Below are 111,310 nucleotides of genomic sequence, written 5' to 3'. Positions count from 1 at the left end.
CTGCGTAAACCGACCCACATTCTGGTCGTAATATCTCGCTCTTAGGTAGTAATTATCCAGCTGTGCATCAAACTGTTCGCCCGAGTACAAATAGTCATTATCTGTTATACCATCCGTATTGAGCAATGTACCAAAGGCATCAAAGGTGTAACTATCACTCAACCCATTTGTGTCTGACAGGTTTCGCGTATTCCCTTGCCCATCATAGTGGAAGTAACTGGTATTGCTTGTGCTTAGGTCGGTTTGACTGATGAGGTCGTTACCAAAGGTATAAGCCTTGGCTACACTGTTGTCGTCAGCTAGCTCCGCTATCACCTACTGATACGCCCGGTTACTGTCTACAAGGCAATAATCATCGTGTCACACACAATTAGCCCACCGTGGTCCAGAATCAGGGATTATCCACTTGGAAAATCCCGCCCTTTTGGACCAACGCGGAACCTATTTTGGACTAGAACGTGATAAACGTGTGGACCAGAAAGTGACAACGGATTGGACCACGCAATATTCAAAGAACCTGTCTAGCCATCAAAATAGTTTAAAAAACCTCTATTTCGCAAACAACATATTATCTTCTAAATAGTAATTCCCGTTTCGCAAAATAAGGGTCTGACTCTTAAAAAACTCCGACAAGCTTTTACCTAAGGCTCTATTGTCATCCTCTACTTCATATCCAAAAACGGTAAAGTCATTTACCTCTTTGGTGGTTGTTAAATCGATAACTAAATAGTTTCCAGCATAGTCAGATGCAAATGGTAAATGCATTTTATGCCATTCAGGAATATCTGGTTCATTTGAAGCAACTTCTAGCAGCATACGATACTCTTCAATTGCTCTATTAATACTTAGTAAATAATAGCCATCTATTAAATAAGGTAAGCATTGATCAGACTCTACTTGCCCATTAGCAATTGAGTAAAGATCTATTATTTGTGAATCACTTTCAATATCGAGAGCTTCTGTAAGAAAACCAATATCTTCTTTTGAAGCCCCATCATTGAGACACGATTTACTGCCTATGATACTTGTAAGTTCATTTGAGTAATCAGTAAAAGTTACTACTAATTTCTCATTATTTTTATTCATATTAATCTCAGTACACCCAATTATTAAAAAACAATAAGTTATAAATGTAAGATTAACTAACTTCATTCTTTTGGACATATCATTACCGTTTTTGGAGAAGACATATTAACTGCAACACCAAACACACCTTTAATAGGGTCACCTTTTTTCACTCTACAGTGGCTATAAAACCCTCCCAATTTCCTACCTGCGGCTTGATTATGACCACTAAAAACTGGACGTAAAGAAACTTTGCCAGCAGCATAATTAACTGGCCCGCCTTCTCGGGTAGAAGCAAATGGATACTCGTCACAATCGTTACCAGATATTCCCCCTGTGCGACCTCTACATTCTGGTTTAGTACTATATGACCACCGTTGTCTGCTTACTCTATTTAATAACGGGGTCATACCAGCCATTTGCGCATCAAACATGTGTTTTGATGCCTCACCATAATTATTCCCGTAAATAAGTAAAGGAATATTAGACTTACAGTTTTTACCACCTGCTCTCGCACATCTACGAACTTGATATTTACCTAACTGAACATCGGCATAAGTCCTTTCTTTAAATGCCGGTATTCGAAGCGGGTCATTATCAAGCGCTATAGAATCATACAAGCTCGCGCCAATAGTAGTAACAACAGTGGCAGCAAGAATCTTATTAATATTTGTACTTACGGCAAAACCAGCTAATGAAATATTACCGCTTGGATCAATATTATTAATCGGATCAGCATGAGTATACATGTACTTATGCAGGGTAAGCGGCTCGACCATTCTTCCCTGATACGTATCCATCTGCGTAAACCGACCCACATTCTGGTTGTAATATCTGGCTCTGAGGTAGTAATTATCCAGCTCTGCATCAAACTGTTCGCCCTAGTACACCTGCTCAAAGTCTACCAATTTATCCTCTGCTATCGATAACGCTCCATTGACTATGGTGGGAGGCCACTGTTTGAAAAGCCAACTAGTTTTTTAATTTATAGCCAGTCTCAGTCAGTGCATTTTTCAGATATTCAAGGGCTTTTTCTAAATCAATACTGCTGTTCTCAGGCAGACCAGCAACTTCCTCCTGCATAATTCTTGAAACTATAGCTTTTTTATTTTCATTGGAAGCAGATGCATAATTATCATATTCAAAGGGGATTTCGACTATTAAGACTCCGCTCATCTCATCATCTATGTATTTTGGTGAGCTCCATTTTTCCAAAACTTCTTTTGAGCAAAGCTTAATTATAATTTTCCCAAAGTTGCCAGTTACATTTGTTTTGAAAGTTTTATATATATAGTCAGACAATTCTTTTGCATCCATAGCAAATTGGAATGCAGCCTCCCTACCAAAATGATTAGACAAATGTATTTCAATTTCACGTAAGTACTTGTTCACAGTATTACCTTAATTACAAGTTGGACGTTTATTGCCTTCAGGGTTTCGACCATTAGCTTTGTTGTATGCACAAACTAGAGCTTTCTCAGCAGCTAATGCGGCCAATCTATTTGGTAGGTTATTAAACATCACAACTGGGAGATATCTTTTAGCCTTAACCTTATTATTGAGTTTATTGGCTTGAGAATTTGCTCTTTTTGACGAACCATTTTTCTTTAACACACCACCACTAATACCATATTTGTAGATATCAAAATCTCTTACATCGTCAATTCTATATAGGTGTTGGCGTTTATTACTATTTTTACTATTTCCATGAACTTGCTTGCGTTTATTCGAAAGCCGCATCACTTTTAATGCAGATGCTGCAGGTAGCATTCCCAACAAGATTCCAGACCCAATTTCTAAAGGTGTAACCTTATCACCGCTATCTGTAGCTAAACTAAAAACTTCAACTGCGGCATTTGCTCGAGTTGCTAATGTAGCCGCTATATCAACTGTTCTCATTGTCGACGCTATACTGAAATTCCCTGCTGGGTCGACTTTGTTTAATGGCTCAGCATCAGCATAAATATATTTATTAAGTGTAATCGGGCTTTTTGGACGCCCCATCCAAGTATCCATCTGTGTAAACCGACCCACACTTTGGTCGTAGTATCTCGCTCTTAGGTAATAGTTATCTAATTCCGCATCAAACTGCTCACCCGAGTACAAATAGTCATTGTCTGTGCTGCCACTGGTGTTGAGCAATGTACCAAAGGCATCAAAGATGTAGCTATCACTCAACCCATTTGTGTCTGACAGGTTTCGCGTATTCCCTTGCCCATCATAGTGGAAGTAGCTCGTATTGCTTGTGCTTAGGTCGGTTTGACTGATGAGGTCGTTACCAAAGGTATAAGCGTTGGCTACGCTGTTGTCGTCGGCTAACTCCGCAATCACCTGCTGATACGCCCGGTTACTGTCTACAAGGCAATAATCATCGTGTCAAAGACGATTAGCCCACAGTGGTCCAAAAACAGGGATTATCCAACTGGAAAATCCCACCATTCTGGACCAACGCGGAACCTGCTTTGGACCACAAGGTGATAAACGTGTGGACCAGAAAAGGACAACGGTTTGGACCAAGCTTAGCGTATTTATTCATGTGACCATTAGGCTCCTTTGTGGTCACTTGCATCAATATATAAAGGCAGCCCAATAAACTAATTGAATAAACTCAGTTTCAGATCCATTCAAAAATGTCAGGTTCTGAAAGTTCAGGGATCTCTTGAAAGTCCGGAAACACGACTATAACTGAGTTAGATGTAACGCCCCTTTTTTTTCCGCCATTTACAAATTCCTTCCAGCGCTCGACTGTAAAAGCCATGCAAACCGAAAAGCCTTCATCAATAAATATAATCGAAGGTATTGTCGAATTCAGAGAATCTGATCCTATGAAAATAGTACCAAAATCAAACTCTTTGCTGTCCACAACAAATTTCTTCCTATCACATTTACCGCATTTCCAGCTTTGCTGAAAAGCTTCAGGATAAGAAGCTCCAATATGGCCTATTTGTGGTATAACTTTTTGCGGAATTGCCTCAAAGTACCCGCACTCATTGCCGTTATACAATACCGGTATTAAAGCCATTGTTTTGAGTTCTGAAGGTTTAAGCTGTTCAACAAAACCTTCTGAATAAATCATAATATTGGGGTAGGTCTTGACTACACCGCAAACCAACCCCAAAGGCTTTTGATCAACTTCAAGCAAAACCTCTGAGTTCCTTTTCCCTTTTCCAAATCCACACTTTTCACAAACACCATCATCAAACAAATATGCGCTATTTAGAGCATTGACACTATCATTGTATGATGCAGCGACTAAGCATGTTAATCCAACTTCGCTTTTGCTTTGAAGTGGAGGGAACACTTCAATTAAAGCTTCCCCATCACCAATCCTATATGCTATCTCAAGCGCTAATTCGACCTTTGCCTCTTCAATAGTTTTCCCTTCAACAGTGCATTCAAATGGCTTTTTTAGCTTCAGTTTAAAAACATCATCTTCTTCAATACATTGAGCTAAATAGATATTTCCTTCACTCATTAATAATTACCTACAAAGTGTTTTCTATTTTTCTTAACGAAATTTGTCAAACTAGTTGGTTTTCTTTTCAATCCGCAGTAACTATCAACCATTCCCGAGGCTTTTAGAATTGCTTTGTAAAGTGCTTTTCGACCTGCTGGTGATTGACTAATAACGTTCCAATTTTGTTTCTTTGTCCAATTGCCCATATTCCTAAATGCGGGTTCGTCTAGCAATAAATGATGTAAAACAAAATGGAACATGCGGTGAGTGTTTGCTGGTAAATAAATGAGAGACTGGTTATCTGCACCACCTAAATTCTTATTTATTGGGTGATGGCCGTGAACTCTATCTCTTGAGTATTCTCGCTTAACATAGGCTACACCAACCTGACAGGTAATAGCTTTAGTTACACTCTTTTTACCTTTGATTTTGGTATAGCTAAAGCCTACAGTTTGCACCCCTCTTGAATTTGTACTCAAAACCTGACGGACATTCATAGATGCTTGGAGATCAGCCATGCTATAAAATCCTGTTGGGTCTGTGTACTGAATTGGATCAGCATTAGCATACACATATTTGTTTAATGTAATAGGCGTACAAGCTTTGCCCATCCACTCATCCATCTGCGTAAACCGACCCACATTCTGGTCGTAATATCTCGCTCTTAGGTAGTAATTATCCAGCTGTGCATCAAACTGTTCGCCCGAGTACAAATAGTCATTATCTGTTATACCATCCGTATTGAGCAATGTACCAAAGGCATCAAAGGTGTAGCTATCACTCAGTCCGCTTGTGTCAGGTTTCTCGTATTCCTCTGCCCATCATAGTGGAAGTAGCTTGTATCGCTTGTACTTAGGTCGGTTTGACTGATGAGGTCGTTACCAAAGGTGAAAGCCTTATTAACACTGCCGTCATCGGCTAACCCTGCAATCACCTGCTGATACGCCCGGTTACTGTCTACAAGGCAATAATCATCGTGTCAAAGACGATTAGCCCACAGTGGTCCAAAAACAGGGATTATCCATATGGAAAATCCCACCCTTTTGGACCAACCAAGAACCTGCTTTGGACCAAAACGTGATAAAGGTGTGGACCAAGTAAGGTATAGCCAAACCGACGTGTTAAAACTCTGCTACGTCAAAGTTTAAGTTCGCCCTAAAATTGCACTTTGAAACTCTTCATAAGTGTTAAAATGTTTTGACCCCTCATGCTCCAACATAGATTCGAAGCTATCCTTGAACCATTTTTCATCATACTTTGCTAATAGCTCCCTACTACTTATCTCTTCAAAAAACGGTAAGGCAAATGATTCGATAAGTTTTAACTGCTGCTCTAAGGCTTCTTCAACTAACTCAACTTTACTTATGTCCTGGCTATCACTTACAGGAGTACCGTGTGAAACGCCTTCATCGGTTAACCCACCTCCACTGCAGCTAGGAAGAAGTGATTTGGGAAACTGATTCATATCATAGTCAGGTTGCATTTCTGGAACCCAACAGCCGATACTTGACCTTAATCGGTTGCCCGCATTCCATACATTTAGCGTTATAAATTGATAAATGTCGTTTTTCTTTCTGTAAGCTGTAAGACCATTGCCGAAAAATTTGAACCCATATTCTTCAATAGTTGGCTTAAATTTATCCTTTGCAATTTTTTTAACTTCCGATACTTTAGCCATTCAATTCTCATTTTTTATTTACAAAGATTTCAACAACGTCAATTCCGCCAAATCGAGAGCGTCTTTTATTAACGCTATTCTTGCTCCAACCCCTTCCAGTTTTCAGATCAAAAGCCAAAACCTTAGTACTTCCTCGATATATTACTACGTCCAATCCAAGCGAGCCTTTTTTCCTCTGGTTTTGAAAATCAATATCTTTATTCGGAATCCTAAATATCTATCCTTCAACTCTCAAATTCAAATTTCTGAATACTGAATTCTTATTTAAAGTATCGATGGTATCTTTCAAGTGTTTATGTGCTTTAGAACCCATTGAGCCTTTCCCTGCCCCAATTTCACCTTTGGCCAAGTCCGCCAACATCATATCTACCGAAGAAATAGCATGATTTATAACCAACTCATCTATTGCTCCAAATGCTTCTTTTCCAAACTATCTACTATCTGAACTAGCACCACTCTTTCGATGAGACTTTGTGAGTGACCAGACCATAGGCATACCCGACCCATTACAAGATCGTAGAGACACTTAAAGAGCTTATTTTACAGAGGGAAATTTAAGGGTAGCTATTGAGAAGCTGATAAAATAATGTGAAAGGAGATTAAGGAAATATTGTGAAACTAACTGTGATACAGAACGTACCACAGTTAGTTTCGGAAGGCTTGTAAGCCCTTGATTTATAAGGACCTGGAAAGCGGGAGGGGTGATTACATCATGCCGCCCATACCGCCCATGCCGCCCATGTCAGGCATTGCAGGAGCTGCTGCTTCTTCTTTAGGTAGTTCAGCTACCATTGCTTCAGTAGTGATCATTAGTGAAGCAATTGAAGATGCGAACTGTAGTGCAGAGCGCGTTACTTTAGTTGGGTCAAGAATACCCATCTCTAGCATGTCGCCGTAAGTGTCGTTTCCTGCGTTGTAACCGTAGTTACCGTCGCCGTTCTTCACTTCGTTAACAACTACTGATGCTTCTGCACCTGAGTTGATAGAGATTTGACGTAGAGGCGCTTCCATTGCACGTAGTGCAAGCTTAACACCTACAGTTTGGTCGTCGTTGTCGCCCGTTAGCTCAGCAAGTTTAGCTGCTGCGCGAACTAGTGCTACACCACCACCAGGTACTACGCCTTCTTCAACCGCTGCGCGCGTTGCGTGTAGTGCATCTTCTACGCGATCTTTCTTCTCTTTCATTTCAACTTCAGTCGCTGCACCAACTTTAATTACTGCAACACCGCCAGAAAGCTTAGCTAGACGCTCTTGAAGCTTCTCTTTGTCGTAGTCAGAAGTAGACTCTTCAATTTGACCTTTGATTTGAGCACAACGGCCTTCAATCGCTTCTTCGTCGCCGTTACCGTCAACAACTGTTGTGTTGTCTTTGTTGATAACTACACGCTTAGCAGTACCTAGGTCTTCAAGCTGTACTTTTTCAAGGTCTAGACCAATCTCTTCAGAGATTACAGTACCGCCAGTTAGGATAGCGATATCTTGAAGCATTGCTTTACGACGGTCACCAAAACCAGGTGCTTTAACCGCTGCAACTTTAACGATACCGCGCATGTTGTTTACTACTAGAGTAGCAAGCGCTTCGCCTTCAACATCTTCAGCGATGATCATAAGCGGCTTACCAGCTTTCGCTACGCCTTCAAGGGTAGGAAGTAGTTCGCGGATGTTAGAAATCTTCTTATCAACCAATAGAATGAACGGGTTGTCTAGTTCAACAGTACCGTTTTCTTGGTTGTTGATGAAGTATGGAGATAGGTAACCGCGGTCAAACTGCATACCTTCAACAACGTCTAGTTCGTTTTGAAGTGCTTGACCTTCTTCTACAGTGATTACACCTTCTTTACCTACTTTTTCCATTGCTTGAGCAATGATGTCACCAACTTCTGCATCAGAGTTTGCAGAGATAGTACCTACTTGTGCGATAGACTTGCTGTCTGCACAGTCAGTAGAAAGGGCTTTAAGCTCTTCAACTGCTGAAACAACCGCTTTGTCGATACCGCGCTTAAGGTCCATTGGGTTCATACCCGCTGCAACACTCTTAAGGCCTTCAGATACGATTGCTTGAGCAAGTACAGTAGCAGTAGTAGTACCGTCACCTGCTTCGTCGTTCGCTTTAGACGCAACTTCTTTTACCATCTGCGCGCCCATGTTCTCGAACTTGTCTTCAAGCTCGATTTCTTTCGCTACAGATACACCATCTTTAGTGATAGTAGGTGCACCGAAAGACTTGTCTAGAACAACGTTACGGCCTTTTGGACCTAGTGTTACTTTAACTGCGTTAGCTAGTGTGTTTACGCCTTTTAGCATTTTGCTGCGAGCGTCATCACCAAAACGTACTTCTTTAGCTGCCATGATTAAATTCCTCTAAAATTCGTTTTAACGTTAGTTGTAATTACTCAACAATCGCTAGAATGTCGCTTTCGCTTAGGATTAGTACTTCTTCACCATCCAGCTTTTCTGTTTTAACGCCGTAACCGTCGTTGAAAATAACGGTGTCGCCAACTTTAACGTCTAGCGCTTTAACTTCGCCGTTCTCAAGAATGCGACCGTTACCTACTGCGATTACTTCGCCGCGTGTAGATTTTTCTGCTGCAGAACCAGTCAGAACGATACCGCCTGCAGATTTGCTTTCTTGCTCTGCGCGCTTAAGGATTACGCGGTCGTGTAAAGGACGAATTGCCATTTTCAAGTCTCCTGAAAATTCCACTATTCAAGTTTATGTGATTACCAACATTCAGATTGTCTGAATGTTGTGTGCCTGGGTTGCTCATTGCTGAGCAGTGAAAATCGTTTCTGCACGGATAGATGGGGTAGTACCCTGATAACTTCAAGGGTTTTTAAGCAAAAAAATGTAAAAAATTTGGTTTTTTCTCTAAATACTTCTTTTTATTGGGCAAGTAAACGCCGTTTATCGCGGTAAACGGCGTTCATAACCTGAGGGAGGGCGTGTTGAAACTAGTTACTTCAAGCGCTTATCTGGGTCATTGGTGGTGCGATCCGAGTACTCACCTTCAAATACATCACCATCGTTGTTGTGTGAGCGTGAACGCTCGTTGAAAGGGCTTTGCCCAAACGGCGACTGACCTTGCCCGAAACCTGAAGCTCCCGGACCCATACCAGGCCCCATGCCCGGAGCAACAACGCGCATTTTCATATGCTTACTCACCTGTGCAGCAAAGAAATGACGAGAGCCCGGCATTGCTAAAAGGAAGCCGAAGATGTCAGTAATAAAGCCTGGCGTAACAAGTAAAATGCCCGCAACCACTAGCATTAATCCTTCAACCAGCTCTTTTCCTGGCACTTCATTTCGCTGCATTTTCTCTTGTGCCGTCTGCAGCGTACTCACGCCTTCTCGCTTAACAAAATAAGCACCAATAAAGGCAGAAAGAATTACCAAGCCAACGGTATTCCAGCCACCAATTACGCTGCCTACATTAATAAGCAACGCAATTTCTAAAATAGGTAATAGGGCAAACAGTATAAATAAAACCCGCAAAATGCTTCCTCTTTCATGTATTCATAACCTGTTATAAGGTCTTTGTACGTAATAACAAGAAAAGGTGCCCACCCTTTCGCTTAAATAGCCACTTAAAGCGACCGATAACGACCGTGATATACTGTAGCTATGAAAGAATAGTGCGACTTTTCAGGTCAATTACATATCGACCCATTAGCAAAGTAACAGGCGCGAAATAAAGTAGGAAAAGTTCATGACAATTAAGCTTGTATTGTGCACCACGCCCGATGAAAAGACAGCGCAGTTAATTGCCAGCACGCTTGTTGAAGAAAAGCTTGCCGCCTGCGTCAACATAATCAAGGGTATAGAGTCCGTTTATGAGTGGCAGGGGAAGGTAGAAACCGACGCAGAATGCCAACTGCTTATTAAAACGAACACACAACACGTTTTACAGGCCTTCGATAGAGTAAGTGAACTACATCCGTACGATGTCCCCGAATGGTTAGAACTTAACGCCGAGGCTAGCAGCGCCTACGGTCAGTGGTTGCAAACCACGCTAAAGCGCTAGTTAAAAACGTTTTTCCAATAAAAATAACGACAACGCAAAATGGATATAATGAACCGTAACTTTATGACTTTACCTCCTTTTTCATCCGGCACTACATCAGCTTCGCTGTTCCATCGCTTTACAGCTTATGTTCTTTCAGCGTTTTGTTTAATGTCGCTATTAAGCACGTTCGCCTATGCACAGGAGCCCAATGCCTTTGACGACCCTTTTGCGGATGAGCCTCAGTTTTTGGATGTAGACCAAGCATTTGCGTTCGATTTCAATCAAAAAGACGACGTGCTTACCTTAAGCTTCGATATTGCCGATGGCTATTATCTGTACCTAAAACAATTCAAGTTTGTGACTAAAGAAGCTGAAGTCGGAGAGCCTGTGTACCCAACCGGCGTAATGATCGAAGATGAGTTTTTCGGCGAGTCTGAAGTATTTTACAACGGCGTATCTATTACTCTGCCTATCGAATCAGCACTCAGTGACGGCGTAGTTAAAATTCGCTATCAGGGCTGCGCTGACGCTGGGCTTTGCTACCCACCTACGGGGAAAGTCGTGTACTTGAACGAAGTAGGTAGTGTTACAGCGGGCAATACCGGTGCGGATGCAGTATCAAGCAACACATTGGCTTCTTCGCAAAGCGAGCAGTTTGATTTAGCCCAACAGCTTATCGATAAAGATAACCTTGCTCTAACTCTAGCCTTGTTTTTTGCGTTAGGCGTTGGCTTAGCTTTTACACCTTGCGTATTCCCTATGTACCCCATCGTGTCGGGCATTGTAATTGGGCAAGGCAAACCGAAAACTGCCTCGCATTCATTCTGGTTAACCTTTGTTTACGTTCAAGGTATGGCGATTACCTACTCGCTACTTGGATTGGTGGTCGCCGTAGCCGGCGCTCAGTTTCAGGCAGCGCTGCAACACCCTGTGGTGTTGGGCGTATTCATTGTGCTATTTGTGGCGCTAGCCATCGCCCTGTTTGGTGGTTATGAAATTCAGCTGCCAGCGAAGTATCAAGAAAAGCTCACTCACATGAGTAACAACCAAACCCCTGGTAGTTTTGCAGGTGTGTTTGTGATGGGTGTTTTGTCAGGTCTTATCGCATCGCCCTGCACTACTGCGCCGCTAACCGGCATATTGTTATTTATCGCCCAAACTGGCGATATGACCTTAGGCTTCATTTCCCTTTACTTGCTTAGTATAGGCATGGGCGTTCCACTTATTCTGTTCGGGATGACAGGCGGTAAGCTGCTACCTAAGGCGGGTAACTGGATGAATGTGGTTAAAGTTACCTTTGGCTTCATGATGCTTGCGGTAGCCATTGTGTTTATAGAGCGTTTATACAATAGCCCTGCCACTGGCTTCTTGTGGGGTTTGTTAGGCTTTGGTTTATTCGGTTATTACTGGGCACTGAACCGCGCAAGTAAGAACTCACTGATGAAGCTTGTACGTGCTGTTGTGGTGGCAATAGGCATTATGGGAAGTGCTGGCCTTACTTATCAGGCAGGGCTAAATACTGGGCTTTGGGGCGAACACGCTGATGGTGTTCACGCAGGGCACCCAGACTTTGTTGTTGCTAGAGACTTGGAAGACCTGCGCAATAAAATAGCGGCGGCTAACGCACAGGGAAAAACCGTGATGGTCGACTTGTACGCCGACTGGTGCGTTGCCTGTAAGGAATTTGAAAAATACACATTCCCAGATGAGCAGGTGGTATCTGCGCTTAGTAATACGGTATGGATGCAAATGGACCTTACCGATAATACGCCAGAGCGCCAAGAGATTTTTGACACCTTCACTGTGCTGGGTCTACCCACTATCTTGTTCTTTGACGCAAACGGCGATGAGCTAACCAAAGCGCGTGTGACTGGGTTTATGAAAGCAGAGGCCTTTGCCAGTCATGTTAACCAGTGGCTAAACAATGGATCTGAGGTTAATGATGCTCAAAGTGGTCGCTTGGACTAAGGCGCTTCGATTCGAGACCTTTCCTCTTCTAATATGACGAGCGGTGCGAGGCACCGCCTTCTGAGAGCGCAGCATGCTGCGGTTTTACACACACCAACCGAGCAAACCACTCAGTAAACTTTGCACCGAAAACACCTGATTAGACCAGTATTTTGCTGCTAAATCTTTATCTATCACTATAATCATCAGTTAACACAATAAACGAGCAAATAAATTGGCTTTTTTTCGTGCAACTGTCACAAAAGTTTGTTGAAATGGCAATAACAGTGACATTTTCCCGAAGATAGCAGCAAACTAGATGAATATTTTGTTATTAAACGGTCCTAACCTAAATATGTTAGGCAAAAGAGAACCCGACAAATACGGCACGCAAACCTTGCAAGACATCGTAGATGATTTGCAGGCGCAGGCTGCGTCGAGCAACGTGAACCTAACGCATTTTCAGTCGAACGCCGAGTTTGAGCTAATTGAACGCGTACACGCTGCGATGGGTAATGTTGATGCCATTATCATTAATCCTGCTGCTTTCACGCACACTAGTGTCGCCCTTCGCGATGCATTGTTAAGTGTCAATATCCCGTTTATTGAAGTGCATTTGTCGAACGTTCACGCCCGTGAACCTTTTCGTCATCATTCTTATTTTTCTGATGTTGCAGCTGGCGTCATTGTTGGCCTTGGTGCCATGGGCTATTCGCTCGCGCTGACTGCGGCAATCAATTTACCGAAATCGCCAAAATAGAGCAGAGACAGAACATGGATATTAGAAAGATTAAAAAACTCATCGAACTAGTGGAAGAATCTGGCATTGCCGAGCTAGAGATCACTGAAGGCGAAGAGTCTGTACGCATCCACCGTGGTCCAACAGGTGTTCAAGCGCCAATGAACTACAGCTTTGCAGCACCTGCTGCACCGCAAATGGCCCCTGCGCCAGCTGCCGCTGCAACAACAGCGTCAGAAGCGCCTGCTGCAGAGCCAGCTCAGCCAGACGGTCACGTTGTTAAGTCTCCAATGGTAGGTACGTTCTACCGTGCATCTTCACCAACGGCAAAACCATTTGCAGAAGTTGGTCAGCAAGTAAAAGTTGGCGATACGCTTTGTATCGTTGAAGCGATGAAGATGATGAACCAAATCGAAGCAGACAAAGCAGGTGTGGTTAAGGCAATCTTGGTTGAAAACCAAGACCCTGTAGAATTCGACCAGCCAATGTTCATCATTGAATAAGCGAGTGCTTACCTATGCTAGATAAAGTACTTATTGCTAACCGAGGCGAGATTGCCCTACGTATTTTGAGAGCCTGTAAAGAACTGGGCATCAAAACCGTAGCTGTGCACTCGACTGCGGATAAAAACTTGAAGCACGTGTTGCTAGCTGATGAATCAATTTGTATTGGTAAAGCATCGGCAACCGAAAGCTACCTTAATATACCGCGCATTATCGCTGCGGCAGAGGTCACAAATTCAATCGCTATTCACCCTGGCTACGGTTTCCTAGCGGAAAACGCAGACTTCGCTGAAGCGGTAGAAAAGAGCGGCTTTATTTTCATTGGTCCTAAAGCTGAAACTATTAACCTGATGGGTGACAAGGTTTCTGCTATTAACGCTATGAAAAAAGCGGGCGTTCCTTGTGTACCTGGTTCAGACGGCCCGCTAACCGACGACGCTGAACGCAACAAAGCGATTGCAAAGCGCATTGGTTACCCAATCATTGTTAAAGCCGCTGGCGGCGGTGGTGGTCGTGGTATGCGCGTAGTTCGCAGCGAAAGTGAACTAGTAAAAGCCATTGAGACCACGCAAGCGGAAGCTGGCGCAGCCTTTGGTAACGCAACGGTTTACATGGAAAAATTCCTTGAAAACCCGCGTCACGTAGAAATTCAGGTATTAGCCGATGGACAAGGCAACGCCATCCACCTAGGTGAGCGTGACTGTTCAATGCAACGTCGCCACCAAAAAGTGGTTGAAGAAGCCCCGGCGCCGGGTATTTCTGAGCAAATGCGTGCAAAAATTGGCGATCGCTGCCGTAGAGCCTGTATCGAAATTGGTTATCGCGGCGCAGGTACGTTCGAGTTCCTATATGAAAACGGCGAGTTCTATTTCATTGAAATGAATACCCGTATTCAGGTAGAGCACCCAGTATCTGAAATGATTACTGGCGTTGACCTAATTAAAGAGCAACTTCGCATTGCCGCAGGTCAGCCACTGTCAATTGATCAGTCGCAAATTCAAATACGTGGCCACGCTATTGAATGTCGAATTAACGCAGAAGATCCACAAACCTTTATTCCTAGCCCTGGTCCTATCGATATGTTCCATGCGCCGGGCGGTTTGGGTATTCGTTGGGAGTCGCATATCTACGCGGGCTACCACGTGCCACCTTTCTACGATTCAATGATTGGTAAGCTTATCACCTATGGTGAAAGCCGCGACGAAGCGATTGCTCGTATGCGCCATGCCCTTGAAGAGATTGTGGTTGAAGGAATTAAAACGAACATCCCTCTTCAGCGCTCCATTATGGCTGATGAAAACTTCTTCGCGGGTGGAACCAACATCCACTACCTAGAGAAGAAGCTAGGCTTAGCCTAATCCCCCTTTGGGCTACACAGTGTCTTTCGTGTAGCCCAATTTTCTTTCTTCGCTATTCGCTATTCGCTATTCAGTACATTCTAATTTTCCGATTACCACAATCAATTTTTAACGATTTTCCTATTTAAAAACTGGCTCTATACTGCATACAAGTTTTAAGACATCTCCCTGAGTTTTAATACTGTTGTGTGTTTACCCTTATTGGAGTCCCACTCCACTTATTGCCGGCATCCCTGCCGGCTTTTTTTTTGCCTTTTACCCATTACATTGCAATTTATTTGCGCCAATTAATTAGATTTAATGTATAAACTAATTAGTCATGCCGCGTAGGGTTTAATAAGTGCGAAAACCGGTTTTTCTTGTTTTACCACTCATCATTGTTACTGGAACTGACGCTCTCGCAGAGCCAATATCGCCTTCCTTCTCACAGAAGCTAGACATTCAAGTTCGATACGATGAACGTTCTAATCGACCTAGCAGAGAGCAATATCGACTGCGCTATTACCCATCGGTGGCGCTAAATTCTGCATGGTCGCTAAACAGCTTTGTTGTTACGGGCGATGACTTCTCATCAAGTCATAATACGTTGGGCAGTGATAACACCGATTATCTCTATGCAAGGCGACTTTATTTAAGGCACGAAAACGATTACGGCAAAACCGAGCTAGGTATTATTCCAACTTACAAGGGGCGTGTTTCTTCCACAGGCTTATCAAAAGACGGTTGGATAACCGGGGTACGTCACGTTAGACAATTAGCAAACGACACCGCCATTGAATTGGTTGTTGGCCAACTTGCTAACGCAGAAGCATCTGAGGCCTTTAACATTGGCGGAGAAGATGGATATTTCGAAATAGAGTACTCAGCAAAAATGGGGCAACGCCACAGTTATGAGGCCAGTTTTGAAAAAATGCTCGGCGGTACATTTGCCCGTGCAGAATATCGGTTTCGAGTAAACGATGAAGATACTGCGTTTATTGAATTGGTGCAGCGTATTGATGAAAGTGCCGCGAAAATCGTTGTGGGAACTAGCGGCGAATTTGCAGCCAGTGCGTTCAACACGTCATATCCTATAGAATATTTCGCATACTATTCCTATATAAACAGCGTCTTTGGCGAACGCGCTGAACTAATTGAAGACTTCTTGGGAACAGGTCACGGTGGCTCGCTGGAATTTAGCGGCGTATTATCTGAAAAGCATGATGTGGAATGGTTTGTTAGAGCGGATGTTGTAGATAGCGTGAGTCGGTTACTGGCCGGCGTAAAGCTTTCCTTTGAGAGTTGAGTGTCCGACGCTCTTCAGCGCCTTAACACAACTGATATCACGAGAACGGCTAAGCCAAATAAAAAAGGCCCATCAAACGATGGGCCAAACAGCAAGAACGCGTACACACTTTAACAGTGCATAATAGGTTACGGGCTGGTCTCCCAATACGTTCAATTATTATAGATTACGTATTTTTAACCTAGCCCACTTTCATCGAGTTATTGGTTTTACTAAAATCAAGCGAGTTAATTTAGTTAGGATTATTAGGTCCATTACTAAAAAACGAAAAGTTTTACCCGCAATAAAAAGGTGTTCTTGTGCCAAGCCGCTACGCTCAGTTCAAAGAAAAGCTTCCCATTTCTCGACTTTCTGACGAAGTGCTTCTTGCATTTCGGGTCTTATTCGATGCTCCACTTGATATTGTAGACTTAGCACAAGATATTGCAGATTTGGCGATATACCCTGAACGCTTAAAAGAGAGTTACAGGAAAGAGTGGGAGGCTTATGTTCTTAAAGCACTTGCTTTTGAAATAAGGCAGAACGACGATTTATCCACCGCCGAGTTTATAGAACTTATGATGAGCAAGGTTGAAGCACTGCAGCAAAATGATGAAACCTACCAAAACCTTTTACGTCAGGTTCACCATGCGAAGAGCATTCTGCAATCAGAAAACACGGTTGTCTTCCCAACGCCCTTGCGCCAAGAGCTAACCGCGTTTCTTCTACCCATTACGACTATCTCTGCACCTAAGAAATAGTCACAGCATTACATTTTTTAAAAAGCACAAAGTTCTCGAAAGTAAAAATAAATCGCTATTTGTTGGCACTCTTGTATTTATACTGAGATGGGCAGTAACCTCTATCCACTCCTTCTGGGCGCAAGCTCGCGTGTTTAGTTTTTCTACCCGACACGCGCTCACGCCAGTTTTTAAAGGTTTTTTGTTTAAGGTTTTTACGCATAAGCTTTATCACGTCTTTTTCCGGCAGCCCGTATAAACGTTCAATTGCTTCAAACGGCGTGCGATCTTCCCACGCCATTTCAATAACTCGTGATTCTTGTTCTTCAGTTAATGCCATGTTTTACATCTCAATATGCACGTTATAACTCAACTCAATACTGAGTTTACGCGCATTTTGTTCAGTGCCCGTATGCTAAAAAGTTTAATAACAACGTTATTAATTCGCTGACAGACTCGTTAATTCATCATCTTTCTCAAACGCTAGCTTTAACAACTCGGCAGCAGCCTTGGCATCACTTAACGCGCGGTGGTGCTGCTCCATTTCGATATGGAAGTGCTTAGTTAGGTTAGCCAAGGAGTACGAAGGCAACCCGGGATAAGTACGGCGCATTTCGCGAACAGTGCACATTTTTGGTCGCCTGAAATTCTGCTCTAGTCGCGCAAACTCTTGTTTAATGAAGCCATAGTCAAAGTTAACATTATGGGCAACAAACACAGCGTCTTCAGTAAAGCGCGCCACCTGTTCTGCAACTTCAGCAAAAAGCGGCGCGTCTGCCACCATGTCATCCGAAATCCCGGTAAGACGGGTTATATTGCTAGGGATTCTGCGCTGCGGATTCAATAAGGTTTGAAATCTGTCTACCTCTTCGCCGCCGACTAGTTTAACCATGCCTATTTCGGTGATGCGGTTATAACTGTTGTTTCCACCGGTAGTCTCAATATCCACAACCACATAGGGTTGGGCTGGGTCCCGCACCCAATTGACTGTCGTCACAGCAACGTCAAAACCGGCTTGCTGCAAACGCTGAATGGAAACCAATTGGTTTCGACGAAGCTGATCGCCCGGCGCTTTAATTTCCTCAAAGCGAAGCGCGCCGTCAAACACCATAATGTCGGGGAAACCATCTCGCAGGCTTTCAAAATCTTTACACATCATGCGAAGTAAAGCATAGATACTGTCGAGCGAACCGTGTTCAATCAGAGCCTCTAAAGGCGTAAGCAAATGGCTTGACCACATAAACAGGCTGTTCACTTTGCCATAGTGCATTGTGGCCATTTTATGAATGTGAAAGCGCAGCTTCTCTTTGCTATCAAGGGCAAGCAGCAGTGCTTCAATACTTTGCTCAAACTTGGCGTAAAAGTTATTTTGCTTAAGCGATAATGGCCTGCGATCGAACTCAGTAACCAGCGTATCTTCTTCGTAAAGTTGCTTCCAAAAAGTAAGACCGAATAAACTTCGCCACAAACGGTTTTCTGTGCGCCAGCCTTCTACGCCTTGCCTTGCATAATGGGCCAATACGCCGCGTTCTACCTGCTGATTTTGGCTTACATCAATATCTAACGACCTGCTTGCATTTCGCAGCATATCGGTAACGGTACTGGTACGCTTTTTATGGTATTTACGGGCATAAAAATCTTCGGCAAACGCTAATAGCGTATCAGATTGAGGGTTATCAATAATGCCCTCAAGAGCTTGTTTGACGTCATCTTCTTGACCGTCTTTATAGCTCTCTCTAAGCCACTTTTCTTTTGCTTTATCGCTTTGCGCTAGTTTTAAAATGTCTAACCCTTTGGCCCTATCAAAAGCCAACACTTTAAGCCCAAGTGCATAAAGCAACTGGTCGCGATAGAAACTGGCTGACACACCTTCTGTAGCAGGGAAATCACTTTCCGCTAAGGCAAGTAACATATCATTGTTATAAAAGGCTAGCTGGCTATAGTGGTTGGCGTAAAACCAAGCGGCTTGCGCATCACTTTTACTTTCAAAGCGTGCAGTATCGGTTACCGAATCGGAGCGGGTTCTCATTACACCGAGATCGCGCATAGAAAACTGATTCAGACGGCTTTTGGTATTACCGAAATAGATAAACAGCAAATAGCGAAGCGCATTATCAAACAAACACACCAAATAGTTATTTAGCGAAAAGCTCTCTGGCCAGCCTCTAGCACCGATATGTTCATTAAGTAACGTCACGAGTTTAGGCTTAGTGAGAGACGCCAGCCCCTGCGTACTGCCGTATTCAGCAAGAAGCGCCAACAACGCATCTTTGGTTAGAACGCCGGCGATATCATTAAGCGATGCGTTCGAAAGGTCGCCAAACCACCCGCTATCAATGAGCCAATCTATTTGTGCTTGCGGCTCGGTTATTTCGCCGTAGTTAAACTGGGTTCTGTCAATAACCGCATACTTGCGATTTGCAGCGCGCACCACAATGCATTTTTTGTCATCGTCTAATGCGTTAAAGCGCTCGACAAAATCAGCTGCCTCATCACTCAAAAGCATGCTGTTCGCACCTTCAAAGAACTTAAGGAACTCGTGAAAATGTGTGAGGTAATAACGTGGCGGTAAATCTTTTCGCATGAGGTATCTTTGGCTATGAAAACACCAATAGTGTATATTTATACAGCCAAGTTAATCAAATTAAATCCATATCGAATGTATTTAAAGTCTACTGGCCGGTATTAGACCAAGCCATTTATTAAACACGAACTCTCTGTTTAGACACCCACTGAAAGAACGTTGAAAGCTGTTCGTCATCTAGTAAACGTTGTAAATTGAAATAGTGCTTGGCCAATGTCATCTCATCATAAAAGCGATGTATGCCGCTATGGCACTGCCTACAAATATAGATACCGTCTTGCAGTTCGGCTTTGCTAAAGTGCTTTTTGAAATAGGTGCGTCGGTGCATTTTTTTCGGGATAAGGTGGTGATAAGTAAGGCGCGTTTCTCTATTACAACACGGGCAGTTACCTACTTTATTTGCCACACCATCACCTCTATTCATTCACCTTGCTGCTGTTTATTCGGGCTAATTATTAAGCCTTTCATTTAATAATGGCTATTGCGATTGCCTCAGCGCGTTCTTTTCATAAACAACGGGGTATTTTGCTAAAGAAAATCCACTCGTCTTAGCATTACGTAATAAACACTATTCGTGATTAACAAGGCAATAAAATATGAGCTTAACACGTTCCATGGGCTTCTCCTGCCCTTACTGTATGGCGCCTAACGACGTTGAGATAGATGAGGTTAACGATGTGGGTCAAGTCCAAGTACTCGACTGTCAGGTGTGCTGCCAACCCATAGAGTTGACCACTTATCAGCATGGTGACGACATTCAAATTGAGGCAGAACGAGAAAATGACTAAGCAGTTTACACGCAGCGATATAGATGCGCTTGCACAGCGATACCGAGCTAATCTAGTCAATAGCTTGTCTGGCTTTAAGTCGGCTACGTTAGTGGGTACCACAAACGGAAACACCAACAATTTAGCTATTGTTAGCTCTATCGTTCATGTGGGTGCTAACCCGCCACTTATAGGCATGATAATGCGCCCACACACTGTGGTACGAGATACCCTTAGCAATATAAAGCAACAGGGCTTTTACACGCTAAATCACGTGTCGACTGATTGGGTAGACAAAGCGCACCAAACGTCTGCTCGCTACGCTCCAGATGAGAGCGAATTTGAAGCAGTGGGTTTAACGCCGCAGTTTAGCGAGTCATTTAGTGCACCGTTTGTTAAAGGAAGCGAAATCAAGATGGGCTTAAAGGTGGCGCAACATTTAAAACTGCTTAACGAAACCGAAATGGTTATTGGAGAAATCCAAGAGCTTTATATGCCAGAGAGCATTATTGATGCAGACGGATACGCCGATATAGAAAAAGCAAACACTGCCTGCATTTCTGGTTTAGATAGCTATCATAGCACTACGCGTGTTGCACAATTTGCCTACGCCAAACCCGGAGTCCCCCTAGCTAAAAAATGAACTTGTAGCTGATAGATGGGTCTTATAATTACAATCGGGTATTATTACTCTGAAGTTTATTTAATCTAGATCAAGTGAAAATAAGACATTTCGTTCGATCTTTTTTCAAAAAGAGATAGTATTTAAACATTACACAAAACCTGCCTCTTTGGGCAGGTTTTTGCGTTTAAGGTACTGAATAAAAAAGAATCATTATCGTTTCTATCTCTTAAGGAGAATGTTATGAAATCTGTAAATCGCCGTGACTTTTTAAAACTGTCTGGCTCTACAGTTATCGGTCTTACATTAGGTGGTGTAGCGTTACGTGCACAAGCTCAAGAACAATTGAGTGCTGATGACCCAACTGCGAAAGCATTAAACTACACACCGTCTTCAACCGTTGAAGGTGCAAAATGTGCAAACTGCATGTACGTGCAGGGTGCCGATGGCGAACAATATCGCCCTTGTAACATTTTCCCTAATAAGCTGGTTAACGCTGATGGCTGGTGTAGCGCTTGGGTTAAAAAGCCAGGCTAAATAATCACTCGCAGCTACATAAATAGCATACATGAATAGCAAAAGCCCCCGATAATTATCGGGGGCTTTTTAGTTTCAATACTGCTTAACAAACTTCACATTCAATCCACGTGCTTTTATCTAGCGGCTCTCATTTAGTCCATTTTGAATGCCTTTTAAGCTGGGGTCATCAAAACGTGTAGGTAAAAGACCTGGCTTAATGAAAAAGCCATGTTTAGCTTCAAAGACTTTACCTATCTTTAGCACATCTTCATCTTTCCACTTAGCACCGATAAAGCTAATGCCTACTGGAAGACCTTTCACTTCACCCGCGGGTACTGTGAGATGTGGATAGCCGGCAACAGCGGCTAAATAGCCTATACCAATGAAACCAGCCGGCGAATGGTCACCATACACACCGTCGATTAAAAATGAAGGGCTGTTTGAAGGCGCAACCAATACATCTACGTTGTGTTTTGCTAGCAATGCGTCAATACCGTTTTTGCCCGCTGTATCTTGAATAAGGCGAAGGGCGCTTTGATATGCTTCTCTATCAATAGGCGCCGCGTCTAGCGACTTTTCAAAAATATCTTGGTTGAATAACGCTAGCTCTCGCTCGGTTTGGTTGTTAAAAGCAATAAGCTCAGATAGATTTCTTACAGGGATCTCTGCTGGCGACCCCGACAAATATTCGTTGATGCTGTGATGGAATTCGCTGAGTAAAACATTGTAAGAGTCGGCCCAGAAGGAGTCAGGCTGAGAAAAATCACTAATATTCACCAGAGTAGCTCCCGATGCTTTTAATTGATTTAGTGCGTTTTCGTAGACGTCCAGTACATGAGGGTTATCACCTTGACGATACCTGACAACGCCAATGCGTTTGCCTTTTAAATCTGTTGCCAGCATTTTCGATGAAGGCATGTTAGGTTGATGAGACGCTGTATTTTCAGTAGCACTATCGCTTGCATCTTCGCCAGCCATTACAGCAGTCATTAGCCATGCGTCTTGAACGTTTGAGGTCATTGGTCCAGCCGTATCTTGGCTAAAGGAAATAGGTACAATGTGCGTTCTTGAAAGTAAACCAACGGTTGGTTTAAAGCCGACTACACCGTTAATAGATGCTGGGCAGATTATAGAGCCATTGGTTTCAGTACCTACGGCAAGTGACGCTAATCGAAGCGACATCGCTGCGCCCGAGCCAGACGACGAACCGCATGCGCTTCTTGATAATATGTGAGGGTTTCGAGTTAAGCCACCTACTGCGCTCCAACCGCTTATCGATGATTCAGAACGAAAATTTGCCCATTCAGACAAATTTGTTTTACCTAAAATAATCGCGCCCGCTGCTTTTAGCTTCGCAACAATGGGGGCGTCTCGCCCGGTGTCGTTATTGATTAGCGCCATAGAACCTGCTGTTGTGGGCATTTCTGCGCTTTCAATATTGTCCTTTAGCAATACTGGAATACCGGCTAACGGGCCTAATTCAGCTCCACTGGCAAATTGTTTATCGATTGATTTAGCTTCAGCTAAGGCATTGGGGTTTAGCGCTAAGACACTATTTGTCTTTTTATCCAACTCACCAATACGAGCTAAATACCCGCTCACAAGCTCTGCCGATGTAATATCGCCTTGAGCAATAGCTTGAGCCTGCAGGTATGCTGGCTCATCTAGCCACCTTTCATTATCGCTATCTTCATAGTGCGATTGCGACACGCAGGCGGTACACAGCAAGGTTACAGCCAGTAAATACCACTGTTTCAACATAGAGCTTTCCTTAACGCATTGTTTTTATGAGAACGTTCTTATGCCATGACCTTTGTATCATCGGGCCTTATCTACGATGAGGTAAAAAGTGACGGACATAAACGTATTGCTACGTTTGATATACGTTGAATCAAAAATGGTTCACTGTCTACACGATAAAATACGCATTTACAGTTTGGTGGGCGCCTTTGGCAGTTTGTGAAGCAGATTATCAAGCTGATATTCATCGAGCAGTAATTGATACCGACCATCTGCAATAAAGCGATGAAGGGTTGCATTAAACTCTGCTCTCAGCTTTGGGTTAGGTATAGCCGCGCGATATATTGAGATAGGAAACAACTCGTGGAATACGGTTTCCTCTTTGTCATAGGCGCTGTTTTTCGACCTGAAGTAGTTAAAAATATTTCTATCTAAAACAATCGCGTCCACGTGGTCGAGCATGAGCATATCGACTTGACGGTCTTGCCTTGCCATTTCCATATACATTGGCTCTAGCGATAATGCTTGCTTGAACTCTTCACCTAATACCGACTGCGCAGTTTGAAACCCAATGACACGCTTTCCTTTGAGATTACTGACTTCGCTGATAACAAAGTTATTTTGCGTTTTTGTCACAACGACATTTTGATAAATAATGTATGGGTCGGATAGGACAGAATCATCTACATCGTGCGCAGCGCTTTGTGTAAGACCTATATCCACAGTACTATCTTTTAGAAGCCGAGCAGTACGCCCAAATGGAACATAGATGGGCGAAAGCGTATGCCCCATTTCCGCTAATATGGCTCTTACCAGGTCAATTTCAAAACCGCTGTGTTCTTGTGAAATAACATAGGGAGGCTTATTCCAGCCAACCACCACGTCTAATTCACGGGCTTTAGTAGGCAAAGCAATGGCAACAGCACACAAAAAAGGGATAAGAATACGCATAAAACTCCGGTTAACCATACAATCGAACCGCATTGATAACTACTATAAGCGCATTATTGATTCATACTAGTGGACAAAAGACTAAGGCACTAAAGCCTCACTGACACAGAAAATGGTGCCTATTGTTACCGCTTTTCACTTGCTTTCATTTTGTTTAACGCCAAGCAAAGGTACAATAACTCTCAAAGGTCCCAACGAACGATAAATATGGCTTGGCTACAACTTCGAATTAATACTTCTTCTGAATACGCGGAATCAATAGGTGACATGCTAACTGCAAATGGCTCCCAAGCGGTTACCTATGTCGACGCGAAAGACACCCCAATGTACGAACCCAAGCCGGGTGAAGTGTTACTGTGGCCAGACACACAAGTAGTGGGTTTGTTTGAAGCAGATGCGGATATGAAAAGTATTCTGCAGCGCCTAGGTAAAGCTAAAGTGCTTGGCCCAGACTTTAAATACAAGCTAGAGCCGCTTGAAGACAAAGACTGGGAGCGGGAGTGGATGGATAACTTCCATCCTATGCAGTTTGGTGAGCGCTTGTGGATTTGCCCTAGCTGGCGTGATGTTCCAGACCCTGATGCCGTTAACGTGATGTTGGACCCGGGCCTTGCTTTTGGCACAGGTACGCACCCTACTACTGCACTTTGCCTACGTTGGTTAGACGGCATAGATATGACAGATAAAACTGTGGTCGATTTTGGCTGTGGCTCAGGCATTTTAGCGCTGGCAGCATTAAAACTAGGTGCTAAGCGCGTTATTGGTATTGATATTGACCCGCAGGCCCTGCAAGCCACAAAAGAAAACGCACGCCGCAATGGCGTTGAAGACCGACTAGATGTGTATCTACCGGAAGACCAACCTGAACTAGAAGCCGATGTAGTTATGGCAAATATATTGTCAGGCCCATTACTAGAACTTCAGAGCGTTATTACTAATTATTGCACAAAAGACGGCTTATTAGTGCTTTCTGGCATACTGGCAGAACAAGTTACTCGAATTGAAGATGCTTATGCGAGCGATATTACGCTTGAACCCAGCGCCATTGACGGAGAATGGGCGCGAGTGTCGGGCAAAAAACACTAAGCGCGATTGAAAAACTGACTAGACGGTTAATTTAACGTCTAGTCAAATTAGAACCTTTACGGTAAACCACCCCAATATTGCGACGAAAATTCATACGATAAAAATCGTCAGCATCTAATTATTTGTTAATTTTTTTCACATTACAGCCCTTTCAAATCGGGGGCTGTAAGACTTTCGTACAATATTTAGTCTAAAAATCGGCGTTAGCTTACTAATGTGACAGATTTTTTTCACTGTCAAGACCACGAAGTGAAATTTTGTGTGATTTTTAGCCTTTTCAAGCCTTGCGAAAACACGTACACTTAGCGCCCCGTTTTAGCCGGGTGTATATTTTCTGTGCAGTTTTAGATGGCGAGCTATACATTTTACAATGCGAATTGGACCTTACGAGTTAGAAAACAATTTGATGTTGGCCCCCATGGCTGGCGTAACAGACAGACCGTTTCGCCAACTTTGTAAGCGCCTTGGTGCAGGGCTTGTTGTTTCAGAAATGCTTTCGAGTAATCCGAAGGTGTGGAACACAGCTAAATCACAAGCGCGTATGAATCATGAGGGTGAAGAAGGCATTCGCTCTGTACAGATAGCTGGGGCTGACCCTGAGCTTATGGCTCAAGCGGCACAATTTAATGTAGATAACGGTGCGCAAATCATCGACATCAACATGGGTTGTCCTGCTAAAAAGGTCAATAAGAAGCTAGCAGGTTCTGCGCTTCTTCAATACCCAGACACAGTGGAAGCGATTATTAAAGCAGTAGTTAATGCTGTAGATGTACCCGTGACACTGAAAATTCGTACCGGCTGGAACCCAGAAAATCGCAATGGGGTAGACATTGCCCGCATTGCAGAGCAAAACGGCATACAGTCGCTTGCTGTTCATGGCAGAACGCGAGCTTGTATGTATAAAGGAGAAGCTGAATACAGCACCATACGTCAAATAAAGGCGGCAATTTCAATTCCGGTTATTGCAAATGGTGACATTACTTCTCCAGAGAAAGCACAAGAGGTGCTGAATTACACCGGTGCAGATGGCGTAATGATAGGTCGCGGCGCGCAAGGTAAGCCTTGGATATTTAAACAAATCCAACATTATCTTGAAACGGGCGAGAACCTAGCACCACCGCCGCTGTCAGAGCAATATGAGATTTTGCACGAGCATGTAGCTAATGTGCAGGACTTTTATGGCGACATAGCCGGTGTAAGAATTGCCCGTAAGCACGTGGGCTGGTATCTCGCGGAGCACGATACGGATCGTCAGTTTCGTAAAACGTTTAACGCTATCGATGACGCGAATGAGCAACTCGATGCACTAAATGCATATTTTCAAGCGCTGCAGACACGAGAGACCCGACAGATCTCTCCCGCAGCATAGTGATGACTAACTTAAGAGCAACACAGTATTATGTTCGATCAAAACGTGACTTCACCTTTTACTACTACAGTAACTACGCCTTCACAAACGCAAGCTCAAAAGCCACTGCGTGACTCTGTAAAGCAAGCGGTTAACAAGTACCTTAAGCAATTGGATAACGCAAACATCGATAACCTGTACGAAATGGTACTGGCTGAAGTTGAAGCGCCGCTGCTAGAAGAAGTCATGACTTACACACGCGGCAATCAAACCCGCGCTGCCATCATGATGGGCATCAACCGTGGCACACTTCGCAAGAAGCTTAAGCAATACGGCATGAACTAAGATTCCAAGGGCTTTGCCCACCAAAGAGCACCAAACGGTGCTCTTTTTGTTTCAACACTACAACATTAGAAACTTAAAATTTATGCAAACACCAAAACCTATTAAACGTGCTCTCCTTAGTGTCTCTGATAAAACTGGTATCCTCGATTTCGCGACAGCGCTGCATAACGCTGGCGTAGAACTTCTGTCGACGGGCGGTACCGCGAAACTACTTGCTGATGCTGGCTTACCTGTGAAAGAAGTCTCTGATCACACAGGTCACCCAGAAATCATGGCAGGTCGTGTTAAAACTCTTCACCCTAAAATTCATGGCGGTATCCTTGGTCGTCGCGGTACCGATGAAGCAGTGATGGAAGAACACAGCATTGCGCCTATCGACCTTGTGGTAGTAAACCTATATCCGTTCGCTGCAACAGTGGCAAACGAAGACTGTACGCTAGAAGATGCAATTGAAAATATTGATATCGGTGGCCCAACGATGGTGCGCGCTGCTGCAAAAAACCATAAAGATGTGACTATTGTGGTTAATGCGGCGGACTACGCGCGCGTACTTGCTGAGATGAACGACAATAACGGCTCTTTGTCTTACAGCACACGCTTCGATCTAGCCATCAAAGCATTTGAACACACAGCTGAATACGACGGCATGATTGCGAACTATTTCGGTGCCCGTTTAGATAGTGCTGCATGCGAAACAGGTTGTTGTGAAGATAGCAGCGAATTCCCGCGTACTTACAACATGCAGCTTACTAAGAAGCAAGACCTTCGCTATGGCGAAAATAGCCATCAAGAAGCGGCCTTCTATGTAGAAAACGATATTCAAGAAGCGTCTGTGGCTACCGCTACTCAGCTTCAAGGTAAAGAGCTATCGTTTAACAACATTGCTGATACCGATGCGGCACTAGAGTGCGTGAAAGAATTCGAAGAGCCAGCATGTGTAATCGTTAAGCACGCTAACCCGTGCGGTGTTGCTATTGGTGACGATATTCTAAGTGCTTACGATCGCGCATTTAAAACTGACCCTACGTCTGCATTTGGCGGCATTATCGCGTTTAACCGCGAGCTTGATGCGAAAACGGCACAAGCCATTGTTGACCGTCAGTTCGTAGAAGTCATTATTGCACCAACGGTAAGCGATGAAGCGAAAGAAGTCGTAAGTGCGAAGAAAAACGTGCGCCTTCTAGCGTGTGGCGACTGGGCTGGTCAGCTAACAGAAGGTTATGACTTTAAACGCGTAAACGGCGGTTTATTAGTACAAGAGCGCGACTTCGGCATGGTTGAAATGGAAGACCTTGAAGTAGTGACTAAGCGTAAGCCTAGCGAAGAAGAACTGCGCGACCTTATGTTCTGCTGGAAGGTAGCAAAATACGTGAAGTCTAACGCGATTGTTTACTGCAAAGACGGTATGACGGTAGGCGTGGGCGCAGGTCAAATGAGTCGCGTTTATTCTGCAAAAATTGCCGGCATTAAAGCAGCTGATGAGAACCTTGAAGTGGCTGGTTCTGTTATGGCGTCTGATGCTTTCTTTCCATTCCGTGACGGCATTGATGCAGCAGCGGAAGCTGGCATTAAGGCAGTAATTCAGCCTGGCGGTTCTATGCGCGACCAAGAAGTGATTGATGCCGCTGACGAACACGGCATTGCTATGGTGTTTACGGGCATGCGTCACTTCCGTCACTAATAGGTATCTACGCTATACCTTTTAGTGCAGGCTTAGTGAGGGAAACCAACACCTAAGTTAAACACGCAGTAAAGTGGCACTTAGTGGCTTTACTGTGTGTTTGTTATTTTTCCTTAACCCTTTTTAATACGCAAACTCAAGGTCATATGCTTGGTTGTAGTTAAACCTTGTCGAAGCGACAAAGTTGCGAATTATTCTGCTAAGGCGTAAGTGCAAATAGGGGTTAGCTGATAGGCTTGATCTGACCTGTGGTAATTTGTAGTAATAGTGTTACTAATAAATGTTATGTTTTACTAGTCCGCAAAGACAATTACCTACCCTCGACAGAAAAAGGAAGTAAGAATGAAAAAGTTAGCCCAACTTGTGTTAGCCGCAACACTAGGTGTAACAGCAACCTATGCCAGTGCCGATGCTATTTCTGACGCCGTGATGAGCGATATCCGCTCTGATAAAGCCAAAGTGCGCGACGAGTATCGCAACCCTCAGCAAACACTACGCTTTTTTGGTTTGCAGCCAGACATGACCGTCGTTGAAATTTCGCCAGGTGGCGGCTGGTATGCCGACATTCTTTATTCTGTTGTAAAACAAGACGGAAAATATGTTGCCGCCCACTTTTATGTAGACGATGAAACCAGCGGCTACTACAAAAAGTCGGTAGAAGGCTTTAAAGAAAACATGAAGCCGGGCATGAAGTATGAAGGTGCAGAACTTACTGCATTCGACCCTATGAAAGCGCTAGATATTAGCGAAGCGGGCAGCGCTGATATGGTCCTAACCTTTCGCAACGTACACAACTGGTACATGCGTCACGGTGACGAAGGTATCGACAATGCATTCGGCGCGTTCTTTAAAGCTCTTAAGCCAGGCGGCGTACTGGGCGTAGTGGAACATGAGCTACCTGAAAGTGCAGATGATGAAGCGATGAAGAAAAGTGGCTACATGAAGCGTTCTTACGTTGTAGCTGCCGCAGAAAAAGCGGGTTTTGTGCTTGAAGCAAGTAGCGATGTAAACGCAAACCCAATGGATAGCGCAGATCACCCGAAAGGCGTATGGACGCTACCTCCTCGCTTGGCGCTAGACGACCAAGATCGTGAAAAGTACATGGCGATTGGCGAGAGCAATCGCATGACGCTAAAATTCACCAAACCAAAATCATAATATTAAACACTCAAAACGGAACAGTTAATGAACGTACTTGTAATTGGCGGCGGTGGCCGCGAACACGCGCTAGCGTTTAAAGCGGCGCAGTCTTCTGATGTTTCAACAGTATTTGTAGCACCTGGTAATGCGGGTACCGCTACAGAGCCTAAGCTTGAGAACGTAGCTATTGATGTTAACGACATCGCAGGCTTAGTTTCTTTTGCTCAAGGTAACGATGTTGCGCTTACTATTGTAGGCCCAGAAGCGCCGCTAGTTGCAGGTGTAGTAGATGCGTTCACTAACGCGGGTTTAATGATATTTGGTCCTACTCAAGCTGCGGCGCAGCTTGAGGGCTCAAAAGCGTTTACCAAAGATTTTTTAGCTCGTCACAATATTCCTACGGCTGAGTATCAAAACTTCACCGAAATTGACCCGGCTATTGCCTATGTTCGCGAGAAAGGCGCGCCTATCGTAGTAAAAGCTGACGGTCTTGCTGCCGGTAAAGGTGTTATCGTTGCGATGACCCTTGAAGAAGCTGAAGATGCTATTCGGGATATGCTAGCGGGCAATGCCTTTGGCGAAGCTGGCAGCCGCGTAGTTATTGAAGAGTTTCTAGACGGTGAAGAAGCGTCGTTTATTGTGATGGTAGACGGTAAGAACGTACTACCTTTTGCCACCAGCCAAGACCACAAACGTGCGGCTGACGGCGATAAAGGGCCTAACACAGGTGGTATGGGTGCTTATTCTCCTGCTCCGGTCGTTACGCAAGACATTCACGACCGTATTATGCAGGAAGTGATCATGCCGACGGTTGATGGCATGGCCGCTGAAGGTAACGACTACGTGGGCTTTTTATATGCGGGCCTAATGATCATGGACGACGGTACACCAAAGGTCATTGAGTACAACTGCCGCTTTGGCGACCCAGAAACCCAGCCTATTATGCTTCGCTTAAAATCTGATTTGGTTCCACTTTGCCAAGCAGCGTGCAAAGGCGAGCTTGCGGGCAAAACCATTGAGTTTGACGAGCGCGCATCGGTAGGTGTTGTGCTTGCCGCTGGCGGCTATCCAGGCAGCTATGATAAAGGCGACGTGATAACTGGTTTTGAAGACGCCGCGAAGCTAGAAGGAAAGGTTTTCCACGCAGGTACCGCACTTCAAGACGGTGATGTTGTTACCGCAGGTGGCCGCGTGCTTTGCGCAACCGCATTAGGTAATAACGTTACCGAAGCCCAGCAAAAAGCGTATGAGCTACTTAAGACCATACAGTTTAAAGATGTCTACTATCGTACTGACATTGCACACCGTGCAATTGCACGTGAAGCTGAGGCTTAATAAGCGACGCATATAACACAAACATCAAAGACGCGGCGTAAGCCGCGTTTTTTATATCGCCTATTTTTTTGACTCTCTTACCTAACGCTCACGCCAGACTCTCACTTAACGCTTACAAAATTATCACTTAACGGGTTTAAAAGACGCAACTTTTTACTTTGACCGTCTATACTTGAACGAAATCAAAGTACAAAAGAATTCATGGTGAATGAAAACCCTTTACATAATGGCAATATGCCTAGCAAGCTTTACCTGTGCGGCAGAGAGTAGCGAAACACTTTCTGACTCAATAGGTATTAGTGGCTTTGCTAGGGTTGTTGGAGGACAGCTAGACACGAGCGAAGCCGAATTCCAAGGCTATTCAAATGATTTTAGCTTTTCTGAACAGTCCTTATTCGCGTTACAAGCGGACTTAAGCATTAGTGAAAAACTTAAACTGTCTGCCCAATTACTTGGGCATTCTAATGACGATAGAGATTCAGGTCTTGAATGGCTTTATCTAACGTATAACGCAAACTCCAATTGGAGCTTTAAATTAGGCAAATTGAGAACCCCATTTTTTCGCTATAGCGACGTACTTGACGTGGGTTTTGCTTACCCTTGGATTACGCCTCCCGAACAGGTTTACGGCGGTTTCTTATTTTCAAACTATGAAGGTCTTAGCGCAACGTATCGCATTCACTTCAATAAATTAAATGTAGAAGTTGAAGCTTATTACGGTACTTATGATGGTACTTTTGACCGTGCAGGTGAAGAAACAGCCATTGAAGTAAACGATATTCGGGGTCTTATATTAGGCATATCAAAGGGTGGCTTTCGCGCGCGGGCTTCAGCCATAGTGTCGTCTGACTTCTTCGCAGACATCCCTGGCTTTCAAGACTTTGCTACACTCTTAGAGCTTGCGGGGTACACAGAAAACGCAGACGTTTTCCGATTTGACTCGGACGCGGTTGCGTATCAAGCAAGCCTTCAATATGACTCTCTCGATTATTTCGTTTACTCTGAAGTTATTAAAATTGAATCAGACTTAATCAGTGTTCCCGAAGTTAATGCATACTACCTGACTCTTGGGTATCACTTTGATGAGTTTCAAATATTTACTACTATTGCTTCTGCAAATAGCAGCAATGATGTTCCAACAAATCAAATTCCGAAGGGACAATCACCACAACTCACTTCATTGTCTTTTGCCTATGACGCAATAGTCGATAGTCTTCCGCGCTATGACCTTGATTCACTTTCAGTAGGGCTTCGCTGGGACTTTAGACACAATATGTCTGCCAAAGCTGAGGTGACTTGGTTAAGTGGTGAGGAGGGGCAGAACTCGTTTTACTCAGAAATTAAAAACCCGGCTTTTGATAGAAATGCGGTACTCACCCAATTTGCACTAGAGTGGGTGTTTTAATGAAAATTCACTCGCTATTGTTTGCCATTCTCTTTGCCATGTTTGCTTCATTCGCAAGGTGCGAAGAAGTCATCATTGTTGCTAACTTGGAAGCACAAGACGCTCCAACTGAAAAATGGCAAATTCGAGACATCTTTATGGGAAATTCTTCTGACTGGGATATAGAGCCTGTAGGATTGCGACCACCTAATACCGCTAGGACAATATTCAACACTAAGTTTATTGCGCTTACAGAATCCCGCATTCAGGGGTATTGGGCGCAAATGCGCTTTAGTGGAAGAAAAACCCCACCAAAAGAGTTTCGTTCTCAAGAAGAAGCGATGGCATATGTACTAAACAATAAAAACTCGATGACGTATGTTTTATCAACCACCGAAGTCCCCCAAGGCCTTGTTATTCTGTTTAAAGAACAGTAGCCATCTTCGGCTTTGTCTATCGGTAATTCGATAATTGAATAGGTGAGCATCCACAACCAGTGGATCAAGTCTATCTTATAGCAATACACTGGCTGAAGGGGGCGCGCAAACTCCTTTTTAAGGCTCAAATGCCTTGATTAACGTCTGCACTACTTCGCTAAAGTCACTTTCCCAAACACAGACGCATTCTTAAACCCCAGGTTTTTATCGCCATTTACGGGCGTAATCTCATGAGAGCCTAAAAAGTGTTCTCTGTCTCCGCCATCGGCATCACAGTAGGCTAGCATAAAGCCCAGAGCCGTATCTTCTTTTAAGGTTAGTGGTGAGTTGTCTTTTCCATGCTGATAACTATCGTCAAATACACGCACAGCGGCTTCCCAATAAATCTTATGAGGCGCCGATATATCTCGCTGCCATTTGTTTTCAACATGATTGTTATACAGCTGCGGCACGGCTTCACCCGCTTCATTCGGACCAATATCAACAACTTGGTTGTCTAGCGCTAGGTGATAAGCGAACGCATTATAGTTATTAAAGTGATCGCCACCAGAGGCATCCGCATCAATAAAGATTTCTAGGCAATCATCATCCCAATATCGCTCAAGCGGGTTGGCATAGGTATCTGAGAGGTGGTCGTCTTCTATTTCAGCTAAAAGGTACAACGCCTTTTTATCCCAGCGTAGTTTATATCTACCAGAAAAGTCGCTGGGTTCGGGATTGGTGCCCCACATCAGCGAGGTCATTTCGTGCCAATCACCTTCTTTCCATGCAGCATCATTTGCTACACCATCTATAACGGGTGCATTCGCGGTAAACATAACAGTGTCTGGCTTCGCCTGAGCTGCCGGGACAAGCATAGTGACAAGTAGTGTAGAGGTGAATGCTGATACTAGGGGTTTAGTACTTTTCAATTGAATACGCTCTCAGTTTGCCTTCCTAACGTTTAAACTAACATGTTTTGAGCCCTACTGCGTTTGAAAAGCTGCACAGCAACGCCTCTCTTTGTCAGAAGCATTACCAATTTATCTCTGTTATTGATATAACAAGGTTAATTCTTAAATCGTAAATTTAGCTATGTCATTTCGAAACGCGTGCTATCACATTCTTGCTCCCGCTAGCGAAGCCCACGAATACAAAAAACGTAGCAAGTTGTTTGATATATTGCTTATTGCGCTGATCATCGTAAATGTAGCGGCTATGATGCTAGAAACCGTACCGGGTATTCCCGCCCTTTGGCAGCATGAATTGCATATCATTGAGGTCGTTTCGGTACTTATTTTCACTGTTGAATACATACTTCGCGTTTACAGCAGTGCATCGGCGCCTCCCCGTACTTCCCAATCTAACGGCACTTCCCAATCAAACAACACCTCCCAAGCTAACCGCACTCACCAAGAAGGAGCGTCGGCATGGCAAAAGCGTTGGGCTTATATAAAAAGTCCTATGGCGCTGGTGGATTTAATGGCGATCTTACCTTTTTACTTAAGCGTTTTCGTGGCATTTGATTTACGTATATTACGGGTTTTCAGAGTACTTCGAATTTTGAAAATTGGTCGCTATTCCCGCTCAATGCAAACCCTTATCACCGTATTGCGCAACGAGTCGCATAGCCTCATCGCTGCTATTAGCGTACTTCTGCTTTTCACTGTTATCGCCGCCACGTGTATTTACTATATTGAACACACTGCGCAGCCCAACGTTTTCAGCAGTATTCCAGCGTCCTTATGGTGGGCATTGGTCACGCTAACTACCGTGGGTTATGGCGATGCCGTTCCCGTTACAGCGTTAGGCAAGGTATTTGGTGGGCTAATAACCATCATGGGCATATGCTTTTATGCCTTACCAGCAGGTATTTTATCTTCAAGCTACACCACCCAAATGCAGTTAAAACGTGATCGGTTCAAAGATACAGTGCAAAGTGTGTTAGACGATGGAAAGTTGAGTGAGCATGACATCCATCATTTAGAACACGTAAGAAGGTTACTTGATTTAGATGAAGAAGAAGCAAAATTAATAACGCGTTTGTTGCAGCATCATCATAAGCTCGATCGTTGATTGCGCGCAGGCTCCCGCCAAAACACATGATGTAAATAGACAGTGCGTGCCTGGTCACCCCCTTGATTCTTGACGCGCATCAGCTTATAACTAGTACCCGTCATTTCTAAAAAGAATTCCTATGTCTGTCAAACACCCTATTATTGCTATAACAGGTTCTTCTGGCGCGGGTACTACTACCACGACCAATGCTATTCGCCATATTTTCAGGAACTTAAATGTTAATGCTGCAGTAGTTGGTGGTGATAGTTTCCATCGTTTCACTCGCCCAGAAATGGAAGTAGAAATTCGTAAAGCCCAAGAGCAAGGCAGACATATCAGCTATTTTGGTCCTAAAGCCAACGACTTTGAACTGCTGGAAACGCTTTTTAGAGAATATGGTAGTTCGGGTACGGGGCAGTTTAGGCAATACCTTCACACCTTTGACGAAGCCGTTCCTTTTAACCAGATGCCGGGGACCTTTACACCGTGGCAAGATTTACCTCAAAACACCGATTTGCTGTTTTATGAAGGTTTACATGGCGGTGTTAAAACTGAAGAAAATGACGTCGCAAAGCACGTAGATTTGCTGGTTGGCATGGTGCCGATTGTAAATTTAGAGTGGATTCAAAAAATTGTGCGCGACACTACTGACCGCGGCCACTCTCGTGAAGCGGTGATGAGCAGTATCGTTCGCGGACTAGACGATTACTTCCACTATATTACGCCGCAGTTTTCTCGCACCCACGTTAACTTCCAGCGCGTACCGACCGTTGATACCTCGAACCCTTTCAGCGCCAGGGAAATTCCCACTCAAGATGAAAGCTTTGTTGTAGTTCGCTTCAGACGAGAAATGAAGAATGTCGATTATCCTTACTTGCTTCAAATGATTGACGGTTCATTTATGTCACGTATCAATACGTTAGTTGTGCCGGGCGGTAAAATAGCACTGGCAATGGAGCTTATTCTTACGCCACTGCTTGAAGATATACTAAATAAAAAGCGACGAGCCGGCCATCAAATGGATTGGCTTAGTACCGGCGAGTAGCTTCAGGCTGTATACACCACTTCTATAAGCATATATTTAAAACATTAAGTCGTAATGGCTATTCCCCTGCGTCAATCTAGGTTTATAACTGCTTAGCATTTTTTGACTGAGCTTTTTTTAACTAAGTTTTTTAACTGGGCCTTTCAACCCAGTTCTATGACCGTCGGGCACCTATTATGACTACAGTTCAAAGCCAGCAAATTTGGATAGATCAGCAGAACCTTGCCAACACTAAAGTTGTTCACTGCGATATTAACGTAAGCGATTTACAGCAAGACGAAGTATTGCTAGCGACCGATAGTTTTGGCTTTTCTGCCAATAACATCACCTACGCGGCATTGGGTTTTAAAATGGGCTACTGGGGCTTTTTTCCACCACAAAGTAATGACGATAGTGTTAACCCAAACGGCTTTGGCATAGTACCCGTTTGGGGCTTTGCCACTGTCAAAGCGTCTTGTCATCCTGATATCAAAGAGGGCGAGAAGGTATTTGGTTACCTACCCATGGCGAGCCACTGGGTAATAAAGGCTGGAAAAGTCGCCCCACACGGATTTTCAGACGTACATGAAATGCGCAAAAGCATCAGCCCAGTTTACGACCAATATCTGCGCTGTGCGGCGGACCCTGGCTACGATAAAAAACGTGAAGCGTGGCAGCTAAATTTCAGACCCCTTTATATGACGTCGTTCGTGCTTGATGACTATGTTGCTGAGAAAGCAAAGGGTGAAATCTTACTGTTATCTAGCGCTTCAAGTAAAACCGCGCTAGGTACAGCGCAACTACTAAAAGATCAAAAAGAATCTCGAAACGCCAGCTATCAAGTGGTTGGGTTAACCTCTCAGTCTAATGTGGATATGGTCAAAACATCTGGCTGCTACGATGCAGTGTATAGCTATGATGACCTATCTGCGCTTACAAGTGACAGTAGCGATTCACGCTACTGGCTTCTTGATTTCGCAGCTAACGGCACGCTAATCAATAACCTTAGCGAGCTGCTTGGCGATAGCTTAAGCGAAGTAACCTTAATTGGTGCAACAGATTGGAAAGCCGAAGAAAAGCCAAACCCCAAACTGCTTAATGCAGAGATTTTCTTCGCACCAGCACGCGTAAAACTGCGCCAAGGAGAATGGGGGCATGAGGCCTTTTTAGCGAAATACGCGAGGGCATGGCAGCGCTTCGCCTTAAAAGTCAGCGATCAGTTCTTCGAACAGTCGCACCAAGGCACTAATGCTATAACACAGTTATATCTGGAGACACTTAACGGCTCGGCAAATACCAAAGCCCTTAATGTCGCCACTTTTGATTAACGTTACATAGCAACATGGGGTCGTACCTGCTTTAGACACTATTTGTAACAAACATGCTCTATCTTTTACGCTTTTGTCGCTTTTGTATTTCACATCTTGTGGTTATAGTGAAACAAACGAAAAACAAAAGGTATGAGTATGGGTCAGGAAACCTCTAAAATTCTCGTTGTCGATGATGATATGCGTCTACGAAGCCTATTAGAGCGCTACTTGCTAGAACAAGGCTATCAAGTTCGCAGTGCCGCTAATGCAGAGCAAATGGATAGGTTGCTTGAGCGCGAGAATTTTCACCTTATGGTTTTAGATCTTATGCTACCTGGCGAAGATGGTTTATCTATTTGTCGCCGCCTACGTCAGCAAGAAAATGACATGCCCATTATAATGCTTACCGCAAAGGGCGATGAAGTTGACCGCATTATTGGCCTTGAAATGGGTGCAGATGATTATTTGCCTAAGCCATTTAATCCGCGCGAGCTTTTAGCCCGCGCTAAAGCAGTATTGCGCAGGCGCAGCAGCGAAGCGCCGGGCGCACCATCTAAAGACGTGCAAATTGTGGAGTTTGGCAATTACAAACTTAATCTCGCCACCCGTGAGATGACAGCGGGCGATACGCCGTTGACTCTGACAAGCGGCGAGTTTGCAGTATTAAAGTCTTTGGTTACTCATCCCCGCGAGCCTTTGTCACGAGACAAATTGATGAACTTAGCGCGCGGCCGAGACTATAGCGCCCTAGAGCGCAGTATTGATGTTCAAGTATCTCGCCTGCGTAGAATGCTTGAAGATGATCCAGCCAACCCGCGCTACATTCAAACCGTATGGGGTTTGGGCTATGTTTTTGTCCCAGACGGCGAGCAAGTTTAACCACCTATGAGCAACACAGCAGACGGTGCGCTATGCGTTTAATTCCCAAAAGTGCATTTGGTCAAACCGTCATGCTCATTGGCGTGTTGTTGCTCATAAACCAAATTGTGTCCTACATCTCGGTCACCTATTACTTTATTCATCCAAGCTACCAGCAAATTAATAGTTTATTGGCCACACAAGTAAAATCAGTACTGGCTAACGATTTACTGGTAACTAACCAAGAAACACGGGACAACTACTTTCAGCAAACGCAGGTGCAAGTATTTGATGAAAGCGTAGCGAGAAAGAATGGCCTAGAAAGCGCGGTTTATTACAGCTATATATCAACGCAAGTTAGTGAACAGCTTAGGCAGCTTGCCGATGTCCGCATTAGCACAACCTCACAAGCTAGCGACGAGAACGCGCCTTACATTGTGTGGATATCTCTTAATCGCTACCCAGACACCTGGATTTCTATTCCCATTTCGGGGTTAAACGAAGCGAATATCTCCCCACTGACTATGTATTTAATGGTAATTGGGATATTGAGCGTAGCCGGTGGCTGGTTGTTTGTAAGGCGCATGACGCGGCCTTTATCAGCCTTACAAAAAGCAGCTATTGCCGTGGGTAAAGGTGAGCACCCTGCGCCGCTTCGCGAACAAGGCAGCACGGAAATGATCCAGGTTACTCGCGCTTTTAACCGTATGAATCAGGGCATAAAGCAGCTAGAGAACGACCGTAATATCATGACCGCAGGTATTTCTCACGACTTGCGCACGCCGCTTACTCGTATTCGCCTTGCATCAGAAATGCTGCCAGAAGATCAGGATTGGATAAAAGACGGCATTGTGAACGACATAGAGGACATGAACGCCATCATTGACCAGTTCATTGACTATGCACGTTACGATACCGAAGAAGTAACCCAAGAAACCGATTTAAACGCTATTATTGCAGAGCTGGTGCAAGCAAGGCACTTAGATGATAAACATCATATTGAATTAAAGCTTAACGCCATCCCACCACTATCACTGCGGCGCATTGCAATGAAGCGAGTCATCGACAACCTTATTGAAAATGCGTTTAAATACGGCTCTGATGAAATTGCCATTAGCAGTTTCTATAACCGTCACGAAAAACGTGTGTACTGCAAAGTGCGTGATTTCGGGCGAGGTATTCCAGAAGAGGAATTAAACAGTGTTTTCATGCCGTTTGCTCAAGGTGATAAAGCGCGTAATTCGTCTGGCTCTGGTCTAGGGCTTGCCATTATACGAAGAATAGTAGAAGCCCACGACGGCGAAGTGTCGCTTAGAAACCACCCGCAGCAAGGGCTGGTCGCCGAGTTTTACTTACCTTATCTTTCAGAGCTTCCTAAAAAGAAATAGCCCTGCGTTACGCCGTTAATTTGTAGCGCTATACATACCGGCTAGAAAAGTTTGTTCGCACAAAGCCAGCTTTTTCTGCCTTGAGCTTTCTTAACCTTCGCAGCCTTCTCAGGTCGTTCGGCCTACGGGGTCATTGTGGTACTTTATCTTTCTGCTGTAACCGTAAGAAGCTAGCCACAGCAAACAACCCCCTATTGGAATCACCCAAAATGCCGTGGTAAGAGGGGCAAAGTTAGCCCAAAGGCCGGTAGAAAAAGAAGCTACCTGTACCCCAGTAGAATTGCCGATAATCGCAATGCCAGAAAGCACTGGGCCGTTGTCGCTGTCGATATTCATTGCCGCAGACAGTGCAAGCGGGAATAGCCCGCCGAGCCCTAAACCTAGCAATAAATTACCCGCGCCTATGCCATAGAAAGTCGGCATCATTTTAAGTGCAAAAACGCCAGCAAGCGAAGCGGTGGCCATAAGTACTATCATGCGATGGACTGACACAAAGCGAAGCAGAAATGGAAAGGTCAGGCGACTTATGACCATACCAGCGGTAAAGCATGCCAGTAGGTTTCTAGACTGTTCGCCAGTAAAGCCTAAACCGTTTTGCGCATAGCTTACAAACCAGTTAGCGTTACCAAACTCTACCGCGCCATAGCCAAACGTGAGCAAGGTTAGAAATATAAAAACAGGCTGTTTGATGATGGTGCCAAATGCCAAGGTTTTCTTAGGCTGTTTTGGTTGACCTTTGAGGACTTTCGCCTGCGACCGCGCAGCAATATAGGTATAACACGATAGAATAATCATCACGCCTGCTACTACTTGAATGGGCAATCGCCAGTTTTGTTCAATAAGATATAACAGTGTTACAAAAAACGAGGCGGCAAACGTACCTAGGCTAAACATAAAGTCCATTAAGCCCATCATAGTAAAGCGCTTTTCAACGTACATCCGCGCAATCAATGTGTGTCCTATGGTAAAAATCGTTGAACTCACCACACCGATTAATACGGCTAACACTAGAAACCATTGCCAAGATGACAGTACTGAAACCAAAAGCAGAAGCCCCGTATTCACACTGAATAGGGTAGCTAGCAGGGGCATGTACTCAAAGCGGCTGGCGTATTTACCACCAATTACGGCACCTAACATCATGCCCACCGAAAACAGCGAGAACAAAGCACCACTGACGACCTCAGACATATTCAGATCGGCGGCAATATCAGGCAGAAGTATTCCCCATAAAAGAAATAATTTACCAATTAAGAAAAAACCGGAAAAGATAACAATGGTAGCGGGAAGTCGGCTCATTTAGGCTCCACAGTTGATATCAGTTGGATTACAGCGGATGTACTTGTAAGGGCACAATCTAGGTAGTGCCCTTAACTTAGAAAGTGAGCCCTTCTAAACTGCCTAGTAAGACAGCTCAACGGCCTTTCTTATCTCATGAGCCCAACTTACATTATCGCATGATCACAACTTCAACAGACTGCTGATAGTCGCAGTTAAATGCAAGCGAAAGCGTTTTCCCTTTTTCATCCCATGCTACTGGTACGCTATGGCCATCTACTAAAACACGCGAAGGTTTTTGACTAAAGCCATGCACCACGTAGGTGATGTTGCGCTGCTTCGGCATACCGATATAGCTGCCGTCACTGCCAAGAGAAAGGGTTAACTCAGCGTTATCATCAACTGACGAGCGTAGCTGTAAACTAGTGTACAAATCTTTTTCAACAGACGTTGGATTCTTACCGTCATCTTCGTAATAGGTGTAAGAAGATGAAGCTACAGAGCTGTCGTGCCAGTAATGTATCTCTAGCTCGCGAGCATTAAACTGCTCTGTACGATCAAGCCCTTTTGACATGGGCATAAAGCTGCCTGCTTTAACCCATACAGGGAAGTTTTCTTGGGTTAACGGGTAATTTACCGTTTGCCCGCCTTGGTATTTGGTGTTTGAGAAAAAGTCGAACCAAACGCCTTCAGGAAGAACTGTCGGCCATTGAGTCTGGTCAGGGCTAGTCACGGGTGACACTAACAGCGCGTCGCCCCATAAATAGCTATCAGCGTTTTCAAACCATGAGCTTTCACTATACTCCATGGCCAATGGGCGCATTAGCGGTGTACCGTTCAGTGCATTCTCAAACGCCAATGAATAATTGTACGGCAGCATGTCGTAACGAAGCTGAATAAACTTGCGTGCAATAGATTTCACGGGGTCGGCATGGAAAACAGGCTCTGGGGCAATATTATCCTGTGCATGAGGCCTAAATACCGGCGAAAAAGTACCGAACTGAAGCCATCTTGTATAAAGCTCGGCATCAAAGGTTTCGCCTCCGGCAAACCCACCTAAATCAGAATGGGTATACGCCATTCCAAAAACACTCATTTGAAGTGCCAACTCTACCTGTGGCTTAAGCCCGCCCCAACTTCGGCTTACGTCACCAGTCCACGGCACCATACCGTAGCGTTGGCTGCCCAAAAAGCCTGATCGCATGAGTACGAACGGACGTGTATCCGGCTGTAGTGCAGTTAAATTGTTATACACGGTTTTCGCCCACTGATGGCCATAACCATTGTGAACTTCTGCGCCGCTTACTTTTTTCGACTGCCACATGTGCTGTATATCATCAGGGTGTACTTCAGGCTCGCCCAAGTCGCCCCACCAGCCGGCTACACCTTGCGCAGCAAGCTTTTCATAATATTGCCAAAACCAGTCTTGACCCGCTTCACTGAACACATCGACAAGGCCGGTATTGCCAAAATAGAAATCGAAGGTATACGGCGCACCATCGTCGTTTTGAGCAAGGGCATTATTGGCAACAGCGCTTTCCCATTGCTTTGACGTCGTAAGAATAAACGGTTCTGTTATAAGTACGGTTTTCACGTTTTGAGCGCGTAGCTCGCTAATCATTTTCTCAGGCTCAGGGAAAGTGGCAGTGTCCCAGCTTAAGTTCCCCATGTGCCCTTTTATGTCTTTACCAAACCAGTAAAGGTCTAGCACCACAGCATCAACAGGAATATCTTGCGTGTTAAATTGGTCGACAACATCCATTACCTGCTGCTGCGACTTATAACCAAAGCGAGAAGCAAAGTTACCTAACAACCAACGCGGTGGAAGCGGCTGTTTGCCCGTTACTGCTACAGTAGACGTTACCGTATCTTCTAGGTTTTCACCCAACACCATGATGTAGCTGGCGCGCCCACCTTGCGCCTTAAATAGCAACTCGTCGCTGTTCGTTTTGCCAATATCTAGCTCACCAGAAGCGGTGTTATCAAACAATACGCTATAATTTTTTGACGACATCACGGCCGACAACCCAAAGTACATCTGATTTGAAGAGGTGGTGTAACCATAGTGTGCTTTGTTATATAGCGGCATGCTATGACCACGACGATCCATTCCTAAAACCCGCTGGCCGCCACCATAGACTTTTTCGTTTTCATCTAACGCAAACGACAGGCTGACGCCTTTACTGGAAATACTTAGTCCGCCTTGTTCTTTCGCGACGATTTCGCCGTTAACAGAATAGCTGATAGCGTGCGTCGCCTTATCAACATGCGCTGCAATATTGTTGAGCTTTAAGATTAGGGTTGTCGCGGTTTCAACTAGCTCTACATCATTAGCTGTTTTGTTTGTAACATCAGTCAACGCGGGCTCGGGAAGCGCCATAGACGGAAGATTTACGTAAGGCGTACCATTATCATCAGTAAGATACGTTACTTGAAAGCCACTATCGTGCAACGCGCTTATCGTGAAGTCATTGGTATCCGTATCAATATTTAGCGTTGCTTTTTCCAGTGTTGCTGTTTGAACTTCGGCTACCGAATTTACCGAGAAAAATGCCAAACCAGCACATGCAAGTGCTATACGCTGTTTCCTGTCTATCATGCTTAAAACCTTCTTTATGCTTCATAGCGAAGCGCACCTAATTGGCGAACCGCATTTAATTAACGAAGCGCGCTTAATTAAAGCCTACTTGTGTACGGTGAATGATAGCCAGTGCATTGCTCAACTTAAATAAACATACGTATTCATAATGTTAAATTTGTTAACAACAATTGCTTTGTTAATGATTATCTCTTTGGCTCACTTACTGATATAAAAAGATGAATAAACAGGGAGTCTATTAATCATGGGAGAATACTTCGTTATGCCATCAACTGATTATGTGCCGATGCCAACCTTTCCGAATAAGGTTAATCTAGAGCGAAATGAATAATGCGATGGATGTTATTTGGTGTCATTACATCTTTATTTGGGTTTTATTGCTTTGTCAGATTATTTCAGCCTAGCGCATTTATTCATGTTGGAGATAATAACGTCGCTTTAGCGACAGTATTTATTGACTCCAGTTGGGACATCCAACAATCGGGATTCGATCGCGAAGAGTTATTTGAGGTTGTCAGTAAACATAACCTCCCACAAGGCGTTGTGTATTTGCATGTCCCAGTTATTTATGATGCTCAAAACAAATTAACTCCCCCACCAAACAACAAACAAAGAGAGATTCGTATTTTTGATACTTCGCTACTTATCGAAACTGCTCCTCTAGATCCATTTGGCGTGCCTTACACCCTAAGGCTTATCTCTATTGATAAACGAAAATACTGGATAAGAGATAGTCATATGGACAGCGAACTTTTTCAGTACAAAGCCGACATCAACTTTACTCCAGTATCCACAAATTGGTTTAACTCAATGCTCTAACATTAAAGGTGCCATAAAATCAGCTAGTTCTCGAAAGCCTAATAATACCAATCCGCATAAAAAAGCCCGCAACACGGTGCGGGCAAAACATCAATCACGTTGAGTGTGATGAACGTTGGGAAGGGGCGAACCGAGTGTTAGTTACCCGGCCCGGCTTTAACGATAGCGTCGCTAACATCGTATTTTTCAAAGTTCTGTTTAAAGTCGTTAACCAAGTTAGCGGCGTATTCGTTGTACTTCTCTTTGTCTGCCCACGTGTTTTGTGGCACAAGCAAATTGCTGTCTACACCGTCTATTGCCACTGGCACATCTAGGTTTAACGCGTCAATGTGCTGAGTTTCAACGTCAGCTAAGTTACCCGATACAATCGCATCGATGATGGCGCGTGTAGTAGGGATATCAAAACGGCTACCTGTGCCGTAAGGGCCGCCTGTCCAACCGGTATTAACCAAGTAAACCTTAGCGCCAAACGCTTTAACACGCTTAATCAGAAGCTCTGCATACACGCCTGCTGGACGCGGAAAGAAAGGCGCACCAAAACAAGTTGAGAAGGTTGATTCAATATCGCTAGTAGAACCAATTTCAGTAGAGCCGACTTTCGCTGTGTAGCCACTTAGGAAGTGATACGCCGCAGCTTCTTCACTTAACACTGAAACAGGAGGCAATACGCCACTTACGTCACAGGTCAAAAATACAACCGAGCGAGGTTCGCCACCACGGTTTTCTGCAACGCGCTTTTCAATATGTGAAAGCGGGTAGGCCGCACGTGAGTTTTGGGTTAGAGATGTATCGGTGTAATCTGGTGTACGCGTCTCATCAAGCACTACGTTTTCTAGAATGGTACCAAACTTAATGGCATTCCAAATGACCGGCTCGTTCTTTTGAGAAAGATCGATACATTTAGCGTAACAACCACCTTCAATATTAAATACGCTACCTGGTGCCCAGCCGTGCTCGTCGTCGCCAATTAGGAAACGCTTAGGATCGGCTGAAAGCGTGGTTTTACCTGTACCTGAAAGACCGAAAAACAGAGTCACGTCGCCTTCTTCACCCACATTCGCTGAACAGTGCATAGGTAGCACGTCTTTTGCTGGAAGCAGGAAGTTTTGCACTGAGAACATGGCTTTTTTCATTTCGCCCGCGTAACGCATGCCAGCAAGCAACACGCGCTTTTTCGCGAAGTTGATGATAACTGTACCGTCGCTGTTTGTGCCGTCACGCTCTGGTTCACAGGTGAAACCAGGCACGTTTAAGATTTGCCATGGCTGGTCACCTTTAACATTCCACTGCTTAGGGATGATAAAAAGGTTACGGGCAAAAACGTGCTGCCAAGCTGTTTGCGTTCTTACTTCAAGAGATAAAGCATGTTCAGGGTCAGAGCCCACTTGAAGGTGTGAAAGAAAGTGTTCTTGGGTAGACAGGTAAGCTTCGACTCTATCCCACAGTGCATCGAATTTGTCAGCGTCAAAAGGCTTGTTAACCTTGCCCCAATCGATGTCGTTCTCGGTTGTTGGCTCTTTAACGATAAAGCGATCGTTTGGAGAGCGCCCCGTACGTTTGCCGGTTTCAACGACAAGCGCACCGTTTTTGTCTAATACACCTTCGCCGCGCAATACGGCGCGTTCGATAAGCTCTGCATTTGGCAGGTCGATAAGTGGCGTTACTTTCAGTTCCGTTTGAATTGAGGCTGCTGCGGTCATGGCTGTTACCTTATATGTAATTTTTCAAAAGCACTTTCAAAAAAGTATCACCTCTTCAAGTGTAAAGTAAATAAGGGCTTAGACGTATTTATACGGCATATAATCACTATTCAAAATACTGCGATTTCATAAATATTGTAAAATAATTACAATAAAAACGTTTTCCCTAAATATAAATGCAGAAATTATGGGTAGCGAAGCTTATATGATCGATGAATTTCAAAATAAAAAGCGAATGTTTTTTTTGAAAGCTGAAGTGAAAACTTACAATAAACTCAATAAGACGAGACGATAACAGGCGTTGAAAACTTAAACACTTACCACTGACTATTTTTTAGCCACAGGTGAAGTATGTTAATTATTCCTAGATCCATTTAATGCAAAAAAAAGCACTTCATTAGAAGTGCTTTTCTCTATAGTAACCGTATTGGGAGTCATGATTCGCTATGTGGCTAACGCCTAAACCATTCATTGACCCAAATAGCTACTGGCTCGAAGCGGATACGTCGAAGTTGCCGCTGTGAATAGCTTCAACGTCTATACTGTCAAAGCGGTATTCTGCATGGCAGTACTGACAGTTCATTTTGATCGCGCCTTCTTCCGCAATAATTGCGTGAAGTTCAGATTTTTCTACATGACGAAGTGCTTCTGCACTGCGCTCTTTTGAGCAAGAACACGCAAACGAAACGTCTTTTGCTGGGTACATTTCCACGTCTTCTTGATGATAAAGACGGTATAAAATGTCCTCAACTGGCAAAGAGAACATCTCTTCTTTGGTTAGTGTTTCGGTAAGTTTAGAGATATGAGCAAACTCATTGGCCTGCGACACGTCAGTTGCGCTTGCATCGGTAGGTAGTACTTGCAATAACACGCCCGACGCTTTCGCGTTTTTAGGGTCGCTCATGTCTGTCATCAGATGAACACTGGTTGCGAGCTGTTCTGACTGTGCAAAGTAACCTTCAATGCATTCAGCAAGAGACGGTTTATCCAAAGCTACTACACCTTGATAACGCTCACCTTCATCTGGTGTAATCGTAATAACCAATACGGCCTGCGACAATAGCTCAGAAAAGGTATCTGGCAGCGTTTCCAGTGTTTCATCCCAGCGCGCCACACCGCGAAGCGTTTGCTCATGTGTAGCATTTAATACCGCGTAACTTACTGGCCCTTTACTTTGAATTTGCAGTGAAATTTCACCTTTAAATTTAAGCGTTGCCGTTAAAAGTGACGTCGCCGCTGCCATTTCACTTAGCAAGGTTTGAATTTGCACCGGGTATTCATAGCTGTGCACTATGTTTTTTAAGCTTTCATCTAAGCGAACTAACTCGCCACGAACGTTAGCTTGAGTAAATAGGAAGCGGTGTAATTTATCGAAATCGCTCATAAATGATCCTGTTGAGCAGCACACTATTGCTGCTTAAATTTAATAATCTGTCGTCGCTGCTTTTTATCAGGTCTATGATCTGGTTTAGGACTGTGAAACGCGCTCATTTTTCGAGCGGCTTGGTTTTCTTCACGTTTTGTTACACTTTCAGCCGTTTCTTCAAAAAGCCCCTGCGCCAAAGGCGCACTTAAACGCTTATCACTTAAGCCTAGCACTTTAATTTCACGAATATCCCATCCCGCGGGAACTTTAATCATGGCACCAAGCTCTACATGCTTACCAGGTTTGGCTCGTTGCCCGTTGTACTGGACCTTTCCCGACTGCACCATATCTCTAGCGATGGCGCGAGTCTTAAAGAACCTTGCAGCCCATAGCCACTTGTCCAGCCTCACATTTTGTGGTGTATTGTTACTTTCCGATTGGCTCATGTAATAATTTCGTAATGGTGCGGCTTTAGTGTTTGACCCTCACCTTTACTAGGCTATTATGGGTTTGCTAAAGCGCGGTTAACCAAAAATTCACTATATTATAATAAAGCAGTACCATTAGTGGCAGCATGACATTCAATAAACCCAATCCACAATCTCTGGTTGTTTATCTAAGCCAGCATCAAAAACAGCTACATACCATAGTAGTGGTTCTGCTTAGCCTGTATTTAATTGCATTTGCTGCCAAACTCGTGTGGCGAATTATACCTGAACCTCAACTATCTGCGACACCCACAGTAAGCCGAGCTCCGGTTATTTCATCGTCATCAGGCAAAAGTGGGGTCAACATAGCGAAAATACAACAGCTGAATTTATTTGGTAATGCAGCAGCTAAACCTGCTGAACCCGTTGCCGAAGTGACCGACGCCCCGGAAACGCGTTTGAATCTAACTTTAACGGGTGTAGTAGCAAGTTCAGAACAAAAAGCTGGTACGGCCATCATCGAAAACCGTGGAAGCCAGGCGGTGTATGGTTTAGGCGACAAAATTGAAGGCACGAATGCCACGCTGCAGAAAGTGTATAACGATCGCGTCATTATTAAAAACGGGGTAAGAAACGAAACCCTGATGCTAGACGGCATTGACTACGACGAAGCTAATCGTCGTCGTGAAATGCAGGCCCGACAGCGCCCGGCGCCAAAGCAGGAAGAAGAAGATAGATCACAGTTGAGCGAAGAAGCGTTAGAAGCAACCGCGGCACTTCGTGAGCGGCCAGCTAGCTTCACAGACTTTATTTCGATATCGCCGAAAACCGAGGAAGGCCAACTTATTGGTTACCAAGTTAGCCCTGGTAAAGAGCCTGAGTTATTCAAATCGGCAGGGCTTCAGGCTGGCGATGTCATTACACAAATTAACGGGCTAGACCTTACCGACTTGCAACAATCGCAAGAGGCACTGTCTGAGCTACGCAATGCACAAAATATAGAATTAACGATTATTCGAGATGGCAGTTTAACCACGCTCTACTTAGATTTACCCGAGGCGTAACAACAACTAAAACGGTAACGGCTCGTTTTTTACTGGTAAGCGTTTGTGTAGAGGTCAGCACAGTAACTGTGCAAGCAATTCAGCCATCGACATGTTAGGAAATGAAGGAAGTTAGAATGAAAAGGCGCACTAGCCATAAACTATTATCTCGCTTAGGCACAGCTATGTGTACGGCGCTTCTGTGTTTCTCGGTGACTGCCGCTGAATACATGCCTAATTTCAAAGATACTGACATCAATGAATTCATTAATATTGTTGGCAAAAATCTTGAGCGCACCATTATTGTCGACCCAAACGTACGCGGCAAAATTAGCGTACGCAGTTACGACATGCTTAACGAAGATCAGTACTATCAATTTTTTCTAAATGTACTGCAAGTTTACGACTTTGCTGTAGTTGAAATGCCAAGCGGTATATTAAAAGTTGTACGCTCTAAAGACGCGAAAACCTCGAATATTCCAGTAGTAGAAGGCGCGCAACAAGACGGCGATGAGTTTATTACCCGCGTAGTACCTGTATATAACGTGCCAGTGCGTGAGCTTGCTCCCATTTTACGACAGCTTAATGACCAAGCAGGTGGCGGTAACGTGGTAAGTCACGACCCATCAAACGTTATGATGCTGACAGGCCGCGCTGCGGTAGTAAACCGTCTTGTAGAAATCATTGAACGCGTAGACCGCGCGGGCGATGAAGAAGTCGAAATCGTAAAACTCCGTTATGCGTCAGCATCTGAAATGGTGCGGATTATCGAAAGCATTAATAAGTCTCAAGGCAAAGCGAATACTGGCGCAAAGTCTGAGCCTCGCGTAGTAGCTGACGATAGAACAAACTCCGTTATCGTAAGTGGCGATGTTAAAGCACGTCAGCGTCTTATTAATCTTATTCAGCGCATGGACCAAGAGCTTGAGTCTAACGGCAACACTCGCGTATTGTTCCTAAACTACGCAAAAGCAGAAGATCTAGTTAAGGTACTTCAAGGCGTATCGGCCAGTATTCAAGCAGAAGAGCAAGGCAGCGGTACTACGTCACGCCGAGCGAGTTCAAACCGCGAAATTAGCATTGACGCACATGAAGATTCTAACGCTATCGTAATTACCGCCGAGCCGGATATGATGCGTTCGCTTGAGGAAGTGGTGCGACAGCTAGATATTCGCCGTGCGCAGGTACAAGTTGAAGCTATTATCGTTGAAGTGTTTGAAGGCGATGGCACAACGCTAGGTGTACAATGGGTTTCAGAACAAGGTGGCGGCACGCAATTTAGTAACGGTGTGGTTCCTGTAGGTTCATTAGCCGTAGCCCTTAAGCAAGCAGAAGATGATACAGATACTGAAGCCTATGTTACCGACGACGGTGAAGTGGTAACTGTGACTACCACCGATGAAGGCGACTATACTTCATTAGCCAGCCTTTTAGGTGGTGCTAATGGATTGATTGCCGGTGTTATCGAAAATGGCTGGGGCGCAGTTGTCCAAGCGGTAAGCACTGATACCAATTCTAATATTCTTGCCACACCTCACCTTACCACTATGGACAATGAAGAAGCCTTTTTCATTGTAGGTCAGGAGGTACCGATTATTACCGGTACTACAACAGGGGCGAATAACTCTAATCCGTTCCAAACGGTTGACCGTCAAGAAGTAGGTATCAAACTTAAAGTAACGCCGCAGATTAACGAAGGCGATGCAGTTCAATTACTTATTGAACAAGAAGTGTCGAGCGTAAGCGGCGCAACCTCGGTAGATATTTCAATTAACAAGCGTGAAATCAAAACCACAGTTATTGTTGATGATGGCGGCACTATCGTACTAGGTGGATTGATTGATGAAGACGTACAAGAAAGTGTCTCTAAAGTGCCGCTTTTAGGCGATATCCCTATTCTTGGTCACCTTTTCAAAACTACGTCGACCAGTAAGCGTAAGCGTAATCTAATGGTGTTTTTAAAGCCTACGATTGTGCGTGATGGCGCTACTATGAACTCAATCAGTCACCGTAAATACAACTATATTCGAGCGCTACAGCTTAAGCGTCAGCAAGAGGGTGTGTCTTTAATGCCATCGGCTGAAACGCCAAGCATGCCTGAGTGGAACGATGCACTAGCCCTACCACCTTCATTTGAAGAGTACCTTTCAGAGAAAGAGAAGCAAAAAGAAGGTAACGAGTAGTATGGCGGATGAACAACTTACTCAAGCACTAGAGGCGCAAGAAGAAGCTCTAGAAGCCATGGGTGAAGAGGCCGGTTTACCTGAAGAAGAGACTGGCCCCAAGCAGTTATCGTTTAGTTTTGCAAAGCGCAATCAGGTATTGCTTGAAACCAACGAGACACCAGCTGTACTGTATTTTACAGAGAATACGCCATTTGACGTATTTGCCGAAGTTAGGCGCTTTTATGGGGAACCGTTTGTACCTAAAACTATCCCTGCTGACGAGTTTGAAAACCTATTAACTAGTGCGTTTCAACGCGATAGCTCTGCAGCTAAACAGCTAATGGAAGACCTTGGCAATGAAAGCGACTTGTTCGCCCTTGCCGAAGACTTGCCTGACACTGAAGACCTGTTAGACAGTGAAGATGATGCACCTATCATCAAGCTTATCAACGCCATGTTAGGCGAAGCGATAAAAGAGGGTGCCTCGGATATTCACATAGAAACCTTTGAAAACCAGCTTGTTGTTCGTTTTCGCGTAGATGGCGTATTGCGCGAAATTTTGCGTCCTAATCGCAAGCTATCATCCATGTTGGTATCGCGTATTAAAGTTATGGCGAAGTTAGACATCGCCGAAAAACGAGTGCCTCAGGATGGTCGTATTACGCTTCGCATAGCCGGTCGCGCTGTTGATGTTCGTGTTTCTACCATGCCATCGAGTCATGGCGAACGTGTGGTGCTACGCTTACTTGATAAAAATAATGCTCGCCTGAATCTAGAAGATTTGGGCATGACGCTTCAAAACCGAAACCATTTTTCTTCTCTTATCAGAAAGCCTCACGGCATTATCTTGGTTACCGGCCCAACAGGCTCTGGTAAAAGTACCACGCTGTACGCCGGTTTAACTGAAATAAATTCGCGAGACAGAAACATATTAACGGTTGAAGACCCTATCGAATTTGACCTTCCAGGTATCGGTCAAACACAGGTGAACCCCCGTGTTGATATGACCTTTGCCCGCGGGCTTCGCGCTATTTTGCGTCAAGACCCTGATGTAGTCATGGTAGGTGAGATTCGCGACATCGAAACCGCTCAAATTGCCGTTCAAGCCAGTTTAACCGGTCACTTGGTACTGTCTACACTGCATACCAATACTGCAGCAGGCGCCATTACCCGTTTAGAAGACATGGGGATTGAGCCATTTTTGCTGTCGTCGAGCTTATTGGCGGTACTTTCACAGCGACTGGTACGTACCCTTTGCCCGGATTGCAAAAAGCCACATGCACCAGACGCTTCTGAGCTTGAAGTACTGGGGCAGAGTGCGACGAGCGACACCACCATCTATAAGCCGCACGGCTGCGCAGCGTGTAATCAAACTGGTTACCGTGGCCGTACCGGCATTCACGAGCTGTTGTTAGTTGATGAAAAAGTACGTGAAATGATGCACGAAGGTGTGGGTGAACAAGCCATTGAGCGTTATATCAGAACCTCGACCCCAAGCATCCGTGAAGACGGCTGCAGCAAGGTGCTAGCTGGAGAAACTTCTCTTGAAGAAGTGCTTCGAGTGACGAGGGAAGACTAAATGGCGGCATTCGCTTATAAAGCGGTTAATGCCCGCGGTAAAAACACAAGTGGTGTGCTTGAAGGCGATAACGCACGTCAGGTACGACAACAGCTGCGTGAAAAAGGCTTAATTCCGTTAAAAGTAGAGCAAGTTGCAGAGCGCGCGCAAAACGAAGGCAAAGGACTTTCTTTTTCACTGTTTAAGCCACGTATTTCAGCATCGGATCTCGCGCTTCTTACACGCCAAATGGCAACGCTTGTAGAATCAGCACTTCCTGTTGAAGAAGCACTACTCGCCGTCGCCGAACAGTGTGAAAAACCCCGTCAAAAAAATATGATGATGGCGGTACGCAGTAAAGTGGTAGAAGGTCACGGACTTGCAGACGCGCTTGCACAATTTCCTAGTGTGTTTGACGAACTATACCGCGCGATGGTCGCAGCTGGTGAAAAGTCCGGTCATCTTGATACCGTGCTTAACCGACTGGCCGATTACACAGAGCGCAGGCAGCAAACTCGCAGCCAAATTACTCAAGCGATGATTTACCCATCGTTAATGCTGTTCTTTGCAATGGGTATCGTCTTACTGCTTTTAACCGTGGTAGTGCCAAAAATTGTTGGCCAGTTTGACCACATGGGGCAAGACCTGCCGGGCATAACACAGTTTCTTATTTCTGTAAGTACATGGCTTCAGAACTACGGGTTATTTATGCTAATTGGCATAGGCGTACTTATTGTTATTATTCAGCGCGTACTGCAGCAAAAGCACATGAAGCTGCGCTATCACAGAGCACTTTTAACCCTGCCTTTAATAGGCAAAGTGTCTAGAGGCTTAAATACGGCCCGTTTTGCTCGTACCTTAAGTATATTAAGTGCCAGTGCAGTACCGCTACTTGAAGCTATGCGTATTTCAGGCGATGTACTGGAAAACCAGCATATTAAAAATCAAGTAGCCGATGCGGCAGTCAACGTTAAAGAAGGCTCCAGCTTGCGCGCCGCGCTAGACAACACGAAAATGTTTCCGCCAATGATGATGCACATGATTGCATCAGGTGAAAAATCTGGCGAGCTACAGCAAATGCTAGCTCGCGCTGCAGATAATCAAGATAGGGAATTTGAAGCGCTTATTGGTGTCTCACTTAAGGTATTTGAACCCTTACTTATTGTATCTATGGCAGGTATTGTCCTGTTTATTGTTATGGCAATATTGCAACCAATTTTAGCATTGAACAACATGGTGAATATTTAATGAAAACACTTAATCGCAGTTCTGGTTTCAGTTTGATTGAAGTCATGGTCGTACTTCTAATCATCGGTATTATGGCCTCGATGGTTGCACCACAAATTTTGGGTAATCAAGAGGAAGCACAGCTTAAAAAGGCCGCGGTGGACATTCAGCAAATGGAAAGTGCGCTGGAAATGTACAAGTTACGCAACAACCGCTTCCCAACCACTGAACAAGGTCTGGACGCGCTAGTAACAGCGCCGACTATCGACCCAATCCCACGCAACTACCCAGAAGGCGGCTTTATTAAGCGTCTACCTGAAGACCCATGGGGCAACCCGTATGCGTTAATTAGTCCGGGAGAGCTTGGCGTGGTGGATATTTTCTCTAATGGGCCAGACGGTGAACCGGGTACTGATGACGACATTGGTAACTGGAACATCAACGAATACTTGAACTAACCTATATGCGCTACCGCGGCAGTACATCGGCTTATAAAGCAGGCTTTACCTTATTAGAAGTCATGCTAGTACTGCTGCTTATGGGCTTGGCGGCGGGTTACGTTATGTTTAACGCCTTCGGCGCAAGTAAGTCAGACCTATTAAAAACCCAAGCCCAACGCCTGCAGGTGATCATTGATATGGCCAGCGACTTCGCGGTGTTAAATCAACAACAGCTGGGCGTGCGTTTTGAAGCCGACAAAAACGAATACTACTTCGTTTACCTAGACGACGATGATGAGTGGCAGCGTATTGAAGGGGAAAAAACCTACGAGCCCTACACGTTACCCGAACCTTTTACCTTCACGTTGAATTTAGATGACCTCCCCTGGGATGTTGAAGATAGACTCTTTGACAGAGAATTATTCGACGAGAACCTAAGTGTTTCTGACGAAGGCGTTGAAATAGGTAACGAAGAAGAGAAAAAGCTGCCTCCGCCTCAAGTGCTGATTATGTCGAGCGGCGAAATAACACCTTTTACCCTATCGTTTAATTATGAGGGCGATGACGGCGACGACCCTGTCTATTACAGCTTACAAAACCAAGACTTACCGCCTTTAGTGCTTGAAGGTCCCCTGGAGCGTCCATTATGAACGCGCCCACTCTAAAAGCACCTTGTATGAGAACAAGCTCGGTAAATTCTTCTGGTAAAAGCAGCACGTTTAACCAACCCCATAACCAACGTGGCTTGACCCTACTTGAAGTTATGGTGGCACTGCTTATTTTCGCACTAACTGGCACCGCAGTGCTTAAAGCCGCTGGCGAGCACTTATCTAGCGTCGGCCAAATAGAGTCTGTTACTTTTGCCAATTGGGTGGCAAGCAATCGCCTTAACCAGCTTCAGCTTGATACCACCTGGCCGCCCAAAAATAATTTAAAAGGCACCATGGAGATGGCTGACCGCACTTGGTACTGGCAACAAACCGTCGCGAAAACCAACGATAACGACTTACGTGCAGTTACCGTTTCGGTAGGCGAAGATGAAAGCTACGAAAGTTCAGTGACATCGGTTACCACTTTTGTGGCTAAGCCAACGGCGGGGAACTAGTATGCAGCGCGGATTTACGCTTATAGAAATACTGATTGCCATGGCCATATTTACCCTTATCGGGCTGGCATCAACGGGCTTACTTACCACAGTTATCGACAGCAATGATATTTCTGAAGAGCGTTTTGCTAAGCTCCAATTGCTACAGCGGGCCATGATCACGATTGAACGAGATCTTCAACAAGCTGTGCCTCGCGCTTCTCGTGTAAACGGAGAAAAGCAAGATGTAGTAATGGCAGGAGGAGAAACCGAAGATAGCGATGATGATGGTATTGGTTTTGTAAGAGGCGGTTGGCACAACCCGCAATTAATGCTGCCGAGAAGTACTTTGCAGTTTGTTGCCTACAGGCTTCAAGAGAACAAGCTTGAGCGACTTTACAGTAATTACGTGGATAATGTTATTGGCTACGAGCCGAAAGTACGAGTGCTGCTAGAAGACATAGAAAGTTTAAAAATAGAGTTTCTCGCCACCTCGAACAGCAGTTCGTTGGATGATGACGAAGATATCTCGTGGAGTGAAAGTTACAAAGGCGCGGCGTTACCGCGGGCTGTCGCCATAGAGTTTGTAAGTAAAGACTTTGGCAAAATTCGAAGGGAATTCACCTTAACTACGGGTGAATCGTCATAATGCCATACACAAGAAGACGCCTTTTAAAAAAACATACGCGCGCCAAGACTGAGACGTGTATGCCCCAGCTGTCTAGCCCACCCGCTAAACAAAAGGGTGTGGCACTTATGATTGTGCTTATGATTGTGGCATTGGTGGCGGTGCTGGCTACAGAAATGGGCACGCGATTGCAGCTACAAGTGCAGCGCACCATGAATTTAAAAGACAATAATCAGGCTTATTGGTACGCCATGGGCGCCGAAGCTTTTGCACGTAAGTCAATTCAGTCGCTGATAGAGGAAAGCCCAAATACTATTTCTATTGACCAACCTTGGGCACAAGAATTTAGCTATCCGTTAGAAAACGGTGGCTTAACGGCTAATTTGGAAGACCTTCAAGCTTGCTTTAATCTTAACGCAATAGCATCGGGTAGTGCTTCGAATAACGCAAACAGTGCGTCAAGCAATACCACCGAAGCCATGGAAGCCTTCCACACTATGTTACTCTCGCTAAACGTTGATGGGTTAGACAACTTTACCGCCGATACACTGCGCGACAGCTTAGCAGACTGGGTTGATGAAGATGACAGCATGCGTCCCTATGGCGCAGAAGACAGCGAGTATGAGTCAAGAGAGTTTCCATATCTTGCAGCCAACGGACCACTGGCATCGAAAAGCGAATTGCGTATTATTAACGGAGTATCGCCTGCGTGGCTAGACGATTTAATGCCTTTAGTTTGCGTGATCCCAGATTACAGTGAATTGAAAATAAACGTTAATACGTTAGAAGAAGAAGATGCACCACTACTAGCAGGCCTAACGGGGCTTGATATTCAGCAAGCTGCGAGTTTACTCAGCAGCCGCCCGCAAAACGGGTGGGATGATGTGAATGCATTTTTGAATGAGCCGTCTATTCAAGCGCTTAACCTAACAAGCTCTCGACAGGATTGGTTTGCAGTTAAAACTGAATATTTCATGTTGCATACAAAAACACAATACAACAAAGCAACCTTTAAGCTTTCCACCGTGTTTCATGCAAGCGCCGATAGTGGCGTTAGCATTGTGAATCGCGAGTTTGGGGGAACCTATTAATGGAACAATTATTGGTGCGTTTAGGCGCCAACTATACCGACCCGATAAGCTGGCTCGTTTATTCAAAATCTGAAGACGAGATCATTGCTTCTGGTGAACTACCTAGTGCAGAAGACTTATCTACGCTCACTGAGCGCGCTGGTCAGCGAAGCGTTATCGCTCTAGCACCAAGCAGCGAGATATTGCTTAAATGGGTAGAACTACCGCCTAAAGCTGGGCGTAAAATTATCTCAGCCATTCCATTTATGCTAGAAGACGAATTGGCTACCGACATTAGCCAGCAGTTTTTCGCCATTGGCCCTAAGCGCGGCGACAAACAAGCTGTTGCTGTGGTTAGCCATGAAAAAATGGAGCAGTGGCAAGCCTGGCTAAGCGAAGCAGAGTTATTTTGCGACACCATTATTCCTGATGTACTCGCTGTTCCAGTAACCGATAACGGCTGGTCGGTACTGACCTTAGGTGAGCAACTACTGGTTCGCCAGGACGAATTTAAAGGTGTTCAAGGTGAACAAACCTGGTTGCTTCCTACATTGGTGCACTTCACTGCGCAGCAAGAAGCGCCTGTGACCATTACGAATTACGCAGGTATTGATTTAAGCAGTCTGCCGAATATTGAAGAAGCACAGGCCCCACTTGAATTGCCCATGCAAGTATTGGCTAAAGAGGCCATGCAAAGCAGCTTTAACTTGTGCCAAGGTGAGTACAAGATTAAACGTAAGCGTAACGGTGTGCTAAGTCAGTGGCGTGTAGCCGCTGTACTCGCTGTACTTGCACTGTGTACCAGCTTAGTAGATAAAGGCGTTACTCTTTATCAGCTAAAGTCTCAAAACCAAGCACTTAGCAGCGAAATAAGTAGCGCAGTTAAAGCCGGCTTTCCCAACATTGGTACCTATCGCAACGTACGGTTAAAGCTACAAAGCGAGCTTGCCAAGTTAGAGCAGGGCGGTGGGGATGCTTCCATGCTTATTATGTTAGATCAGCTCGCACCGGCTTTTTCAGCCACCGACGTTAAGCCACAAACATTGCGCTTTGACGCTACCCGCACAGAAATTCGTATTCAGGCGCAGGGCAAAAACTTTGAAGCCTTAGAACAGTTTAAACGCAGCGCTGAAAACGCGGGTTTTGTGGTTGAACAGGGTGCGATTAATAATCGTGACAATGGCGTTGTGGGTACAGTTTCAGTAAGGAGTACGTTGTGAATGCGCTTTTAGAAAAATACAAAGCCCTCACTGAACGGGAACAAAAATTAGTGCTCATTTCTGCAGTGATGGTAGTGATAGCACTGTTTTATTTTGCAGTATGGTCGCCACTAAATGCTGCGCTAGACAAACAAAAACAACTGCTTGATAACCAGCAGTCGCTTCTAGTTTGGGTAAAAGACAGCGGTGCACGCGCTCAACAGTTACGTCGTAGCACGGGCAACAAACGGGCGTTTTCAGGGTCGTTACCGCAAGCGGTGAACCGAACTACTGCCCAGCATGATATTGCAATTTCCCGTATGCAGCCTCAAGGTGATGAACTGCAGGTATGGGTAGACCAAGCGCCATTTAATGCGGTTCTAGAATGGCTTAAAGCCATGGAAAACATGGGCGTAGTTATTCTTCAAGCCGATATAGCTGAAGCAGATGCGCCGGGCTATATCAAAATTCGCCGACTACAGTTAGGTAAAGCATGAAGTCGAAAGTTAGTTGGATCATAGGCGGAATTCTTGCCTTCCTATTGTTTGCTATTGCTTATATGCCCGCAGTGCAGGTTATTGGTCGTGTAACACTGCCGAATAATGTCTCTGTAAGCGGAGTAAGTGGCACCTTATTTTCTGGTAAAGCACAGACCCTAGTGGTGAACGGCTTGCCTATTAACAACCTGAAGTGGGAACTCAGCCCAGTTCACATGTTATTAGGTAAAGTTAAGCTAGACCTTAAAGCAGGTAATATCCGCGATAAAAACGACATCGCGTTTGAAGGGCCTGTTACCACAGGGCTTTTCAGCCAAGATACGATCAACACCGAGAACTTTACGCTGTATCTGCCTGTAGATAGAGTACTTGCACAAGTTCGCCTTCCCTTACCTGTCAATGCAGGCGGACGCTTTAAAGTCTCATTAAATGATCTAACCTTTGGTCCAGCGTGTGAGTCGCTAGATGGTACAGGAGACTGGTTAAACGCGACGGTTGCGGGAACCCAAGGGCCCATTGATTTCGGTACTTACTCAGCGAAACTTCGTTGCGAAGGGAAAGACATTGGCATCATGGTAAGCGAGCCTAACTTGTTAAGCTTATCTATGGACGCGGTTATTCCTACCAATATGAAAAATATCCGCGTTAGCGGTAAATTTAAACCCGACGATAGCTTGCCCAACGAAGTACACCAAGCGGCTCGCTTGTTTGGCGCGCCTAATAGCAGCGGGTATATCCCAATAAAGCTTTAATGTGCTAAACCCATTTAATATCACAGAAGACGCCCTGGTTTTTATACTAGGGCCACTAGGAAACACACTCAACAAAGGATTGTACAATGAACAAACCTCTTTTAGCTGGCGCTGGCGTGACTTTAGTTGCGCTTGGTATTGCCCCTTACTTTATCGGTTCTAGCGTTGAAGATAACGTTAACGCTGCAGTAAACGGAATAAACGAACAGGCTGTATATTCAGCCGAAGTCCTTTCGTATGACAAAGGCTGGTTCTCAACAAAAGCGGAAATCAAACTTGCTATAGACTTTCAAGCGCTTTTCAACGCCCAAAATGTCGACGCAGTGGAAATGCCTTTAGACGAAAACCCTAACATTACCGCTACTTTGGTCGCTCATCACGGTCCTGTGTACTTTGGTGACGGCGTTGGATTAGGGCGCGTTCATTATACAGTGTCGATTGATGGCGATGAATTAAGAGAGTACGTTCAATGGGATGGGCAACAGCCCATCTATCACAATGAAGGCGTGGTTGGTCTATTTGGCGGCCTAAGTTATGAAGATGTAATTCCCGCCCTTAGCGCTACTAATGAGGAAGAAGGCTTTACCCTGCTGTTTTCCGGTTATACGGGTGAAGCGAAGCCTGATGGCGGGCAAACCTTATATACGTCCTCGGGCGAGTCGCTAAGTATTAACGCCGATGAGTTTTCAATGAAAATGGCTAATTTATCTATGGATGTAGCCTATGACGGCAGCATGATGGAAGCTTTCAAGGGCGAATTGTTTGAATCTAAAATTGAAGCGCTCATCGAAACCATGGAAGTATCTGGTCTTGAAGCGGGCGCTACGGTGCAGCTAGAAAATATTGCACTTATTACAGACACTAACATTGATAAGGACAACAACACCGCCAATGTGTACGTAGAATACGCCATTGATAAGGTAGAGGGGCCTGAACTTGAAGCCTCTGATATGGTGTTAGGCGTTGCCCTAAACAACTTAGACGTAGACTTCATCAAGGCTTATCAAGACTTTAGCAAAACATCTTTAATGATCCCTCCTGAAGAAGTACCCGCTAAAATGATGGAGTTTGTCGAAGCTAATTTACTTCCACAGCTGAAAGCCGAACCTGAACTTAACATTACGACGCTTAAAGCGACGTTGCCTGAAGGCTCGTTTACTGCCCATGCGAATACTAAGCTAGTAGGCATTGATGCGCTACCGGGTACCATGGAAGATGTGGCTTATTGGGTAACACATCTCATGGCTGATGCACAAATAGTTGCTGATAAGGCCTTTGCGCAAAGCGTAGCGTCTGGTTATATGATGGGTCAATTGATGGCGACACCACAAGCGCAAAACATGTCAGCAGAAGAACTCGAAGCAGCAGTAGAGCAGCAAACTCCTATGATGTTAAGCACCTTTGCTCAGCAAGGCTTGATAAAAGAAACCGAGAAGGGTTACGAGACAAAACTGGAGCTTAAAGACGGCAAAGCCAGCGTTAACGGCACGCCTATTCCACTGCCTTTTGCGCCTCAGTAACAAATAGAACAGTATTTTAAATACCCGAAAAGCCAAATACGGTTGAAAGTACGGTTGAAGGTACGGTAAAAAGTACGGTTGAAAGAACAGTAAAAAGTACGGTTAACACAAAGCGCTATTTGCGCTAAGCATTGACTGACTTAGTTTGAACCAAACATCCCCAAATTAAAAATGCAGAGCCCAAACGCTCTGCATTTTTTTATAAAACCCCACTCTCTACTTAACTTTATACCCGTAAAACCCAAGCCCCTTGCTACAAACTACCATAGCTAAGCTTTTGACTTAAAACTGCGGCTAGTTGTCATCAAGCAGTTCGATATTCATCAATTCTTGAGCAGCGTACACACGAGCTTCAGCTACAACTGAAATGGCCTCGGTTAGCGCGTCTAAGCCCGATTCACTGCGTTTCATAATATGAGATAGCACAATGCGTTTTGCTTTAGACTGCTCGGCAATATCGATAATTTGTGTTGGTGTCATATGGAGATTCTTCGCAACGCGCCCCGCGTTATCGTCAATTGCGTTATGCAGCACTAAAATGTCAGCGTTTTTAGCAAAGCGCGCTAGGTTTCCCTCTTTATCGTTAGTATCACCAGAAAATACCGCTTCACACCCGTTAGCCTTAACCTTCCACGCAAGTGTTGGTATAGGCCCGTGATTTACCGACATAGCTTCAACGCTAATGTCATTATTCACTGCGTATTCAAAGGGTTTCTCTAGTGTGGCTTTTGCAACGCTTTTCGCCGATATTGTGTAATCGTCTTGACCTTCGATAGTGTAAGAAGACAGATATCTAAACGCACCTTCCTCGCCAATTAACGATGATACGTAAGCGTTAGTGGAGGGCATAGTATGGTTACCGTCGGGCCCCATTACCCATAGCTTTTTCTCGCGATTAGTGAAATAACCACCTTTTACGAAGCTGGGTAAATCCGCTGAATGATCGGTATGTAAGTGAGAAAGTAGAATCACATCAAGGGTTTCAAATGACGCGCCAGCGGCGCCGAACTGAACACTGCTGCCGCTGCCAGCATCTACCAACACGCGGGCTTTGTTATTTACCCAGACCAAGTAAGCGCTAGAGGTTCTTCCATCATCCAATTCAGGTCCGCCCGACCCTAACACCTGCACTGAGACTTTGTCATAAGCCATTGAGGCCGTGTTTTCACTCTCTTTGCTTGCTAGTTGCTCCTGTTTAGGTGGGGTCTGATGTAACGATGTAGACGATGCCTGCGCCATAGAAGAAATCGATAAAATGGAAGTCGTTACCAACATGGTTAACGAGAGAGCATGCGCTTTATTACGTCTTTTCTCGCACTTCCCAAGCTTCACGTGTTTCCTATTCCTAGCGCTTAAATCAGCACCGCTTATCTGTCTATGTGAGACCTTCATCGCCATCGCCTTATGTCGTTTCCTAGTAATTTATACATTCATATCACAGTAAAAGACCGGATACCTGCGTGAAATTGTTCAATGAACAGAGGGATATAGGCCAGATGAGTAAAGGCTAAAAGCGAAAGCAAATAAAAAAGCGGGCACATTAGATGTACCCGCTTTCGTTTAGCAATATCAAACAACTAATATTTATTCGGCAGCGTTTTCCGCTACCATAATGGTTTTGATATTTACGAATTCACGCATACCATAACCACCGTGCTCTCGACCATAACCACTGTCTTTCACACCGCCAAAGGGTAGGTTCGGTTGTGCTAAAGAATACCCGTTGATATTTACCATACCGGTATCAAATTCATCTTTTGCTAGGGCAACCGCTTTATCAGTATCAGTACTGAAGATACCGCCGCCTAAGCCATAGCGCGAATCGTTTGCGACTTCCATCGCCTGCTTGTCGTCACGAGCTCGAATTAATGACGCAACAGGGCCAAACAGTTCATCATCATACGCCGGCATACCAGATGAAACATCTTCAAGTATAGTTACTGGGTAAAAGTAGCCGTCAGATTCTGGAATTTCACCGCCTAGGGTAAGTTTCGCTCCAGCTTCTACTGAGTTTTTCACCTGCTCATGAAGTTCATCTCGTAAGTCTTCTCTAGCCATAGGGCCAAGATCAGTGTTTCCATCCGTTGGGTCACCCACTTTAAGCTTCTTACACTGCGCTACGAATTTGTCTCTGAACTCATCATAAACGCTATCGACGATTACGAAGCGCTTAGCCGCTACACAAGTTTCACCATTATTGATAACACGGCCTTGGATACACATTTCTACCGCATGATCGATATCAGCATCTTCAAGTACCAAGAAGGCATCATTACTACCAAGCTCCATCACAGTTTTCTTCGATAAACTCGCAGCTTCTTTCGCAACTTGTTTACCTACTTCGTCACTGCCGGTAAAAGTAACGCCACGTACGTGTTTATGTTTGATTAAGTCGCTTGCCGTACTGCCGTCAATTAATAGCGACTGATATACATTTTTCGGGAAACCAGCATCTTCGTACATCTGCTGAATGGCTTGTGCCATACCAAACACGTTTTTAGCGTGTTTGAGTACTGTCGTATTACCTGCCATGATATTCGATACGCTGTAGCGTATAACCTGATAAAGAGGGAAATTCCAAGGCTGAATGCCCAGAATAACGCCAATAGGTTGATAGGTAATAATCGCACGACCACCTTCAAAAATACGGTGCTCGTCTTCTAAAAATGATGCGCCATGCTCCGCAGTATAGCGACAGATCTGAGCACACAGCTGCACTTCTTGCTTACCCTGCGCCGTCACTTTTCCCATTTCTCGAGTCATTAGGCTGGCAAGGTCGTCAATGCGCTCTTCCATTAAATCTGCAAGGTTATTAAATAAATCTGCTCGAGTTTCAAATGACGTACGGCGCCAGTTCAAATATGCTTCTTGAGAACGTGTTACCGCTTGTTCGGCGTCTTCAGCTGACATCAAATGATAATGATCGATCTTTTCACCTGTAGCAGGGTTGTAGGTATTAATTGTCTCACTCATTGTCACTCTCCTTAATCCGTTTGTTAAAATGAAGGTGCAACTAGAAAGCCAAATTGCAAAAAACTTTTTTTCGCAATATATTCAGCAACATAGAACCACTTAACGGCAAAGATAGAGTCTGAGAATTAAACTGGAATTAGAAAAGATTACCTATCGCAGTAAAGATTTCAGAGCGAACACATCAGGAAAGGAAACGCGGCCCTCAAGAGGTAACATTTGTTCAAGGGCCGATATGCTGTATTTGGTAATGGCTAATTTAGTGAAAGGAAACTTGGCCTGACTAGTCGGTATATAAGTCTGGAAAATGAAACTTCGCCATAGCAAGGGTCAACGCAACTTCGTAAACACTTTGACGCGAAGCATGATTTAGAGTCAGTAACCCTATAGCGCCGCCTTTTTGCTTAATATTTACCGTATCAAAAAGCTTGTCCATAACCGGCCCAAGCTCTTCGCCACGCTGTAGCGCCTGATACACGCTCACTGGAAGGGGTAAACTCGCACTTCGTGTTACCGACCAGTGACCTTCATGGTAAATCGCCACATAAGCAAAGGTTGCAGGGCCATCTTCAAATACATCCACACCACCTTCAATTGCCACATACCATGCGTCTGTAAGGCCGCCCTGATGATGAGCTAGCATGGCCTTCACCCGATTAATAGCACCTAGGCGCGTTTCATCCTCGTTCATGGGCTGTTCGGGCACGCCGCTGGGTACTGCCATACCTTTGGCGTCAAAGTCGTGCTCTAGTGTGTCAGAAAGTGTATTGAGCGCAGCATTTATTTTTACCGGATTCAGCGACCCTACAAAAATTGTGTCAGAAACCATTTGCTTTCGTCCTTTAAAAACGTCCTTTTGCAACATCACCCACTGGGCTGCGTTTAATATCTTCTAGCATTAAACGGTAATCACGTACTGCTGGAAATTCGCTAATATTGCGATTTGGCAAGGTACTATCAGGGTTGTCTACAGCAAGTAAGTGTTTAATACCGTACGTCTGTGCCGCTTTCAAAATAGGCAGTGAGTCATCGACAAATAAGGTGCGGCTATTATCAAATTGCACCCTCTTTTGTAGTCGCTCCCATAAAAGCTGAGACTCTTTGGTAACGCCAAATTCGTGGGTAGAAATAAGGTTGTCGATATGCGCATCAAGTTGGGTATGCTCTATTTTAAGTGCCAGACTGTTTGGATGCGCATTGGTTACTAACACTACTTGCCTACCTGAGTCGTGAAGTGCATCAAGGAAGGGAATGGTATCGTCGCGAAGGGATAGTAAGTGCGCCAACTCTCGTTTCAGCGGCATAAACTCATTTTCTAAGTCCAGTGCTAGAGTTTCAGCCCAGTAGTCTAAGCAGTACCATTGAATTTGCCCAAATACTGACTCATAACGCGCGCTCATTTCCTTTTGACTCTCGGCCTCAGAAATACCTTTTATCTGAGCTAACCGTTTGGGTAAATGGTGCAGCCAGAACTGGTTGTCATAATGAAGATCCAGCAAAGTACCGTCCATATCTAGCAGTACAGTTTCTATTTCATTCCAGGGCAGAAAGGGCAAGCGATTTTCCTTATAATGAAGTAAGCTAAGAAATTGTATACAAGTATGATAACAAAGTTGTAGCGAGAGACATGCCAAAAATTGATCCGAACAAACCGTTACCACACATTCATTCTCGTGAAATCGTTGCGCAAAGCAAACTCTTTAGGGTAGAACGCTTAGACCTTGAGTTTTCGAACGGCGCTACCCGTGAGTTTGAACGGATGGCAGGCGGAAACCGGGGCGCGGTAATGATAGTGCCTATGCTTGATGAAAATACCATGGTGTTAATTCGTGAATATGCAGCCGGCACACATTCGTATCAACTAGGCTTTCCAAAAGGCCTAATAGACCCTGGCGAAACAGCTATTGAGGCCGCTAATCGCGAGCTACAAGAAGAGGCTGGCTTTGCAGCGAACGATCTTATAGAGCTCCATAAGGTCAGTATGGCACCCACTTTCTTTAACGCCAATATGACCATTGTTTTGGCTCGCGACTTGTACCCAAAGCAACTTGAAGGTGACGAACCTGAACCTCTTGAGGTGATTCACTGGCCTTTAAATGAAGCAGATGCTTTACTTGCAAGAGAAGACTTTGTTGAAGCACGCTGTATAGCCGCGCTGTTTTTAGCTCAAAAGTGGTTTAAGGAACAATAAACAATGCCCGATGACGCCCATGCCGACCTACTAGAACTTGCAAAAGAAATTGCCATCGAAGCCGGTGAAGCCGTATTAGAAGTATACGATAAAGGGGAGTTTGACGCTTATCAAAAAGACGATGAGTCTCCCGTTACCAGCGCAGATTATTTGGCAAACGATATCATCAACAAGCGCTTACAAGCCGCGACGCCTGATATCCCAATCCTCTCAGAGGAAAACAAACACGCAAGTTTAGAAGAGCGAAAGCATTGGCCTCGATACTGGTTAATCGACCCCATCGACGGCACCCAAGAATTCATTGCTAGAAGCGGTGATTTCGCAGTAAACATTGCGCTAATAGAGAATAATGAGCCGACAATAGGCGTTATCTTTTGGCCGCCAGGGCAGTCGCTATATTACGCCCAGAAAGGCAAAGGTGCGTTCAAGTCATCACCTGATGGCGATCACCCAATAAGCGTACGCAAGCTAGACGACCCTAAAAATAGTGTGGTGATGATTGCAATAAGCCGTCGTCAGTCGAGAGAAAAAGTGCTCAGCAGAATGTGCGCCAAGCGCGTATACCAAACCCTTCCATTGGGAAGCTGTTCCCTGAAAGCCTGCTTTATTGCCGAAGGAAAAGCTGATGTGTTTATGCGCATCGGTATCACAGGTGAATGGGACACTGGCGCATCGCAATGCATTGTCTCTGAAGCGGGTGGGAGTATTGCCGCCGCTAACTTCGAACCTCTTACCTACAATCAGCGTCATTCGCTAGAGAACCCAGATTTTGTAGTAATGGGCGATCAAAGGGTGCCATGGCAAGACGTAGTCCAGTATGATGACTTCGTAAACCCACATCAGCACTAGCGCGTATTATTTACTTAGCGCAGTGCAATAAACCTACGTATAATAGCGTAGTAATGTTGCTGGGCCACATTACTCTGGTATTGGTTAAATCAAGCCAGATGGAACCAAAAAGTAAAAGGAGTAACCTATGATGACTACACGTATTCGCACGTTATCTGCAGCATTGCTCGCATGTGGGCTAGCATTCCCTGCCGCAGCCGACTGGTCAATAGACGGCGAGACAAGTGCGCTACATTTTCTATCAACTAAGAATGCACAGGTCACTGAAGTACATAAGTTTGATAGCTTTGACGGTACCCTGTCTGATAGCGGCAAGCTCTCTGTGGCGGTAGACTTATCGTCAGTTAATACAGCTATTGATATTCGCAATCAGCGAATGCAAGAGATGCTTTTTAACGTGAGCAAATATGCACAAGCTAAGTTTGAAGCCGATTTACCTGAGTCGATGATGAGCCTGAAAGCGGGTCAAGTCGTTAACGGAAAAGTAGATGGCATTTTGATGTTACACGGAAAAGCCGTTCCTACATCATTCGCAGTTAAAGCGAGTAAAGTAGACGACGATACGCTAACTGTATCTACTACTGCTCCTACACTTATAAAAGCAGAGTCTTTCGGTCTTGCTGAAGGCGTAGCTGCACTACAGAAAATTGCAGGGCTAAAGAGTATCACTACGACAGTCCCAGTGACGTTTTCCGTTACCTTTTCGCAATAGAATACTGCTATTGCTAGCGTCTATTGATAAGAGTTAGGCGGTGGTAAGAAAATAAGAAGCATTAAAAAAACCGCACGAACGTGCGGTTTTTTTGGCTTAAAGGGCTTCTCTCTAAGACTGATGTAGTCTTTTAGGAAGTCTGTAACGCATAGGCAATGGCTTTTGACTTAACGCTTGCTCTGGCATGCTTTGCCACGCATCATCAGGTAGTGCAGGTACTTCCGCTTTATGTTGAGAAAGAGTGAAATACCCCATCGCAACACGTAAACGCTTAAGCGCTTTACACTCATTCACTTCCTGGTCGATAACAAACACTCCAAACTTGCGCATCGCCAAGCCGAACTTATCACTGCTTGTAAGGCGAATAACCGGCGCCGCCAACACCATGCCAACCAATACAGGTAGCAGCCACATAAATAGCGATGGTGTAAAGTAAAAGGTAGTTACACCCCACGCTACGGCTAAACAACTCATAATTTGCGTGTGTTTGATTGCAACAGTCCAAGGTACTTTGCGACCTTCACGCTCTTGCGCTTCCCATTTTACTGAATGACCTATAAAAACACTGATCACAAAATAGCTGTGGTAGAACATCATCAGCGGCGCAATGAGTACGGCCATGGCTAATTCAATTGCAGCTCCTTTAAGTAAAGACCACGCCCCACCAAACTCTTCGCGACGTTTGATTAAAGCTAAGGCAATACCCAAAAGCTTAGGCAAAAATAACAAGGCTGCAGTGCCCCACATGGTTACCATCATCATGTCTTGACGGGCTACCTGCCAACTAGGAAAAAGCTGATACTCAGATACGAAGAACTCTGGCACTGACGTAGCGCGAATTAATGCATCTGCAGTCCCTAGCGCCAACATACAAAATAGTATTAATGAAGAAATGTACGCAAAAGCACCAAATAAAAAGTGCAGGCGGTTCGCCATTTTAAGACCTTTTACCTTTAAAAGCCCTAAATGCTGTATGTTGCCCTGTACCCAGCGGCGGTCGCGAATGGCGTAGTCAACAATGTTGCTAGGCACTTCTTCATAACTACCTGTAGTGTCGGTAAGTAAGTAAGCCTGCCAACCTGCACGGCGCAGCAGCGCAGCTTCAACGAAGTCGTGACTTAGTATTTCGCCTCCAAAAGGCGCACGACCTTCAAGGGTAGGTAGACCGCAATGCTGCATGAAAGGCGCTATACGAATAATAGCGTTATGCCCCCAGTAGTTTGCACTGTCCGTTTGCCAAAACGATAAGCCTGTTGCCAACATTGGGCTATACAGATGAGCAGCAAACTGTACGAAACGACCAAAGAAGGTGTTTTGTCGTACTGGCATAGGAATAGTCTGTACTAAGGCCGTGTCAGGGTTTTGCTCAATACGACGAGCCAGGTCCTGCATACGCTCTCCTGTCATTACGCTGTCGGCATCTAACACAATCATCGACTCGTAATTTGCGCCCCAGCGTTCGCAAAACTCTTTAAGGTTACCCACTTTTCTATGCAGATTTTTCTCGCGACGGCGATAAAACACTTGGTTTGAAAAAGCGCCTAAACGCTTCTTTAACCGCGTAAAAGCACGCAGCTCTGCATCCGCTTTTTCCGTATCACGGGTGTCGCTAAGCATGAAAAAGTCGAATTTCGAACTGTTTTCACTTTCCATCAGCTCGCGAATACAAGCTTCGAAGCCCACCATGATGCGGCGGGTATCTTCGTTATAAACGGGCATTACTACCGCGTGTTTTTGCTTCAACGGCGACGCAGCATCAGGCTTTACCTGGTTTCTTCGTAAGCTCAGTGGATCTATATTGAAAAGCTGTAAAAAGAAACCAATGATACCTGTCCAAAACGCCATGCACAGCCAAGCGAATAGGGTTAATCCTAACCCTAACTGTGCAATTTCTAGGTTCGTAAGGCCGTTCGGTAAAAATATCTCGTATAAACTCCAACCGGCCAATGCCGTGCTTGGAATTACTAGCATTGCCATGATAAACAAACGCATATGCTCTCCTTTTAAGATGAAGTGTGAAGCACGCACAGTGCTGTCACGTTTAACCTGAGGCACGGCTTTAGCCTCGTTCGATACTGATGTATGAGTGCGACTATTTTGGCTGGTAGACATAATTCCAAACCTCGCTAACGCGCTCGCCGTCTTTTTCAATGTAAGCGCGCATATCTACCGTTTGACTTTCATTCGGTTTCACAAAGAAAGAAGCACGCCACTCTTGACCGTCGGCTACCGGATAAAGGCGCTTTTGTGAAATCGTGCCGTTAGTACCCTGTACTACAAGCTTCATAGTCTCGTTATCAAAAGTAATGTCTGAAGGAGCACTGAAATCCACATTGAACTGGCGGGTAGTGTTCAAGCTATCGTCTTTAAATTCATCGCCGGGTAACACAGCCTTTCCCTGACGGGTACGCACTACAGAAGCAAACTCGCTAACAAAGGGGTTTTGCTCTACCGTTTTAAGATCGTAAGAAAAATACAGGGACTCACCCGATTTGAATGGCTTTGCAGGTGTCCAGAAAGCCACGATATTGTCATGAATCTCAGACTTTGTTGGAATTTCTACTACTTCTAAACGGCCTTTCTCAAAGCCTGCTTCCGGGGTAACCCATAGCCCTGGACGTATATGATAGTTGGCCTCTGCATCAAGGTAATTATCCCATTCACCGTCGCGCTGAAGCATGCCAAATCCTTTAGGGTTGGTATCGCTAAGTGACGTTACCTGAAGGCGTGCTGGGTTAGTCAGTGGACGCCAAATCTCTTCACCTGCATGAGTTACCATTAACACACCGTCACTGTCGTGCACTTCTGGGCGATAATCGTCATGACGCTTTTCTGTATTCTCGCCATACAAAAACATGCTGGTAAATGGCGCAATACCTAGCTTATTCACGTCGTCGCGTGCAAATAACCAGCTTTCCACTTTTACGCTGGTATCAACATCAGGCTGGATAACAAACTTATAAGCGCCAGCTACCGAAGGACTTTCAAGACGGGCATAAATAGTAATTGGTTTGCCTTCACCCGGCTCGATAACCCAGAACTCTGTGAAGTGAGGGAACTCCTCGCCTTTCGCCAAAGCAGTATCAATTGCTAGGCCGCGCGCTGAAATACCATAAACTTGATTTTTACCTACCAAACGAAAATATGAAGCGCCAAGGAAAACGGCAAATTCATCTTTGTACTCGTCGTTTTTTATAGGGTAGTGAACACGAAAGCCTGCAAATCCCGACTTTTCATCTGTCATGCCTGCCAAGTCTGCTGCAGAACCATCGTAGTTAAACATGTCACTATTAAATGCTAAGCGCTTAGGTTTATTGTTTTCACCAATGGTGTGAATAGTGACAGGGTATTCGTATAGAAAACCCGGATGAAAAAATTGAAGTTCGTAGTCATTCTCACCGTGCCAAAGACTTTGCTCAGGCTTAAAGCGAATAGAACGATAGGTGGTGTAATCAATTTCTTTTAATTCGCTATTTAACCCGTGGTCGTCTTGTTCATAGCTTTCTGTTGCTGATTTGCGAGCAGCATCAATAATAGATTGAAGAACGGGTGATGCTTTTTGAGGCTGATTGTTGTCATTAACCTCGACAGCGCCTGCTTGGTGAAATGCAAATAGGGCAATAACGCTGGTCATCGCTAAAAGAATGCGCGACAGCTTTCGGTGCTGAATCGCATTAGTTTGTAAATCTTTTCCGAAAATTGAAACTGGCTTAGCCATTTGTCCTCTCCTTATGAAAACAATGGTTATCCAGGTGGTCGTCAATCTCTTAACTTTATCGCTTAGCTATGTATAGCTAGCAACAGAGTATCTGCTGCTTTAAAAGCGATGATGAGAAAAAGTATTCATTGAAACCACTCAAGAAAGGCGCTCTATTCCTTTCCTTATTCACTGGTATCGCAAAAAAACCGAAATCTGTGCCCGTTGGCAAAAGTGAATGCTGGATAACACACAAGTACTTCAGCAAAAGCTGTTCCAACACTAAAAAAGCGGGTTTATTTATTATATTTACATTAATTTACAACAACTTAAAAACACCCACTTTGAAGGTAGTGGGCAATTTCGTTGTTGTAAATTTGTCCGATGAGTTAGCCAAAAGGTTAACTGTTGTTTTTTAGAGACAGTCCTCCATGCCAATGTGTTCACTTTTTAAACTCCACACAGCCTTTAGCTGCTTCAACATTTGCATAGCGCCTCTCCTTACCTTTAATTTCTCTATACTTATTAGATAGATAGCAACTTCTTGTTTGATTTTCAGCTGAGGTTTTTTCGAAGTTGGCAGACGCTTTGCACTTCATGATTTTGATAAATACATCGGACACGATTTCTGAAAAGAAATAATTGAGATGACATAAAGACGTTTTTAGCTTTGTGTTCATCAACAAAGTAACCCACTGCAGAGCGACGTATAAGGGCAGCGCGATGTAGAAGAGCGGCGCATCGCAAAAGCGCTGACTCCCGACTCGCCTTGCAAACTCATTGAACGTTTGCGCTGCAGACGGTGGGCTACTGAAAATACTAAGGAGTTATCACATGCGTAAATCAATCACACTTATTGCAGCGGCACTTACTGCGGCAACAATTCCTCTTACAGCAATGGCCGACAAGCCAGACTGGCGTTACGTAGAAGGTGGTTACACCAAAATGGACTTTGATGACAACGAGTCTTTCGAGCCAGACGGCCTGACCATTAATGGTAAATACCTTTTAAACAGCAACTGGTACTTAAACGGCGAGTACAGCTTCTTTGAAGAAGGTAACTTCGATTTTGATATGCTTACACTGGGTGCAGGTTACCGCTTACCTGTAAATGCCACGACAGATGCCTATTTCGGTGCGAATCTAGAGCGTATTGACGGCGACGTAAACGACGAGACTGGTTACAGCATTAATGCAGGTCTTCGCTCAATGATTACAGAGCAGGTAGAGCTTGCTGGTGAAGTGGGCTATTACGATGTAGACGATGGTGAAGCGACATTCAAAGTAGGCGCTAACTACTACATCACGCCGCAGTGGGCAGTTGGTGCAAACTACAAAATCATTGATGATTTAGACATTATGCAGGTAACTGCACGCTACGCTTTCTAAGCCTTCCTCTCCTCAGGTAGGTAGCCGGGTTGCTCGACCCGGCTTTTTTGTATCTGCATTTCAAGAAGACGTTTATTTTTTCGCTTCGTTTTCTATTCAGCTGTGTCGCTGGGCTCAATATCTTCTTTTCTTTTTATATCCACACTTTCGTGAAGCTCTGAGTATACAAGTACTGCCTCGCCCGACTTTAGCCTGTCTAGCACCTGCTGAACTTTTACTTCTAGCTCAACTTCCTCAGCGCCATAGTCTGTGCCTTCGCGTAATACAAAAGCTTCAGCCAAGCTATAAAGCGTATCGCCTTCTAACGCGTCGATGGGAATTATCATTCACTCTCCTGGGAAAAACGTTTTATAAAACTCAAACCGCACCAATATAATATCACTGCGGTATTAGCGGCTAACATAACCACAGGTTGAGTTTACCGGTAAGGCTTCGCTAACAAAGCGTTTTACGCGCTCGTGTAGCCAAACCTTCGGGTTTAATACAGAGCCTTGCATGAAGCCAACATGACCGCCGCGTTCGCTCAGCTCTACGGTGACATTACGCGCAAGCTCTTCTTCTTTCGGCACAATTAAGTGGTTCATAAAGGGGTCATCGATGCTATGCAATACTAACGTTGGGCAGTGGATGGCGCTTAAAAAGTGATACGCGCTACACTTTTCATAATAGTCTTGCGCATCTGCAAAGCCGTGCAGGGGAGCCGTGATCTTTTCGTCAAATTGAGTAAAGCTAGTAATGCCTTCTACATCACTTTTTGTAAGCTGAATAAGCTTACGATAATCAATGTATTCCATCTTCTTACGCAAAGTATCTTTCATGCTAGTAAGTAAATACTTTTGGTATACCCGCGAAAACCCCTGATTAATTGACTTTGCGCACTCAGATAGTTTAAGTGGAGAAGAGATGGCCACAGCCGCCTTCAGCCACTTTTGTGCCGGGTTTTCACCCAACAGTTTCAATAGCATATTACCGCCAAGCGAAAAGCCAATAGCGACTTTGGGAATACGAGGAAATTTATCGTGCAGCCACTCTAAGAAAAAACTAGGGTCTTCTGTTTCGCCACTGTGATAAGCGCGCGCTTTTAGGTTAGGCACACCGCTACAGCCGCGATAGTGCATCATTACCACCTGCCAACCATTCACAGACAGTTGGGCCATCATATCGTTCGCATAATGCGACTTGATGCTACCTTCCAATCCGTGAAACATCACCACTATCCCTGATGTTTCTTGTGGTTTGGGCCCCCATGCTACGTCAACAAAGTCGTCATCCGGTAAGGTTAAACGCTCCATGTTATAAGAAAGGGGCAAGCGCTTTTGAATAAAACGCGGCCATATGGTTTGCACATGTCGGTTCTTTGCCCATCCTGGCACTTTAAAGCTACTTTTTATTATCTTTCCATGCGATAGCGCTGATTTGCTCATTGTATTTTCTTATTGTGTTTTTACGATAATTGATTAACTACAAGACTCACTAACTGGCGCGCCTCGTTGTTGTCGCGTAACTCGTATGCATTAATGAACGCAGCGATAGACGCGTTAAATATATTCGCTGGCGAAGCCTGCTGACCCAAGTGCGTAACCGCCTGCTCATTAAAAGACGCAACGATGTCTTGCTGCTGTTGCCTTTCAAGCTCTAATTCTTGCGCTTTAAGTGTATCGTAGGTTGTTTGCTCACCACCTTTCTCAGGGCTTGCTGCTTTGCGCTTCTCGCGATGCTGCTTTAACTTTTCATCAGTGTTCGCTGAGGCCGCTATAACCGACTTAAGCTGAGGCAAATTTATAATGACATTATTCTCTAAACACCAGCAAATCAGCAAGAGAACGTTTACATTCACCTTGTGGTTGTCCTGAAGTAAAAGCGCGAGCGGTGCCATATCGCCTTTCGTGTAGCGAGATACGCTGTACTCCCAAAACACACTACTTTTTATATTAGGCGCTGACATTGTCATACTCTTCTCGTTTTTGCTCTATCTGTTCTTGAGCATCTAGCCATGCCATCTCTTCCTCTTCAAGCTGTTGCTTAAGCTGAGTTTGCTTGTCGAGCAAGCCCATGAGTTCTGCTTTTTTGTCGTCGCTGTAAAGCGAGGTATCGGCGAGTGATGCTTCTACCTCTGCCAAGGCGGTACTGCATTTCTCCATGGCTTTTTCGTGTTTTTCGATGGCTTTTTTAAGTGGCGCTACGCTTTGTCTGAACTCGGCTTCGCGGCGCTTTTCTTCTTTACGATCTAACTTGCGTTCTGGCTTACTGTGCGCTCCGGCCTCTTGCTGCGCGCTGTTTTTAGCGTCGCTGTTTGCACTTTTAGCCTCACTGTTGGCCTTGGCTTTTTCTGCCGCCTGCTGTTTTAAAATCCAGTCGCGATAGTCATCCAAATCGCCTTTAAATGGCTCAACTTCACCGCTGTCTACCAAATAGAAATCTTCACAAACCGAGGAAAGTAAGAAGCGGTCGTGCGATACCAGCACCATAGCGCCTTCAAAACCTTGAAGAGCAATATTAAGCGCGTGGCGCATCTCTAAATCTAGATGGTTGGTAGGCTCATCCAGCAGCAATAAGTTAGGTTTTTGGTACACAATTAACGCCAACACCAAACGCGCCTTTTCACCACCTGACATAGGTGCCACGGGCGCCAATGCTTCATCGCCGTTAAAACCAAAACCGCCCAGATAGTCGCGAAGCTGCTGTTCAGTAGCTTTTTCATCAATGCGCTGCAAATGTAAAAGGGGTGTAGCGTTAGCGTCTAGTGTTTCTAACTGGTGCTGCGCAAAATAGCCAATTTTAAGACCTTTAGCGGTATTAAAAATACCCTGCTTGGGCGCATGAACGCCTGCTAACAGCTTAATTAACGTTGACTTACCTTGGCCATTTCTGCCTAAAAGGCCTATTCGACTACCGGGTACTAAATTCAGTTTTACCTGTTGGAGAACGATATGATCACCGTACCCCAGCTGTATTTTTTCCATTTGAACCAGTGGGTTAGGAAGTGCTGTTGGCGGCGCGAAGGAAAAGCTAAACGGGCTAGCCATATGAGCTGGCATTAACGTTTCCATTTTCTCTAGCTGCTTAATACGGCTTTGCGCTTGCTTTGCTTTACTAGCCTTGGCTTTAAACCGCGTAATAAATGAGTTTAGATGGGCTACCTTTTGCTGCTGCTTTTCGTACTCAATGTTTTGTAAGCGTATACGCTCAGCACGCTGGGTTTCGTAAGATGAATAATTACCTGTGTAAGTAACAAGCTTCTGTTGCTCAACACTGATAATTTGCGCCACCGTATTATCGATAAATGCTTTATCGTGAGAAATAAGCAACAAGGTGCCTGTATAGCGTTGAAGCCATTTCTCTAACCAAATCACGGCGTCTAAATCTAAGTGGTTAGTGGGCTCATCAAGCAGCAATAGGTCTGATGGGCAAAGTAGTGCTTGTGCAAGGTTTAAGCGCATGCGCCAACCACCAGAAAAGTCACTCACTGGTGCGCTTAACTGCACATTAGTAAATCCAAGGCCGGAAAGTATAGTCGCTGCACGTGACTCCACATCGTAGGCTCCAGCCTGCTCAAGTTGCCCATGAATTTGCCCAATTTTCACGCCGTCTCCGCTTTTTTCAGCGGCGTCTAGCTTAGCCTGTAAATCACGTAAATGTTTGTCACCGTCTATCACGTAATCTATCGCAGTTCGATCAGTTGCTGGCGTTTCCTGAGCCACGCTCACAATTCGCCAATCACTTGGAACGCTGCAATCTCCGGCATCGACGCTTAGTTCACTGCGCAACAGTGCAAACAGCGTAGACTTTCCGCAGCCATTGCTGCCTATAAGCGCCACTTTGTGGCCTGGAAAAACCTGTGCCGACGCCTCTTCCAGCAGCATTTTGCGGCCGCGAAGTAGCGATACATTTGAAAGCTTAATCATGACTAACCTGTGATAGAACAATCTAGGGCGCGTATAGTATCAAAAACTTAAGGTAAAAGCTGATCAACACATGCCATTTCAAGGTATAATACTGGCGAAATTCCCCAAAGGTGTATGTATGTCAAAACGTGTAAAACGTCGCTTTGTAGCAGGGGCTACGTGCCCAAAATGCCAAGAGCTAGATACTATTTCGTTATATTTTGAAAATAACGTGGAAAAGCTGGAATGCGTCGCATGTGGGTACAACGAAGCGCAAACTGACGAAAAGGTCAGTGCCGCTACTCGCTCCAACGAAAACGTGATTGGTATTTTCAAACCTCACTAACATTCCTACTCACTGTTAAGAAAATCTTACCATCAGGCCTGTGTAACACCTTATCATACTGTACTCAGGCTTTTTAAAACCTTCTCTCGATACCGCGCCAATAGCGACTAACGCCCTTACCGAGGAAAAACGCTCTCCAAGGCATGTTTTTTGTATTCCTTTCTCTAAGGAGTGAATTATGAAACACGCTAAAAAACGATTTTGCTATGTAGTAGCAGGGCTATTGCTCATGCTTATCGCGTTTAGGTTGTACCTTCCTTATGCCGCAGCCACATACATCAACAACACACTAAGCCAATCGGACCAATACAATGGTCGTGTGGGCGATGTTGATTTAATGCTGTGGCGAGGTGCCTACAGCTTAGAATATGTGTTGCTGTATAAAGCGAATGGACAAATAGATAAGCCGTTGTTTAAGGCTGACTATGTGGAGTTTACACTATCGTGGTCACAGCTCTTTAAAGGTGCGGCCGTTGGCAGGGTGGTGGTAAATTCTCCCGAAATTAACTTTGTAGACGGAAACACGGAAGAAAAGAGTCAGTCGGGTAAGAACGAAAATTGGCTGTCTATTGCCGACCAATTGTTTCCTCTGCGTATAGATAAACTCACCATTAACAATGGGAAAATTGCCTTTCACAACCCTGATACCTCTCCGGCTATCGATATTGCGCTGCACGACATTCATCTTGAAGTGAATAATTTGGTAAACAGCGACGATTTATCGGACACCCGCGTGGCCACAGCTACAGCGAAGGGCCAGACGGCAGAGCAAGGTACTATTTCATTAAACGCCAAGCTTAATCCAGCAACCAAAGCTCCTACCTTTGATTTAGACATTCAAGCTGACAACGTTGGTCTGGTGAATTTTAAAAACCTGCTTGATACCTATGCGCCTTTTGACTTAGAAGCCGGAACACTTACGCTTGCTGCCGAGGTCGCGTCTAACGAAGGGCAGGTAAAAGGCTATATCAAACCTATTTTGCATAATGTTGAAGTATTCTCTTGGAAAGGCGACATTGAACGTGACGGAGACGGTTTTATTGAGGGCAGTATTGAAGCGATTTCCGCGTTTGTCACTGAACTGTTTGAAAACCAGAGCCAAGACCAAATTGCCACACGTATTCCTATTGAGGGCGATTTATCTAGCCCAGAAACTCAGACTTGGGAAGCATTTACGGCGATATTAAAGAACGCATTTATTAAAGCGTTTCAAGGCGATGTGGAGGAAAGCGTAGAGCTCGACCGATTGGAGTTAGACAGACTGAAAAACCCTGCGAAGTCTAATTAAAGTCGCTGGTTTTTTTAGCTCTGCTGAGGGCTATTTAACCGCTAAGGGCTTATTTAACGCTGAGGGCTTATTTTAGCGCTAAGGGCTTTTTAACCGCTGAGGGCTTATTTTAGCGCTAAGGGCTCCGCATGAGCCCTAACCGTTATAGCTGCTGTTATAAGATACTTATATGGTACAGCTATCACCACAATCGTTGGCACCCTCGCGCATACCTTCAATTTCTTGGCTTTCTTGCTTGTCTTTTTCAGCCTGCTTTTCGGCTACTGACTGCTCAACTGAGTCAAAATCGATGCTGTCAAACGCATCCATATCAAAATCACTCATAATTTTCTCTCTTAAATAGTAAAAAGGCTTCTCTAACTGAAGCCTTTGTATCGGGGCGCAAGTGTAATTCAATTAAATCGTCAGGATAAATGCAGTCTTAACCTAACTCATAACAAGATAAACTAGTGTTTAACCCGAAGCTTATGCAGCTTGGTTTTATAAACCTTTGATTTTACTAATTTGTCGACTGCCTATGAGGCGCCCCCTTCAAACCACAGGCGCGCCTATGCCATTTAAAGGTGGCTATTATTAATAGTGCGGGGGCGGGGTTTCTTCTGATTGCTTAGCAATATTAGACGGTTCTATGCTTTTAACACGGTCTATTACGTGACTTACTTTAAACGCCAAATCATCAAGTTGCTTTTGCTGTGAAGCCAGCGCTTCATTAAGTGCCTCGATAGTGTGTTCTTGAAAGGCTACTTTCATCTGTAACTCTTCAATATAGCTATTGGCGCTATTTATTTGCTGCTCTAACTGCTCAGCGCTTTTATCTGTCATGTAAACTCTCTATCTCTCTCGTTGCCATTCTTCGGCAAGGCCACTGCTACTTATAGACAATATATTATCATTGGGAAGGAAGCCGACGCCATAAACAACTGCGGTTGGCGGTGAAATAGACTCTCTCGATGCCACTTGAATTGACTGAACTTGCTCGCCGTTTTTCAAATTCCAAAGATAAACCTTCCTGGCTGGCGAGCCTGTTAGTAAATACTGGCCATCTTTTGAAAACTCGACGTCGGTGAAGATTTTTTGTCTTGATGCAAACTTCAGTGAAGTAACGGGCTGCCCGGTTTGTACATTCCACACTTGCGACTTGCTTTGACTGTCGGCAGTAAAAGCAAACCGGCCTTCATCGTCCAACGCAACTTTGGTCACTCGGGTTGGGTGCGTGAAGGTGTGGATAATCTGCCCAGTGTCTGTACTCCACAAATAGGCAATATAGTCATTGCCACCAGTAAGGGCAAACTTGCCATTAGGTGAGATATCAATGGAATTAACTTTTTCCTGATGCCCAAAAAACTCAAGACGGCGAGAGGTGCGCGGCTCAAAATACATCACCTTGCCATTTGAGCGAGCGACGAGTATGCCATTACCATTATTGGTGACTACCACATCGCGAATAGAGGACTCATCTATTCGCCAAAACCCTTCTGGTTCGCCAGTTTCCAAACTCCACAGAGCAAACGCTTCACGGTCGGCAGTTACCACATAGCGCTTGTCTGCACTAATGTGCACTGACATCACTAAGTTGTTACCTTCCCCTTGATGACTCCAATGATAGAGGGGCTCGCTCTGCCCAATTCGCCACACATTGACCCCATTATTAACGCCAGATACCACTGCTAACGTGCCGTCGGTGGATATATCTGCCGCGTATGCGCCCTCTTCTACATGACGCCACTGCTGTATTGGCGTAGTATCAGGGACAGAACATCCCATGGAATTGCCAATAAGTAAGGTGAGTAACACTATTCTATGGAACATTTGAGGCCTAAACATAATCAAATGGGTTTCGCTTTGTAAACGCTAGGTTTAACATAGCATGGATCACGCATCTTTAACTATCGTGCAAACTGCCTTAGATGCAGCAGTATAGACATAGACGCATGATGATAATAATTAATGGAGACGTTTTTATGCAGAAGTCGCTCGTTGCCTTATCTACTATCGCTGCGCTAGGCCTTTTCGCTTGCCAGCCAAACACATCTGATGAGGCCGCTTCTACAAGCGCTGATAGTGCAAAAACAACTGCTGTTGCAGCAGAAGAAATGACAGATACACAAAAGCAAGCTTACGCCATGGGCGCGAGTATGGGTCTGTTCGTTAGCAACCGTGCCGAACAACAAGAGCAGCTTGGTTTAACCCTAGACCAAGAGGCACTACAACAAGGCTTTAAAGACGGCCTGAACGACACCCTTAAGTTTACGCCAGAGCAAATTCAGCAAATCGCTCAACAGGGCGAAGAAGAATTGCGTGCTAAACAGCAAGAAATGGCTGAACAAGCGGCTGAGAAAAACATTGAAGCAGGTCTTGCTTACCTAGAAGAAAATGGTAAGAAAGAAGGCGTGACGACAACAGAGTCTGGTCTTCAATACGAAGTACTTGAAGAAGGCGAAGGCGCAAGCCCAGAAGCAACTGACATGGTAAAAGTTCACTACCGTGGCACCTTGCTTGATGGTACAGAGTTCGACTCTTCTTATAAGCGTGGCGAGCCAGCTGAGTTTCCACTTAATCGCGTAATCGCGGGTTGGACTGAAGGTGTACAGCTAATGAAAGAAGGCGCGAAATACCGCTTCCATATTCCATCAGAGCTTGCTTATGGCGCACGCTCAACAGGCGCGATCACGCCTAACTCAACGTTAATTTTTGATGTTGAGCTTCTAGAAGTGGTTAAACCTGAAGCCGAAGCACCAGCTGAATAAATCAGCGAATTGAGCATAAGAGAAAGCCGACGCATAGCGTCGGCTTTTTTGTTTTAGTGAGTCAGCGTGATCCTTGCTTACCTTTTCCCTACGAGCTAGTGGATTTTCACCACGCGCGTACCCAAATAGTAATGTGGGTTATTCAATATGCTTGGTGCCTCGAATTACACTTTTAAGCATAGCTTAAAGTCGCAAAATTTCACGGCCCTAACAAAGCTTTTTAGGAACAATTAAACCTTAAAAACTAGGGCTTAAAACTAAAGGTTTTAACGGTTAGGCGCGCGTCGTCTTTCCGTATGGACTTTGAACGTCGCAAAGTGATTAAGCAGTGAGTGCCCTACTTTATACATGGCACACGCTAAGATAAGGTATATCACGGTTCGTACACTATTTAAGCGAACAACTATATCAAGTAAGGCATACAACAATAACAGCGCGCCGCTTAAAAACAGCATAAAACCTATGATAGTGCCGCTGGTTTGAAGCGGATCGCTTCCCGACCTTCGGCGGTTCAACACAGGCATTCTGTTACGCATTCATTTCCCCTAATGGCTAGTATGATATTGATACTACGACACTGACAGAAAGGTTTATGTTCAATAATTATTCAATTCGCCTGTTTTGTCACTTTTTACCTTATCGAAAGATTGCGTTTTACCTTATTACCCACATAAAGTAGGGGTAATTAGCTGGATTATTTATAGGACATTGTGAAAACACCGCTTATCACTCGAAAAGGCTATTTAAAGCTTAAACAAGAACTGGATTTCTTGTGGCGTGAAGAACGGCCAGAAATCACTCGCAAGGTAACTTGGGCAGCCAGCCTGGGCGATAGAAGTGAGAATGCTGACTACCAGTACAACAAAAAGAAGCTTCGCGAAATTGACCGTCGAGTTCGTTACTTACGCAAATGCTTAGAGAACCTAAAAGTTGTTGATTACGATCCACAGCAAGAAGGGAAAGTGTTCTTTGGTGCTTGGGTGGAAATTGAAAACGAATCCGGCGCTGTTATGGAGCTTCGCTTAGTTGGCTATGATGAAATATTTGGCCGTAAGGACTATATCTCTATTGATTCTCCCATGGCCCGTGCTCTACTTGGCAAAGAAGAGGACGATGAGTTTATTGTTAAAACTGAGGCGGGTACTAAAGAGTGGTGGATAAACCGTATTTGGTACGACGCAACAGATAAACTTTGAATAAAGAAATGGTCTTCTTAACTACCCAGTTGTAACACAATGATCAGACGACTTTCCCTACACCGCGGTGATATACTCACCGCTCTTATTTTCACTACTAACGCTGTGTATGTAAGCCTGTCACACACCGTTTATTCGCCATTGCCTAACGCGAACTTTTAGTATCTTAGAGCGACTTATGATTACCAATAAAATTGCAGAAGAACTTAGCGTTCAACCCTCGCAAGTAACTGCCGCAGTAAAACTTCTCGATGAAGGGGCAACCGTTCCTTTCATTGCCCGATACCGCAAAGAAGTAACCCAAGGCCTTGATGATACGCAGCTGCGTAATCTAGAGCAGCGCTTGACCTACTTACGTGAGCTAGAAGAACGCCGCGACGTTATTCTTAAATCTATCGAAGAGCAGGGCAAACTAACTGACGAACTCAAAAGCAGCATTGCCGGTGCTGACAGCAAAACAACCCTTGAAGACTTGTACTTACCGTATAAGCCTCGTCGACGCACTAAAGGGCAAATTGCTATCGAAGCAGGTTTAGCGCCGCTAGCCGATGCACTGTTTAGCAACCCTGACACAGACGCTGAAAGCAAAGCGCAAGAGTTTGTAAATGCAGACAACGGCGTAGCTGATACTAAAGCCGCGCTAGAAGGTGCTCGCTATATCCTTATGGAAAGGTTTGCTGAAGATGCCGCTTTGCTAGCGAAAGTGCGTCATTACCTTACTGAAAATGCTCACGTAAAAAGTACGGTTGTACCAGGTAAAGAACAAGAAGCGGCCAAATATAAAGACTATTTTGAACACAGCGAGAAATACAAAAAGGTACCCTCGCATCGCGCATTGGCCATGTTCCGAGGTCGCAATGAAGGCATGCTTCATATTCAGCTAGATGCAGACCCACAATCAGAAGAAAAGGGGCCATCTCATTGCGAACACATTATCGCAAGCCACTACGATATCATGCACCGCGGTCGTGGCGCGGATGATTTCTTAGCTCAGGTTGTGCAGTGGACGTGGAAAATCAAAATTGGTTTACACATGGAAACTGAGCTATTTAGCGCCCTTCGAGAGCGTGCTGAAGAAGAAGCCATTGAAGTATTTGCTAAAAACTTAAACGACCTATTGATGGCTGCACCTGCAGGCGCAAAAACCACTATGGGCCTAGATCCAGGTTTAAGAACCGGCGTTAAGGTAGCAGTAGTAGACAGTACAGGTAAGGTGGTAGCAACCAACACCATATTCCCACACGCACCACAAAATCAGTGGGATAAGTCTATTCGCACGCTAACAACCTTGTGCAAACAATACAAAGTAGACTTAATCAGCATTGGTAACGGTACAGGTTCTCGTGAAACCGACAAACTTGTCGGAGAAATGCTTAAGAACAACAGCGAACTTACAGCACAGAAAATTATGGTAAGTGAAGCTGGCGCTTCTGTATATTCAGCGTCTGAGCTTGCCTCGAAAGAACTGCCTGAACTGGATGTTTCAATTCGCGGTGCCGTGTCTATCGCACGCCGCCTGCAAGACCCACTCGCAGAACTCGTTAAAATTGAGCCTAAAGCCATTGGTGTAGGCCAATATCAGCACGACGTAAGTCAAAGCCAGCTGGGTAAATCCCTTGACCGTGTTATTGAAGACTGTGTGAACGCCGTTGGCGTTGACCTAAACACGGCATCGCCTGCGCTATTAAGCTATGTATCAGGCTTAAATAAAACTCTAGCGCATAACATTGTTAATTTCAGAGACACTAATGGTGCTTTCCCAGACCGTAAAGCACTGTTAAAAGTTGAGCGTTTGGGTCCAAAAGCTTTTGAGCAAGCGGCGGGTTTCTTGCGTATTGTAAACGGCACCAACCCTCTTGATGCCTCTGCGGTTCACCCCGAAGCATACCCGGTAGTCGATAAAATTGTAGATACCACTGCGGTTGCAGTTAATGACATTATCGGCAATACCGAGTTACTTAAAAGCTTGTCGCCAGATACCTTTACCAGCGATGCATTCGGCTTACCTACCGTTAAAGACATCCTTAAAGAGCTCGACAAGCCAGGTCGTGACCCTCGCCCTGAATTTAAAACAGCGGCGTTTAAAGAAGGCGTTGAAACTATTAACGACCTTACGCCGGGTATGATCCTAGAAGGCGTAGTGAGTAATGTAGCTAACTTTGGCGCATTTGTTGATGTGGGCGTGCATCAAGACGGACTGGTACATATCTCTGCATTGACCAACAAGTTTATCTCAGACCCTCGCGAGGTAGTTAAAGCCGGCGATATCGTGAAAGTAAAAGTGCTGGAAGTAGACGTACCGCGTAAGCGTATTTCCTTTACCATGCGCTTAGACGACACACCAAATCAAAGTAATAATGCCGGTGGCTATAGCTCTTCAAGTAAGGGCTCTTCAGGTAGAGGTGCGAATAACCAAGGCTCAGGTAAAGATCAAAACAAAGGGGCTGGACGTGCCAATGGTAAAGCAAATCCGCGCTCAAATAAGGGAGGCGGCAATCGCAACAGCCAGCCTCAAAACAGCGCCATGGGCAATGCCTTTGCTGACGCGTTTGCTAAGGCGAAAAAGTAAACCCTAGCCATTCATTATCGCTTATTTTGTTTTATAAAGGGCTTATCGCAAGACAGGCCCTTTTTTGTTGCTCTTCCATTTATCCTTTCGCTTTTGCTACATTAGTTATGGTGCAATGGAGAGTATTAACGCTCAACAATACTTACGTAAAAAGCATTAATACCAATCCGTATAGATAAAGATACCGAAACAATGAAAAGGTGTGGGTCACACCGAAACCGAAGTTCGTATTTTAGTAGCGTTTAACGAAGGTAATGTTGCTCATTTGACCTCAGCCTTTTTCCAGGCAGTACTTTCGGACGACCATAATGAGTTAACGGCCAACGACCTTTGATGTACGCGTGTTTCATCTAGCTCTACAGCAAAGATCACCTGCCCTAATCAGAGGATGATGTTATGAACTTACCTGTTTCAGAAAGCATGCTAAATGTCAGCGCAGACTACCCCGACCTTCGGGATCGCTATTACCAACCCAACCTCACCCCGCTTAAGCCTTTTATCGACCCGCCGGGTAACTTGGGTATATTGGACCAAGGCAAAGACGGCGCCTGTACAGGCTTTGCCTTGGCCGCCACCATAAATTTTATCTATCGCCAGCAAGGCCGAAAACATACCGTGAGCCCATGGATGCTTTACGCCATGGCAAAGCGTCACGATGAATGGTTGGGCGAAGCCTATGACGGCTCGAGTTGCCGGGGCGCTATTAAAGGCTGGTATAACAGCGGGGTGTGCAGTGACTCTCTGACAAAAGATATTAATCACAGCAACGAATTTGAAATGACCCTCGCCATAGCTAATAACGCCAGTAATCATAGGCTTGGCGCATACTACCGGCTTGAACGGGAAATTAGCGACTTTCATGCTGCACTTAATGAAGTGGGTGTTATTTTCGTGTCAGCAAGAATACATGAAGGCTGGAAAGACGCCGAGGGCGACGCGATAAAATTAAGGCCTGAGCCCATAGGAGGCCATGCGTTTGCCATTGTTGGCTACAACGATGAAGGCTTTTGGATTCAAAATTCGTGGGGTACGGATTGGAAAAAGTCAGGGCTGGCACTCTGGCGATACGATGACTGGGCGTTAAATGTTATGGATGCTTGGGTGGTACAACTCGCACTTCCTATTTCAGGTACGGGTACCTACCATCAGGCTACGCGCTCTATCGCACAGGGGCTGTTCTCTCGCTCTACACCACGAGTAAGTATTCAAGATCACTTCGTCCATTTTGATGACGGGCACTTTGATACTAAAAGTAAATATTGGAGCAACAAAAACCACGTCGATACCATTATTGAAAAGCTCTCTGACAGTAATCATCAGCATGTAATGCTGTACGCGCACGGCGGCTTAAATAGCATTAAAGCCTCGGCTAAACGCATTGCTGCCATGAAAGACACCTTTCTTAAAAACGATGTGTACCCCATTCACTTCATGTATGACACAGGCATGCTTGAAGAGCTAAAGGACATTTTAGGCTTTAAGAATGAAGAAATTAGCACCAAAGTTGGGGCATTTACCGACTACACCGATCGCATTTTAGAATGGGCGACACGTAAAGTAGGCGGCGCACTATGGCGTGAAATGAAATCAGACGCTTGCACGCCTTTTACCCGTACCACGTCCGACGGCACCTACTTTTTGACCCAGTTAGCTGGCTATCTTAAAGATAACCCAAGGATACAACTGCATGTTGTGGGTCATTCGGCAGGCTCTATTTTTCATGCACACAGTCTATCAAGGTTATTCAAAGTTGATGAAAATATAAAAGTAACAAGCCTGCATTTAATGGCCCCAGCCATTAGCTACTCACTATTTAACGAAAAGCTTTCAGAGTTTATAGAGGGAGAACATATCCAGTCGACCACGATTTACAACTTATCCGAAGCATTAGAAAAAGATGATCACGTGGCGCGTATTTACCAAAAGTCATTACTTTATTTAGTATCAAATGCATTCGAGCCTAAACCGGAGATGCCATTATTAGGTATGGCCGTTTTTAATCAGCCGCTGTCTAACGTAACGTTTGAATACAGCGAAGGAAAAGAAGGTGATGCGACGGCAGCTACATCCCACGGTGGATTTGATAGCGACGTAGATACCATGAACTCGGTGCTTTCAGATATCACTGGCGGTACACCTAAATATCCGTTTACAAAGGCGATATTAGATTATTGAGGCTTGCTGATGTGAAGAAGCCTTTGCATAAATGAAAGTGCCGTTCTTGCGATTTAGCTCGCAGTTTTTGGGCTAGATCGTGATTTATTCTGTAAGCTAAATTGTTGGTGTAATGTGAAGCAGCCAGCGCTAACTTAACGCTATTATGCTTGAAGCCGGCTATTATGCTTGGAGAGATATACCTTCTCTTGACGGGGTGTAAGCTTGCAGATAAGCGTTTTGAATGCGGCCTTTTCGCGTTTGCATGGCGTCAGGCGCATTTGCCTCTAACCCCTGCGAAGATATAGCGTTTGCGGGGTTAGACGCACTATCCAATACTTCGTCTGCCGCCGCTCCTATTCTTGGGCCAGTGTTAATTTCGGACTCAGTGATAGTTTCAATACCTGAAACTGTATCGACACTATCAATTGGTGTCTGCTCTGTAATAGATTCCGCTGTTGGTGGGTTATCAGCTTGCGCTTTAGCAATCTCACTTCGCGCCTCTGTCGCTTTTTGAGATGCCTCTGCGGCCACTTTTAAGTCTTGCGAAGAAGGCTCAGCTGGTGCGAGCGCTGCGGCGCGCACCTGTTCCATTTTTTGCAGCGTTTCTTCTGGCGTTTTTTCTTCTGAGACGTCAATAGACACCTCGCCATCAGTAACATAGCGCTTATTATCTGGGCCTGTAGTGTATTCATATCGCGGTGCACCAGCGTACTGCCCACCTGTTGCCGCATGTGCCTGCTCGTGAACTCTCACTTCCTGATCACGGGCTTTTAGTTGTTCAATTTCCGCAGCCTCTTGCTTCTCTTGTTGCTCTTGCTGCCTATCTTTCGCGTCTTGCTTACCTGCACTCTCGTCCTGCGCATTGTCTTTTTCTTGCCCAAACACGTTTTGGAAAGCAGCTTGAAGCTCGGTTTGTATTTGAGGACGTTCGTAGGTGACAGGAGCTGGCGGCTGACCCGGGCTTTTAGCCTTATCAGTTTCAGAACCTAAACCTTTTTGAGAAGCGCCTTGCTGGGAGTCTGATGCTTGGGGAATAGTTTCCCGCTGCACGTTATCTCTACGGGCAGATTCTGTATTTACATTCGCCGTGGGATAAGCAATGGCGTTAAGGATTGGCGTTACTATATTCACCGAACCAGCTCCACTTAAGCCAATACGTCAATGATAGTGCCAAGCATCTCGTCGGCCACCCCTAAAACTTTGGCAGAAGCTTGGGCATTACGCTCGTTTACATTAAGCGCAATTAAGTCGTCGGTTAAACGCGTAGTGCTAGAAGCGGAGTTAGAAGAAGTGTTGTTTGCTTCGCTGCTAGCCACTGTAGGTTGAGCGGGAGCAACAGCATCCTCAGCCGTTCGCTGAGCAATATTTGCCGCTGCCTGCGATACGCCATCGCTTGCACTTTGTAACCCATACTGAGCCGCTGCAAATGCAGAGCCTGCACTTAAACCATCAATATTTGTCATACACTACCCCTAACCTCTCATGTGCAATTATTGACCAATTTCACACAAATGGAAAGACATGTATCACACACTGCCATTAACTTATTGTAAGCAGGCGACTTTTAATTAGCTGTAATGAAAGAAAAAGCTTCAAACCACTGATTAATAGCAGTTTGAAGCCCTGTTAAGGCGTTAGTTCAAGACGCTTTCTGTTGGTAAATTCCCGCAGCAAAACGAAATAGAATATCAGCGGTTTGCTGAGGATGAGAAATAAACGGTGCATGGGAGGCGTGTGGCAGTACGACGGTATCAGCTTGCGGATGGAACTCGCAAATTCGGTCTATACCGCTTGTAGGCACCAAACTATCTAATCTGCCATACAAGCGTAATGTAGGCGTAGTTATGCGTCCTACATCGTGTCGCATGTCTTCAGTAGACAATATACGTAAGCCTTTCTTAAGCGCTTCCTCAGCGGGTTCTGGAAATTGAGTGACCTGCTCTCGTATTGCTTTAATATCTTGCTTTGCTGTTTCACTACCCATAGCCTGAATTGCCAAAAAGCGTTCGAGTGTCTTTTGGTAATTCTTCTCCAGCTGTGTTTCAAACATAGTAAGCAAATCAGCCGCAATGCCTGGCCAGCAAGGTCCGGCTATAAAACGAGGCGTTGAAGCAATAGTAACCAGTCCATTGAGCTTTTCTGGTGCTAATAACGCGAGCTTTTGAGCTACCAATCCACCTAGTGACCATCCAACCAACACGCACTGGTCTGGCAGTTTGTCTACAATAGCTTGGGCAAGGGACTCAACATTGTAAGGTGAAGGCACGATTTCCGCGTTTTCTCCAAATCCAGGAAGGTCGATGGTGGTAACGCGAAAATTATCACTAAGGTAAGGGATAAAGGATGTGAACGCGCCGCTGTTCATACCCCAACCGTGAAGAAATACTACGTCTACGCCTGTACCCTGAGTACGGGTGACAAGCTCGCCATTTGTATGCAAAATTTCCATTTACACCTCCTTAGGCAGAAACGTGTTTTTTAAGGAAACACGAAATGATGAAAATAGGTCGACGTTCGACAATTCAAGGAAGTTGATGGAATCAACACTATGAACCTTTCATGCTTGCTATGTTATCAGGCAAGTCCTACGCCAGTATGTCACTGGTGTGAAGATGACATGTTTTTTTTCGAAGCCTCATTACATGGGAGTAACCTACTTCAATACGGCCCTGTGGCAGGCCACGTCAAGCATAGCCACTACGACGCACTATCCGTGCTCGGGCTCCACACATGGCCCATGTCATCGCTGGTTCACCAGTTAAAGTTTACGCATTCACTGACGGCAGGGAAAGTATTAAGTAACTGGTTTGTCCATAAAAAGCGACAGTGCACTCTATCAGTGCCAGATGTACTGCTTCCGGTTCCAATTAGTGCATGGAGGCTTGCAAAGCGCCACTACAACCAAGCTACGCTTTTGTGTGAAAGCTTAAGCCGCGAATTAGGGATACCCATTAACCAAGCGTGGGCTAGCCGCAAAGGCTTTAGTGTGCAGCACCACTTATCCAAGCTAGCCAGAGCAGAGAACGCAAACCGTGTATTTAATTTATCTAAGCAGTGTATCGATGACGAGATAGCAACGACGCACGCTAATAAAGATGGCAGCGATTTCACCGTGGCGATAGTGGATGACGTGCTTACTACGGGTGTGACCGTAAACACATTAAGTAAAAGACTTAAGCAGCGCTACCCTAATATACAGATTCAAGTGTGGGCAGCGGTATTTACGCCACCACCCAAAAGCAGCTTATTGCTAAAGGCGTAGGGCTAAAAAAAGAATATAGAAAAATGCGCTGTTAGGCGCGGCATGCACCGCGCCTCATAAACTGATTTAACGGATAAAATGCGACTGGTAAATTGCATTAGCTAGCATTTTGTTCGTGCCGTACCAGTAGCCTCTAAATTGCGTATTGTCGGTAAAACCAATGACCACACCACGTCCCATCTTCTGAGTTGTCACCGCGGTCGATTCAGCCATTAGCGCAACCATTCTTTTATCGCTAAACCCTGCCACAAGGGGCTCGTCGGTGTAGCGTGCTGGTGTGACAAACGGCGAACTACTTGCTTCCACGATCATATTGTTCGTTTTAAACATAGGTAACGTGTCATCGCTATAGCCATAAAAAAGTGGATGAGTATTATCAATATCAGCTTCAAATACAGCGCCAGCCACCAACTTTCTGGCATAGAGGGACGAGCCGTCTTCGTAGCTTAAATCGCTTTCATCGAAGGCATTATCTATCGTCTCTCTACTGATAATGTCCGCATCTAGCCACTTGTGTTTAGCGAAGTAACGCAGTGCAGATTTCTGGCCTACAATCACGCCACCGGCTTTCACCCAGTCTTCAATTTTCGCTCTGTCGTTCTCTGTAAAGCGATAGCGACCGCTTGGAAATAGAATGTGAGTGTATGTGATGCTAGGGTCATTAAGCGCACGTAATAGATGTTGTTGCTCAACAATACTTGCAGATAAGCCGACTTTTGTATCGAAGTAGTGCCACATTTCACCTACTTCGTATTCACTCGTCCCTTCACCCCCTACAATTAATACCTGCGGTAAGCCCACTGGCGCCATACTTCGGCTACCTAAATCATTACCTGTCGGCGTTAATCCACTGCGCAAGCTAAAAACAGGTACCTGCAGTTGTTGCTGCGCTTTGCTCAAAATGGCTTCTAAGTTTTCGGGCTGTCCCAAACCTTTAGGCACCACGATACTACCGGGCTGAAGGTCAACGTTTTTGCCATCGTATTTAGTAGCGGAAAACGCTTTTTCACTGCTTCGCACTTTCACACCGGCTTCCAGTAGGGTTTGAAGCATGGCGGGCGCGTAATAGTGCTGCCATGAAAACGCGTAGGCATAAGCGTTTTCATGAATATCGTTAAGTGTTGCTTGTGCTAGAGCAGAGTTGTCACTTAGCGCAAGGCTTCGCACATCGCCCTTGTCTAAAGCCGCGTAGTCCAAGTTAAATGCCATAGCTAAATTCCACGTTGAAACATCATAGAAAGTGTTATTTTCAAATGATGTTTGCGTAGAAAAAATTGATTTTACTAGGCGGTATTGAGGTTGGTTAGTAGGGATAAATATTGCCTTCCCAGCCTTGTAGCTAATCTTGTTCGCATCGAAGTTCTCCGTAAGCACTTCATATAAAATGTGATGCTGCTCAAGTAATGCGATAAATGCGTTAAAACGAGCGGTATCATTCGATGCACTTACCACAAATCCAGCCTGTGCATCTTGCTTGGCCAAAGACTGCGTACTCTTCACAAAGCCCGATTGGTAATCAAGGATTGCAGCCTTATTTGCCAACGCACCCTTAAAGGTACTCAAAGACGTGGTAATTTGGTTCGCTATAGTGTCTTTGAAAGCAAGCTTGCCGTTTATAGAGTCTTGCAGGTGTCCCCGCGAACTGGCCTGTTCAAACAGTATACCCACGCTACCGTGTAAATCTGGATAGGTAGACCCTTTACCAGCGTAGAAATCGTCGAATGCTTCTTCGGTGAAATACAGCTCGCCTTGTTCGTCAAATGCAGCCGCGTGATAATGCGCAAGCGCTTCGGTTAAGGTGACGTTCTCGTCTGGCGTTAAGGGGTTTTTGCGCGAGCGTACGCCGGGCTGAAAGAAATAGGTACTGTCTGTGCCCATTTCATGAAAATCGGTCAGAATATGTGGCCGCCATTTATGAAACTGTTTAATACGTGCCTGCGACTCTGGGTGCGCCAGCAATAGCCAGTCGCGATTTAAATCGAACCAGTAGTGATTTGTTCTGCCTGACGGCCACCCCTCGTCATGTTCACGGTGGCGGCTGTCAGAAACTAACTGCTTGCCTTTGTGCATATTTGCCCACTGAGCAAAACGAGAGAGTCCATCGGGGTTGAAAGATGGATCAAACAGCACAATATTGTTGTTCAACAAGGCATCGATTTCTTCGCCTTCAGCGGCGGCTAAGTAATAAGCCAGCGCTAGCGAAGCATTGGTACCGGAAGGCTCGTTACCGTGAATACTGTAGCCCATGTAAAAAATCAGAGGAGCGTCGTTACCTACTTTTTTGCCACTTTCCATGGCATCAATGTGCTGCTGCCTCATGGCTTCAATGTTGTTTCTGTTTGACGGCGCAGTGATAGTCATGAGTAAAAGCGGGCGATTTTCGTGGGTACGGCCAGTCTCTTCGATGGTAATGCGGTCAGACTTCTCGGCAAGAAGCTGCATATAGTTTACGACTTGGTCGTGACGTACGTGCCACTCACCAATGTTGGCACCAAGTACAGATTCAGGCGTAGGAATAGCTGGGTTGTAGGATACTGTATCAGGTAAGTATGCTGTAACTGGCTGCCCGCCTGTATCAGGGGTAATAGTAACCACTGATGATAAGGCTGGCTGTGCCAATGCTTGCTGGCTGGTCGTCGCCCCAAGACCGATAGAGCCAAGCGCCAGGAATAAAGCGAGTGTTAATGGGTTCTTTTTGGCGGAGTTTTTTAGTTTCGCTAACATAGCGCTTCCCGTCTTGTTGTTATGGTTGAGAGTAATAGCGGTGTACGCCACTCTCAACAAATTCGATTCATTGGAATTATTTATTTAATTAATACCTGACTGTTTTACTCAGGTAAATTTGATACAATAATCTAAATTTTCAAAATATGTAGGACTTGCTGATGATAACTATATCAGAAGAAGCCCAGGCTCACTTCGTAAAACTGCTGAGTAAACAAGAGTCTGGCACGAATATTCGTGTATTCGTCGTAAACCCAGGCACCTCGTCAGCTGAGTGTGGCGTGTCCTATTGCCCGCCAGACGCTGTCGAAGAAACAGACACTCGCCTAACGTTTAACGGCTTCGATGCCGTGGTAGACGAAGAAAGTGCACCTTACCTCGATGAGGCGGAAATTGACTACGTTACCGATCAAATGGGCTCACAATTAACACTTAAAGCGCCTAATGCTAAAGCGCGCAAAGTGGCCGACGATGCCCCTTTAGTCGAGCGAATCAACTACATGATCGAATCAGAAATCAATCCGCAGCTAGCTAGCCACGGGGGTAATGTTGTACTTACCGAGTTAACTGATGATGGCTACGCTATTCTTCAATTCGGCGGTGGCTGTAATGGCTGCTCAATGGTAGACGTGACGCTTAAAGAAGGTATCGAGAAGCAAATGATTGAACAGTTTGCTGGCGAGCTTAAAGGCGTGCGCGATGCAACTGAACACCAAGCTGGTGAGCACTCTTACTACTAAGCGCAATACTGCGCTTATTTAGGTGCACAGTACAATGCTGCCCTTATGCTGACGCAAGATCCACTCAAGAGCTGGCAACGATTCAAAATAGGCTTATCTATTTTCGTTGTCGGCGTCTTGCTGTTGTTTACCCTTAGCGAATTTCATATCGCACTGCGCTACCTAAGCCTTCTTGTGCTATTTCTTGGTTTTGCTATTGCCATGTTTGGCTACTGGGGCATTTTCATTCAGCGCTTCTCGTTTATAAAAAATAAGAAACCGCCGCCTAAGTTCTAGTAATTTCACTCATCTACTTAATTCCAGCCATTTTACTGCGCTAAAGTATGCACAACGAGACACGATTCATAACATTATTTATGAACAATTATGCAAGGGCGTGATTTGTGTTGATTCTCGTAAGGCGTATATTGAAGTAATAAACGCGCTTGCGGCCAAGGGTGCTGAAGGCATTATTCTAGGCTGCACCGAAATTGCGTTATTAGTGCAACAACAGCATACCAAGATTAGGTTATACGACACTACCGCTATCCATGCTAAAGCTGCGGTAGACTTCGCTTTAGGGCTATAAATAAACTAGAGCAGAGCACGAATGACCTAATTTTATAAAAGGGGTTACCCCTACTATTTCAGAGGACACAACTATGTTTAGCCACGTTATGTTAGGTGCAAACGACCTTGAAGCGTCGAAGAAATTCTATGACGCTATTTTAGGTGTATTGGGTTACGAGCCAGGCGTTTTTGATGAATATGGACGTGTGTTTTACTACACGCCCAAAGGTATTTTAGCCCTAACCAAGCCAATTAATGGCGAGGAAGCGACACACGGCAATGGAACAACCCTTGGTCTCGCAGCGCGTACACCAGAGATTGTAGATGAATGGCATAAAGTTGGAAGCGAAAATGGGGGAGTTCCATGTGAAGACCCACCAGGCATTCGGGGAAATAGCGAACGCCAATTATACCTTGCTTACCTGCGAGACCCGTCCGGTAATAAACTCTGCGCCACGCACATAGTAAGAAAATAAAGCATTAAGCCTGATTTTATGTCGAGCAGCCTAATAGGTTGAAATAATGCGAAAAAGTATAGGCGTTATCTGTTGGCAGTTTATGACCAAGGCAGGTAGCGTCTTTTCCCTCCCTGCATACACTTCTCTGTATACACTTTCCCACTATACATTTTTGCTAGATGAATTAATCTTAAAGAAGCAAAAGTTCAGCTAACAGATAGCATATGACTCCTGAAGAAACTGGCAAGGCCTACGACACTATTACTCATCGCTGGACTCGACCCGAGTTTAATCAGAAAAATGGCATAACTGCCTATCAAAAAGCTCTGTCGTTTTTGCCGCAAGCCGCACAACTAGAGCATAACAGAGTGCATAGTAGGGCGCCTAAAGAGGGAGAAGCACAGGACCGCGGCTACGCACTAGACATTGGATGCGGCTGTACCAACCGCTTTGTTCCCATTATCGAAAATAAAGGGTTAACGTACGAAGGCATTGATGTTTCTAAAGATATGCTGGCTATAGCTAAGTCGCAGGCACCTGCCCATACCTTTTATTGCGCCGACATTTGCACGTTTACATTAACTAAGCACTATTCCTTCATAAGCGCTTGGGATAGCTTTTGGCATATTCCTTTGACGCAGCAAGAGCCTTTGCTAAAGAAGCTAATGAATCACTTAAACGATGAGGGCGTGTTACTTTTTAGCTGCGGTAGCACGGGTGAAAGTGGAGAGCACACAAATAAGGTGATGGGACCAGAAGTCTACTACGCCTCGCTTGGGCTACATAGATATTTGGAAATATTGATGAAAGCTGGCGGGTTTATTCGCCACGTTGAATTTGATCAGCACCCCGAGCTACACACAATTATCATTGTGCAAAAAAGAACAGAGCAAAAATAAAGCGGAATAATGCATCAGGAAGACTTAAAGAAGCAGCGTGCTAGGCACGTCCTCCCTAAATAAGGTCAACGATACGCTCTAAAAACACTAGCTTTGCGATGCCGCTAGTTCATCGCGTTTATCTAAACGATAAAAACTCCACGCCAGTGTTACGCCGCGAGCGAGTAAAAAGGCGAGTAGGGCATACCATAGGCTAACGTTACCTTGTTCTTGCGTGAGGTACCAAACAGGGAAATACACACCTAATGCACTTATTATCATGGTATTTCGCATTGCACTTGCTCGAGTAAGACCAACAAACACACCGTCGTACAAAAAGCACCAGTGGGCCAACAGAGGAAGCAATACCATTAAACTTAGGTAAGGCTGCGCTGCGTCTACGATGCCACCATGCTCAGTAAGCAGTTCGACAATGGCTTCACCTGCTAACCAGAATATCAGGCTGTAGATGAGGGCAAACAAGCTTGACCAGGCTAACCCTTGGTAAGTACGCCGTTTCACTTCACTGCTATCAGACGCCCCTTTGGCTTCACCCACCAGCGCCTCCACACCATAGGCAATACCATCAAGCCCCAATGCAATTAAAACAAAGAACTGCATAAGTATGGCATTGACTGCCGCCGACGTTTCACCGTAACGGGCTCCTTGAATAGTGAGGAACGCTAGGCAGCCTTGCAGTGCCAGATTTCGTAGTAACATATCGCCGTTTAACTTCATTAGCACCTTACGTGCCGCCCGGTTAAACCAAGACGCACTTACCGCTACACCGCCAACATGTTTAAATGCCACCATAAGCGCCATTATGGCCATAGTATATTCAGCAATAACACTGGCTAATGCCACACCTGCTACTGACATATTCAGTGAAAATACAAATACCACATCAAGTGCAGCATTCAGTAGATTGCCCACAATTTGAATAGTCATAACACTGCGCGTTTTTTGCTGCCCCACTAGCCACCCTACCAACGCAAGATTAAGCATGGCAGCAGGCGCGCCCCATACGCGCACAGAAAAATAGCTTTGAAGGTGTAGGGCTACTTCGTTATTAGGTTGAGTTAAGGTTAACCCTATAGAAAGGATAGGGGATTGAAGAACCAGAATGACTGCACCTAACAATAAGGCCACAGCCACCGTTTGCCACAATACCTTGGCCGATTCTAACCTATTATTGGGCGACCCTTTCGCTTGCGCACTTAAGCCTGTTGAAGACATGCGAAGAAACCCGCATACCCAGTATATTTGCGTTAAAATAAGTGCGCCTACCGAAGCGCCAGCAAGCATAGCAGGTAACGACATGTGCCCTAAAACTGCGGTATCCACTAAGCCCAATAAAGGCGTGGTAACATTCGCTAGGATCATAGGAAGCGCTAGCGCTAACAGACGGGTATGGTCGTCAAAAAAGGAGCGCTGGCTTACTTCGGCACGGGACATAAATGATCTCAGTAAAGGTTGGTTTCGCTATATACTAACAGGCTATGCATCACCATTAGTGAAAGGTGAACTTGTCTATCTGCGTAATAGACAGTTAAGCTCTGCTTCTTGAGAGTTTACCATGCTATTTATTTTAATCAGGCACTCAGTGGATGAAGATATGAAAAACAACTACCTAATTCAAAAAAGAACAAAGCAATCCACGAGTTTGAAAGTTTTATATTCAATGCTTGCGGGCGTTTTCTGTGTATCGTTAAGCTCACCTGGCTTTGCAACTGATTTGGATGCCGATGCTAATAAGGCTCACCACACGCAAGAGCAAGGCGCTGAAACCAGTAAAATGAGTGTTAGCACCATACCTAACGCGTCCATTTTGCTTTATCACCACGTGTCTTCATCTACACCGGCCAGCACTAGCATTTCGCCTGAGGCATTTAAATCGCATATGGAATACTTAGATGCACATCACACTGTGGTGCCGATTCAGGACGTTGTTTCAGCTATACAAGACAACAAAACACTGCCAGAAAAAGCAGTGGCTATCACGTTTGACGATGGTTACGCGAATATCTTACACAATGCTCACCCAATACTGGCTGACCTAGGTTTCCCGTACACGGTATTTATCAACCCCGATGAAATTGGTGTAGGCCCGAAGCAGCTGACGTGGGACCAAGTGATTGCCATGCATAACGACGGTGTTACTTTTGCCAATCACACGCTAGATCATCTTCACATGCTAAACGGTGAGCAAACGATGGGCGAGCGCGCATGGCTGAAAAAAGTGTGGGAAAACGTAGAGAGTGCTGAAAAGAAGATAAAAGACAAGCTAAATATAAGCCTTAAATATCTAGCGTACCCATTTGGGGAGTACAATACAGCGCTTGCTAATAAGCTCGAAGCAGAAGGTTACATTGGGTTTGGTCAACACTCTGGAGCTGTAGGCCCAAATAGCAACATGCAAGCGCTTCCACGGTTTCCAGCAGCGGGGCCTTACGCCAACCTTGCAACACTTAAGACCAAGCTAAATAGCCTGGCAATGCCAGTAACACACAGTACACACGAAAACCCTCGCATGACGACACGAACCTTGTCCTCACCCATAAGCTTGACGATAGACAGTGACGATGTGCGCCTTACTCAGGTTAATTGTTTTTTTGGGGGCGATACTATCGAGACAAATCTTGAAGGTAAGGTGCTTTCGTTCACCTTAGATAAGGCACTTCCCGTAGGACGTTCACGGGTGAACTGTACAGCACCATCCAATACTCAAGCTGGACGGTATTATTGGTACTCTACGCCTTTCTTTGTAGCAGATGAAAGCGGCAATTATCCTGACTAAGTAAATTAAAAGTTTTGACTTGGAATTAGCCTGATGTGGGGCTCGCGAGTTCGCGTCAATGAACTCGCGCTTATATAAGGAAACGTTTACCTAAACGTTACGGGCAAATCTTATAAAGCCTTTATTTATCGACTCTTCTTCAAACCCGTGGTGTTGGTAAAAACGAATAGCTGGCACGTTCGACACTTCTACATCAAGCACAAGTTTACGTTTTTTCAATTTTTCCGCTCGTGCGTGCATTGTATCTACCAGCATTGAGCCTACCCCCGCACGGCGGGCACTCTCTTCTACTGAAAGATGACCAATCATAAGCTCTGTATTGGTGGGGGGTGTAAGGTTTACCGCTACTGTTTGGTTACGCATGAGTACTGTCATAGCTTCATCAAGCGTAAAATATGACGTTATGCTGTCTAGAGTTGCTCTATCAAATGCAGCACCCAGTTTGCTATGCCAAGCAGTTACCACGCCTAGCACTTCGTCACCACTGCATGCCACCCAATGATTGTTGAAGCCATACTGACCGCCGCCTAGTTCCCAAGCATGAGCAAGGTAACCATCGGCTGTTTTATTCTTATTATGTCCAAAAATAGACGTTAATAATGACTGCGCCGCGTTCAATATGAGCGGCGTAGTTTGCGCGGCATCAGATGCCACACCTTGCCTAATTTCTATTTCCATACTACTGCTTCGAGGTAATTATCGGCATATCTGCCAATATTTGCTGAGAATCACTTATCGATAGCTTTCCTGGCTCTCTTTTTGGTTTGAATCTTCCTATCACCCTAGCCTCAGGGTCGACAAGTACAACAGATGCACTGTGATCAACTAAATAGTTGGGGTTATCGGTACTTTCAGCAATAGCATACATCATCCCTAAATTACGTACGAACGGGAATAGCGCTTTGTGCTCTCCGGTAACAGCGATGAACTCCTCATTAAAATAGCTCACATACTCTGAAAGTCTTTCTATTGAATCGCGATTCGGATCAACGGATACAAATACAACTCGAATTGGTTCGACAGTATTTAACGCTTTTAGTTCAGGGTATATTCCGTTCAACTCGGCCATGGTAGTGGGACAGATATCTGGGCAAAATGTATAGCCCACAAATACTAAGCTCCATTGGCCTTTTAGCGAGGAATTATCGAATACGTCACCTTCATGTGACGTTAGTGTAAAAGGTGATAATGCTCTTGGCTCAGGATAAGTTTGAAAGTATTCAGGCTGACTTTCAACACTTGGAGGCGCTATGTAAAGCGCCCCGACAATGCCCGCACATAACGCTAAAAATGCAACAAGACCGACAATAGTTCGTTGGTTCATAAACTCAATGGAATGTAATGATCTAAGAGTAATACTACAAACAATACCATGAGATGAATAATTGAGAACCTAAAAGTTTTCATTGCCGTTTGAGGCTGTGCATCAAATTTTAGCTTTAATGCATAATATAAAAATCCAATATTAAGCACGCTTGAGCCAATTAAATAAATGAGGTCGCTCATACCTGTAAGGTAGGGAAGCAAGCACACAAGCCCTAGTAACACTGTATATAACAATACTGAAGTTTTCGTAAATGACACACCATGGGTTACCGGCAGCATAGGCACCTTCGCTTTGGCATAGTCTTTTTCTCTATGGATGGCGAGGGCCCAAAAATGGGGAGGGGTCCAAGTAAAGATAATTAGTACCAAAAGTAGTGCATGGGCATGTATTTCCCCGGTTACCGCCGTCCAGCCTAAAAGTGGCGGCGCGGCCCCCGCCAAACCACCGATAACAATATTTTGAGGCGTAGCGCGTTTTAAATACATGGTATAGATGAACGCGTACCCGACTAAGCTCGCTAGGGTCAGCCACGCGGTTAACATATTTACAAATAACGCCAACACCACGAACCCTACCACACCTAAGATACCGGCAAACCACAGAGCGTTGTTCACACTGACTTTGCCTTTCGCGACAGGCCGGTTAAACGTACGTGCCATGACGCTGTCTATCTTATGGTCGACAACGTGATTAATGACTGCTGCAGAGGCCGATAACATACCAATACCCAATAAGCCGCAGATGAGTACCGTTGCATTTACCCATGTAGGCGTAGCTAAACACATTCCCACCAGCGCAGTTAACAACAGCAACATAACCACATTTGGCTTAGTCATTTCGTAATAGTCGCGCCACGTTACTATATTGTGTTGGCGGGAAGTACGTGCATGTAAAGAGACCGATTTAGCCATGGAAACCTCCTAGAGCTTTAGGGAGAATGTGCGAGGACGTAGACCCGCTCAAAGGATCTTGAAAAGAGCCGAGTAAAGATGCGTATTCAGATTCGTGTAATGATGTATTACGAGCTTGCTGGTTTCTAAAGGCTTGCTTATTTCTAAAAGCCTGCTGTTTTCTATAGGCGCCTTGCAGCGGTTCAGACACTGAGAATGGCGCTTTACTTTGCTTTTCTGAATTGAAAACCTGATCGTTTTCCAGAATTCGGAAAACGGTAAAAATAAGGTTTAGCAAGGATAGGAGCAATACCGCTGCAACCGCGTTATGCATGACGGCGACAGCCAAAGGCAGCATAAAGATAATGTTACTAAGCCCCAAAGCCACTTGAGTACACAGTGCTACCAGCATAAATGCGCTCACATACTTTTGTTTATTTGTGGCGTTACGGCTAACTAACACGTTTATACCAAGTGCTAACAAGTATAAAAACGTAACAACTGCGCCAAACCTGTGAACGATATGCATAGTGACCCGCTCGCCGTAATCGTGAGCACCAAACTCATAGTTGTCAGCGTCAGGCACACTGAATGCGCCTGCTATATCAATTCTTTCCTGCCAACCGCTTTCACAAACTGGCATTTCCGTACAGGCTAACGCAGCATAATTGGCAGAAGTCCACCCTCCCAGCGCTATCTGTGTCACAAGCACGCCAAGCCCAACAAAGGCGAAAAGTTTAAGGTTTCGCTGAAAGGTTTTGGTTTGAGGTAGGTCGGTAATGCCCTGAACATGCATAGCTGACGCTATGGGCGCTTGTTTAGTTTTCGGTGCACCGCCTGCGGTATTGCGCAAGCGAAGATAGAGAATAAATAGGCAGGATATTACGGAGAAGCCTCCTAACAAATGCCCCATTACGACAACGGGAAGGAGGTTGAGCGTCACTGTCCACATACCGAGGGCTGCTTGAAATATAATGAGCCCTAAAAGCAAAAGCGGCAGTTTAACAGGCGTGCCTTTGTCGCGCTGCCGAACAGCAATAATGGCAATAGCCAGTACACACAGTCCCAGCGCTCCAGCAAAATAGCGGTGAATCATTTCATTCCACGCCTTAAATGCTTCAACTGGACGTTCAGGAAAAGCAGCGTTGGCTTGCAACACCTTTTCCTCACTCAAAGGCACGGTTAAATTACCGTAGCACCCCGGCCAATCGGGGCAGCCTAACCCGGCATCGGTCAAACGGGTATAGGCACCTAAAATGATAACAACAGCCGCTAAGAATATACTGAATAGGGTTAACTTTTTCATAGCGTTTATCCTATGCGTGATAGCTTTAATAGCTTTCTCATGTCCGCCAGCATGTTGCGGCTTTCCATCACCGCGTCTTTTCTATCGTCTTTGATTTCGTAAAAGAGCATGGCGTTATTTTGGGTATCGACGATATATACGCTGCTAGAGGCGAGGGCAGTTGGCGTGGTAACCGGCAAGGTTTCTACAAACGGGTAGTCGGCTAAGGCTGCTATCGCTACCTGATCACTTGAATCACTCGTAACGACCACGGCTTGGGCGCGATCAGACTCTTTACCTAAAGCAAGCCATACCTGGTTAATACTAAAAAGTGCGTTTTCGCACACTGCATCGCACTCATTCGGCATGACATAAAGTAAACGCCATTTGGGCTCTGCATCTTTTAAAAGTGCACTCATGTCGATAGTTGGCGCAAGCAGCTGACCTTTATTAGTAGCGCCTTTGGTAAACCAATCGTTATCAAGTGCAAGTTTCGCCATGACGACAGGCAAAACAAACACAGCTACCATGATAATTAACGTTTTTTTCGAAGCAGCATTACTCATAACTACGTCCTTTCTTATTTATTGCAAAACCACCGATCGCCGCAGCGGCAATGGCTAAACCGAACCACTGAACGGCATAACCCAGGTGCTTTTCGGGAGACATTACAACGGCCTGATGTTCGCGAATAAACGCAGGATCTGGCGTAGTAAGTTGGAGAATAAAAGGTAAAAAATTTCGCTCTAAGGCGTCGTTTAATTCGGGAAATTCGATGTGTTGTATAAGCGCGGGGCTTTGCGCCAAGGCCATGTTGGTTTCTTTAACTAAAGGGTTATCACCCGGCACACTGATGACACCGGTAAAGTCGCGAATTTCGCTCGTAAAGCTTATATCCGGCAAGGTGCGAGTTAAATCTGGTGCGGGCACCCAGCCAAAGTTCACTAAAAGCCATCCGGCATTGGTATATACCGGCGCTATCACGTCAAACCCTACCCGTTGATTGTAAATCTGGTTGTCTAAAAGCAATAGGTGATTTGCATCTAAGGAACCACTGAAAGAAACGGTGATATCTCTTGGATCTGTGTGGTTCAGTGCCTCTTCTAAACTCAAGGTTCCATTACTTTGCTTTTGCGCTATGCTAGCTAAACGTTGTTGCTTTTGGACCATGCGATCAAGTTGCCAGTAACCTAACCCGCACATAATCGCCACACTAAAACCCGTGAGTAACCAAGGAATAACGTGGCGAGTGCGAAAAAGCATGATTATCTCGCACCCCGCAAAATGAGAATAAAAACAGAGGTAAGTATGTTGATAAAAATAGTCCTTGTTGTTTTGGTACTGTACATGATTGTTAATCTGTTCATGGCGATGCGCATTATGATAAAAAACGACACATCTAAGGGGCCAATGAGCAAATATATTGGTCGACGTGTGCTCACTTCTGCCATCATCGTCGTTATCATTCTTATCGCTATTGGTACTGGTTTAATTACCCCAAACCCAAGACCTTATTAAGTTTGGGGCGTTATTTTTAGAGCACGTAAACAAAGATGTAGAGCATGACCCACACCACATCTACAAAGTGCCAATACCAGCTTCCCGCCTGAAAAGCGAAATGGTTTTCTGGTGTGAAATGCCCCTTCAACACTCTAAAAAACAATACAATAAGAATGATGGTGCCAAGGGTCACATGCATGCCGTGAAACCCGGTCAGCATAAAGAAGGTGTTGCCGTAAATGCCCGACTGCAGAGTAAGACCTAGGTCGCGATAAGCATGTATATATTCTTCCACCTGTAAAAACAGGAACCCACACCCAAGTAAAATGGTAATGCCCAGCATTAGCGTTAACTGCTTGCGTTTGTTTTGCTCTAGACCCACATGGGCGAAGTGCAAAGTAATAGATGAAATGAGCAGGATAATTGTATTAATAGTCGGTAGCCCAGCAGCGCTCATTTCTTGCGTAGTAATGCCGCCTGGCGTTGATACCAGCGGCCACATTGCCTCAAAAGTCGGCCACAAGACTTCGTTGGTCATAGCGTTATTCGATGCACCACCAAGCCATGGAACCGAGATAAACCGTGCGTAGTAGAGCGCACCGAAAAACGCAGCGAAAAACATTACTTCGGAAAAGATAAACCAGCTCATGCCTTGGCGGTACGAACGGCCTAGCTGGTCGCTGTAAAGCCCAGCCATAGACTCATCAATTTGGTTTTTAAACCAGCCCACTAGCATAACCAGCAATACGGCTATTCCCGCTAAAAGGATATGACCGCCATAGCCGGTTTCGCCTTTGGTTGCCTGCACCACATAGTTTCCTGCACCTACGGCGATAAGAAATAGAGCAACGGCCCCTACAATGGGCCATGGGCTTTGTGCTGGTACATAGTATTTTTGGTATTCGTGATTCTGTACTTCGGTTTGCATTTTCTTCTCCTTATCCCTTCTGCTTATTCGCCAGTTGATGGTGTTGAAGCCATAAAGGGATTCGGTGTTGTCGTTAGGTCACTGGCTCGCGCTGTGACGTCATAGAGTGTGTACTGCAAGGTAAAAAAGGTTATATCTTCAGGAAGCTGCGGGTCGACGTAGAACTGCATAGGCATATAGGCCTCACTCCCCGCATCAAGTGGCTGCTGATTGAAGCAGAAGCATTCCGTTTTATTCAGATAGAGCGCTGCTGTGCCGGGGGATACAGAGGGAATGGCTTGAGCGACGATATTACTTGAAGCAGGATTTCTCACATAAAACGATACCGTGTTTAGCTCGCCGGGGTGCACTTTCACACGCTTAGTTTCGGCGCGGAACTCCCACGGCATACCGGTATTTGTACGAGTAATAAACTCTACGGTCACTTCTCGCGATTCATCAATCTCAACTGATTGGTAGACGGCTGCCGTGTTCTCGGTTTTGCCATTAATGCCCGCTACGTCACAAAATACGTCATACAAAGGAACCAAGGCGAAGCCAAAGCCAAACATGCCAATGACAATAGCAACAAGCTTGATAACCATTTTGTTATTTGCACTTTGCTGTGACATCACGCAACCTCCGGGTAACTTCAAAAGTGAAGCTTGGTAAACGCTTGTGTAGCCGCTTACCTACTTCACCGTCAGCAATATGTGAATGCCATCCTTACCGTTACTGCCTAGCGCTTTACAAGAATGGCTAATTCACAAACCCCACCTATCGTTACTTCACGACAGGCGGCGTTTCAAACGTGTGATAAGGAGCAGGGGATGGAATTTCCCATTCCAACCCTTCTGCGCCATCCCAAACTTGCGCCGATACCGCTTCACCTTGCTTTTTACACGCTTTAATAAGCAGGGCAAGGAAGATAAGCTGAGATAAACCGAAAGCGAAGCCCCCCAAGCTTATCCATTTATTGAAATCAGCGAACTGTAATGCATAGTCAGGAATACGACGTGGCATACCCGCTAAACCAACAAAGTGCATAGGGAAGAACAACACATTTACCGATACTAAAGAGCACCAGAAATGCCATTTAGCCAAAGTAGTGTCGTACATTTTGCCTGTCCATTTAGGCAGCCAGTAATACACGGCCGCCATAATTGAAAAGACCGCCCCAGTTACCAGAACATAGTGAAAGTGAGCCACTACAAAATAGGTATCGTGATATTGGAAATCCACAGGTGTTATCGCCAGCATTAGTCCTGATAGCCCACCGATGGTAAACAGAACAATGAAGGCAATAGCGAACATCATTGGCATTTCAAAGCTTAGTGAACCACGCCACATGGTCGCCACCCAGTTAAACACCTTAACCCCAGTGGGCACAGAGATAAGCATGGTGGCAAACATAAAGAACATTTCCATGTACACCGGCATGCCCGTGGTAAACATATGGTGAGCCCAAACTACAAAAGAAAGTAGAGCGATAGACGCCGTGGCGTACACCATAGAGGCATAGCCAAACAGCTGCTTTCTAGAAAAGGTAGGGACAATTTGCGAAATAATGCCGAAAGCAGGCAAGATCATGATGTAGACCTCGGGGTGCCCGAAAAACCAGAAAATGTGCTGGAACATAACTGGGTCGCCACCACCTGCGGCATCAAAGAAACTGGTTCCGAAGAACTTGTCTGTTAATACCATGGTCACTGCACCGGCGAGTACCGGCATAACGGCAATAAGCAAAAATGCAGTGATAAGCCACGTCCACACGAATAGCGGCATTTTCATCCAAGTCATGCCTGGCGCACGCATATTGAAAATAGTTACTATCACGTTAATCGCACCCATAATGGATGAGATACCCATAATGTGAACAGAGAACACGAACAGCGCGGTGGAATCGCCACTATAGGTTGTTGAGAGCGGCGCATAGAAAGTCCAACCAAAGGCAGGGCCACCACCTTCCATAAATAGCGAGCTAAGCAGAATCAAAAAGGCGCCAGGTAAAATCCAAAAGCTCCAGTTATTCATGCGCGGCAATGCCATATCTGGGGCGCCAATCATCATTGGAATAAGCCAGTTCGCGAGCCCTGTAAAGGCGGGCATTACAGCACCAAACACCATGATAAGCCCGTGAACAGTGGTCATTTGATTGAAGAAATTTGGTTCTACAATTTGTAGGCCTGGCTGAAACAGTTCAGCGCGAATAACCATGGCCATTGCGCCGCCAACTAAAAACATAATGAAGGCAAACCACAAGTAAAGTGTACCAATGTCTTTATGGTTAGTAGTAAACAGCCAGCGCGTTACTCCTTTCGGAATATGGTTGTGGTGTTCATGGTCATCATGTAGGTGATCGCCCTGTGCGTGCCCACCATTTACTTGACCAATGTGAGACGCAGAGGTATCTGGCGAAATAACTTCAGTTGCTTTGCTCATTTGTCTGCTCCTAGTTTCCGTTTGCCACTGCATTAACGTCTTTGGCTTGAACCATATCGCCAGTGTTATTGCCCCACGCATTGCGCTCGTAAGTGACAACCGCAGCAATTTCTTTAAGGCTCAGCATTTTGCTAAACGCCTGCATAGCTGTGCCCGCCTTACCATGCAGGACAATGTCGATGTGACCTTGCTGATCTTCTAACGCCATCTTGCTGCCTTTAAGTGCCGGAAATACACCTGGTAAACCCTCACCATTTGGCATATGGCACGCTGCACACGTGGCGTTGTAAACGCGCTCGCCTTCTTTCATCAATTCATCCATGGACATATTCATAGAAAGTAGGCGTTGCTCTTCTTCTTTGGCTTTGCGAACAATTTCTTCTTGTTCGCCCATCCATTTATCAAATTCTGCTGGCTCTTTAGCGATAACCACTACTGGCATATAGCCATGGTCTTTTCCGCAAAGTTCTGCGCACTGCCCGCGATAAATGCCCGGCTCATTGACCTTGGCCCATGACTCGTTAATAAAGCCTGGGTTTGCATCTTTTTTAACGGCAAAATCTGGAACCCACCACGAATGGATAACGTCGTCAGAGGTAATAAGAAAACGTACTTTTTTCCCAGTTGGAATGACTAACGGACGGTCAACTTCAAGCAAGTAATTGTCTGTTTTCTGGAATTTGTTCTCTATTTGCTCACGCTGAGTAGCAAGCAGTGAGTAAAATTCCACGTCGCTGTCCATGTACTTGTAGTGCCATTTCCACTGAGAGCCCGTGACTAACACTGTCATGTCAGGCTCAGACGTATCTTCCATTGCAATAAGCGTGTTCGCCGCCGGCACAGCCATAAAAATTAGAATAAGAAAAGGAACAACGGTCCATGCTATTTCAACCTTCACGTTTTCGTGAAAGTTAGCGGGCTTAGCGCCACGAGACTTCCGATGAAGATACATTGAGGCAAACATCACCCCAAACACGACTACCGCAATCCCTACGCATATAAAGAACATCAGCATATGCAGATCATAAACCTGCCCGCTGATGTCGGTGGCACCGCGTCTTAAATTAAGAGAAGAGACTTCTTCACTGACTTCTTGCGCAAGAAGTAACGGGGAAAAAAGCAAAAACGGTATTGTTGAACACCACTTTGCGAAAACGGTCGTTAGTTGTTTCACTCAGCACCTCCGTAATAGCAAGACCAAAAACGCTGATTATTTTGCGCGCTGCCCTACCAAATGGTTTGCGAACGATTGACCCATCACCTCAACTTGTAAAACAAATTTAGAGTCATTGTTATTATTTTGTTAATCTCTGTATAAGAATTGCGCAATAATGCCGTGCCGTCTAGTCTTTTCTATTAAAAATTTAATGAAGAGGTTAATTTTTAATCATTTTATGTGGCAGGGTTGCGTTACAATTTTGGTAGAGTGGGTATTAGGCGTGCTGACGGCGCTTAAAAAATCAAACGCGCATTTTGAACGGGGAGTTGATAAGGATGAAGCTTTATTTGGTCACAAAATCAACAGTTAACACATCACTTGTCGTGTTTTTCAAACAAACTTTCAAATAATAAATGTGCTTTAGCCACTCTATACTCGGGCCAAATAGCGCATATCTTTCATACAATGGTGATGTCATATTTCATAATTTTGAAACATACCAATAAACGCTAAACTAAGAAAATTAACTAAAATTTGGTACTAAAAGACATAAAAAAAGCGGCTAATACGCCGCTTTTGATTGAAGATGCTAAAACCTTACATCCAGTCGGCGTTTCTTATCACACCCACGGCAATACCTTCTATAGCAAAAGGCTCATTAGCAAGGTCTACTTTAATTGGCGAAAACTCTTCGTTTTCAGCATGAAGTAATACTTCACGACCGCGCTTTTCTAAACGCTTAACCGTAACGTCTTCATCCACCCGCGCTACAACTACCTGACCGTTGTGGACATCAGTCGTGCGATGTACAGCAAGAAGATCGCCATCCAAGATACCTATGTCCTTCATACTCATGCCGTTTACACGAAGTAAAAAGTCTGCCTGAGGCTGAAACAAAGCAGGGTCGACTTTGTAGTGAGATTCTACATGCTCTTGTGCCAAAATTGGCTCACCAGCCGCCACGCGCCCGATTAGAGGCAGACCTTCTTCTTCTGGTGCGGTGTCCTCAAGGGGGATATTTAGCTTAATACCACGAGAGGTACCAGGCAAAATTTCAATTACGCCCTTACGCGCCAATGCCTTCAAATGTTCTTCTGCTGCGTTGGCAGAACGAAAACCAAGTTGACGAGCAATTTCCGCACGCGTAGGCGGCATTCCCGTTTCTTGCATGGTTGTTTTAATAAGTTCTAAAACTTCAGTTTGTCGAGCTGTGAGTGGGCGCATAAAAGACCTGTCTGTTCATACAGTTCCTGTAAGTATATACACCTAAAAACAAATAACAAGTAGTAAGCCTTGTGAGAAAAGCTCTAGGTGCTTTTAACATTCTTTATTTCCTATAAAAAATGTAGCCATTTCGTAACCCCATTATCACGAAACTGACACGCTCAACGCTTAGTGTAATTTTGGGCAGATGTTAATTACCCTACAAATAAAACTTAATTCATTAATTACAATGGAAAATTTATGAAACTAACTAAGAAAATACTCACGGTATTAGTCGTCACTCAAGAATAACTTGATTTCGGCCATTCTTTTTCGCCGTATATAGCAGTTTATCAGCTTTTGAAAGTAACCCACTAAAGTCAAGGTTCAAGCTATCCTCAGCAAAAACGGCACCAATACTTATTGTTACAGATATCGTGTCTTTCTTGTATCTAACTTCTGTTTTTTCAACAGCCTCTCGAAGTTTGTTAAATCGCATTTCTTCGTCTTTTTTGTTGTCTGAAATTGCTACTATCGCAAACTCTTCTCCACCAAGACGTGAAACAATATCGGGCTCCACATAATATTCTTCTATTAGGTGGGCTACTGAAATTAGGGCTTGGTCCCCTGCATCATGTCCATAAGTATCGTTAACTTTTTTAAAGTGGTCTATATCGATTACCGCTACGCTCACTCTATTGCTTTGTGCAGAGAGTTGATGGCATTTATCAACAAAAGCTCGCCGATTGTACAGCCCAGTTAGCGAATCAGTCATAGCCAGCTTACGCAACTTCTCTTCAGCTATCGCACGCGCTTCTTCCAGCTCTACCGCATAGAAAAGACCTGCTAATGCGTCTAATAAAGGTTGTAAAAACTCTGCATCATCTAAGGCGTAGGGCTCGAATTTATTGGCTAAACCAATCATGCCCACTACTCTATCTTTAACCTTAATCGGTAGCCCTAAAAACCGACTAATGCGGGGGTGCCCTTGCGGCACCCCTTTTGAGTTTGGATGACTTCCTGAGGTATTACTTATCGTTACCTCACCGGTTAAAATCGTGGTACCAAAAAGGTTATCAAAGCTAGCGAAATACAAGTTCCGCTTTTTGTACTCGTTGTATTGCGTGAAGCTACTGCTGTCCCACACTATTTCAGAAATAGCATGAATAAACAGCTTCGAGGCATCGCCTTCGCCTTTCATTTGCCCAATGAAAGCAAACTGACTATCCGAGATATCAATGAGCTCAGGTAATACTGTTTGGCAGGCCATGGTTAAATCGTTGTTCTGAAGATAAGAGGCACGGGTTTTATTTATAAATTGAAGTAGCTGGGTTTTCTTTTTCTCATGAAGTTCACTTTCCATTCTCTGGGTAATGTCGCGATGAATACCAGCAACGCGAATAGCCTTACCCGTAACGTCAGATTCCACGGTTTTTCCATAGGTTTCAACCCAAACCCACGTGCCGTTAGTATGTTTCATGCGAAAGGTAGTATTGAAAACCTTGCTTTCGCCAATAATGTGTTCATTTAATTGCTTTTCTACTTTTACATAGTCCGCAGGGTGAATTAACTGCCTGAAAAAGCGAGAGCTGGTATCATAATACTCATATTCAAGGCCGACGATATCACACCAACGTTTATTTACTTGGTTTACATCAGCGGCCAAATTCCAATCCCACGTACCCAGTTCAGAGGCTTCCAATAGCAGGCGCATGCGCTGGTTCGTTTTGTGAAGTTTGTCTTCAACATATTTTTGATCGCTGGTATCGAAAAGAAATGCTTGCACTGAATACAGCATCCCGTCTTCACGAAAGCTTGCCGTAGAAATCATGCTCACCCAAATAGTTCGCGTAGGGGTAGCTATTTGAAGGCGGCATGAATGGGTTTCCACACCTTCCATGTGCGCCTGCATAGCAAAAGTAAAGTCACTTTCAGCGTCTTGAGTTAGAACATCGCCAAGCTCTACAGCGCCGCATAGTAAGTCTTGTGCCGATATACCCAATACACGCTCACTATTTTGAGAAATATGAACTAGCCGTAACGACGTAGTATTTCTCCAAGTGGCCAACACTATAGGGGACTTTTCAATTAAACCGTGTTCGCGCTTAAGTGCCTCATGTTCCTTTGATAGAGAAATATGCTGGCTAACAAGCGCACCAATTCTATTCAGCACTTCAAGGTATTGGGCATCAATTTCTCGAGGAACAGTATCGATAAGACATACAGCACCAATAATCTCATCATTAATTTCAATGGGAGTTCCTGCATAAAAGCAGATGTGCGGCTCTCCCGTTACTAACGGATTATCTTTAAACCTGGGGTCTTCATGTGTATTGTTAACAACAACTTGTTTGCGCTCTTCTACCACATGACTACAAAACGCATGCTCACGGCTCACTTTTGAAAGTGTAGTTCCATATCGCGCTTTGAATGTTTCTTCAAATTCACCAACAATTCCTATTAGCGCGATAGGCACTTTATATGCCCCCGCTAACACAACCATAAGATCG

General features: G+C 44.9%; 109 protein-coding genes and 2 pseudogenes (1 of these 111 only partly in view). 56 read left to right on the top strand and 55 right to left on the bottom strand.

Going from position 1 to position 111,310, the window contains the following annotated elements; translation table 11 throughout:
• The 13 genes and pseudogenes from IW644_RS13115 to IW644_RS13055 form a co-directional block, all read right to left on the bottom strand.
• On the bottom strand, nt 1-315 hold a 315-nt coding region (locus tag IW644_RS13115; protein ID WP_269917968.1), incomplete at its 3' end, for an RHS repeat-associated core domain-containing protein.
• A gap of 234 nt (nt 316-549) precedes the next feature.
• Nucleotides 550-1,086 carry an SMI1/KNR4 family protein gene (locus IW644_RS13110; RefSeq protein ID WP_269917967.1) on the bottom strand — a complete coding sequence of 179 codons (537 nt, stop codon included), beginning with the start codon at nt 1,084-1,086 and terminating at the stop codon, nt 550-552.
• Nucleotides 1,087-1,148: 62 nt separating this feature from the next.
• Nucleotides 1,149-1,724, bottom strand: coding sequence for a NucA/NucB deoxyribonuclease domain-containing protein (locus IW644_RS20010; RefSeq protein ID WP_442864441.1), 576 nt, complete (start codon nt 1,722-1,724; stop codon nt 1,149-1,151).
• Nucleotides 1,725-1,781: 57 nt separating this feature from the next.
• A pseudogene (locus IW644_RS13100) lies at nt 1,782-1,934 on the bottom strand (RHS repeat-associated core domain-containing protein); the annotation flags it as partial.
• A 103-nt stretch (nt 1,935-2,037) separates the two neighbouring features.
• Nucleotides 2,038-2,457, bottom strand: a complete 420-nt coding sequence (locus IW644_RS13095; RefSeq protein WP_269917966.1) for a hypothetical protein — start codon at nt 2,455-2,457, stop codon at nt 2,038-2,040.
• Nucleotides 2,458-2,466: 9 nt separating this feature from the next.
• A complete protein-coding gene (locus IW644_RS13090) occupies nt 2,467-3,396 on the bottom strand; it encodes an RHS repeat-associated core domain-containing protein (protein ID WP_269917965.1) in 930 nt (309 codons plus the stop codon).
• A gap of 283 nt (nt 3,397-3,679) precedes the next feature.
• Nucleotides 3,680-4,540, bottom strand: a complete 861-nt coding sequence (locus IW644_RS13085; protein WP_269917964.1) for a hypothetical protein — start codon at nt 4,538-4,540, stop codon at nt 3,680-3,682.
• A complete protein-coding gene (locus IW644_RS13080) occupies nt 4,540-5,307 on the bottom strand; it encodes an RHS repeat-associated core domain-containing protein (protein WP_269917975.1) in 768 nt (255 codons plus the stop codon). The genes IW644_RS13085 and IW644_RS13080 overlap by 1 nt, the downstream gene beginning before the upstream one ends.
• On the bottom strand, nt 5,304-5,456 hold the full coding sequence (locus tag IW644_RS13075; protein ID WP_269917963.1) for a hypothetical protein: 153 nt from the start codon (nt 5,454-5,456) through the stop codon (nt 5,304-5,306). Before IW644_RS13075 ends, IW644_RS13080 begins: the two co-directional genes overlap by 4 nt.
• A 210-nt stretch (nt 5,457-5,666) precedes the next feature.
• Nucleotides 5,667-6,200 carry a hypothetical protein gene (locus IW644_RS13070; RefSeq protein WP_269917962.1) on the bottom strand — a complete coding sequence of 178 codons (534 nt, stop codon included), beginning with the start codon at nt 6,198-6,200 and terminating at the stop codon, nt 5,667-5,669.
• Between the two features lie 705 nt (nt 6,201-6,905).
• Nucleotides 6,906-8,549 (bottom strand): chaperonin GroEL, encoded by a 1,644-nt coding sequence (gene groL, locus IW644_RS13065; protein ID WP_269917961.1) that lies wholly within the window; start codon nt 8,547-8,549, stop codon nt 6,906-6,908.
• Between the two features lie 40 nt (nt 8,550-8,589).
• Nucleotides 8,590-8,880: a co-chaperone GroES gene (locus IW644_RS13060; RefSeq protein WP_012520088.1), complete on the bottom strand. Its 291-nt coding sequence runs from the start codon at nt 8,878-8,880 to the stop codon at nt 8,590-8,592.
• A 276-nt stretch (nt 8,881-9,156) separates the two neighbouring features.
• Nucleotides 9,157-9,693, bottom strand: coding sequence for an FxsA family protein (locus IW644_RS13055; protein ID WP_269917960.1), 537 nt, complete (start codon nt 9,691-9,693; stop codon nt 9,157-9,159).
• A 214-nt stretch (nt 9,694-9,907) separates the two neighbouring features.
• Here IW644_RS13055 and cutA point away from each other — a divergent pair, with 214 nt between their 5' ends.
• The 7 genes from cutA to IW644_RS13020 all read left to right on the top strand — a co-directional run bounded on the left by cutA (nt 9,908) and on the right by IW644_RS13020 (nt 16,776).
• A complete protein-coding gene (gene cutA, locus IW644_RS13050) occupies nt 9,908-10,222 on the top strand; it encodes a divalent-cation tolerance protein CutA (RefSeq protein ID WP_269917959.1) in 315 nt (104 codons plus the stop codon).
• Between the two features lie 48 nt (nt 10,223-10,270).
• The gene (locus IW644_RS13045; protein ID WP_442864440.1) at nt 10,271-12,172 is read left to right on the top strand and encodes a protein-disulfide reductase DsbD; all 1,902 of its coding nucleotides are present in this window, start codon (nt 10,271-10,273) and stop codon (nt 12,170-12,172) included.
• A gap of 298 nt (nt 12,173-12,470) precedes the next feature.
• Entirely contained in the window at nt 12,471-12,911 is a 441-nt protein-coding gene (gene aroQ / locus IW644_RS13040) for a type II 3-dehydroquinate dehydratase (RefSeq protein WP_269917958.1), read from the top strand.
• A 14-nt stretch (nt 12,912-12,925) separates the two neighbouring features.
• Entirely contained in the window at nt 12,926-13,393 is a 468-nt protein-coding gene (accB, locus tag IW644_RS13035) for an acetyl-CoA carboxylase biotin carboxyl carrier protein (protein ID WP_015068439.1), read from the top strand.
• A 14-nt stretch (nt 13,394-13,407) separates the two neighbouring features.
• On the top strand, nt 13,408-14,751 hold the full coding sequence (accC, locus tag IW644_RS13030; protein WP_269917957.1) for an acetyl-CoA carboxylase biotin carboxylase subunit: 1,344 nt from the start codon (nt 13,408-13,410) through the stop codon (nt 14,749-14,751).
• 340 nt (nt 14,752-15,091) lie between these two features.
• Complete coding sequence (locus tag IW644_RS13025; RefSeq protein WP_269917956.1) at nt 15,092-16,036, top strand: hypothetical protein; 945 nt, start codon at nt 15,092-15,094, stop codon at nt 16,034-16,036.
• 299 nt (nt 16,037-16,335) lie between these two features.
• On the top strand, nt 16,336-16,776 hold the full coding sequence (locus IW644_RS13020) for a hypothetical protein (protein WP_269917955.1): 441 nt from the start codon (nt 16,336-16,338) through the stop codon (nt 16,774-16,776).
• A 55-nt stretch (nt 16,777-16,831) separates the two neighbouring features.
• On the opposite strand, the gene IW644_RS13015 is transcribed toward IW644_RS13020, so the two are convergent.
• The 3 genes from IW644_RS13015 to IW644_RS13005 form a co-directional block, all read right to left on the bottom strand.
• The gene (locus IW644_RS13015) at nt 16,832-17,095 is read right to left on the bottom strand and encodes a TIGR03643 family protein (RefSeq protein ID WP_179984972.1); all 264 of its coding nucleotides are present in this window, start codon (nt 17,093-17,095) and stop codon (nt 16,832-16,834) included.
• Nucleotides 17,096-17,194: 99 nt separating this feature from the next.
• On the bottom strand, nt 17,195-19,339 hold the full coding sequence (locus IW644_RS13010) for an exonuclease domain-containing protein (protein ID WP_269917954.1): 2,145 nt from the start codon (nt 19,337-19,339) through the stop codon (nt 17,195-17,197).
• 118 nt (nt 19,340-19,457) lie between these two features.
• A complete protein-coding gene (locus tag IW644_RS13005) occupies nt 19,458-19,745 on the bottom strand; it encodes a hypothetical protein (protein ID WP_269917953.1) in 288 nt (95 codons plus the stop codon).
• Between the two features lie 190 nt (nt 19,746-19,935).
• On the opposite strand from IW644_RS13005, the gene IW644_RS13000 reads away from it, so the two are divergent.
• The 3 genes from IW644_RS13000 (at nt 19,936) to IW644_RS12990 (ending at nt 21,265) form a co-directional block, all read left to right on the top strand.
• Nucleotides 19,936-20,127 (top strand): CPXCG motif-containing cysteine-rich protein, encoded by a 192-nt coding sequence (locus tag IW644_RS13000; protein WP_105932532.1) that lies wholly within the window; start codon nt 19,936-19,938, stop codon nt 20,125-20,127.
• On the top strand, nt 20,120-20,749 hold the full coding sequence (locus IW644_RS12995; protein ID WP_269917952.1) for a flavin reductase family protein: 630 nt from the start codon (nt 20,120-20,122) through the stop codon (nt 20,747-20,749). Before IW644_RS13000 ends, IW644_RS12995 begins: the two co-directional genes overlap by 8 nt.
• Nucleotides 20,750-20,971: 222 nt before the next feature.
• Entirely contained in the window at nt 20,972-21,265 is a 294-nt protein-coding gene (locus IW644_RS12990) for a high-potential iron-sulfur protein (protein WP_118491294.1), read from the top strand.
• A 120-nt stretch (nt 21,266-21,385) separates the two neighbouring features.
• Here IW644_RS12990 and IW644_RS12985 read toward each other — a convergent pair whose 3' ends face one another.
• Both IW644_RS12985 and IW644_RS12980 read right to left on the bottom strand, forming a co-directional pair.
• Nucleotides 21,386-23,008, bottom strand: a complete 1,623-nt coding sequence (locus IW644_RS12985; RefSeq protein ID WP_269917951.1) for an amidase — start codon at nt 23,006-23,008, stop codon at nt 21,386-21,388.
• Between the two features lie 168 nt (nt 23,009-23,176).
• Complete coding sequence (locus IW644_RS12980) at nt 23,177-23,938, bottom strand: substrate-binding periplasmic protein (protein WP_269917950.1); 762 nt, start codon at nt 23,936-23,938, stop codon at nt 23,177-23,179.
• A 207-nt stretch (nt 23,939-24,145) separates the two neighbouring features.
• On the opposite strand from IW644_RS12980, the gene prmA reads away from it, so the two are divergent.
• From prmA to IW644_RS12940, 8 genes are all read left to right on the top strand, one after another.
• Nucleotides 24,146-25,024 (top strand): 50S ribosomal protein L11 methyltransferase, encoded by an 879-nt coding sequence (gene prmA / locus IW644_RS12975; protein ID WP_269917949.1) that lies wholly within the window; start codon nt 24,146-24,148, stop codon nt 25,022-25,024.
• Nucleotides 25,025-25,394: 370 nt separating this feature from the next.
• Nucleotides 25,395-26,393, top strand: coding sequence for a tRNA dihydrouridine synthase DusB (dusB, locus tag IW644_RS12970; RefSeq protein ID WP_179984980.1), 999 nt, complete (start codon nt 25,395-25,397; stop codon nt 26,391-26,393).
• A gap of 30 nt (nt 26,394-26,423) precedes the next feature.
• Nucleotides 26,424-26,717 (top strand): DNA-binding transcriptional regulator Fis, encoded by a 294-nt coding sequence (gene fis / locus IW644_RS12965; RefSeq protein ID WP_012520109.1) that lies wholly within the window; start codon nt 26,424-26,426, stop codon nt 26,715-26,717.
• Between the two features lie 82 nt (nt 26,718-26,799).
• Nucleotides 26,800-28,398, top strand: coding sequence for a bifunctional phosphoribosylaminoimidazolecarboxamide formyltransferase/IMP cyclohydrolase (purH, locus tag IW644_RS12960; protein WP_269917948.1), 1,599 nt, complete (start codon nt 26,800-26,802; stop codon nt 28,396-28,398).
• Between the two features lie 342 nt (nt 28,399-28,740).
• Nucleotides 28,741-29,556, top strand: coding sequence for a class I SAM-dependent methyltransferase (locus IW644_RS12955; protein WP_269917947.1), 816 nt, complete (start codon nt 28,741-28,743; stop codon nt 29,554-29,556).
• Between the two features lie 27 nt (nt 29,557-29,583).
• The gene (gene purD, locus IW644_RS12950; protein WP_269917946.1) at nt 29,584-30,873 is read left to right on the top strand and encodes a phosphoribosylamine--glycine ligase; all 1,290 of its coding nucleotides are present in this window, start codon (nt 29,584-29,586) and stop codon (nt 30,871-30,873) included.
• A 208-nt stretch (nt 30,874-31,081) separates the two neighbouring features.
• On the top strand, nt 31,082-32,278 hold the full coding sequence (locus IW644_RS12945; protein ID WP_269917945.1) for a hypothetical protein: 1,197 nt from the start codon (nt 31,082-31,084) through the stop codon (nt 32,276-32,278).
• Nucleotides 32,278-32,694: a hypothetical protein gene (locus IW644_RS12940; RefSeq protein WP_269917944.1), complete on the top strand. Its 417-nt coding sequence runs from the start codon at nt 32,278-32,280 to the stop codon at nt 32,692-32,694. The genes IW644_RS12945 and IW644_RS12940 overlap by 1 nt, the downstream gene beginning before the upstream one ends.
• 149 nt (nt 32,695-32,843) lie before the next feature.
• Here the strand turns inward: IW644_RS12940 and IW644_RS12935 are convergent, their stop codons facing one another.
• Nucleotides 32,844-33,605 carry a sugar-binding protein gene (locus IW644_RS12935; protein ID WP_269917943.1) on the bottom strand — a complete coding sequence of 254 codons (762 nt, stop codon included), beginning with the start codon at nt 33,603-33,605 and terminating at the stop codon, nt 32,844-32,846.
• A gap of 163 nt (nt 33,606-33,768) precedes the next feature.
• Here IW644_RS12935 and IW644_RS12930 point away from each other — a divergent pair, with 163 nt between their 5' ends.
• From IW644_RS12930 to envZ, 5 genes are all read left to right on the top strand, one after another.
• Nucleotides 33,769-34,749 (top strand): ion transporter, encoded by a 981-nt coding sequence (locus IW644_RS12930; RefSeq protein ID WP_269917942.1) that lies wholly within the window; start codon nt 33,769-33,771, stop codon nt 34,747-34,749.
• Nucleotides 34,750-34,870: 121 nt separating this feature from the next.
• Entirely contained in the window at nt 34,871-35,776 is a 906-nt protein-coding gene (locus IW644_RS12925; RefSeq protein ID WP_179984987.1) for a phosphoribulokinase, read from the top strand.
• Between the two features lie 176 nt (nt 35,777-35,952).
• Nucleotides 35,953-37,083: a DUF2855 family protein gene (locus tag IW644_RS12920; protein ID WP_269917941.1), complete on the top strand. Its 1,131-nt coding sequence runs from the start codon at nt 35,953-35,955 to the stop codon at nt 37,081-37,083.
• 138 nt (nt 37,084-37,221) lie between these two features.
• Complete coding sequence (ompR, locus tag IW644_RS12915; protein WP_118491268.1) at nt 37,222-37,944, top strand: osmolarity response regulator transcription factor OmpR; 723 nt, start codon at nt 37,222-37,224, stop codon at nt 37,942-37,944.
• Between the two features lie 32 nt (nt 37,945-37,976).
• Nucleotides 37,977-39,311 (top strand): two-component system sensor histidine kinase EnvZ, encoded by a 1,335-nt coding sequence (envZ, locus tag IW644_RS12910; protein WP_269917940.1) that lies wholly within the window; start codon nt 37,977-37,979, stop codon nt 39,309-39,311.
• Between the two features lie 108 nt (nt 39,312-39,419).
• On the opposite strand, the gene IW644_RS12905 is transcribed toward envZ, so the two are convergent.
• Nucleotides 39,420-40,610, bottom strand: coding sequence for an MFS transporter (locus IW644_RS12905; RefSeq protein WP_269917939.1), 1,191 nt, complete (start codon nt 40,608-40,610; stop codon nt 39,420-39,422).
• A gap of 151 nt (nt 40,611-40,761) precedes the next feature.
• Nucleotides 40,762-43,188, bottom strand: coding sequence for a TIM-barrel domain-containing protein (locus IW644_RS12900; protein WP_269917938.1), 2,427 nt, complete (start codon nt 43,186-43,188; stop codon nt 40,762-40,764).
• Between the two features lie 339 nt (nt 43,189-43,527).
• Between IW644_RS12900 and IW644_RS12895 the strand changes: the two genes are divergently transcribed.
• Nucleotides 43,528-44,007, top strand: a complete 480-nt coding sequence (locus tag IW644_RS12895; protein ID WP_269917937.1) for a hypothetical protein — start codon at nt 43,528-43,530, stop codon at nt 44,005-44,007.
• A 137-nt stretch (nt 44,008-44,144) separates the two neighbouring features.
• On the opposite strand, the gene IW644_RS12890 is transcribed toward IW644_RS12895, so the two are convergent.
• The 3 genes from IW644_RS12890 to hslR all read right to left on the bottom strand — a co-directional run bounded on the left by IW644_RS12890 (nt 44,145) and on the right by hslR (nt 47,519).
• Nucleotides 44,145-45,707 carry a phosphoenolpyruvate carboxykinase gene (locus IW644_RS12890; RefSeq protein ID WP_269917936.1) on the bottom strand — a complete coding sequence of 521 codons (1,563 nt, stop codon included), beginning with the start codon at nt 45,705-45,707 and terminating at the stop codon, nt 44,145-44,147.
• A gap of 484 nt (nt 45,708-46,191) precedes the next feature.
• Nucleotides 46,192-47,091 (bottom strand): Hsp33 family molecular chaperone HslO, encoded by a 900-nt coding sequence (gene hslO / locus IW644_RS12885; protein WP_269917935.1) that lies wholly within the window; start codon nt 47,089-47,091, stop codon nt 46,192-46,194.
• A gap of 23 nt (nt 47,092-47,114) precedes the next feature.
• Nucleotides 47,115-47,519 carry a ribosome-associated heat shock protein Hsp15 gene (gene hslR, locus IW644_RS12880; protein WP_269917934.1) on the bottom strand — a complete coding sequence of 135 codons (405 nt, stop codon included), beginning with the start codon at nt 47,517-47,519 and terminating at the stop codon, nt 47,115-47,117.
• Between the two features lie 128 nt (nt 47,520-47,647).
• Here hslR and gspC point away from each other — a divergent pair, with 128 nt between their 5' ends.
• The 13 genes from gspC to IW644_RS12815 all read left to right on the top strand — a co-directional run bounded on the left by gspC (nt 47,648) and on the right by IW644_RS12815 (nt 60,684).
• Complete coding sequence (gspC, locus tag IW644_RS12875; RefSeq protein ID WP_269917933.1) at nt 47,648-48,565, top strand: type II secretion system protein GspC; 918 nt, start codon at nt 47,648-47,650, stop codon at nt 48,563-48,565.
• 116 nt (nt 48,566-48,681) lie between these two features.
• Nucleotides 48,682-50,727 (top strand): type II secretion system secretin GspD, encoded by a 2,046-nt coding sequence (gene gspD, locus IW644_RS12870; protein ID WP_179984997.1) that lies wholly within the window; start codon nt 48,682-48,684, stop codon nt 50,725-50,727.
• 1 nt (nt 50,728) lies between these two features.
• The gene (gspE, locus tag IW644_RS12865; RefSeq protein WP_269917932.1) at nt 50,729-52,288 is read left to right on the top strand and encodes a type II secretion system ATPase GspE; all 1,560 of its coding nucleotides are present in this window, start codon (nt 50,729-50,731) and stop codon (nt 52,286-52,288) included.
• Complete coding sequence (gspF, locus tag IW644_RS12860; RefSeq protein ID WP_269917931.1) at nt 52,289-53,515, top strand: type II secretion system inner membrane protein GspF; 1,227 nt, start codon at nt 52,289-52,291, stop codon at nt 53,513-53,515.
• On the top strand, nt 53,515-53,952 hold the full coding sequence (gene gspG, locus IW644_RS12855) for a type II secretion system major pseudopilin GspG (protein ID WP_012520130.1): 438 nt from the start codon (nt 53,515-53,517) through the stop codon (nt 53,950-53,952). The genes gspF and gspG overlap by 1 nt, the downstream gene beginning before the upstream one ends.
• 5 nt (nt 53,953-53,957) lie before the next feature.
• Nucleotides 53,958-54,584: a type II secretion system minor pseudopilin GspH gene (gene gspH / locus IW644_RS12850; protein WP_269917930.1), complete on the top strand. Its 627-nt coding sequence runs from the start codon at nt 53,958-53,960 to the stop codon at nt 54,582-54,584.
• A gap of 26 nt (nt 54,585-54,610) precedes the next feature.
• Nucleotides 54,611-55,039 carry a type II secretion system minor pseudopilin GspI gene (gene gspI / locus IW644_RS12845; protein ID WP_179985000.1) on the top strand — a complete coding sequence of 143 codons (429 nt, stop codon included), beginning with the start codon at nt 54,611-54,613 and terminating at the stop codon, nt 55,037-55,039.
• Nucleotide 55,040: 1 nt separating this feature from the next.
• Nucleotides 55,041-55,667, top strand: a complete 627-nt coding sequence (gene gspJ, locus IW644_RS12840; protein WP_269917929.1) for a type II secretion system minor pseudopilin GspJ — start codon at nt 55,041-55,043, stop codon at nt 55,665-55,667.
• Between the two features lie 59 nt (nt 55,668-55,726).
• Nucleotides 55,727-56,737 carry a type II secretion system minor pseudopilin GspK gene (gspK, locus tag IW644_RS12835; RefSeq protein WP_269917928.1) on the top strand — a complete coding sequence of 337 codons (1,011 nt, stop codon included), beginning with the start codon at nt 55,727-55,729 and terminating at the stop codon, nt 56,735-56,737.
• Nucleotides 56,737-57,936, top strand: a complete 1,200-nt coding sequence (gene gspL, locus IW644_RS12830) for a type II secretion system protein GspL (protein ID WP_269917927.1) — start codon at nt 56,737-56,739, stop codon at nt 57,934-57,936. Before gspK ends, gspL begins: the two co-directional genes overlap by 1 nt.
• The gene (gene gspM, locus IW644_RS12825) at nt 57,933-58,412 is read left to right on the top strand and encodes a type II secretion system protein GspM (RefSeq protein WP_179985004.1); all 480 of its coding nucleotides are present in this window, start codon (nt 57,933-57,935) and stop codon (nt 58,410-58,412) included. The genes gspL and gspM overlap by 4 nt, the downstream gene beginning before the upstream one ends.
• Nucleotides 58,409-59,164 (top strand): type II secretion system protein N, encoded by a 756-nt coding sequence (locus IW644_RS12820; protein ID WP_269917926.1) that lies wholly within the window; start codon nt 58,409-58,411, stop codon nt 59,162-59,164. The genes gspM and IW644_RS12820 overlap by 4 nt, the downstream gene beginning before the upstream one ends.
• An 86-nt stretch (nt 59,165-59,250) precedes the next feature.
• On the top strand, nt 59,251-60,684 hold the full coding sequence (locus tag IW644_RS12815) for a YdgA family protein (RefSeq protein WP_269917925.1): 1,434 nt from the start codon (nt 59,251-59,253) through the stop codon (nt 60,682-60,684).
• Nucleotides 60,685-60,978: 294 nt separating this feature from the next.
• On the opposite strand, the gene IW644_RS12810 is transcribed toward IW644_RS12815, so the two are convergent.
• The 4 genes from IW644_RS12810 to yrfG all read right to left on the bottom strand — a co-directional run bounded on the left by IW644_RS12810 (nt 60,979) and on the right by yrfG (nt 65,210).
• Nucleotides 60,979-62,076, bottom strand: coding sequence for an MBL fold metallo-hydrolase (locus IW644_RS12810; protein ID WP_269917924.1), 1,098 nt, complete (start codon nt 62,074-62,076; stop codon nt 60,979-60,981).
• Nucleotides 62,077-62,268: 192 nt separating this feature from the next.
• Nucleotides 62,269-63,657: an NAD-dependent succinate-semialdehyde dehydrogenase gene (locus tag IW644_RS12805; RefSeq protein ID WP_269917923.1), complete on the bottom strand. Its 1,389-nt coding sequence runs from the start codon at nt 63,655-63,657 to the stop codon at nt 62,269-62,271.
• Nucleotides 63,658-63,937: 280 nt separating this feature from the next.
• A complete protein-coding gene (gene yjjX / locus IW644_RS12800; protein WP_269917922.1) occupies nt 63,938-64,483 on the bottom strand; it encodes an inosine/xanthosine triphosphatase in 546 nt (181 codons plus the stop codon).
• Nucleotides 64,484-64,496: 13 nt separating this feature from the next.
• On the bottom strand, nt 64,497-65,210 hold the full coding sequence (gene yrfG / locus IW644_RS12795) for a GMP/IMP nucleotidase (RefSeq protein ID WP_269917921.1): 714 nt from the start codon (nt 65,208-65,210) through the stop codon (nt 64,497-64,499).
• Nucleotides 65,211-65,281: 71 nt separating this feature from the next.
• Between yrfG and nudE the strand changes: the two genes are divergently transcribed.
• From nudE to IW644_RS12780, 3 genes are all read left to right on the top strand, one after another.
• A complete protein-coding gene (gene nudE / locus IW644_RS12790; protein ID WP_269917920.1) occupies nt 65,282-65,845 on the top strand; it encodes an ADP compounds hydrolase NudE in 564 nt (187 codons plus the stop codon).
• 3 nt (nt 65,846-65,848) lie between these two features.
• A complete protein-coding gene (gene cysQ / locus IW644_RS12785; protein WP_014951323.1) occupies nt 65,849-66,694 on the top strand; it encodes a 3'(2'),5'-bisphosphate nucleotidase CysQ in 846 nt (281 codons plus the stop codon).
• Between the two features lie 127 nt (nt 66,695-66,821).
• A complete protein-coding gene (locus IW644_RS12780) occupies nt 66,822-67,406 on the top strand; it encodes a YceI family protein (protein WP_269917919.1) in 585 nt (194 codons plus the stop codon).
• Nucleotides 67,407-67,517: 111 nt separating this feature from the next.
• Here the strand turns inward: IW644_RS12780 and mdoH are convergent, their stop codons facing one another.
• On the bottom strand, nt 67,518-69,518 hold the full coding sequence (mdoH, locus tag IW644_RS12775; RefSeq protein ID WP_269917918.1) for a glucans biosynthesis glucosyltransferase MdoH: 2,001 nt from the start codon (nt 69,516-69,518) through the stop codon (nt 67,518-67,520).
• Nucleotides 69,499-71,124, bottom strand: a complete 1,626-nt coding sequence (locus IW644_RS12770; RefSeq protein WP_269917917.1) for a glucan biosynthesis protein G — start codon at nt 71,122-71,124, stop codon at nt 69,499-69,501. Before IW644_RS12770 ends, mdoH begins: the two co-directional genes overlap by 20 nt.
• A gap of 813 nt (nt 71,125-71,937) precedes the next feature.
• Here IW644_RS12770 and IW644_RS12765 point away from each other — a divergent pair.
• A complete protein-coding gene (locus IW644_RS12765; protein WP_269917916.1) occupies nt 71,938-72,492 on the top strand; it encodes an outer membrane beta-barrel protein in 555 nt (184 codons plus the stop codon).
• A 92-nt stretch (nt 72,493-72,584) separates the two neighbouring features.
• Here IW644_RS12765 and IW644_RS12760 read toward each other — a convergent pair whose 3' ends face one another.
• The 4 genes from IW644_RS12760 to IW644_RS12745 form a co-directional block, all read right to left on the bottom strand.
• The gene (locus tag IW644_RS12760) at nt 72,585-72,818 is read right to left on the bottom strand and encodes a YheU family protein (RefSeq protein WP_269917915.1); all 234 of its coding nucleotides are present in this window, start codon (nt 72,816-72,818) and stop codon (nt 72,585-72,587) included.
• Between the two features lie 63 nt (nt 72,819-72,881).
• Nucleotides 72,882-73,916 carry a hydrolase gene (locus IW644_RS12755; protein WP_118491212.1) on the bottom strand — a complete coding sequence of 345 codons (1,035 nt, stop codon included), beginning with the start codon at nt 73,914-73,916 and terminating at the stop codon, nt 72,882-72,884.
• Between the two features lie 20 nt (nt 73,917-73,936).
• On the bottom strand, nt 73,937-74,443 hold the full coding sequence (locus IW644_RS12750; RefSeq protein WP_269917914.1) for a TIGR02444 family protein: 507 nt from the start codon (nt 74,441-74,443) through the stop codon (nt 73,937-73,939).
• Nucleotides 74,424-76,397: an ATP-binding cassette domain-containing protein gene (locus IW644_RS12745; protein WP_269917913.1), complete on the bottom strand. Its 1,974-nt coding sequence runs from the start codon at nt 76,395-76,397 to the stop codon at nt 74,424-74,426. The genes IW644_RS12750 and IW644_RS12745 overlap by 20 nt, the downstream gene beginning before the upstream one ends.
• Nucleotides 76,398-76,515: 118 nt before the next feature.
• Between IW644_RS12745 and IW644_RS12740 the strand changes: the two genes are divergently transcribed.
• Nucleotides 76,516-76,722: a YheV family putative zinc ribbon protein gene (locus IW644_RS12740; protein ID WP_012520152.1), complete on the top strand. Its 207-nt coding sequence runs from the start codon at nt 76,516-76,518 to the stop codon at nt 76,720-76,722.
• A 178-nt stretch (nt 76,723-76,900) separates the two neighbouring features.
• On the top strand, nt 76,901-78,010 hold the full coding sequence (locus IW644_RS12735; protein ID WP_269917912.1) for a DUF748 domain-containing protein: 1,110 nt from the start codon (nt 76,901-76,903) through the stop codon (nt 78,008-78,010).
• A gap of 165 nt (nt 78,011-78,175) precedes the next feature.
• Here IW644_RS12735 and IW644_RS12730 read toward each other — a convergent pair whose 3' ends face one another.
• The 3 genes from IW644_RS12730 to IW644_RS12720 form a co-directional block, all read right to left on the bottom strand.
• The gene (locus IW644_RS12730) at nt 78,176-78,334 is read right to left on the bottom strand and encodes a hypothetical protein (protein WP_269917911.1); all 159 of its coding nucleotides are present in this window, start codon (nt 78,332-78,334) and stop codon (nt 78,176-78,178) included.
• 249 nt (nt 78,335-78,583) lie between these two features.
• Nucleotides 78,584-78,832 carry a SlyX family protein gene (locus tag IW644_RS12725; protein WP_179985022.1) on the bottom strand — a complete coding sequence of 83 codons (249 nt, stop codon included), beginning with the start codon at nt 78,830-78,832 and terminating at the stop codon, nt 78,584-78,586.
• A 9-nt stretch (nt 78,833-78,841) separates the two neighbouring features.
• Nucleotides 78,842-79,774 (bottom strand): WD40 repeat domain-containing protein, encoded by a 933-nt coding sequence (locus tag IW644_RS12720; RefSeq protein ID WP_269917973.1) that lies wholly within the window; start codon nt 79,772-79,774, stop codon nt 78,842-78,844.
• A 197-nt stretch (nt 79,775-79,971) separates the two neighbouring features.
• Between IW644_RS12720 and fkpA the strand changes: the two genes are divergently transcribed.
• A complete protein-coding gene (fkpA, locus tag IW644_RS12715) occupies nt 79,972-80,757 on the top strand; it encodes an FKBP-type peptidyl-prolyl cis-trans isomerase (RefSeq protein WP_269917910.1) in 786 nt (261 codons plus the stop codon).
• A gap of 266 nt (nt 80,758-81,023) precedes the next feature.
• On the opposite strand, the gene IW644_RS12710 is transcribed toward fkpA, so the two are convergent.
• Nucleotides 81,024-81,293, bottom strand: a complete 270-nt coding sequence (locus IW644_RS12710; protein WP_179985024.1) for a hypothetical protein — start codon at nt 81,291-81,293, stop codon at nt 81,024-81,026.
• 174 nt (nt 81,294-81,467) lie between these two features.
• On the opposite strand from IW644_RS12710, the gene greB reads away from it, so the two are divergent.
• The 4 genes from greB to IW644_RS12690 all read left to right on the top strand — a co-directional run bounded on the left by greB (nt 81,468) and on the right by IW644_RS12690 (nt 86,697).
• Nucleotides 81,468-81,953, top strand: coding sequence for a transcription elongation factor GreB (gene greB / locus IW644_RS12705; protein ID WP_179985025.1), 486 nt, complete (start codon nt 81,468-81,470; stop codon nt 81,951-81,953).
• A 178-nt stretch (nt 81,954-82,131) separates the two neighbouring features.
• Complete coding sequence (locus IW644_RS12700; protein ID WP_269917909.1) at nt 82,132-84,522, top strand: Tex family protein; 2,391 nt, start codon at nt 82,132-82,134, stop codon at nt 84,520-84,522.
• A gap of 202 nt (nt 84,523-84,724) precedes the next feature.
• On the top strand, nt 84,725-84,856 hold the full coding sequence (locus IW644_RS12695) for a hypothetical protein (RefSeq protein WP_269917908.1): 132 nt from the start codon (nt 84,725-84,727) through the stop codon (nt 84,854-84,856).
• A 62-nt stretch (nt 84,857-84,918) separates the two neighbouring features.
• On the top strand, nt 84,919-86,697 hold the full coding sequence (locus IW644_RS12690; RefSeq protein ID WP_269917907.1) for a C1 family peptidase: 1,779 nt from the start codon (nt 84,919-84,921) through the stop codon (nt 86,695-86,697).
• Between the two features lie 162 nt (nt 86,698-86,859).
• On the opposite strand, the gene IW644_RS12685 is transcribed toward IW644_RS12690, so the two are convergent.
• From IW644_RS12685 to bioH, 3 genes are all read right to left on the bottom strand, one after another.
• Entirely contained in the window at nt 86,860-87,810 is a 951-nt protein-coding gene (locus tag IW644_RS12685) for a putative metalloprotease CJM1_0395 family protein (RefSeq protein ID WP_269917906.1), read from the bottom strand.
• 14 nt (nt 87,811-87,824) lie between these two features.
• Nucleotides 87,825-88,142 carry a hypothetical protein gene (locus IW644_RS12680; RefSeq protein WP_269917905.1) on the bottom strand — a complete coding sequence of 106 codons (318 nt, stop codon included), beginning with the start codon at nt 88,140-88,142 and terminating at the stop codon, nt 87,825-87,827.
• A 176-nt stretch (nt 88,143-88,318) separates the two neighbouring features.
• A complete protein-coding gene (bioH, locus tag IW644_RS12675; RefSeq protein ID WP_269917904.1) occupies nt 88,319-89,128 on the bottom strand; it encodes a pimeloyl-ACP methyl ester esterase BioH in 810 nt (269 codons plus the stop codon).
• Between the two features lie 99 nt (nt 89,129-89,227).
• On the opposite strand from bioH, the gene IW644_RS12670 reads away from it, so the two are divergent.
• Nucleotides 89,228-89,941: a ComF family protein gene (locus IW644_RS12670; protein ID WP_269917903.1), complete on the top strand. Its 714-nt coding sequence runs from the start codon at nt 89,228-89,230 to the stop codon at nt 89,939-89,941.
• 66 nt (nt 89,942-90,007) lie between these two features.
• On the opposite strand, the gene IW644_RS12665 is transcribed toward IW644_RS12670, so the two are convergent.
• Nucleotides 90,008-92,665: a M14 family zinc carboxypeptidase gene (locus IW644_RS12665; RefSeq protein WP_269917902.1), complete on the bottom strand. Its 2,658-nt coding sequence runs from the start codon at nt 92,663-92,665 to the stop codon at nt 90,008-90,010.
• 161 nt (nt 92,666-92,826) lie between these two features.
• On the opposite strand from IW644_RS12665, the gene nfuA reads away from it, so the two are divergent.
• From nfuA to IW644_RS12640, 5 genes and pseudogenes are all read left to right on the top strand, one after another.
• On the top strand, nt 92,827-93,405 hold the full coding sequence (gene nfuA / locus IW644_RS12660) for a Fe-S biogenesis protein NfuA (protein ID WP_118491185.1): 579 nt from the start codon (nt 92,827-92,829) through the stop codon (nt 93,403-93,405).
• Between the two features lie 45 nt (nt 93,406-93,450).
• A complete protein-coding gene (locus tag IW644_RS12655) occupies nt 93,451-93,681 on the top strand; it encodes a hypothetical protein (RefSeq protein WP_269917901.1) in 231 nt (76 codons plus the stop codon).
• Nucleotides 93,682-93,733: 52 nt separating this feature from the next.
• Nucleotides 93,734-93,973, top strand: a pseudogene (locus IW644_RS12650) (aspartate/glutamate racemase family protein); the annotation flags it as partial.
• 73 nt (nt 93,974-94,046) lie between these two features.
• Complete coding sequence (locus IW644_RS12645; protein ID WP_269917900.1) at nt 94,047-94,430, top strand: VOC family protein; 384 nt, start codon at nt 94,047-94,049, stop codon at nt 94,428-94,430.
• A gap of 206 nt (nt 94,431-94,636) precedes the next feature.
• A complete protein-coding gene (locus IW644_RS12640) occupies nt 94,637-95,311 on the top strand; it encodes a class I SAM-dependent DNA methyltransferase (RefSeq protein ID WP_269917899.1) in 675 nt (224 codons plus the stop codon).
• Between the two features lie 87 nt (nt 95,312-95,398).
• Here IW644_RS12640 and IW644_RS12635 read toward each other — a convergent pair whose 3' ends face one another.
• On the bottom strand, nt 95,399-96,745 hold the full coding sequence (locus tag IW644_RS12635; protein WP_269917898.1) for an MATE family efflux transporter: 1,347 nt from the start codon (nt 96,743-96,745) through the stop codon (nt 95,399-95,401).
• A 121-nt stretch (nt 96,746-96,866) separates the two neighbouring features.
• Here IW644_RS12635 and IW644_RS12630 point away from each other — a divergent pair, with 121 nt between their 5' ends.
• Nucleotides 96,867-98,087, top strand: coding sequence for a polysaccharide deacetylase family protein (locus IW644_RS12630; protein ID WP_269917897.1), 1,221 nt, complete (start codon nt 96,867-96,869; stop codon nt 98,085-98,087).
• Between the two features lie 90 nt (nt 98,088-98,177).
• On the opposite strand, the gene IW644_RS12625 is transcribed toward IW644_RS12630, so the two are convergent.
• The 6 genes from IW644_RS12625 to IW644_RS12600 are packed head-to-tail and all read right to left on the bottom strand — an operon-like array spanning nt 98,178 to nt 102,852.
• Nucleotides 98,178-98,765 carry a GNAT family N-acetyltransferase gene (locus IW644_RS12625; protein WP_269917896.1) on the bottom strand — a complete coding sequence of 196 codons (588 nt, stop codon included), beginning with the start codon at nt 98,763-98,765 and terminating at the stop codon, nt 98,178-98,180.
• Nucleotide 98,766: 1 nt separating this feature from the next.
• On the bottom strand, nt 98,767-99,411 hold the full coding sequence (locus IW644_RS12620; RefSeq protein WP_269917895.1) for an SCO family protein: 645 nt from the start codon (nt 99,409-99,411) through the stop codon (nt 98,767-98,769).
• A complete protein-coding gene (cyoE, locus tag IW644_RS12615; RefSeq protein WP_269917894.1) occupies nt 99,408-100,325 on the bottom strand; it encodes a heme o synthase in 918 nt (305 codons plus the stop codon). The genes IW644_RS12620 and cyoE overlap by 4 nt, the downstream gene beginning before the upstream one ends.
• A complete protein-coding gene (locus tag IW644_RS12610; RefSeq protein ID WP_269917893.1) occupies nt 100,318-101,610 on the bottom strand; it encodes a COX15/CtaA family protein in 1,293 nt (430 codons plus the stop codon). The genes cyoE and IW644_RS12610 overlap by 8 nt, the downstream gene beginning before the upstream one ends.
• Nucleotides 101,611-101,615: 5 nt before the next feature.
• Nucleotides 101,616-102,155, bottom strand: a complete 540-nt coding sequence (locus IW644_RS12605; protein ID WP_179985043.1) for a hypothetical protein — start codon at nt 102,153-102,155, stop codon at nt 101,616-101,618.
• Nucleotides 102,148-102,852, bottom strand: coding sequence for an SURF1 family protein (locus IW644_RS12600; protein WP_269917892.1), 705 nt, complete (start codon nt 102,850-102,852; stop codon nt 102,148-102,150). The genes IW644_RS12605 and IW644_RS12600 overlap by 8 nt, the downstream gene beginning before the upstream one ends.
• Before the next feature lie 45 nt (nt 102,853-102,897).
• Between IW644_RS12600 and IW644_RS12595 the strand changes: the two genes are divergently transcribed.
• Nucleotides 102,898-103,107, top strand: a complete 210-nt coding sequence (locus IW644_RS12595) for a DUF2909 domain-containing protein (RefSeq protein ID WP_269917972.1) — start codon at nt 102,898-102,900, stop codon at nt 103,105-103,107.
• A gap of 16 nt (nt 103,108-103,123) precedes the next feature.
• Here the strand turns inward: IW644_RS12595 and IW644_RS12590 are convergent, their stop codons facing one another.
• From IW644_RS12590 to IW644_RS12565, 6 genes are all read right to left on the bottom strand, one after another.
• On the bottom strand, nt 103,124-104,017 hold the full coding sequence (locus IW644_RS12590; RefSeq protein ID WP_118491159.1) for a cytochrome c oxidase subunit 3: 894 nt from the start codon (nt 104,015-104,017) through the stop codon (nt 103,124-103,126).
• A gap of 23 nt (nt 104,018-104,040) precedes the next feature.
• Nucleotides 104,041-104,628: a cytochrome c oxidase assembly protein gene (locus IW644_RS12585; protein WP_179985293.1), complete on the bottom strand. Its 588-nt coding sequence runs from the start codon at nt 104,626-104,628 to the stop codon at nt 104,041-104,043.
• 151 nt (nt 104,629-104,779) lie between these two features.
• Nucleotides 104,780-106,438 (bottom strand): cytochrome c oxidase subunit I, encoded by a 1,659-nt coding sequence (ctaD, locus tag IW644_RS12580; protein WP_269917891.1) that lies wholly within the window; start codon nt 106,436-106,438, stop codon nt 104,780-104,782.
• 10 nt (nt 106,439-106,448) lie between these two features.
• On the bottom strand, nt 106,449-107,612 hold the full coding sequence (coxB, locus tag IW644_RS12575; protein WP_179985046.1) for a cytochrome c oxidase subunit II: 1,164 nt from the start codon (nt 107,610-107,612) through the stop codon (nt 106,449-106,451).
• A gap of 582 nt (nt 107,613-108,194) precedes the next feature.
• Nucleotides 108,195-108,821, bottom strand: a complete 627-nt coding sequence (gene lexA, locus IW644_RS12570; protein ID WP_269917890.1) for a transcriptional repressor LexA — start codon at nt 108,819-108,821, stop codon at nt 108,195-108,197.
• Nucleotides 108,822-109,098: 277 nt separating this feature from the next.
• Nucleotides 109,099-111,310 carry the 3' portion of a sensor domain-containing diguanylate cyclase gene (locus IW644_RS12565; RefSeq protein ID WP_269917889.1) on the bottom strand. 71 nt of this gene lie beyond the right edge of the window, so 2,212 of the gene's 2,283 nt are visible here — the last part of the coding sequence; the start codon falls outside the window, past its right edge; the stop codon is at nt 109,099-109,101.

This window comes from Alteromonas sp. PRIM-21 (genome assembly GCF_027563165.1).
Taxonomy (GTDB): Bacteria; Pseudomonadota; Gammaproteobacteria; order Enterobacterales; family Alteromonadaceae; genus Alteromonas; species Alteromonas macleodii_A.
This window is presented reverse-complemented; position numbering and strand designations above follow the sequence as displayed.

Coding starts and splice junctions, on each gene's coding strand:
- aroQ (WP_269917958.1), top strand. CDS start 12,471: ATGAATATTTTGTTATTAAACGGTCCTAACCTAAATATGTTAGGCAAA.
- IW644_RS12765 (WP_269917916.1), top strand. CDS start 71,938: ATGCGTAAATCAATCACACTTATTGCAGCGGCACTTACTGCGGCAACA.
- IW644_RS12810 (WP_269917924.1), bottom strand. CDS start 62,076: ATGAAGGTCTCACATAGACAGATAAGCGGTGCTGATTTAAGCGCTAGG.
- IW644_RS12920 (WP_269917941.1), top strand. CDS start 35,953: ATGACTACAGTTCAAAGCCAGCAAATTTGGATAGATCAGCAGAACCTT.
- gspJ (WP_269917929.1), top strand. CDS start 55,041: ATGCAGCGCGGATTTACGCTTATAGAAATACTGATTGCCATGGCCATA.
- IW644_RS12905 (WP_269917939.1), bottom strand. CDS start 40,610: ATGAGCCGACTTCCCGCTACCATTGTTATCTTTTCCGGTTTTTTCTTA.
- IW644_RS12955 (WP_269917947.1), top strand. CDS start 28,741: ATGAAAAAGTTAGCCCAACTTGTGTTAGCCGCAACACTAGGTGTAACA.
- gspF (WP_269917931.1), top strand. CDS start 52,289: ATGGCGGCATTCGCTTATAAAGCGGTTAATGCCCGCGGTAAAAACACA.
- accB (WP_015068439.1), top strand. CDS start 12,926: ATGGATATTAGAAAGATTAAAAAACTCATCGAACTAGTGGAAGAATCT.
- IW644_RS12720 (WP_269917973.1), bottom strand. CDS start 79,774: ATGGGATGTTCTGTCCCTGATACTACGCCAATACAGCAGTGGCGTCAT.
- IW644_RS12750 (WP_269917914.1), bottom strand. CDS start 74,443: ATGACAATGTCAGCGCCTAATATAAAAAGTAGTGTGTTTTGGGAGTAC.
- IW644_RS12620 (WP_269917895.1), bottom strand. CDS start 99,411: ATGAACCAACGAACTATTGTCGGTCTTGTTGCATTTTTAGCGTTATGT.
- IW644_RS12670 (WP_269917903.1), top strand. CDS start 89,228: ATGAACCTTTCATGCTTGCTATGTTATCAGGCAAGTCCTACGCCAGTA.
- prmA (WP_269917949.1), top strand. CDS start 24,146: ATGGCTTGGCTACAACTTCGAATTAATACTTCTTCTGAATACGCGGAA.
- nudE (WP_269917920.1), top strand. CDS start 65,282: ATGCCAAAAATTGATCCGAACAAACCGTTACCACACATTCATTCTCGT.
- IW644_RS12820 (WP_269917926.1), top strand. CDS start 58,409: ATGAAGTCGAAAGTTAGTTGGATCATAGGCGGAATTCTTGCCTTCCTA.
- gspG (WP_012520130.1), top strand. CDS start 53,515: ATGAAAACACTTAATCGCAGTTCTGGTTTCAGTTTGATTGAAGTCATG.
- IW644_RS12710 (WP_179985024.1), bottom strand. CDS start 81,293: ATGCGTAACAGAATGCCTGTGTTGAACCGCCGAAGGTCGGGAAGCGAT.
- IW644_RS12760 (WP_269917915.1), bottom strand. CDS start 72,818: ATGATAATTCCCATCGACGCGTTAGAAGGCGATACGCTTTATAGCTTG.
- IW644_RS12755 (WP_118491212.1), bottom strand. CDS start 73,916: ATGAGCAAATCAGCGCTATCGCATGGAAAGATAATAAAAAGTAGCTTT.
- IW644_RS12740 (WP_012520152.1), top strand. CDS start 76,516: ATGTCAAAACGTGTAAAACGTCGCTTTGTAGCAGGGGCTACGTGCCCA.
- IW644_RS12770 (WP_269917917.1), bottom strand. CDS start 71,124: ATGGCTAAGCCAGTTTCAATTTTCGGAAAAGATTTACAAACTAATGCG.
- IW644_RS13110 (WP_269917967.1), bottom strand. CDS start 1,086: ATGAATAAAAATAATGAGAAATTAGTAGTAACTTTTACTGATTACTCA.
- IW644_RS12980 (WP_269917950.1), bottom strand. CDS start 23,938: ATGCGTATTCTTATCCCTTTTTTGTGTGCTGTTGCCATTGCTTTGCCT.
- IW644_RS12940 (WP_269917944.1), top strand. CDS start 32,278: ATGAAAATTCACTCGCTATTGTTTGCCATTCTCTTTGCCATGTTTGCT.
- IW644_RS12925 (WP_179984987.1), top strand. CDS start 34,871: ATGTCTGTCAAACACCCTATTATTGCTATAACAGGTTCTTCTGGCGCG.
- ctaD (WP_269917891.1), bottom strand. CDS start 106,438: ATGAGCAAAGCAACTGAAGTTATTTCGCCAGATACCTCTGCGTCTCAC.
- IW644_RS12625 (WP_269917896.1), bottom strand. CDS start 98,765: ATGGAAATAGAAATTAGGCAAGGTGTGGCATCTGATGCCGCGCAAACT.
- IW644_RS12985 (WP_269917951.1), bottom strand. CDS start 23,008: ATGTTGAAACAGTGGTATTTACTGGCTGTAACCTTGCTGTGTACCGCC.
- IW644_RS12690 (WP_269917907.1), top strand. CDS start 84,919: ATGAACTTACCTGTTTCAGAAAGCATGCTAAATGTCAGCGCAGACTAC.
- IW644_RS12590 (WP_118491159.1), bottom strand. CDS start 104,017: ATGCAAACCGAAGTACAGAATCACGAATACCAAAAATACTATGTACCA.
- IW644_RS12805 (WP_269917923.1), bottom strand. CDS start 63,657: ATGAGTGAGACAATTAATACCTACAACCCTGCTACAGGTGAAAAGATC.
- hslO (WP_269917935.1), bottom strand. CDS start 47,091: ATGAGCGATTTCGATAAATTACACCGCTTCCTATTTACTCAAGCTAAC.
- IW644_RS12635 (WP_269917898.1), bottom strand. CDS start 96,745: ATGTCCCGTGCCGAAGTAAGCCAGCGCTCCTTTTTTGACGACCATACC.
- IW644_RS12900 (WP_269917938.1), bottom strand. CDS start 43,188: ATGATAGACAGGAAACAGCGTATAGCACTTGCATGTGCTGGTTTGGCA.
- groL (WP_269917961.1), bottom strand. CDS start 8,549: ATGGCAGCTAAAGAAGTACGTTTTGGTGATGACGCTCGCAGCAAAATG.
- IW644_RS12730 (WP_269917911.1), bottom strand. CDS start 78,334: ATGAGTGATTTTGATATGGATGCGTTTGACAGCATCGATTTTGACTCA.
- gspC (WP_269917933.1), top strand. CDS start 47,648: ATGACATTCAATAAACCCAATCCACAATCTCTGGTTGTTTATCTAAGC.
- IW644_RS12945 (WP_269917945.1), top strand. CDS start 31,082: ATGAAAACCCTTTACATAATGGCAATATGCCTAGCAAGCTTTACCTGT.
- fkpA (WP_269917910.1), top strand. CDS start 79,972: ATGCAGAAGTCGCTCGTTGCCTTATCTACTATCGCTGCGCTAGGCCTT.
- IW644_RS12815 (WP_269917925.1), top strand. CDS start 59,251: ATGAACAAACCTCTTTTAGCTGGCGCTGGCGTGACTTTAGTTGCGCTT.
- nfuA (WP_118491185.1), top strand. CDS start 92,827: ATGATAACTATATCAGAAGAAGCCCAGGCTCACTTCGTAAAACTGCTG.
- gspK (WP_269917928.1), top strand. CDS start 55,727: ATGCCCCAGCTGTCTAGCCCACCCGCTAAACAAAAGGGTGTGGCACTT.
- IW644_RS12700 (WP_269917909.1), top strand. CDS start 82,132: ATGATTACCAATAAAATTGCAGAAGAACTTAGCGTTCAACCCTCGCAA.
- ompR (WP_118491268.1), top strand. CDS start 37,222: ATGGGTCAGGAAACCTCTAAAATTCTCGTTGTCGATGATGATATGCGT.
- purH (WP_269917948.1), top strand. CDS start 26,800: ATGCAAACACCAAAACCTATTAAACGTGCTCTCCTTAGTGTCTCTGAT.
- IW644_RS12645 (WP_269917900.1), top strand. CDS start 94,047: ATGTTTAGCCACGTTATGTTAGGTGCAAACGACCTTGAAGCGTCGAAG.
- IW644_RS12990 (WP_118491294.1), top strand. CDS start 20,972: ATGAAATCTGTAAATCGCCGTGACTTTTTAAAACTGTCTGGCTCTACA.
- hslR (WP_269917934.1), bottom strand. CDS start 47,519: ATGAGCCAATCGGAAAGTAACAATACACCACAAAATGTGAGGCTGGAC.
- mdoH (WP_269917918.1), bottom strand. CDS start 69,518: ATGTCTACCAGCCAAAATAGTCGCACTCATACATCAGTATCGAACGAG.
- purD (WP_269917946.1), top strand. CDS start 29,584: ATGAACGTACTTGTAATTGGCGGCGGTGGCCGCGAACACGCGCTAGCG.
- IW644_RS13015 (WP_179984972.1), bottom strand. CDS start 17,095: ATGGCATTAACTGAAGAACAAGAATCACGAGTTATTGAAATGGCGTGG.
- IW644_RS12895 (WP_269917937.1), top strand. CDS start 43,528: ATGTTATTTGGTGTCATTACATCTTTATTTGGGTTTTATTGCTTTGTC.
- IW644_RS12600 (WP_269917892.1), bottom strand. CDS start 102,852: ATGCTTTTTCGCACTCGCCACGTTATTCCTTGGTTACTCACGGGTTTT.
- IW644_RS12890 (WP_269917936.1), bottom strand. CDS start 45,707: ATGACCGCAGCAGCCTCAATTCAAACGGAACTGAAAGTAACGCCACTT.
- accC (WP_269917957.1), top strand. CDS start 13,408: ATGCTAGATAAAGTACTTATTGCTAACCGAGGCGAGATTGCCCTACGT.
- IW644_RS12605 (WP_179985043.1), bottom strand. CDS start 102,155: ATGAGTAATGCTGCTTCGAAAAAAACGTTAATTATCATGGTAGCTGTG.
- IW644_RS12655 (WP_269917901.1), top strand. CDS start 93,451: ATGCTGACGCAAGATCCACTCAAGAGCTGGCAACGATTCAAAATAGGC.
- cysQ (WP_014951323.1), top strand. CDS start 65,849: ATGCCCGATGACGCCCATGCCGACCTACTAGAACTTGCAAAAGAAATT.
- IW644_RS12725 (WP_179985022.1), bottom strand. CDS start 78,832: ATGACAGATAAAAGCGCTGAGCAGTTAGAGCAGCAAATAAATAGCGCC.
- cutA (WP_269917959.1), top strand. CDS start 9,908: ATGACAATTAAGCTTGTATTGTGCACCACGCCCGATGAAAAGACAGCG.
- gspE (WP_269917932.1), top strand. CDS start 50,729: ATGGCGGATGAACAACTTACTCAAGCACTAGAGGCGCAAGAAGAAGCT.
- IW644_RS13085 (WP_269917964.1), bottom strand. CDS start 4,540: ATGAGTGAAGGAAATATCTATTTAGCTCAATGTATTGAAGAAGATGAT.
- IW644_RS12995 (WP_269917952.1), top strand. CDS start 20,120: ATGACTAAGCAGTTTACACGCAGCGATATAGATGCGCTTGCACAGCGA.
- cyoE (WP_269917894.1), bottom strand. CDS start 100,325: ATGGCTAAATCGGTCTCTTTACATGCACGTACTTCCCGCCAACACAAT.
- gspH (WP_269917930.1), top strand. CDS start 53,958: ATGCGCTACCGCGGCAGTACATCGGCTTATAAAGCAGGCTTTACCTTA.
- dusB (WP_179984980.1), top strand. CDS start 25,395: ATGCGAATTGGACCTTACGAGTTAGAAAACAATTTGATGTTGGCCCCC.
- IW644_RS12665 (WP_269917902.1), bottom strand. CDS start 92,665: ATGTTAGCGAAACTAAAAAACTCCGCCAAAAAGAACCCATTAACACTC.
- IW644_RS12595 (WP_269917972.1), top strand. CDS start 102,898: ATGTTGATAAAAATAGTCCTTGTTGTTTTGGTACTGTACATGATTGTT.
- IW644_RS12585 (WP_179985293.1), bottom strand. CDS start 104,628: ATGTCACAGCAAAGTGCAAATAACAAAATGGTTATCAAGCTTGTTGCT.
- lexA (WP_269917890.1), bottom strand. CDS start 108,821: ATGCGCCCACTCACAGCTCGACAAACTGAAGTTTTAGAACTTATTAAA.
- gspL (WP_269917927.1), top strand. CDS start 56,737: ATGGAACAATTATTGGTGCGTTTAGGCGCCAACTATACCGACCCGATA.
- IW644_RS13070 (WP_269917962.1), bottom strand. CDS start 6,200: ATGGCTAAAGTATCGGAAGTTAAAAAAATTGCAAAGGATAAATTTAAG.
- envZ (WP_269917940.1), top strand. CDS start 37,977: ATGCGTTTAATTCCCAAAAGTGCATTTGGTCAAACCGTCATGCTCATT.
- IW644_RS13045 (WP_442864440.1), top strand. CDS start 10,271: ATGAACCGTAACTTTATGACTTTACCTCCTTTTTCATCCGGCACTACA.
- IW644_RS12735 (WP_269917912.1), top strand. CDS start 76,901: ATGAAACACGCTAAAAAACGATTTTGCTATGTAGTAGCAGGGCTATTG.
- bioH (WP_269917904.1), bottom strand. CDS start 89,128: ATGGAAATTTTGCATACAAATGGCGAGCTTGTCACCCGTACTCAGGGT.
- IW644_RS12680 (WP_269917905.1), bottom strand. CDS start 88,142: ATGACAAATATTGATGGTTTAAGTGCAGGCTCTGCATTTGCAGCGGCT.
- IW644_RS13060 (WP_012520088.1), bottom strand. CDS start 8,880: ATGGCAATTCGTCCTTTACACGACCGCGTAATCCTTAAGCGCGCAGAG.
- IW644_RS13010 (WP_269917954.1), bottom strand. CDS start 19,339: ATGCGAAAAGATTTACCGCCACGTTATTACCTCACACATTTTCACGAG.
- gspD (WP_179984997.1), top strand. CDS start 48,682: ATGAAAAGGCGCACTAGCCATAAACTATTATCTCGCTTAGGCACAGCT.
- IW644_RS12610 (WP_269917893.1), bottom strand. CDS start 101,610: ATGAAAAAGTTAACCCTATTCAGTATATTCTTAGCGGCTGTTGTTATC.
- fis (WP_012520109.1), top strand. CDS start 26,424: ATGTTCGATCAAAACGTGACTTCACCTTTTACTACTACAGTAACTACG.
- yjjX (WP_269917922.1), bottom strand. CDS start 64,483: ATGGTTTCTGACACAATTTTTGTAGGGTCGCTGAATCCGGTAAAAATA.
- IW644_RS13000 (WP_105932532.1), top strand. CDS start 19,936: ATGAGCTTAACACGTTCCATGGGCTTCTCCTGCCCTTACTGTATGGCG.
- gspI (WP_179985000.1), top strand. CDS start 54,611: ATGAGAACAAGCTCGGTAAATTCTTCTGGTAAAAGCAGCACGTTTAAC.
- IW644_RS12640 (WP_269917899.1), top strand. CDS start 94,637: ATGACTCCTGAAGAAACTGGCAAGGCCTACGACACTATTACTCATCGC.
- IW644_RS12780 (WP_269917919.1), top strand. CDS start 66,822: ATGATGACTACACGTATTCGCACGTTATCTGCAGCATTGCTCGCATGT.
- IW644_RS12745 (WP_269917913.1), bottom strand. CDS start 76,397: ATGATTAAGCTTTCAAATGTATCGCTACTTCGCGGCCGCAAAATGCTG.
- IW644_RS12630 (WP_269917897.1), top strand. CDS start 96,867: ATGCTATTTATTTTAATCAGGCACTCAGTGGATGAAGATATGAAAAAC.
- IW644_RS12930 (WP_269917942.1), top strand. CDS start 33,769: ATGTCATTTCGAAACGCGTGCTATCACATTCTTGCTCCCGCTAGCGAA.